96 protein-coding genes, 1 tRNA gene and 1 pseudogene (1 of these 98 running past the window's edge) are annotated in these 115,343 nt (G+C 66.1%); 73 read left to right on the forward strand and 25 right to left on the reverse strand.

The genetic code is table 11. The annotated features are described in order from the left end of the window. Positions 1 to 247 precede the first annotated feature (247 nt). Entirely contained in the window at positions 248 to 1,354 is a 1,107-nt protein-coding gene (locus QZM72_RS21340) for an aromatic ring-hydroxylating dioxygenase subunit alpha (RefSeq protein ID WP_089469319.1), read from the reverse strand. Between the two features lie 269 nt (positions 1,355 to 1,623). Between QZM72_RS21340 and QZM72_RS21345 the strand changes: the two genes are divergently transcribed. The 4 genes from QZM72_RS21345 (at position 1,624) to folE2 (ending at position 5,747) form a co-directional block, all read left to right on the forward strand. Then, positions 1,624 to 1,917 carry an exodeoxyribonuclease VII small subunit gene (locus QZM72_RS21345; protein ID WP_006479428.1) on the forward strand — a complete coding sequence of 98 codons (294 nt, stop codon included), beginning with the start codon at positions 1,624 to 1,626 and terminating at the stop codon, positions 1,915 to 1,917. Then, on the forward strand, positions 1,914 to 2,798 hold the full coding sequence (locus QZM72_RS21350; RefSeq protein ID WP_089469320.1) for a polyprenyl synthetase family protein: 885 nt from the start codon (positions 1,914 to 1,916) through the stop codon (positions 2,796 to 2,798). Before QZM72_RS21345 ends, QZM72_RS21350 begins: the two co-directional genes overlap by 4 nt. A gap of 81 nt (positions 2,799 to 2,879) precedes the next feature. Beyond that, positions 2,880 to 4,784, forward strand: a complete 1,905-nt coding sequence (gene dxs / locus QZM72_RS21355) for a 1-deoxy-D-xylulose-5-phosphate synthase (protein ID WP_050011335.1) — start codon at positions 2,880 to 2,882, stop codon at positions 4,782 to 4,784. 153 nt (positions 4,785 to 4,937) lie between these two features. After that, positions 4,938 to 5,747, forward strand: coding sequence for a GTP cyclohydrolase FolE2 (gene folE2, locus QZM72_RS21360; RefSeq protein ID WP_301739137.1), 810 nt, complete (start codon positions 4,938 to 4,940; stop codon positions 5,745 to 5,747). An 89-nt stretch (positions 5,748 to 5,836) separates the two neighbouring features. Here the strand turns inward: folE2 and tsaD are convergent, their stop codons facing one another. Next, a complete protein-coding gene (tsaD, locus tag QZM72_RS21365) occupies positions 5,837 to 6,877 on the reverse strand; it encodes a tRNA (adenosine(37)-N6)-threonylcarbamoyltransferase complex transferase subunit TsaD (protein ID WP_301739138.1) in 1,041 nt (346 codons plus the stop codon). Positions 6,878 to 6,998: 121 nt separating this feature from the next. Between tsaD and QZM72_RS21370 the strand changes: the two genes are divergently transcribed. From QZM72_RS21370 to QZM72_RS21405, 8 genes are all read left to right on the forward strand, one after another. Then, positions 6,999 to 8,228 carry an NAD(P)/FAD-dependent oxidoreductase gene (locus QZM72_RS21370; RefSeq protein WP_301739223.1) on the forward strand — a complete coding sequence of 410 codons (1,230 nt, stop codon included), beginning with the start codon at positions 6,999 to 7,001 and terminating at the stop codon, positions 8,226 to 8,228. 105 nt (positions 8,229 to 8,333) lie between these two features. Continuing rightward, complete coding sequence (rpsU, locus tag QZM72_RS21375) at positions 8,334 to 8,546, forward strand: 30S ribosomal protein S21 (protein ID WP_006479415.1); 213 nt, start codon at positions 8,334 to 8,336, stop codon at positions 8,544 to 8,546. Positions 8,547 to 8,740: 194 nt separating this feature from the next. Then, positions 8,741 to 9,187, forward strand: coding sequence for a GatB/YqeY domain-containing protein (locus QZM72_RS21380; RefSeq protein WP_050011331.1), 447 nt, complete (start codon positions 8,741 to 8,743; stop codon positions 9,185 to 9,187). Between the two features lie 70 nt (positions 9,188 to 9,257). Then, positions 9,258 to 11,129 carry a DNA primase gene (gene dnaG / locus QZM72_RS21385; RefSeq protein ID WP_301739139.1) on the forward strand — a complete coding sequence of 624 codons (1,872 nt, stop codon included), beginning with the start codon at positions 9,258 to 9,260 and terminating at the stop codon, positions 11,127 to 11,129. An 88-nt stretch (positions 11,130 to 11,217) separates the two neighbouring features. Next, positions 11,218 to 13,635 carry an RNA polymerase sigma factor RpoD gene (rpoD, locus tag QZM72_RS21390; RefSeq protein WP_301739140.1) on the forward strand — a complete coding sequence of 806 codons (2,418 nt, stop codon included), beginning with the start codon at positions 11,218 to 11,220 and terminating at the stop codon, positions 13,633 to 13,635. Positions 13,636 to 13,773: 138 nt separating this feature from the next. Then, a tRNA-Ile gene (locus QZM72_RS21395) sits at positions 13,774 to 13,852 on the forward strand. A gap of 274 nt (positions 13,853 to 14,126) precedes the next feature. Beyond that, complete coding sequence (locus QZM72_RS21400; protein ID WP_301739141.1) at positions 14,127 to 15,677, forward strand: phospholipase D family protein; 1,551 nt, start codon at positions 14,127 to 14,129, stop codon at positions 15,675 to 15,677. 165 nt (positions 15,678 to 15,842) lie between these two features. Continuing rightward, positions 15,843 to 16,493 (forward strand): pyridoxamine 5'-phosphate oxidase family protein, encoded by a 651-nt coding sequence (locus QZM72_RS21405; RefSeq protein ID WP_301739142.1) that lies wholly within the window; start codon positions 15,843 to 15,845, stop codon positions 16,491 to 16,493. Between the two features lie 55 nt (positions 16,494 to 16,548). Here the strand turns inward: QZM72_RS21405 and QZM72_RS21410 are convergent, their stop codons facing one another. The 7 genes from QZM72_RS21410 to QZM72_RS21440 all read right to left on the reverse strand — a co-directional run bounded on the left by QZM72_RS21410 (position 16,549) and on the right by QZM72_RS21440 (position 27,997). Further along, complete coding sequence (locus tag QZM72_RS21410) at positions 16,549 to 18,225, reverse strand: DUF3300 domain-containing protein (protein ID WP_301739143.1); 1,677 nt, start codon at positions 18,223 to 18,225, stop codon at positions 16,549 to 16,551. Positions 18,226 to 18,677: 452 nt separating this feature from the next. After that, positions 18,678 to 20,513: a protease pro-enzyme activation domain-containing protein gene (locus QZM72_RS21415; RefSeq protein ID WP_301739144.1), complete on the reverse strand. Its 1,836-nt coding sequence runs from the start codon at positions 20,511 to 20,513 to the stop codon at positions 18,678 to 18,680. A gap of 818 nt (positions 20,514 to 21,331) precedes the next feature. Further along, positions 21,332 to 21,943, reverse strand: coding sequence for an ankyrin repeat domain-containing protein (locus QZM72_RS21420; protein ID WP_089469331.1), 612 nt, complete (start codon positions 21,941 to 21,943; stop codon positions 21,332 to 21,334). A 77-nt stretch (positions 21,944 to 22,020) separates the two neighbouring features. After that, a complete protein-coding gene (locus QZM72_RS21425; RefSeq protein ID WP_301739145.1) occupies positions 22,021 to 23,556 on the reverse strand; it encodes a catalase in 1,536 nt (511 codons plus the stop codon). A gap of 236 nt (positions 23,557 to 23,792) precedes the next feature. Then, complete coding sequence (locus QZM72_RS21430; protein ID WP_301739146.1) at positions 23,793 to 25,280, reverse strand: efflux transporter outer membrane subunit; 1,488 nt, start codon at positions 25,278 to 25,280, stop codon at positions 23,793 to 23,795. A gap of 13 nt (positions 25,281 to 25,293) precedes the next feature. Then, complete coding sequence (locus QZM72_RS21435; RefSeq protein ID WP_089469333.1) at positions 25,294 to 26,880, reverse strand: MDR family MFS transporter; 1,587 nt, start codon at positions 26,878 to 26,880, stop codon at positions 25,294 to 25,296. Beyond that, positions 26,873 to 27,997 (reverse strand): HlyD family secretion protein, encoded by a 1,125-nt coding sequence (locus QZM72_RS21440; RefSeq protein ID WP_301739147.1) that lies wholly within the window; start codon positions 27,995 to 27,997, stop codon positions 26,873 to 26,875. Before QZM72_RS21440 ends, QZM72_RS21435 begins: the two co-directional genes overlap by 8 nt. 91 nt (positions 27,998 to 28,088) lie before the next feature. On the opposite strand from QZM72_RS21440, the gene QZM72_RS21445 reads away from it, so the two are divergent. Then, positions 28,089 to 28,925, forward strand: coding sequence for a CerR family C-terminal domain-containing protein (locus tag QZM72_RS21445; RefSeq protein ID WP_089469335.1), 837 nt, complete (start codon positions 28,089 to 28,091; stop codon positions 28,923 to 28,925). A 33-nt stretch (positions 28,926 to 28,958) separates the two neighbouring features. On the opposite strand, the gene QZM72_RS21450 is transcribed toward QZM72_RS21445, so the two are convergent. Next, the gene (locus tag QZM72_RS21450; protein ID WP_301739148.1) at positions 28,959 to 31,427 is read right to left on the reverse strand and encodes a mechanosensitive ion channel family protein; all 2,469 of its coding nucleotides are present in this window, start codon (positions 31,425 to 31,427) and stop codon (positions 28,959 to 28,961) included. 345 nt (positions 31,428 to 31,772) lie between these two features. After that, complete coding sequence (locus QZM72_RS21455; RefSeq protein ID WP_301739149.1) at positions 31,773 to 32,732, reverse strand: LLM class oxidoreductase; 960 nt, start codon at positions 32,730 to 32,732, stop codon at positions 31,773 to 31,775. A gap of 1,204 nt (positions 32,733 to 33,936) precedes the next feature. Here QZM72_RS21455 and QZM72_RS21460 point away from each other — a divergent pair. From QZM72_RS21460 to QZM72_RS21475, 4 genes are all read left to right on the forward strand, one after another. Beyond that, the gene (locus QZM72_RS21460; protein ID WP_089469338.1) at positions 33,937 to 34,845 is read left to right on the forward strand and encodes an NAD-dependent protein deacetylase; all 909 of its coding nucleotides are present in this window, start codon (positions 33,937 to 33,939) and stop codon (positions 34,843 to 34,845) included. Next, complete coding sequence (locus tag QZM72_RS21465; protein ID WP_089469339.1) at positions 34,842 to 35,483, forward strand: DUF938 domain-containing protein; 642 nt, start codon at positions 34,842 to 34,844, stop codon at positions 35,481 to 35,483. Before QZM72_RS21460 ends, QZM72_RS21465 begins: the two co-directional genes overlap by 4 nt. Before the next feature lie 97 nt (positions 35,484 to 35,580). Further along, a complete protein-coding gene (gene gndA, locus QZM72_RS21470; RefSeq protein WP_089469340.1) occupies positions 35,581 to 36,993 on the forward strand; it encodes an NADP-dependent phosphogluconate dehydrogenase in 1,413 nt (470 codons plus the stop codon). 201 nt (positions 36,994 to 37,194) lie between these two features. Then, positions 37,195 to 37,539 carry a DUF4148 domain-containing protein gene (locus QZM72_RS21475; RefSeq protein ID WP_089469341.1) on the forward strand — a complete coding sequence of 115 codons (345 nt, stop codon included), beginning with the start codon at positions 37,195 to 37,197 and terminating at the stop codon, positions 37,537 to 37,539. Positions 37,540 to 37,649: 110 nt separating this feature from the next. On the opposite strand, the gene QZM72_RS21480 is transcribed toward QZM72_RS21475, so the two are convergent. Next, positions 37,650 to 37,970, reverse strand: a complete 321-nt coding sequence (locus QZM72_RS21480) for a hypothetical protein (RefSeq protein ID WP_011694691.1) — start codon at positions 37,968 to 37,970, stop codon at positions 37,650 to 37,652. A gap of 409 nt (positions 37,971 to 38,379) precedes the next feature. On the opposite strand from QZM72_RS21480, the gene QZM72_RS21485 reads away from it, so the two are divergent. Then, complete coding sequence (locus tag QZM72_RS21485; RefSeq protein WP_089469342.1) at positions 38,380 to 39,114, forward strand: M23 family metallopeptidase; 735 nt, start codon at positions 38,380 to 38,382, stop codon at positions 39,112 to 39,114. Between the two features lie 66 nt (positions 39,115 to 39,180). Here the strand turns inward: QZM72_RS21485 and QZM72_RS21490 are convergent, their stop codons facing one another. Next, positions 39,181 to 39,819: a Pr6Pr family membrane protein gene (locus QZM72_RS21490; RefSeq protein ID WP_089469454.1), complete on the reverse strand. Its 639-nt coding sequence runs from the start codon at positions 39,817 to 39,819 to the stop codon at positions 39,181 to 39,183. Positions 39,820 to 40,046: 227 nt separating this feature from the next. Here QZM72_RS21490 and QZM72_RS21495 point away from each other — a divergent pair, with 227 nt between their 5' ends. From QZM72_RS21495 to QZM72_RS21515, 5 genes are all read left to right on the forward strand, one after another. Next, entirely contained in the window at positions 40,047 to 40,583 is a 537-nt protein-coding gene (locus tag QZM72_RS21495; protein WP_089469343.1) for a cytochrome b, read from the forward strand. Between the two features lie 156 nt (positions 40,584 to 40,739). Continuing rightward, complete coding sequence (locus QZM72_RS21500) at positions 40,740 to 41,108, forward strand: DUF2946 domain-containing protein (RefSeq protein ID WP_089469344.1); 369 nt, start codon at positions 40,740 to 40,742, stop codon at positions 41,106 to 41,108. 82 nt (positions 41,109 to 41,190) lie between these two features. Then, the gene (locus QZM72_RS21505) at positions 41,191 to 43,323 is read left to right on the forward strand and encodes a TonB-dependent copper receptor (RefSeq protein ID WP_089469345.1); all 2,133 of its coding nucleotides are present in this window, start codon (positions 41,191 to 41,193) and stop codon (positions 43,321 to 43,323) included. Between the two features lie 221 nt (positions 43,324 to 43,544). After that, positions 43,545 to 44,639, forward strand: a complete 1,095-nt coding sequence (locus QZM72_RS21510) for a triacylglycerol lipase (protein WP_089469346.1) — start codon at positions 43,545 to 43,547, stop codon at positions 44,637 to 44,639. 3 nt (positions 44,640 to 44,642) lie between these two features. Continuing rightward, positions 44,643 to 45,677, forward strand: a complete 1,035-nt coding sequence (locus tag QZM72_RS21515) for a lipase secretion chaperone (protein ID WP_089469347.1) — start codon at positions 44,643 to 44,645, stop codon at positions 45,675 to 45,677. Between the two features lie 30 nt (positions 45,678 to 45,707). Here QZM72_RS21515 and QZM72_RS21520 read toward each other — a convergent pair whose 3' ends face one another. Continuing rightward, complete coding sequence (locus QZM72_RS21520) at positions 45,708 to 47,240, reverse strand: PLP-dependent aminotransferase family protein (protein ID WP_089469348.1); 1,533 nt, start codon at positions 47,238 to 47,240, stop codon at positions 45,708 to 45,710. A 108-nt stretch (positions 47,241 to 47,348) separates the two neighbouring features. Here QZM72_RS21520 and QZM72_RS21525 point away from each other — a divergent pair, with 108 nt between their 5' ends. The 5 genes from QZM72_RS21525 to QZM72_RS21545 all read left to right on the forward strand — a co-directional run bounded on the left by QZM72_RS21525 (position 47,349) and on the right by QZM72_RS21545 (position 53,610). Continuing rightward, positions 47,349 to 48,458 carry an ABC transporter ATP-binding protein gene (locus tag QZM72_RS21525; RefSeq protein WP_089469349.1) on the forward strand — a complete coding sequence of 370 codons (1,110 nt, stop codon included), beginning with the start codon at positions 47,349 to 47,351 and terminating at the stop codon, positions 48,456 to 48,458. A gap of 76 nt (positions 48,459 to 48,534) precedes the next feature. After that, positions 48,535 to 49,581: an ABC transporter substrate-binding protein gene (locus tag QZM72_RS21530; RefSeq protein ID WP_089469350.1), complete on the forward strand. Its 1,047-nt coding sequence runs from the start codon at positions 48,535 to 48,537 to the stop codon at positions 49,579 to 49,581. A 111-nt stretch (positions 49,582 to 49,692) separates the two neighbouring features. Continuing rightward, positions 49,693 to 50,949 carry an ABC transporter permease gene (locus QZM72_RS21535; RefSeq protein ID WP_179233492.1) on the forward strand — a complete coding sequence of 419 codons (1,257 nt, stop codon included), beginning with the start codon at positions 49,693 to 49,695 and terminating at the stop codon, positions 50,947 to 50,949. Between the two features lie 37 nt (positions 50,950 to 50,986). Then, the gene (locus QZM72_RS21540; RefSeq protein ID WP_301739150.1) at positions 50,987 to 51,823 is read left to right on the forward strand and encodes an ABC transporter permease; all 837 of its coding nucleotides are present in this window, start codon (positions 50,987 to 50,989) and stop codon (positions 51,821 to 51,823) included. 368 nt (positions 51,824 to 52,191) lie between these two features. Next, the gene (locus QZM72_RS21545) at positions 52,192 to 53,610 is read left to right on the forward strand and encodes an MFS transporter (protein ID WP_089469456.1); all 1,419 of its coding nucleotides are present in this window, start codon (positions 52,192 to 52,194) and stop codon (positions 53,608 to 53,610) included. 64 nt (positions 53,611 to 53,674) lie between these two features. Here the strand turns inward: QZM72_RS21545 and QZM72_RS21550 are convergent, their stop codons facing one another. Further along, entirely contained in the window at positions 53,675 to 55,408 is a 1,734-nt protein-coding gene (locus QZM72_RS21550; RefSeq protein ID WP_301739151.1) for a protease pro-enzyme activation domain-containing protein, read from the reverse strand. An 872-nt stretch (positions 55,409 to 56,280) separates the two neighbouring features. On the opposite strand from QZM72_RS21550, the gene QZM72_RS21555 reads away from it, so the two are divergent. The 9 genes from QZM72_RS21555 (at position 56,281) to QZM72_RS21595 (ending at position 65,322) form a co-directional block, all read left to right on the forward strand. Next, a complete protein-coding gene (locus QZM72_RS21555; RefSeq protein ID WP_301739152.1) occupies positions 56,281 to 58,794 on the forward strand; it encodes a type VI secretion system Vgr family protein in 2,514 nt (837 codons plus the stop codon). 3 nt (positions 58,795 to 58,797) lie between these two features. Then, positions 58,798 to 60,738 (forward strand): DUF3274 domain-containing protein, encoded by a 1,941-nt coding sequence (locus QZM72_RS21560; protein WP_179233482.1) that lies wholly within the window; start codon positions 58,798 to 58,800, stop codon positions 60,736 to 60,738. Continuing rightward, a complete protein-coding gene (locus QZM72_RS21565; RefSeq protein WP_089469354.1) occupies positions 60,738 to 61,451 on the forward strand; it encodes a hypothetical protein in 714 nt (237 codons plus the stop codon). The genes QZM72_RS21560 and QZM72_RS21565 overlap by 1 nt, the downstream gene beginning before the upstream one ends. Before the next feature lie 13 nt (positions 61,452 to 61,464). Next, the gene (locus tag QZM72_RS21570) at positions 61,465 to 62,166 is read left to right on the forward strand and encodes a hypothetical protein (RefSeq protein ID WP_089469355.1); all 702 of its coding nucleotides are present in this window, start codon (positions 61,465 to 61,467) and stop codon (positions 62,164 to 62,166) included. 82 nt (positions 62,167 to 62,248) lie between these two features. Beyond that, the gene (locus QZM72_RS21575) at positions 62,249 to 62,506 is read left to right on the forward strand and encodes a PAAR domain-containing protein (protein WP_089469356.1); all 258 of its coding nucleotides are present in this window, start codon (positions 62,249 to 62,251) and stop codon (positions 62,504 to 62,506) included. Next, positions 62,503 to 63,915, forward strand: a complete 1,413-nt coding sequence (locus tag QZM72_RS21580) for a hypothetical protein (RefSeq protein ID WP_301739153.1) — start codon at positions 62,503 to 62,505, stop codon at positions 63,913 to 63,915. Before QZM72_RS21575 ends, QZM72_RS21580 begins: the two co-directional genes overlap by 4 nt. A 215-nt stretch (positions 63,916 to 64,130) precedes the next feature. Next, entirely contained in the window at positions 64,131 to 64,457 is a 327-nt protein-coding gene (locus QZM72_RS21585) for a helix-turn-helix transcriptional regulator (protein ID WP_089469357.1), read from the forward strand. Then, complete coding sequence (locus tag QZM72_RS21590) at positions 64,454 to 64,885, forward strand: SRPBCC domain-containing protein (protein WP_301739154.1); 432 nt, start codon at positions 64,454 to 64,456, stop codon at positions 64,883 to 64,885. Before QZM72_RS21585 ends, QZM72_RS21590 begins: the two co-directional genes overlap by 4 nt. After that, positions 64,882 to 65,322 (forward strand): DUF1801 domain-containing protein, encoded by a 441-nt coding sequence (locus QZM72_RS21595; RefSeq protein ID WP_301739155.1) that lies wholly within the window; start codon positions 64,882 to 64,884, stop codon positions 65,320 to 65,322. The genes QZM72_RS21590 and QZM72_RS21595 overlap by 4 nt, the downstream gene beginning before the upstream one ends. A 177-nt stretch (positions 65,323 to 65,499) precedes the next feature. On the opposite strand, the gene acnA is transcribed toward QZM72_RS21595, so the two are convergent. The 5 genes from acnA to QZM72_RS21620 all read right to left on the reverse strand — a co-directional run bounded on the left by acnA (position 65,500) and on the right by QZM72_RS21620 (position 72,674). After that, a complete protein-coding gene (acnA, locus tag QZM72_RS21600; protein WP_089469360.1) occupies positions 65,500 to 68,217 on the reverse strand; it encodes an aconitate hydratase AcnA in 2,718 nt (905 codons plus the stop codon). A gap of 52 nt (positions 68,218 to 68,269) precedes the next feature. Next, positions 68,270 to 69,721 carry a bifunctional 2-methylcitrate dehydratase/aconitate hydratase gene (locus tag QZM72_RS21605; protein ID WP_301739156.1) on the reverse strand — a complete coding sequence of 484 codons (1,452 nt, stop codon included), beginning with the start codon at positions 69,719 to 69,721 and terminating at the stop codon, positions 68,270 to 68,272. Positions 69,722 to 69,752: 31 nt separating this feature from the next. Next, positions 69,753 to 70,265 (reverse strand): hypothetical protein, encoded by a 513-nt coding sequence (locus QZM72_RS21610; RefSeq protein ID WP_301739157.1) that lies wholly within the window; start codon positions 70,263 to 70,265, stop codon positions 69,753 to 69,755. A gap of 230 nt (positions 70,266 to 70,495) precedes the next feature. Further along, positions 70,496 to 71,503, reverse strand: a complete 1,008-nt coding sequence (locus QZM72_RS21615) for a CoA ester lyase (RefSeq protein ID WP_301739224.1) — start codon at positions 71,501 to 71,503, stop codon at positions 70,496 to 70,498. A gap of 184 nt (positions 71,504 to 71,687) precedes the next feature. Continuing rightward, complete coding sequence (locus tag QZM72_RS21620; RefSeq protein ID WP_006479357.1) at positions 71,688 to 72,674, reverse strand: malate dehydrogenase; 987 nt, start codon at positions 72,672 to 72,674, stop codon at positions 71,688 to 71,690. 297 nt (positions 72,675 to 72,971) lie between these two features. Here QZM72_RS21620 and QZM72_RS21625 point away from each other — a divergent pair, with 297 nt between their 5' ends. From QZM72_RS21625 to gltA, 7 genes are all read left to right on the forward strand, one after another. Further along, positions 72,972 to 73,787, forward strand: coding sequence for a GntR family transcriptional regulator (locus tag QZM72_RS21625; RefSeq protein WP_218828350.1), 816 nt, complete (start codon positions 72,972 to 72,974; stop codon positions 73,785 to 73,787). Between the two features lie 167 nt (positions 73,788 to 73,954). Beyond that, on the forward strand, positions 73,955 to 74,371 hold the full coding sequence (gene sdhC / locus QZM72_RS21630) for a succinate dehydrogenase, cytochrome b556 subunit (protein WP_059582807.1): 417 nt from the start codon (positions 73,955 to 73,957) through the stop codon (positions 74,369 to 74,371). A 4-nt stretch (positions 74,372 to 74,375) separates the two neighbouring features. Further along, positions 74,376 to 74,744 (forward strand): succinate dehydrogenase, hydrophobic membrane anchor protein, encoded by a 369-nt coding sequence (gene sdhD, locus QZM72_RS21635; RefSeq protein ID WP_006487767.1) that lies wholly within the window; start codon positions 74,376 to 74,378, stop codon positions 74,742 to 74,744. Between the two features lie 3 nt (positions 74,745 to 74,747). Next, entirely contained in the window at positions 74,748 to 76,523 is a 1,776-nt protein-coding gene (gene sdhA / locus QZM72_RS21640) for a succinate dehydrogenase flavoprotein subunit (protein ID WP_089469365.1), read from the forward strand. A gap of 21 nt (positions 76,524 to 76,544) precedes the next feature. Further along, entirely contained in the window at positions 76,545 to 77,246 is a 702-nt protein-coding gene (locus QZM72_RS21645) for a succinate dehydrogenase iron-sulfur subunit (protein ID WP_006479352.1), read from the forward strand. 6 nt (positions 77,247 to 77,252) lie between these two features. Then, on the forward strand, positions 77,253 to 77,525 hold the full coding sequence (locus tag QZM72_RS21650) for a succinate dehydrogenase assembly factor 2 (protein ID WP_089469366.1): 273 nt from the start codon (positions 77,253 to 77,255) through the stop codon (positions 77,523 to 77,525). A 66-nt stretch (positions 77,526 to 77,591) separates the two neighbouring features. Then, positions 77,592 to 78,893 (forward strand): citrate synthase, encoded by a 1,302-nt coding sequence (gene gltA / locus QZM72_RS21655; protein WP_089469367.1) that lies wholly within the window; start codon positions 77,592 to 77,594, stop codon positions 78,891 to 78,893. A 90-nt stretch (positions 78,894 to 78,983) separates the two neighbouring features. Here gltA and QZM72_RS21660 read toward each other — a convergent pair whose 3' ends face one another. Continuing rightward, positions 78,984 to 79,961 (reverse strand): AraC family transcriptional regulator, encoded by a 978-nt coding sequence (locus QZM72_RS21660; protein WP_301739158.1) that lies wholly within the window; start codon positions 79,959 to 79,961, stop codon positions 78,984 to 78,986. 70 nt (positions 79,962 to 80,031) lie between these two features. Between QZM72_RS21660 and QZM72_RS21665 the strand changes: the two genes are divergently transcribed. The 5 genes and pseudogenes from QZM72_RS21665 to QZM72_RS21685 form a co-directional block, all read left to right on the forward strand. Further along, complete coding sequence (locus tag QZM72_RS21665) at positions 80,032 to 80,421, forward strand: VOC family protein (protein ID WP_301739159.1); 390 nt, start codon at positions 80,032 to 80,034, stop codon at positions 80,419 to 80,421. 111 nt (positions 80,422 to 80,532) lie between these two features. Next, positions 80,533 to 81,783 carry a DUF1479 domain-containing protein gene (locus QZM72_RS21670; RefSeq protein ID WP_301739160.1) on the forward strand — a complete coding sequence of 417 codons (1,251 nt, stop codon included), beginning with the start codon at positions 80,533 to 80,535 and terminating at the stop codon, positions 81,781 to 81,783. Between the two features lie 209 nt (positions 81,784 to 81,992). After that, positions 81,993 to 82,751 (forward strand): dimethylarginine dimethylaminohydrolase family protein, encoded by a 759-nt coding sequence (locus QZM72_RS21675; protein ID WP_301739161.1) that lies wholly within the window; start codon positions 81,993 to 81,995, stop codon positions 82,749 to 82,751. Between the two features lie 98 nt (positions 82,752 to 82,849). Further along, positions 82,850 to 83,314 (forward strand): Lrp/AsnC family transcriptional regulator, encoded by a 465-nt coding sequence (locus QZM72_RS21680; RefSeq protein ID WP_301739162.1) that lies wholly within the window; start codon positions 82,850 to 82,852, stop codon positions 83,312 to 83,314. A gap of 102 nt (positions 83,315 to 83,416) precedes the next feature. Beyond that, a pseudogene (locus tag QZM72_RS21685) lies at positions 83,417 to 83,743 on the forward strand (lysine transporter); the annotation flags it as partial. A gap of 88 nt (positions 83,744 to 83,831) precedes the next feature. Here QZM72_RS21685 and QZM72_RS21690 read toward each other — a convergent pair. Beyond that, the gene (locus QZM72_RS21690; protein ID WP_301739163.1) at positions 83,832 to 84,557 is read right to left on the reverse strand and encodes a glutathione S-transferase; all 726 of its coding nucleotides are present in this window, start codon (positions 84,555 to 84,557) and stop codon (positions 83,832 to 83,834) included. A gap of 402 nt (positions 84,558 to 84,959) precedes the next feature. On the opposite strand from QZM72_RS21690, the gene QZM72_RS21695 reads away from it, so the two are divergent. The 20 genes from QZM72_RS21695 (at position 84,960) to QZM72_RS21790 (ending at position 105,938) form a co-directional block, all read left to right on the forward strand. After that, entirely contained in the window at positions 84,960 to 85,778 is an 819-nt protein-coding gene (locus QZM72_RS21695) for a hypothetical protein (protein ID WP_301739164.1), read from the forward strand. 41 nt (positions 85,779 to 85,819) lie between these two features. After that, on the forward strand, positions 85,820 to 86,578 hold the full coding sequence (locus QZM72_RS21700; RefSeq protein ID WP_301739165.1) for a Tat pathway signal protein: 759 nt from the start codon (positions 85,820 to 85,822) through the stop codon (positions 86,576 to 86,578). 214 nt (positions 86,579 to 86,792) lie between these two features. Next, a complete protein-coding gene (gene leuC, locus QZM72_RS21705; RefSeq protein ID WP_301739166.1) occupies positions 86,793 to 88,202 on the forward strand; it encodes a 3-isopropylmalate dehydratase large subunit in 1,410 nt (469 codons plus the stop codon). 3 nt (positions 88,203 to 88,205) lie between these two features. Further along, on the forward strand, positions 88,206 to 88,352 hold the full coding sequence (locus tag QZM72_RS21710; protein ID WP_089469376.1) for an entericidin A/B family lipoprotein: 147 nt from the start codon (positions 88,206 to 88,208) through the stop codon (positions 88,350 to 88,352). Between the two features lie 68 nt (positions 88,353 to 88,420). Then, entirely contained in the window at positions 88,421 to 89,071 is a 651-nt protein-coding gene (gene leuD / locus QZM72_RS21715; RefSeq protein ID WP_301739167.1) for a 3-isopropylmalate dehydratase small subunit, read from the forward strand. A gap of 79 nt (positions 89,072 to 89,150) precedes the next feature. Then, a complete protein-coding gene (leuB, locus tag QZM72_RS21720) occupies positions 89,151 to 90,218 on the forward strand; it encodes a 3-isopropylmalate dehydrogenase (RefSeq protein ID WP_011548096.1) in 1,068 nt (355 codons plus the stop codon). Between the two features lie 124 nt (positions 90,219 to 90,342). Continuing rightward, complete coding sequence (locus QZM72_RS21725) at positions 90,343 to 90,462, forward strand: hypothetical protein (RefSeq protein ID WP_006756675.1); 120 nt, start codon at positions 90,343 to 90,345, stop codon at positions 90,460 to 90,462. Between the two features lie 85 nt (positions 90,463 to 90,547). Beyond that, complete coding sequence (asd, locus tag QZM72_RS21730) at positions 90,548 to 91,669, forward strand: aspartate-semialdehyde dehydrogenase (RefSeq protein ID WP_069618461.1); 1,122 nt, start codon at positions 90,548 to 90,550, stop codon at positions 91,667 to 91,669. A gap of 902 nt (positions 91,670 to 92,571) precedes the next feature. Beyond that, entirely contained in the window at positions 92,572 to 94,707 is a 2,136-nt protein-coding gene (locus QZM72_RS21735) for a FimV/HubP family polar landmark protein (RefSeq protein ID WP_301739168.1), read from the forward strand. Further along, positions 94,707 to 95,519 (forward strand): tRNA pseudouridine(38-40) synthase TruA, encoded by an 813-nt coding sequence (gene truA, locus QZM72_RS21740; protein ID WP_179233483.1) that lies wholly within the window; start codon positions 94,707 to 94,709, stop codon positions 95,517 to 95,519. The genes QZM72_RS21735 and truA overlap by 1 nt, the downstream gene beginning before the upstream one ends. Continuing rightward, complete coding sequence (locus tag QZM72_RS21745; RefSeq protein WP_089469381.1) at positions 95,516 to 96,217, forward strand: phosphoribosylanthranilate isomerase; 702 nt, start codon at positions 95,516 to 95,518, stop codon at positions 96,215 to 96,217. The genes truA and QZM72_RS21745 overlap by 4 nt, the downstream gene beginning before the upstream one ends. Positions 96,218 to 96,271: 54 nt before the next feature. Beyond that, positions 96,272 to 97,465 (forward strand): tryptophan synthase subunit beta, encoded by a 1,194-nt coding sequence (gene trpB / locus QZM72_RS21750; protein ID WP_089469382.1) that lies wholly within the window; start codon positions 96,272 to 96,274, stop codon positions 97,463 to 97,465. Positions 97,466 to 97,474: 9 nt separating this feature from the next. Next, positions 97,475 to 98,326 (forward strand): site-specific DNA-methyltransferase, encoded by an 852-nt coding sequence (locus QZM72_RS21755; RefSeq protein ID WP_089469383.1) that lies wholly within the window; start codon positions 97,475 to 97,477, stop codon positions 98,324 to 98,326. 42 nt (positions 98,327 to 98,368) lie between these two features. Further along, on the forward strand, positions 98,369 to 99,184 hold the full coding sequence (trpA, locus tag QZM72_RS21760; protein WP_089469384.1) for a tryptophan synthase subunit alpha: 816 nt from the start codon (positions 98,369 to 98,371) through the stop codon (positions 99,182 to 99,184). A gap of 64 nt (positions 99,185 to 99,248) precedes the next feature. Further along, entirely contained in the window at positions 99,249 to 100,121 is an 873-nt protein-coding gene (accD, locus tag QZM72_RS21765) for an acetyl-CoA carboxylase, carboxyltransferase subunit beta (protein WP_009691548.1), read from the forward strand. Positions 100,122 to 100,220: 99 nt separating this feature from the next. Beyond that, positions 100,221 to 101,531 (forward strand): bifunctional tetrahydrofolate synthase/dihydrofolate synthase, encoded by a 1,311-nt coding sequence (gene folC, locus QZM72_RS21770; RefSeq protein WP_089469386.1) that lies wholly within the window; start codon positions 100,221 to 100,223, stop codon positions 101,529 to 101,531. Between the two features lie 29 nt (positions 101,532 to 101,560). After that, a complete protein-coding gene (locus QZM72_RS21775; RefSeq protein WP_089469387.1) occupies positions 101,561 to 102,400 on the forward strand; it encodes an SPOR domain-containing protein in 840 nt (279 codons plus the stop codon). A gap of 7 nt (positions 102,401 to 102,407) precedes the next feature. Beyond that, the gene (locus QZM72_RS21780; RefSeq protein ID WP_089469388.1) at positions 102,408 to 102,902 is read left to right on the forward strand and encodes a CvpA family protein; all 495 of its coding nucleotides are present in this window, start codon (positions 102,408 to 102,410) and stop codon (positions 102,900 to 102,902) included. 51 nt (positions 102,903 to 102,953) lie between these two features. Further along, complete coding sequence (gene purF, locus QZM72_RS21785) at positions 102,954 to 104,486, forward strand: amidophosphoribosyltransferase (RefSeq protein WP_069618451.1); 1,533 nt, start codon at positions 102,954 to 102,956, stop codon at positions 104,484 to 104,486. A gap of 261 nt (positions 104,487 to 104,747) precedes the next feature. Continuing rightward, positions 104,748 to 105,938, forward strand: coding sequence for an O-succinylhomoserine sulfhydrylase (locus QZM72_RS21790; RefSeq protein WP_089469389.1), 1,191 nt, complete (start codon positions 104,748 to 104,750; stop codon positions 105,936 to 105,938). A 106-nt stretch (positions 105,939 to 106,044) separates the two neighbouring features. Here the strand turns inward: QZM72_RS21790 and QZM72_RS21795 are convergent, their stop codons facing one another. Genes QZM72_RS21795 through QZM72_RS21805 form a run of 3 tightly spaced genes read right to left on the reverse strand, consistent with a single transcriptional unit; the run spans position 106,045 to position 109,143 of the window. Then, positions 106,045 to 107,010, reverse strand: coding sequence for an NAD-dependent epimerase/dehydratase family protein (locus QZM72_RS21795; protein WP_089469390.1), 966 nt, complete (start codon positions 107,008 to 107,010; stop codon positions 106,045 to 106,047). After that, entirely contained in the window at positions 106,997 to 108,043 is a 1,047-nt protein-coding gene (gmd, locus tag QZM72_RS21800) for a GDP-mannose 4,6-dehydratase (RefSeq protein WP_011548084.1), read from the reverse strand. The genes QZM72_RS21795 and gmd overlap by 14 nt, the downstream gene beginning before the upstream one ends. 35 nt (positions 108,044 to 108,078) lie before the next feature. Further along, positions 108,079 to 109,143, reverse strand: a complete 1,065-nt coding sequence (locus QZM72_RS21805; protein WP_089469391.1) for an acyltransferase — start codon at positions 109,141 to 109,143, stop codon at positions 108,079 to 108,081. Positions 109,144 to 109,197: 54 nt separating this feature from the next. Here QZM72_RS21805 and QZM72_RS21810 point away from each other — a divergent pair, with 54 nt between their 5' ends. The 4 genes from QZM72_RS21810 to QZM72_RS21825 form a co-directional block, all read left to right on the forward strand. Beyond that, positions 109,198 to 109,488, forward strand: coding sequence for a hypothetical protein (locus tag QZM72_RS21810; protein ID WP_179233484.1), 291 nt, complete (start codon positions 109,198 to 109,200; stop codon positions 109,486 to 109,488). 99 nt (positions 109,489 to 109,587) lie between these two features. Beyond that, on the forward strand, positions 109,588 to 111,804 hold the full coding sequence (locus QZM72_RS21815) for a hypothetical protein (RefSeq protein ID WP_301739169.1): 2,217 nt from the start codon (positions 109,588 to 109,590) through the stop codon (positions 111,802 to 111,804). Positions 111,805 to 111,848: 44 nt separating this feature from the next. Continuing rightward, on the forward strand, positions 111,849 to 113,315 hold the full coding sequence (locus QZM72_RS21820; protein WP_050011262.1) for a flippase: 1,467 nt from the start codon (positions 111,849 to 111,851) through the stop codon (positions 113,313 to 113,315). Beyond that, positions 113,312 to 115,343 carry the 5' portion of a glycosyltransferase family 4 protein gene (locus QZM72_RS21825; protein ID WP_301739170.1) on the forward strand. Its footprint extends 428 nt past the window's final position, so 2,032 of the gene's 2,460 nt are visible here — the first part of the coding sequence; its start codon is at positions 113,312 to 113,314; the stop codon falls past the right edge of the window. The genes QZM72_RS21820 and QZM72_RS21825 overlap by 4 nt, the downstream gene beginning before the upstream one ends.

The raw sequence follows: 115,343 nt of genomic DNA on the forward strand, positions 1-115,343 counted from the left end.
TGCACTGGGCCGCGGTTACCCGTGCGCAGGGCAAACTCCCAGCCCTGCTGCAACGACTGCGACTACGTCTGGTCGCGCTACTCAAAGAAGAACGGCCCGCTCGAAAATTCGAGCGGGCCGTGAAGGCTGTGCCAAAACGCTATGCCGTCCGTGTCCTTAAAAAGAACCTTAACTGAACGGCATTAGGGCCGAAGCCCGTCTTTTCGTCTGCCGGATGCCGCGCGGCGTCAATGCGCCGCAGCCGCTGTCAGAGGTCGCCGAGGTGGCGGCGCAGGAACTCGTGGAAGTGCTGCATGCCGTCTTCCATCGGGCTCTGGTACGGGCCGACCTGCGACTCGCCGCGGGCCATCAGCGCGCGGCGGCCCGCGTCCATCCGCATCGCGATCTCGTCGTCCTCGACGGCCGTTTCCATATAGGCGGCACGCTCGGCTTCGACGAATTCGCGTTCGAACAGCGCGATTTCCTCGGGGTAATAGAACTCGACGATGTTGGTCGTCTTCTGCGGCCCGCGCGGAATCAGCCACGACACCACCAGCACGTGCGGATACCACTCGATCATCAGGCCCGGGTAGTAGACCATCCAGATCGCGCCGAACTCCGGCGGCACGCCGTTGCGGAACTTCAGCACCTGCTCGTGCCATTTCTGGTAAGTCGTGCTGCCCGGTTTCGCGAGGGCGTTGTGCACGCCGACCGTCTGCACGCTGTACCAGTCGCCGAACTCCCATTTGAGATCGTCGCATGACACGAAGCTGCCGAGGCCCGGGTGGAACGGGACGACGTGGTAATCCTCGAGGTAGACCTCGATGAACGTCTTCCAGTTGTAGTCGCACTCGTGCACTTCGACGTGATCGAACTGGTACTCGGAGAAGTCGAAATGATGCTTCGTGCCGAGGTTCGCGAGATCGCGCGCGACGTCGCGGCCCTCGGCCTCGAACAGCAGCCCCTGCCAGTTCTGCAGCGGGCTCTTGCCGAGGTTCAGGCACGGCTTGTCGGGGAAGTGCGGCGCGCCGAGCAACTGGCCTTCGAGATCGTACGTCCAGCGGTGCAGCGGGCACACGATGTTCTGCGCATGGCCGCGCCCGTTGAGCATGATCGCCTGCCGGTGGCGGCACACGTTCGACAACAGTTCGATCTGGTTCGTCTGGTTACGGACCAGCACGCGGCCTTCCTTCTCGGAGGGCAGCGCAAAATAGTCTCCCGCCTCGGGCACCATCAACTCGTGCCCGACGTAGCGAGGACCTTTCTTGAAGAGGGTTTCGATCTCGCGCTCGAGTAGCGCCTCATCGAAATATGCAGTGACTGGAAGCTGGCTGTGGGCCGACTTCAACTGAAGCGCATCGCTCAGATTGGACATTCCCACTCCCGGTGTTAGCGTGAAAGCAGTGAACAACCCAACCATCGAAAAATCGATTTAGGGAAACGGAGAATTATACCCGGTTCGCCCCGCAAGGCTAGGATTAAGTGCCTGATTTGTGTCAATTTTTTGTCGGGCGACCGTCGAAAGGCGCACACTGTGCGTCGTAGATGGGGCCGGAATTGTGCGCGGGCGCCCACGACGGCAGGTCGGAAAATTCTCTTTTGCCGTAGAATGTCCGACTTGTTTTGAAATTTGACACCTCGTCCATGGCGAAAACCGCATCCCCAGGCGCCACGCCGCCCGGCAATGGCACCGAACCGTTGCCGGACAATTATGAGATGGCGCTCGCGGAACTCGAGACGCTGGTTGCCCGGATGGAAGGCGGCGCGTTGAGCCTCGAGGATTCGCTGGCGGCGTATCGCCGCGGTGCGACCCTCGTTGCGTTTTGCCAACAGCAGCTCGAGAAAGTGGAGCAGCAGGTTCGCGTGCTCGACGGCGCGACGCTGAAGCCGCTTTCGTCCGGAACGGCCGCCACGGACGGCGAAGACGACGATCTATGACATTCGAACAATGGATGCGGTCCGTGCTCGACCGTGTCGAGGACGCACTCGGCCACTATCTGCCGGCTGAAACCGCGACGCCCGCGAAACTTCACGAGGCGATGCGCTATGCGGTTCTCGGTGGCGGCAAACGCGTTCGCCCGCTGCTGTGCCATGCGGCGGGCGAACTGACCGGCGCGACGGAAGCGGCGCGCAACGCGGCGGCGGCGGCGCTGGAGATGGTCCACGTCTACTCGCTCGTGCACGACGACATGCCGTGCATGGACGACGACGCGCTGCGTCGCGGCAAGCCGACCGTGCACGTGCAGTACGACGAGCCGACGGCGCTGCTGGTCGGCGACGCGCTGCAGTCGCAGGCGTTCGTCGCGTTGACCGACGCCGATGCGCTGTCGCCGGTGCAGCAGGCGGCGCTCGTGCGCGAGCTGGCGCTCGCGAGCGGCTCGATCGGCATGGCCGGCGGGCAGGCGATCGACCTGGCGAGCGTCGGCCTGAAGCTGACGCGCGAACAGCTCGAGACGATGCACCGGATGAAGACGGGCGCCTTGCTGCGCGCGGCCGTGCGGATGGGCGCGCTGGCCGGCGAGACGCCGTCGGCGGAAACGATGGCCGCGCTGGATGTTTACGCGGGCGCCGTGGGTCTGGCCTTCCAGGTCGTCGACGACATTCTCGACGTCACGACCGATTCGGCGACGCTCGGCAAGACGGCCGGCAAGGATGCGGCGAACGACAAGCCGACCTATGTATCGATCCTCGGTCTCGAGGCGTCGCGCGAACTGGCGGCGCAACTGCGCGCCGAAGCGCACGACGCGCTGAAACCGTTCGGCGCACGCGCACAGCGTCTCGCCGAACTTGCCGACCTGGTAGTGAACCGGGTCAGCTGACGCGAAAGCCCGCCGCCGCGCACACGCTACGGTGCGTGCAAAAGAATGCGGGCGCGTTTGATTTCCTACAATGGAACGACGATGTACGACTTGCTGAAAACCATCGACGACCCGGCGGATTTGCGCCGCCTCGATCGTCGCCAACTGCAACCGCTCGCGGATGAACTGCGCGCGTTCGTGCTCGACAGCGTGTCGAAGACGGGCGGCCATTTGTCGTCCAACCTCGGGACGGTCGAGCTGACGATCGCGTTGCACTACGTGTTCAACACGCCGAACGATCGCATCGTCTGGGACGTGGGCCACCAGACCTACCCGCACAAGATCCTGACGGGCCGCCGCGACCAGATGCATTCGCTGCGTCAGCAGGACGGCATCTCGGGCTTTCCGCGCCGCAGCGAATCCGAATACGACACGTTCGGCACCGCGCACTCGAGCACGTCGATCTCGGCCGCGCTCGGCATGGCGATCGGCAGCCAGCTGAACGGCGACGACCGCTTCTCGATCGCCGTGATCGGCGACGGCGCGATGACGGCCGGCATGGCGTTCGAGGCGATGAACAACGCGGGCGTGTCGGAAGACGCGAAGGTGCTCGTGATCCTGAACGACAACGACATGTCGATCTCGCCGCCGGTCGGCGCGCTGAATCGCCATCTCGCCCGCCTGATGTCGGGCCGCTTCTATGCGGCCGCGCGCGCGGGCGTCGAGCGCGTGCTGAGCGTGGCGCCGCCGGTGCTCGAACTCGCGCGCAAGCTCGAGGAGCACGCGAAGGGCATGGTCGTGCCGGCCACGCTGTTCGAGGAGTTCGGCTTCAACTACATCGGCCCGATCGACGGTCACGATCTCGATTCGCTGATCCCGACGCTGCAGAACATCCGCGAGCTGCGCGGCCCGCAGTTCCTGCACGTGGTGACGAAGAAAGGTCAGGGCTACAAGCTCGCCGAAGCCGATCCCGTGCTCTATCACGGCCCTGGCAAGTTCAATCCGGCCGAAGGCATCAAGCCGTCGACCACCCCGGCGAAGAAGACGTACACGCAGGTGTTCGGCGAGTGGCTGTGCGACGAAGCCGAGCGCGATACGCGCGTGGTCGGCATCACGCCCGCGATGCGCGAAGGCTCGGGCATGGTCGAATTCGAGAAGCGCTTCAAGGATCGCTACTACGACGTCGGCATCGCCGAGCAGCACGCGGTGACGTTCGCGGGCGGTCTCGCGACCGAAGGGCTGAAGCCCGTCGTCGCGATCTACTCGACGTTCCTGCAGCGTGCGTACGACCAGTTGATTCACGACGTCGCGCTGCAGAACCTGCCGGTCGTGTTCGCGATCGACCGCGCGGGCCTCGTCGGCGCGGACGGCGCGACGCATGCGGGCGCGTACGATCTCGCGTTCATGCGCTGCATCCCGAACATGACGATCATGGCCGCGTCCGACGAGAACGAATGCCGTCAGATGCTGCACACGGCGCTGCAGCAACCGAACCCGACCGCGGTGCGCTATCCGCGCGGCGCGGGCACGGGCGTGGCGACGGTGAAGGAATTCACCGAGATTCCGCTCGGCAAGGGTGAGGTGCGTCGCCGCACGTCGCAGCCGGAAGGCAAGCGCGTCGCGATCCTCGCGTTCGGCACGATGGTGGCGCCGTCGCTCGCCGCCGCGGAGGAGCTCGATGCAACGGTCGCGAACATGCGCTTCGTGAAGCCGATCGATGCGGCGCTCGTGCGTGAGCTTGCCGAAACGCACGACTACGTCGTCACGGTCGAGGAAGGTTGCGTGATGGGCGGCGCGGGCTCGGCCTGCGTCGAAGCCCTGATGGAGAGTGGGGTTATCCGACCCGTACTACAATTGGGCCTCCCTGACCTGTTCATCGATCACGGCGACCCCGCGAAGCTGCTGTCGCAATGCGGCCTCGACGGCGCGGGCATCGCGAAATCGATTCGCGAACGCTTTCTGAATCCGGCGGCCGATGTCGCCGGCCAGGCGAAGCGCGTCGCATAAGTCGACGCCGCCCGTGGGCGGCGTCGGTGCGACTGGCGCAACCGCTCTTCATTGATGCGGAAAACATGGGCCTGCGGGCCCATGTTGCTTTTCCGGCCGCCGCATGATGCGGCGTGCGCGTCGTCGGACGCGCGGCTTACAAGGATTGAACAAATGAACCAGATGAATCCCGCCTTCGTGATGCCCGACGTGCAGAGCACGGTGGATACCCGTCAGATCCCGATTCAGCGCGTGGGCGTGAAGGCGGTTCGGCATCCGTTGACGGTGTGTACCGAAAGCGGCGACGTGCAACCGACGGTCGGTGTCTGGAACCTCGACGTCCGTCTGCCGGCCGATCAGAAAGGCACGCACATGTCGCGCTTCGTCGCGCTGCTCGAAGAGAATCGTGCGCCGTTGACGGTCGAGCGCTTCCGCGCGATGCTCGCGTCGATGCTCGAAAAGCTGGAAGCCGAGGCCGGCCGCATCGAAGTCACGTTCCCGTATTTCGTGAACAAGACGGCGCCGGTGTCCGGCGTGCAGAGCCTGCTCGACTATGAAGTGACGCTCGCGGGCGAAAGCCGCGACGGCGACACGCGCGTGTTCCTGAAGGTGCTCGTGCCGGTGACGAGCCTGTGCCCGTGCTCGAAGAAGATCTCGCAGTACGGCGCGCACAACCAGCGCTCGCACGTGACGATCGATGCGGAGCTGGCCGCCGATCTGCCGGTCGAGGCGCTGATTCGCATCGCGGAAGAGGAAGCGTCGTGCGAACTGTGGGGGCTGCTGAAGCGTCCGGACGAGAAGTTCGTCACCGAGCGTGCATACGAGAACCCGAAGTTCGTCGAGGATCTCGTGCGTGACGTCGCGCAACGTCTCGATGCGGACGAGCGGGTGATCGCGTACGTGCTCGAAGCCGAGAATTTCGAGTCGATCCACAATCACAGCGCGTATGCGCTGATCGAGCGCGACAAGCGGCTGGCGGCATAACGCCGCGGCGTTTTGTCGCGCCAATGACGAAGGCCGCTCGGAACCGAGCGGCCTTTTGTTTTCCTGTCTGGGGCGTTGCGCGGCGCGATTCAGCTCGCGAGCGACGCGAGATCCCAGCGCGGTTTCACCGTGAACGCGTAGTCGGCATTCGCCTGTCCGGGCCAGCGGCCGAGCCGCAGCGCACCCGCGAGCGCGATCATCGCGCCGTTGTCGGTGCACAGCGCGAGATCGGGATAGTGCACGTCGAAGCCGCGCTTGGCCGCGGCCGCCGACAGGGCGGCGCGCAACTGGCGGTTCGCGCCGACACCGCCCGCGACCACGAGGCGCTTGAGCTTCGTTTGCTTCAGCGCGGCGAGCGACTTCGCGACGAGTACGTCGACGGCCGCATCGACGAAGCCGCGCGCGAGGTCGGCCTTCGCGCGTTCGAGTGCTTCGCCCTCGAGCTTCGCCGCTTCGAATTTCTTCATCTGTGTGAGCACGGCCGTCTTCAGGCCACTGAAGCTGAAGTCGAGATCGCCCGAATGCAGCATCGGGCGCGGCAGCACGACCGCGCCCGGCGTGCCGGTTTCGGCGAGCTTCGATACTTCGGGGCCGCCCGGATAGCCGAGACCGATCAGTTTCGCCGTCTTGTCGAACGCTTCGCCGGCCGCGTCGTCGAGCGTCTCGCCGAGTGTCTCGTACACGCCGACGTCCGTCACGCGCATCAGTTGCGTGTGGCCGCCGGAAACCAGCAGCGCGACGAACGGGAACGGCGGCGGCTCGTCGACCAGCAACGGCGACAGCAGGTGGCCTTCGAGGTGATGGATGCCGACGGTCGGCTTGTTCCACGCGAGCGCGAGCGCATTCGCGATGCTCGCGCCGACCAGCAGCGCGCCAGCGAGGCCCGGCCCCTGCGTGAACGCGATCGCGTCGATGTCGTCGCGGCGCGCGCCGCTTTGCGCCATCACTTCCTCGAGCAGCGGCAGCGCGCGGCGGATATGGTCGCGCGACGCGAGTTCGGGCACGACGCCGCCGTAGTCGCGGTGCATCGCGATCTGCGAATGGAGCGCGTGTGCGAGCAGGCCGCGCTGCGTGTCGTAGAGCGCGAGGCCGGTTTCGTCGCAGGAGCTTTCGATGCCGAGAACGAGCATGGGTGAGGGCAGGGCGCGCCGGTTCGGGCGTGCCGCGGGTAGGTCGACGTAACCCGAAATTATAGCAGGCCGGGGCTCGCGGCCGCCGCGGGCGGCCCGAGCCCGAGGGTGGACAGGTACAATCCGCGCCATGGAAACTTATGACATCGCCGTGATCGGCGCGGGCGCCGCCGGCATGATGAGCGCCGCGGTTGCCGGGCAGCTCGGCCGCCGCGTCGTGCTGATCGATCACGCGCCGCGGCTCGCCGAGAAAATCCGCATCTCGGGCGGCGGCCGCTGCAACTTCACGAACCTGTACGCCGGGCCCGACAACTACCTGTCGTCGAATCCGCATTTCGCGCGTTCGGCGCTCGCGCGCTATACGCCGCGCGACTTCCTCGGGCTGCTCAAGCGCCATCATGTGAGCTGGCACGAAAAGCACAAGGGCCAGCTCTTTTGCGATCACGGCAGCGACGCGATCATCGACGTGCTGAAGCACGAGTGCGACGCGGGCGGCATCGCGTGGCGCCGGCCCGTCGTCGTCGACGCGGTGCGCCATGCGCCGGCCGGCGGCTTCACGCTCGACACGCAGCAGGCCGGCCCGATCGGCGCGCGCGCGCTGATCGTCGCGACCGGCGGCCTGTCGATCCCGAAGATCGGCGCGACCGACTTCGGCTACCGGCTCGCGAAGCAGTTCGGCCACAAGCTCGTCGATATGCGGCCCGCGCTCGTGCCGCTGACGTTCGCGCCGCAGGACTGGGCGCCGTTCGCGCCGCTGTCCGGCGTGTCGCTCGAAGTGCGCGTATCGACCGGCGACAAAAAACGCGGTGGCGAATTCGTCGAGGACCTGCTGCTGACCCATCGCGGGCTGTCCGGGCCGGGCATCCTGCAGATCTCGAGCTACTGGCAGCCCGGCGATCCGATCCGCATCGACCTGCTGCCGCAGCGCGACACGGTGGCCGACCTGCTCGACGCGAAACGCACGTCGAAGCGCCAGATCGGTTCGCTGCTCGCGGAGTGGGTGCCGTCGCGCCTCGCGCATGCGTGGCTCGATACGCATCGCGTCGCGGCCGACGCGCGGCTCGCGGATCTGCCCGACAAGACGCTGCGCCAGATCGGCGACGCGCTGTCCGGCTGGACGCTGACGCCGAACGGCACCGAAGGCTACAAGAAGGCCGAAGTGACGAAGGGCGGGGTCGATACGCGGGAGCTGTCGTCGGCGACGATGATGAGCGCGCGCGTGCCCGGGCTGTTCTTCGTCGGCGAGGCGGTGGACGTGACGGGCTGGCTGGGCGGCTACAACTTCCAGTGGGCGTGGGCGTCCGGCACGGCGGCCGGGCAGGCCGCGGCCGAGTACGCGCGAGGCGGCTGACGCGCCGGCCGGCGCCGTTCCGGCGGGGATGGGGTCCGTGCCTTTGACCCATCGCTCTGCTATACTCGGTAGTCTTTCCCTGCAAACCTTTATTCGTGTCGGATCATGACGATCATTCGCGTTAAAGAGAACGAGCCGTTCGAAGTTGCAATGCGTCGCTTCAAGCGCACGATCGAGAAGAACGGTCTGTTGACCGAGCTTCGTGCGCGTGAGTTTTACGAGAAGCCGACCGCAGAACGCAAACGTAAGAAGGCCGCTGCGGTGAAGCGTCATTACAAGCGTATTCGCAGCCAGACGCTGCCGAAGAAACTGTACTGAACGATTGGGCGCCGCGCGGTTCGCTGAGCGGCGCACCGGCGACTCCGTGCGATCGGGTGCGGTCGCGCAGCCGATCAGGCGGCGAGTCGCCGATGCCGGATTCGAGCAACCCGCTTGAGACACTGTCCCAAGCGGGTTTTTGTGTTGACGCCCGTTCGCGGGCGTCGGATTCACGTTTCCATCCCGGGTGAAAGATGAGTTTGAAAGAGCAGATCAGCGAAGACATGAAGGCCGCGATGCGCGCGAAGGAAAGCGAGCGCCTGGCAACGATTCGCCTGCTGATGGCCGCGATCAAGCAGCGCGAAGTCGACGACCGGGTCACGCTCGACGACGCGGGCATCACGGCCGTGATCGACAAGATGATCAAGCAGCGCAAGGATTCGATCAGCCAGTTCCAGGCGGCCGGCCGCGACGATCTGGTCGCGAAGGAGCAGGCCGAGCTGGCCGTGCTGGGCGGCTACATGCCCGCGCAGCTGTCGGACGCCGAAGTGGCGGCCGAGGTCCAGGCGGCGGTCGCGCAAACCGGCGCAGCCGGCCCGCAGGACATGGGCAAGGTGATGGGCGTGCTGAAGGGCAAGCTCGCCGGCCGTGCCGACATGACGGCCGTTTCCGCGCAGGTCAAGGCCGCGCTCACGAAGTAAAACCCGTTCCCGGCGCGCCCAGCGATGCGTGCGCCGGGCGTCGTATTGTCTTTTTTCGCTCGATCCCACGGTGATTCCGCATTCGTTCCTGCAGGATTTGCTGAACCGCGTCGATATCGTCGACGTGGTGGGCCGGTACGTGCAGCTCAAGAAGGGCGGCGCCAACTTCATGGGGCTGTGCCCGTTCCATAACGAGAAGAGTCCGTCGTTTACCGTCAGCCCGACCAAGCAGTTCTATCACTGCTTCGGTTGCGGTGCGCACGGCACGGCGATCGGCTTCCTGATGGAACACGCGGGGCTCACGTTCCCGGAAGCCGTGCAGGAACTCGCGCAATCCGTCGGGCTGACCGTGCCGCACGAGCCGTCGATGCGCGGTGGCGGCGGAGGCGGTGGCGGCGACTATCCGGCGCCCGTGTCGAAATCGGTGGCGACCGCGCTGTCCGATGCGATGACGGCCGCGTGCGACTACTACCGCAAGCAGTTGCGCGGCGCGACCGTCGCGATCCAGTACCTGAAGAACCGGGGCCTGACCGGCGAAGTCGCCGCGCGCTTCGGTCTCGGCTATGCGCCGGACGGCTGGCAGAACCTCGAAGCCGCGTTCCCCGACTATCGCGACGAATCGCTTGTCGAGGCGGGGCTCGTGATCGTCAGCGAGAAAACCGACGCGCAGGGCGTCGCGCGCCGCTACGACCGGTTCCGCGAGCGGATCATGTTCCCGATCCGCAACGTGAAGGGGCAGGTGATCGGTTTCGGCGGCCGCGTGCTCGGCAGCGGCGAGCCGAAGTATCTGAACTCGCCGGAAACGCCGCTGTTCAACAAGGGCAGCGAGCTGTACGGGCTGTTCGAGGCGCGCCTCGCGATTCGCGAGCGCAAGTACGTGCTGGTCGTCGAAGGCTACATGGACGTCGTCGCGCTCGCGCAGCTCGGCTTTCCGAACGCGGTCGCGACGCTCGGCACCGCGTGCACGCCGATTCACGTGCAGAAGCTGCTGCGCCAGACCGACACGGTCATTTTCAGTTTCGACGGCGATTCGGCCGGGCGGCGCGCGGCCCGGCGCGCGCTCGAGGCCTGCCTGCCGCATGCGGGCGACAACCGCACGATCCGGTTCCTTTTTCTGCCGACCGAGCACGATCCGGACAGCTACGTGCGCGAGTTCGGCGCGGATGCGTTCTCCGAGCAGGTCGAACGCGCGATGCCGCTGTCGCAATTTCTGTTGAACGAAGCAATTGCCGGCAAGGCGCTCGATCAGCCGGAAGGCCGCGCGAAGGCGCTGTTCGATGCGAAGCCGCTGTTGCAGGCGCTGCCCGCGAACGCGTTGCGCGCGCAGATCATGCACATGTTCGCCGATCGCCTCGATATCCCGTTCGAAGAGGTCGCTGCGCTGTCCGACGTCGATACGCGCATCGCGACGCCGCCGCGGCAGGCGCCCGCGCGCAGCGAGCGGCGCCGCGTGACGGACAGCGAAAAGCGCGCGTTGCGTACGCTGGTGATGCATCCGCGCGTCGCATCGCAGCTCGACGACGAACAGATTGCGACCCTGCGCGCGCTGCCGCGCATCGGCGAGCTGTTCGCGGAAGTCGTCGATCATGCGCGTGCGCTGGGCGACGGCGCGGAGTTCCGGCTGCTGTCGGATGTCCTGAGGACGTCCTCGAATGGGGCGACTTACGAGGAAATCTTCCGCGAAATTCTGGACTATGATGAAAACGTCCGCGATTTGCTGTTACAGAATCCGGAAGACGAGACGGTGCCCGAGCGGCAGCGTGAGCAGGAGCGGATTGCGGGGGAGGAGCTGCAGGCAGCGGTGCTCAAGATGCGCTATGACGCCTGCTGCGACCGGCTGGACAGGCTGGCGCGGCAATCCACCTTCACCCCCGAGGAATTGGCCGAATTGACGGACTTGAACCAGCAGCGAACCGACATGAAGCGTCGGCTCGGGCTGTAGGCGGCCGGGGCGCTTAGAGAGGGCTCCCCAGCGTGCTATAATATAAGGTTTCCAGCGGTTTGTTTTCCAAGCAGAGGCGAGAATCGCGATGGCAAAGACGACAGGCGGAAAGAAAGCAGCAGCCAAGGGCTCGACGGAGCCGACCAAGAAGGTCACAGCGGCCAAGTCTGCTTCTTCCGCCAGGACAACGTCTTCAGCCACGTCAGCCCCTGCAGGAAAGAAAACCGCGGCCGGCACTGCTCAGGCTGCGCCGGCGCCGGCAGCCAGAACACGGGCTGCCGCGAGACCCGACTCCGGGCCGGCCAAGCCGGCGGCGAAGCGGGCAAGTGCGAAAAGCGCAAGGGACACGACTGCCGACGCGGACGAAACGGCAGTACGTACTACTCATGCACCCACGGTTCAACCGGCTGTCGTCCAGCAGCCGCGAGTCGATATAGCCGGTACGGCGAACTCCATGACCAAAAAGCTGAACGAAGTATCCGTCGAAGACGACGCAAATCAGAGCGACGAGCAGCCCGCAGCCGCGGCTGCACCGGGCAAGTCCAAGGTGCGCGATCGTCGCGCCAAGGAAAAGGCGCTGCTGAAGGAAGCGTTCGCGACGAGCACGCCGGGCACGGCCGAGGAGCTCGAAGAGCGCCGCGTGAAGCTGCGCGCGCTGATCAAGCTCGGCAAGGAGCGCGGCTTCCTCACGTACGCCGAAATCAACGACCACCTGCCGGACAACTTCACCGAGACGGAAGCCCTCGAGGGCATCATCGGCACGTTCAACGACATGGGCGTGGCGGTTTACGAGCAGGCGCCGGACGCGGAAACGCTGCTCCTGAACGACAACGCGCCCGCCGCGTCGTCGGACGACGAAGTCGAGGAGGAAGCGGAAGTCGCGCTGTCCACCGTCGATTCGGAATTCGGCCGCACGACCGATCCGGTTCGGATGTACATGCGCGAGATGGGCACGGTCGAGCTGCTCACGCGCGAAGGCGAAATCGAGATCGCGAAGCGGATCGAGGACGGCCTGCGCCACATGGTGATGGCCATCTCCGCGTGCCCGACGACGATTGCCGACATCCTCGCGATGGCCGAACGCGTCGCGAACGAAGAGATCCGCGTCGACGAGCTCGTCGACGGCCTGCTCGATCCGAATGCTTCGGACTCCGCCGATACGGACGGTTTCTCCGCGAAGGAAGCGGAAGCCATCGAGAACGAGGACGAGGAAGCCGAAGAGGAAGAGGAAGAAGAGGAAGAGGAGGAAGACGACGGTGCCGCGCAGGCATCGGCCAACGCCGCCCAACTCGAAGCCCTCAAGCGTGCGTCGCTCGAGAAGTTCTCGCAGATCAGCGAGTGGTTCGACAAGATGCGCCGCGCGTTCGAAAAGGAAGGCTACAAGTCGAAGGCCTACCTGAAGGCGCAGGAAACGATCCAGAGCGAGCTGATGACGATCCGCTTCACCGCGCGTACCGTCGAACGCCTGTGCGACACGCTGCGTGCGCAGGTGGACGAAGTGCGTCAGGTCGAGCGTCAGATCCTGCACATCGTCGTCGACAAGTGCGGCATGCCGCGCTCGGAATTCATCGCGCGCTTCCCGGGCAGCGAGACCGATCTCGACTGGGCCGAGAAGATCACGGCCGAAGGCCATTCGTACAGTGCGGTGCTGTCGCGTAACGTTCCGGCGATCCGCGAACAGCAGCAGCGCCTGCTCGACCTGCAGGCGCGCGTCGTGCTGCCGCTGAAGGACCTGAAGGAAACCAACCGCCAGATGGCGGCCGGCGAACTGAAGGCACGTCAGGCGAAGCGTGAAATGACCGAGGCGAACCTGCGTCTCGTGATCTCGATCGCGAAGAAGTACACGAACCGCGGCCTGCAGTTCCTCGACCTGATCCAGGAAGGCAACATCGGCCTGATGAAGGCGGTGGACAAGTTCGAATACCGTCGCGGCTACAAGTTCTCGACCTATGCGACGTGGTGGATCCGTCAGGCCATCACGCGCTCGATCGCCGACCAGGCGCGCACGATCCGTATTCCGGTTCACATGATCGAAACGATCAACAAGATGAACCGCATCTCGCGGCAGATCCTGCAGGAAACCGGTCTCGAGCCGGATCCGGCAACGCTCGCCGAGAAGATGGAGATGCCGGAAGACAAGATCCGCAAGATCATGAAGATCGCGAAGGAGCCGATCTCGATGGAAACGCCGATCGGCGACGACGACGATTCCCATCTCGGCGACTTCATCGAGGACACCAACACGGTCGCGCCGGCGGATGCCGCGCTGCATGCGAGCATGCGCGACGTCGTGAAGGACGTGCTCGATTCGCTGACGCCGCGCGAGGCGAAGGTGCTGCGGATGCGCTTCGGTATCGAGATGAGCACCGATCACACGCTCGAGGAAGTCGGCAAGCAGTTCGACGTCACGCGCGAGCGGATCCGTCAGATCGAGGCCAAGGCGCTGCGCAAGCTGCGTCACCCGAGCCGTTCCGACAAGCTGAAGTCGTTCCTCGAAGGGAACTGATTTCCGGCGTCTCTGCCACGAACGCCGCCGGTATCCGCATGATGCCGGTGGCGTTCGTTCCCTTTGTCGTCTTTGTTGTTACAATGCCGGCCCGGCCTCGTTGCCGGGGTGGCGTGTAGCACGCCTTGCTTCTCGTCTGGGCCCCTAGCTCATGCTTGGTTAGAGCAGCGAACTCATAATTCGTTGGTGCCGGGTTCGACTCCCGGGGGGCCCACCAGATTCGCTTCCACGGTTGCCCGGGGAAGCCGCGAAACCCGCGATGCCGCATGGCGTCGCGGGTTTTTCTTTGGCGCGCCGGCGCCGCCTGTCGCATCTTCGCCACCGCGGAAACACGGAAAGCGTGCCGCCCCGATATCAATCGAAGTATGCTGTAGCGCGATCCGGTCGCACGCGGCTCCGTAGCGGGCACCGTGGACCCGCGCCGCGCTCCGTCCGGCAGCCCAGCCAGAACAAACACAATCCGACTTCGCCCGACAGTGGGGGCGGCCAACATGATCATGCTGCGTTCGTGGAGTGCGATTCTGTCGTTGCTGATGCTTGCCGCCTGCGCGAGCCTGCCGCCGCTGGCCGATCGCGCACCGACGCATGCATTCGCCGATACCGACGACACGCGCCTCGGCGTGGCATTTCGCCAGCAGGCTGCCGCGCATCCGGGGCAGGACGCGTTTCATTTGCTGACCGATCCGGTCGACGCGCTGGACGCGCGCGTGTTGCTCGCCGACCGCGCCGACCGCTCGCTGGACCTTCAGTACTACATCTGGCACGACGACCTGACCGGGCACCAACTGGCCGACGCGATCATGCGTGCGGCCGATCGCGGCGTGCGCGTGCGCGCGCTGCTCGACGATCTCGGCACCAACGCGGACGACCGCAAGCTGCTCGAGATCAGCGCGCATCCGAACATCGAGATCCGGCTGTTCAATCCGGTGGCCACGCGCCGGTTCAAGAAGATCGGCACCGTGTTCGAGTTCTCGCGCGTCAACCGGCGCATGCACAACAAGGCGATGATCGCGGACAACCAGGCGGCGATCGTCGGCGGCCGCAATATCGGCGACGAATATTTCGGCGCATCGTCGATGCTGGAATTCGGCGATCTCGACGTCGTCGTCCACGGCCCTGTCGTGAAGGACATCTCGACCGAATTCGATACGTTCTGGAATTCGCCGTATGCGTATCCGGTCGATACGCTGGTCGGGCACGAGGCGGCGCCGGGCGGCCTCGACCACGAGCGCGAACGGTTGCGCGACTACCTGAGAGAGATGGAAGACAATCCGTACGTGCTCGAGGCCCGCCAGCGGCTCGACCGGATCGTCCACGGGCAGGGCACGGAATTGTCGTGGGGGCATGCGACGGTGCTGTACGACGATCCGTCGAAGATCGCGCACCCGCCGAAGGACCGCGACGGGCACCTGATGCCGCAGTTGCGTGCGCTTGCGTTGCAGCCGCAGCACGACCTGCTGATCGTGTCGCCGTATTTCGTGCCGGGCAAGGACGCCGTCGAGCGGCTGCGCGCGCTCGTGGCGCGCGGCGTGCGCGTGACGGTGCTGACCAATTCGCTCGCGTCGACCGACGTGGCGGCCGTACATGCCGGCTACCGGCGCTATCGAAGCGAACTCGTGAACGCAGGCGTGCGGCTTTACGAGCGCCGGCCCTCGGGCGACAAGAGCATTTCGAAGCAGGTCATCATCGGCTCGTCGCGCGCGTCGCTGCATGCGAAGACCTACGTGTTCGATCACACGAGCATCTTCATCGGATCGATGAATCTCGATCCGCGTTCGCTGAACCTCAATACGGAGATCGGCCTTTACTGCGAGAGCCCTGTGATTGCATCGCAGGTGGCCAACGATCTGGAATCGCGGCTCGACCGGATCGCGTGGCGTGTCGAAGCCAGAACCGATCCCGCGGGCAAAGGGCGGCTCAAGTGGGTTCAGACCGATGCGGACGGGAAAGTCACCGAAATCGATCACGAGCCGGAGGTGTCCGCCGGGCGACGGATGGAAGTGTGGTTCCTTGGGCTGTTTCCGATCGAATCGCAACTGTGAGCGATGCTCAGCGCCGCACATGGCCGGCGAGCGGCGCGACTAGCCACTTTCGATGTGCGTGTATTTGGCTCGATTCGGCGAGCAACTGTCGATGGGCTAGGCAATCGCGTGCTCACGCCGGGATACTGCACGATACCGATACAATTAATTTTGCAGTACAGATATATGAATGAACAGACCACGCTCTCTTCCACACCACGCACGACCATTCGCCGCCTGCCTGAACTGGCGAGTCACGATCGCACGATGCTCTACCGCATCGTGGACGACGCGTACGTCTGTCACGTCGCGTTCGGCGACGGGCAGAGCACCCACTGCATCCCGACCGCGCACTGGAGGACGGGCGACGTGCTCTATATCCACGGGTCCAACGGCAGCCGGATGATCAAGGCGCTGTCGGCGGGCGCGCAGGCGTGCGTCGCCATAACGCTGCTGGATGGTCTCGTGCTGGCCAGGGCCGCCTTCAACCATTCGATGAATTATCGGTCCGCGGTGATCTACGGGCAGTTCGACATGATCGAAGGCAGCGCGGAAAAACTCGCCGCGCTGGATGCGTTGATGGACAAGATCGCGCCAGGCCGCAAGCACGAAGCGCGGCCGGGCAATTCGAAGGAAACCAATGCGACGAGCGTGCTGCGGATTTCGATGGCGGAAGCGGCCGTGAAAATCAGCGATTCGCTGCCGTCCGACAAGGAAGAGGATCTCGGGCTGGCGGTGTGGGCCGGGATCCTGCCGCTGAAGACGGCACGTGGCGCACCGGTTCATGCGGGCGGCAACGTGCCGGTGCCGGACTATGTCCGGAACTGGGCCGATTGAATGGCATGAGGGGCCGTATCGCGCCCGCATGGCCGAGATGCCGGCGCGTCGTGCGTTAGCCCGGCCGATGTTCGCGCGACTCGTGTTGCGGGTGCGACTCGGCCGGATGCGACGTGTGCGCATGCTCGGGCGCCGCTTGCCGAGGCTGCGGTGACGCATGTTCGTGCGGCGGCGCTTCGGGGTGCGGCTGCATCTCCTTGCGTTGTTGCTGTTGGGCCGCCTCGCTCCGCTGTTGCTGCTGAGCCTCGTTACGTTGCTGCGCTTCCATGCGCTGCTGTTGTTGTTGCACTTCGTTGCGTTGCTGCGCCTGAGCGCGTTCCTGCTGCTGCGCGGCATTGCGTTGCTGTATTTCTTCGCGCTGCCGGGCTGCGTCGCGTTGCTGCATGTCCTCGCGTTGCCGTTGTTGCTGCGCCGCGCGAGTTTCCTGCGCGGCCCGCTCGCGTTGCATCGCCTGCTGCCGCTCGTCGTGCGTCGCACCGGGCGGATGCGACGCGGGCGCCTCGGCATGCGGCGCATTCGCGCGATTCTGCGCGAATGCTTCGGGCGCCGGTCGCGCACCGGGGCGCGCGTCGTTTGCAACGAAGTGCGGCATCGTCATCGGCGCGGCGCCCGGATGCCGCGCCATGGCCTGGCCATGCATCGGCTCCGCGCCCGGCCGGATCGTATTGCGCTCGATCGTCGCGCTATGGTTGGTGACGTTGCCGCCGTAGTTGTTCGTGATGCGTGTGTTGCGGATGTTCGTGATGTTGTTGATCACCGTGGTCGACTTCGTCACGTACGTGGTGTGGTTGTACACCACGGCCGGGCGCTGCCAGCCGCCGTGCCATGCCGGGCCTTCCGGGCGCGGCGCGCCCCAGTTCACGCCCCATGCATGCCAGCCCCAGTCGTGATGCCCGAAGATCGCGGCGCCGACGGCGACGCCGACGCCGAACGTGATCACGCCGGCCGTGACGATCTCGCCGGTGTTGTAGGCGGGCGGCCGATACACGTAGCCGGGATAGGACGAAACCGGCTCGCCGTAGACGACGGCCGGGTTGTACGACGGCACGTACACGACATCGGGCTGCGCGGGCTCGATCGCGATCGCCTGTTCGGGCGGCGGCACGATCGCCGGCCCGCTGTAGACCACCGGTGCGTCGGTGGCCGGCGTGTAGCCCGCCGGCGCAGCCTGCGCGACTTGCGTGACACGCATCTGGCCGCTGGAGCGAAGATGGCCGGACTTCTGCGCGCGCTGGCGCATCACCTGGATCGCATTCATCACGTCGGTCGGATCGTTGTAGTACGCCTGTCCGAGCGAGGTGGTCCAGGCCGGGTTCGACGCCATTTGCGACAGCACCGCGGGGAACGCGGTCAGCGCCTTGACGGACGGGTCCCACGGTTGTGCATCGGCGGCGGTCGCTAGCGCCTGGCCCTTCAACGACGGATTTTGCGTCACCCATGTATTCGCGGCGGTTATCTGGTCCGGATAGGTTGCGCCCGCCAGCACCAATGCGACCAGCTTGTCGGGGAACAGCGCGATCGGCGCGACCATTTGATAGAGCTGGTCGGCGCTCGGCGGCGTGTACGCGACGGGCGTCGACGCGGGCTGGGCCGCCGAGGCGGCGTTCGCATCGCTGGCCGGCGCGGCGGTGCTGCCGTCGTCGTGCTTGCAGGCCGACAGGCCGAGCAGCGACACGATGACGGACGACGCGATCAGCGTCCTGACGGGGCGGTGTGCACGTGTGTGGTTCATGTTGTTCGTTCTGTGTGATGGCAGCGTTGGCAGGCACGCGGGCCGCGCGATCGACTTGAACACCGTGTTGCGGACGTCCGCGCAGATTCCGGTGGCATTGGCCGGATCGGGCGGCTGGATCGTGTTCGCATGGTGGTTGGCCCGCGACGAATCGATACCTTTAGTTAAACGCACGATATGCACGGAAGTTGTCGCGGTGTTGTGTAACAGTGTGTACCTTGCAGTGCGTAAGCAGGCAGGCGGGCGCGCGGTAACCCACATGAAAGTTGTTTGCGCAACGATTGCAAGGTTGGGGCGCGCGTGTCGCTCGCCGCGCGTGGCGACTGGGTGCTGAATGCAGAAACCCGCGATGGCTTCGCAGCCTTCGCGGGTTTATTCAACGCGATGGGTGGGGTGCGGCCCCGGCGCGCGTGATACGTCGCGCTCCCGCCCCCGGTTCTGTCAGCGATTCATCAGCGTGCGAAATCCGACGTGCTCTGGATGAACGCGTTCAGCTTCGAGATGTTCACGCTGCCGAAGCCCGTCGTCGCATCCCAGCCGGCCTTCGCCTTGTAGCCGTAAGTGCCGCTGCCGTTGTTGCCGGACGTGACGTCGTGCAGCAGCGCCGCGTTGGTCGGGAAGTACTTGTAGATGCTCGACGCCGGGAACCCGAGCGCATTGTTGTTGGCCGACTGCAGCCGCGCCCAGATGCCGGTGAAGATCGGCGCGGCGAGGCTCGTGCCGCCTTCGTTGTTCAGGTAGCCCGAGCCCCACAGCGTGTCGGACGTCTGGCCGTTCACGACGAGAATCGCACCCGTGCGCAGGTCGGCGTCGAAGCCGACGTCGGGCAGCGCGCGCTTGGTCGAGCCGGTGAGGGTGGACGACTGCCACGTCGGCGCGGTCTCGTACTTGCTGTACCCGCCGCCCGTCGACCACACGGTGCCCGGCTGCCAGCTCGGGTCGTTCCAGACGATTTCGCTGTTGTACGCATTGGTCGACGTATTGGTGAACAGCGTCGTGCCGCCGACCGCGATCACGTACGGCGACGTGGCCGGCTCGCTCACCGTGTAGGTCGAGCGCGACGGCGTGCCGCTCGCGCATTCGTACGCGCCGTGGTCGCCGGCGGAAACCGAGAAGGTTTGCCCTTGCGCGACCGCCTGCTTGAAGATGGTGTCGTCGGTCGCCTGCGAGCCGGTGCTGTTCGCGGACGATTCGCACACGCCGAGCGATACGTTGATCACCTTCGCGACGTTGTCGGTCACGGCCTTGTTGTAGGCGGCTGTGATCGCGGTGAGCGTCATCGACGGCGCGACGTAGAACACGACCTGCTTCACGCTGCCGCCGGCCGCGCCGACGATCGACTGGCTGTCGAGGTTCCACTCGACGGTGCCGTCGGTGTCGGTGTACGAACTGCCGGACGGGCCCGTCTTCACGATGCTGCTGCTGATCGTGCCGAGGCCGTTGTTCGCGGCGAACGTATTGAGGTCGCTCACCGTCTGCGACAGGTCGCCTTCGGAGATGATGCCGACCGTGGTCTGCGAGGCCGTCGGCGTGCCGTCGCCGCCGTAGATCGACGAGAACTCGGTCGGATTGTGCGGCACCGCCGACGCGCCGGCCGGGATCGTCAGGTTGCTGGTGTTGCCTTGCGGTTTGCTGCCCGCGCCCGTATGCACGAGCTCGACGTTCTGCAGGCCGAGCACCGAGCCGACGACGTTGCCGATCGCATTCGGCACCTGCGCGGCGTCGGTGTTCGCATAGACGCTGCGGCCGTTGCGCGTGAAGCGCTTGAGGGTCGTGCGGAACGCGGCCTGGACGGTTGCCGCGGTGCCGGACGCGGAGACCAGCAGCCGGTTCGGTGCGACCACGATATTCACGAAGCCGGCCTTGCGCAGGTGGGCGACGACGGACGCGACCTGCTGGTCGGTCGGTGCGTATTGCGCGGCGAATTGCGCAGGCGTGAGGAACTGCCGGTAGTACGGCGAGCCGGGCGTATGCAGGTCGCGCAGGTATTGGTCGAGCTGGGCCTCGTTGCGCAGGTTCAGCCCGAGCACGATGTCCACCGATTCGCCGGGCGCCATGTCGATGGCCGAGGCGGCAGCGGCGGCCGTGCTCGCGGCGGGCGCGCCGGTCGTGCCGGCTTCGTTCTGCTGCACGAGCGGCAGGAACCCTTTGGTGCGCGTTTCCGTCCAGCCGGCCGCAGGCGCGGCATGGGCGGCCGCCATGCCGAACGAAGCGGCGGCTGCGGCGACGGCGAGTGCGAGATTGACGGTGCGAATGTGCTTTTGTTTCTTGTTTGCAACCTGATTCATTTGAATTACCCCTCCGGTTGAACAACGAACGGCACGAACAACAACGGTCGACGGCGGTGCGGGTCATGCACCGCCGTTTTCTGTCGCATGCAGGCGGATGGCACGGACGCGACAGGGCCTTTCGCCCGATCCGGAAAGCGGTTTTTCTCCGGGGGCGAAATACGGAAAACGCGGTAACGGGAAAGGCTGCACCGCAGGGCGGGGCAGTCGCGCCGGAGTCGGCGCGGGCGGGATTGCTAGAGCAACAGCTTCGTTATCCTGCTCATTTGATTCGATCCTTCGGCCCGCTGCCGGATGGCAGCCGTCCAGTGAAATGCATCGGGATGCTGCACGCGCCGGCGAGCGAACGAGTCATTCGGCAGCGCGTACTTCGGTGCAGCGGAAGCGAAAAAACGTGGAGCGGAATCGATTGCGTGGCGGGCAATCCGTCGGATTGCTTGCATCGGACGGTATCAAGAACGAAAGTACGGTGTCAAACTTTTTTTGATTATATGAAACAATATTAAATCGAATAAGACGCAATGATTTTGAAAGATCGGCGGCATTTTGTAATGTTCGAAACCGGCATGACAGGTAATGCAGAAAGCGACTCGCCGATCCTTTCCGATGCGTATTGAAACAGCCGTTCGTTATCGAGGAAACGTTCGAATCGCCGGGGCTCGTCGGCGCCGGGCGAACCACCCGACGAGGCGGCGCGCCGGCAACTGGCTGGCGACGACAGGGCCGCTGGGCACACGCGTGGGGGGCACGGCGCCTCGCGCGATCGGCGACGCCGATCGGGTCAGCGAATGGGGCGCGCGATTCGACGCGCAGGCGCGCTACGGTTTGGCGCCGGCATTGCGCAGGGCGTCCGCGGCATACGTGTTGTCGTGCGTCAGCGCGAGCTGAAGCAGCGATTGGCCGCGCCGGTCGACATGGTTCGGATTCGCGCCATGCGCGACGAGCAGTGGAATCAGCTCGAAGCGGTTGAACAGCGTCGCGAACCCCAGCGCGGTTTCGCCGGCGCCGTTCGTCTGGTCGATCGGGCAGCGCGTGTCGATCAGGCGCCGCGCGATGTCGGATTCGTTCCGGAACAGCGCGCCCATCAGCGCGGTGTTGCCGTGACGATCGCCGATGCACGCATCCGCGCCCGCCGACAACAGGTAGTCGAGCGCTGCGGGCTGGCCGTCGTACGACGCGAGGATCACGGCCGTATAGCCGTGGCTGTCGGTCGCGTCGACCGGATAGCCGGCGTCATGCAGCGCGCGGAGGATATCGACGCGGCCGACGCGCGCGGCGTCGAACCAGTCGTCGTCATAGCGGCGCAGCGCGGCAGGGTCGGCCTTGCCGTACGTCGGCTGGTCGGGCAGGTGCGCGCAGCCGGCGAGCGCAGTCAGCGCGAGCGCCGCCGCGGCCGCGCGAATCGCGTGGGTGAAGCGTTCGGATCGCATGGGGAAGTCCTGATGAAAGGGGCGGGCCGACGTGCGCGGCGGGAGCGCACACGTCGGCGGCGACCGGCGTCGCGAGATCAGTTGTCGCCCAGCTTCGCCGCGAGCGACTGCACTTGCTGGACGTTCGCGTGAACGGCCTGTGCGAGGCGCGTGCCGTAGTCGGCGTCGGCCTTGTAGAAGTACGACAGCATCGCGTATTGGTTCTGCGCGTTCTTCACCTGGCCGAGGTCGCCGGACAGCGCGGTGACGAGGTCGTCCTTGTCCTGCTGCGACAGGCTGCGGTAGTACTCGCCCGCCTGACGGAACGGCAGCTTCTTGCGGATCGCTTCCTGCTGCGTCGTGCCGCTGAGCGCCATGCGGACCGACTTGTACTGCGGATCCTGCGCGAGTTCGTTCAGCGTCGACGGCTCGTAATTCACCTCGCCCTTGCGGTCGCCGGCATTCATCTTGCCGTCCTGGTTGTTGTTGACCACCGGCACGACCGGGCGGTTGATCGGCAGATCCATGTAGTTCGCGCCGAGCCGGTACATTTGCGTGTCGGCGTACGCGAACAGGCGATCCTGCAGCATCCGGTCTTCGGACGGCTCGATCCCCGGCACGAGCCGCGACGGCGCGAACGCCGATTCCTCGGTCGACTGGAAGTAGTTGTCGGGCACGCGGTTGAGCGTCATCGTGCCGATCTTGCGTTCAGGCACGCCGGTCCACACCTTCGTGTCGTCGAGCGCGTCGAAGTCGAAGCGGTTCAGGTCCTTCGGCGTGAGCACCTGCACGTACAGGTCCCACTTCGGGAAATCGCCCCGTTTCAGCGCGCCGTACAGGTCGTTCGTCATCAGGTTCCAGTCGCGGCCGATCGATGCGGCGATTTCTTGCGGACGCAGACCGTGCACGCCTTGCTGGCTCTTCCAGTGGAACTTCACGTAGTGCACGTCGCCTTGCGCATTGACGAACTTGAACGCATGCACCGCGAAGCCGTCCATGTGACGATACGAATCGGGCATGCCCTCGTCCGTGTACAGCCGCGTCAGCATGTGGGTCGCTTCGGGCGTGTGCGCGAAGAAGTCGAACGCGAGGTTCGGGTCCTGCACGCCGGTCACGGCGCTCGGCTTGTTCGCGTGCACGAAGTCGGGGAACTTGATGCCGTCGCGAATGAAGAACACCGGCCAGTTGATGCCGACCATGTCCCAGTTGCCTTGCTGCGTATAGAACTTCACCGCGAAGCCGCGCGGGTCGCGTGCCTGCTCCGGCGAGCCGCGATAGCCCATCACGGTGGAGAAGCGCACGAACACCGGCGTGCGGGTGCCCGGCGTGAAGACTTTCGCCTTCGTCAGGTCGGAGATGTCGGCGCTCGGCACGAACTCGCCGAAGGCGCCGGTGCCGCGCGCATGCACGACGCGTTCCGGAATGCGCTCGCGATCGAAGCGCTGCAGCTTCTCGATGAGCGCGGAATCCTGCAGCAGCACCGGGCCGGCGGGGCCGGCCGTCTGCGAATTCTGGTTGTCGCCGACGGGCGCGCCGGTGTCGCGCGTGAGTTCGGCGGCGTACGGAGAGGCGGACAGTGCGACGCAGATCGCGGCGACTGCGTGCCGCAGCACGCGATGGGAAGATGAGGACATGACGATGGAACTCCTTGAATCCGATCGGTGGTGGGGAAGCCGACTGAATTAGAAGATATCGTCAGACGATTGGCTAATTGAAATTCGATATGTTTTCGATAGCCGCGGCGTCGATGCGGCGCGAGCCTGCTCGTCGCGCAGGGAACGCAGCAGTATTGTTGCGCGCGCAATGAGCGATGGCCGAATTGTTTCGACGAGCATGACGCATCGGTCGTGCATGATTTGTGGCCGCGCCGTCAACCGGCGCTTGCCTGCCATCCGAGCCCGAGGCTCTTCTGCACCGACACGTAATCCTTGATCAGTTCGGCCTGCCCGGCGATCACGTTCTGCTGCGCGGCGAGCGCTTCGCGTTGCGTGTCGAGCAGGTCGATCATCGACGCGACGCCTGCGCGATAGCGCTGGTCCATCAGTGCGCGCGAATGCACGGCCGACGTCTGCACCTTCGTCAACGCGACGACATGCTCGCGCTGATGCCCGTAACGCTGCAGTGCAGTGTTGGCATCCTGCAAGGCACCGAGCACGGCCTTTTGATAATTCGCTTCCGCTTCGTCGCGTGATGCTTCGGCCGCGCGCACCGCACCGCGCGTGCGTCCGAAATCGAGAATGTTCCATTGCAGATACGGCGCGCCGACCCACGTGAAATTCTGCTTGCGGAACAGGTGGCCGGGGTCGGTCGCGCTGAAGCCGAGATCGCCGAGCAACGTTACCTTCGGGAAATAGTCGGCGATATGCTCGCCAATCTGCGCATTGCTCGACGCGAGCCGGCGTTCGGCCGCGCGGATGTCGGGGCGTTGCTTGAGCAGCGTGGCCGGATCGCCGATCGCGACGCTGCCGGGCAGCGTCGGCAACGCGGCGTCCGGTGCCGACAGCGCGGCGTCGAGCGCGCCGGGCGCGCGGCCCGTCAGGATCGCGAGCCGGTCGAGCGATTCGGTCACCTGGGCATCGAGCGGGATCAGCGACGCGCGCGTGTTCTCGACCTGCGTCGTCAGCCGCTCGATGTCCGCATCGGCCGCGACGCCGCGCGCGCGGCGCTGCTGCGTGAGTTCGAGCATCTGCTGTTGCAATTGCGCGGTGCGTCGCGACAACGCAAGTCGTTGCTGCTGGTCGCGCAGGTCGACGTACGCATTCGCGACTTCGGCCGCGATCGATACCTGCGTGTCGGCGAGATCGGCGTCGACGGCCTCGGCCTGCGCGGATGCGGCTTCGACCGCGCGGCGCGTGCCGCCGAACAGGTCGATTTCCCAGGTCGCGTCGAAGCCCGCCGAATAGAGTTGCAGCGGCCCCGAGCCGCCGAGCGACGGCGACGTGCCGCTCGATTGGCCGGAGCCGTTCGACGGCAACAGCGAGCCGAGCGCGCTGACGTCCGGTTCGCGCATGCGGATGGCGGCGACGGTGGCCGACGATTTCGGCAGCTGCGTCGCGCGCTGTTGCGAAAGCTGCGCACGCGCCGCGCGCAAGCGGGCCTGTGCCGCGTGCAGATCGGGGTTGTACACGAGCGCGGCGACGATCAGCTCGTCGAGCTGGCGATCGTTCAGCGCGTGCCACCACGCGCTCGGTGCAGGCGCGGCGGTGTCGACGCCGGTGGCCGGCGCACGCACGAAGGTCGGCGCATCCGGTGCGGCGGGCGCGCCGCGATAGTCGGGGCCGACCGTGCAGCCGGCGAGCAGGCACGCGGCCGCGCACAGGGTGAGCGCGGGGCGGCGGGGCAGGGAAAAGGATTTCATCGCGTATGACGGGTCAATGGCCGGACGACATCGGTTGCGGCCCGCGCGGCGTTCTCAGCAGCAGCGCGAGCGGCACGCAGGCGAGCAGCGCGAGGCCCAGCAGGTAGAAGGTTTCGGAGTAGGTCATCACGACGGCCTGGATCTGGATCTGCTGCGCCAGCTGGCCGAGCGCGCGCATGTTCGAATACGCAAGATCGCCGGTGTGCGCGAACCAGTTGGCCGCATAGGCCGACAGGCGGTCCTGACCGATCAGCGAATTCGCGGTCACCGATTCGCGCAGCGCGGCCGTATGGAAGGTCGTGCGCCGGTCGATCACGGTGCCGATGATCGCGAGCCCGATCGAGCCGCCGAGGTTGCGCGCCATGTTGTAGAGCCCGGCCGCATCGCCGGAGTCTTCGCGGGCCACGGCCGCCATCGACGCCTGGTTCAACGGCATCATCGCGAGCATCTGCGCGAGGCCGCGGATCAGTTGCGACCACACGAAATCGTGGCCCACGCTCTGCGCGGTCAGGCTGATGTCGAGCATGCAACTCAGGCAGAACAGCAGCAACCCCGTGATCACGAGGATGCGGAAATCGACCTTGCCGAGCAGGCGCGGCAGGATCGGCATCACGAGAAAGGCCGGCAGCCCCGACAGCAGCATGATCGCGCCGGCCTGTTCCGCGTTGTAGCCGGCGACGATCGCGAGGAACTGCGGCAGCAGGTAGGACACGCCGTACAGCCCGGCGCCGACCGCGGACACGATCACGATCACGCTCGCGTAGCGCGGGTTGCGCATCAGCGACAGCCGCATGATCGGCCGCTTCGCGAAGCGCTGCGACAGCGCGATCAGGACCATCCCGACGAACGACACGACGCTCAGCGTGACGATCATCTGCGATTCGAACCAGCGTTCGCGCTGGCCCTCCTCGAGCACGACGGTCAGCGAGCTCAGGCCGATCGCGAGGCCGAAGATGCCGAGCCAGTCCGCGTTGAAGAACGCACTCCATTGCGGGCGGTCCGACGGCAGGCCGAACACCAGCAGCGCCATCAGCAGCAGACACACGGGCAGGTTCAGGAAGAAGCACCAGCTCCAGTTCACGTTTTCCGCGAGCCAGCCGCCGAGCACCGGGCCGAACAGCGGCCCGAGCAGCACGATCAGGCCGAACAGCGTCATCCCGACCGGCAACTGCGACAGCGGCAGGCGCGTGCGGATGATCGTCTGCGCGGTCGGGATCAGCGCGCCGCCGGTGAAGCCCTGGCCGATCCGGCCGGCGATCATCATCGGCAGCGAATGCGACCAGCCGCACATCATCGAGAACGCGATGAACAGCGCGGAGTTCGTCAGCAGGAAATTGCGTAGCCCGAACACGCGCGTGAGCCACGCGGCGAGCGGAATCATCACGATTTCCGACATCAGGTAGCCGGTCGAGATCCACGTGCCTTCGGTGCCGGTCGCGCCGATTTCGCCTTGGATCTGCGGCAGCGCGGAATTCGTGATCGAGATGTCGAGCGTCGCCATCAGCGCGCCGAGCGCGCCGGCCGCGACCGCGATCCAGTCGGTCACGCTCGCGCGGCCTTCGTGCGGCGGCATGGGTATCGTGGCGGGCGTATCAGCCATGATGCTGCTCGTCGCGGGCCGAGCGCGTATCGACGTCGACCGTCACCGACAGCCCGGGCAACAGCATGCGTTGCGCGCGGGCGTTCGCGGCGAGGCGGATGCGCACCGGCACGCGCTGGACGATCTTCGTGAAGTTGCCGGTCGCGTTCTCCGGCGGCAGCAGCGCGAACTGCGCGCCGGTGCCGGGCGCGAAGCTGTCGACGACGCCGGACAGCGGGCCGTCCGGCAGCGCGTCCACATGCAGCTCGACGGGCTGGCCGATGCGCATGTTGCCGATTTGCGTTTCCTTGAAGTTCGCGACGAGATAGATCGAGTCGACCGGCACGACGGTCAGCAGGCGCGTGCCGGGCTGCACGTATTGCCCGACGCGCACCGTGCGATCGCCGACGCGGCCCGCAAGCGTGCTGCGTACGATCGTGTTGTCGAGGTCGAGTTGCGCCTGCGCGGCGCTGGCCTGCGCGGCCTCGAGCTGCGCGCGCGCCTGCTGGAGCTGCGCGGTGAACGACGCGATCTGCGTGCGGGCGGCGGCGATCGACGCGTTGTTCGCGGCGAGCGTCGCGAGCGCCTGGTCGCGCGTGCTCTTCAGGTCGGCCACGCGTTCGTGCGTTTCGGCGCCGGTCGCCGCGAGCGGCGCATAGCGCGTGTATTCGTCGCTCGAGTGCTGCGCGTTGATGCGCGACACCTTGGCTTGCGCGTCGGCCTGGTCGAGATTCGCGCGCTGCTGGCTGATGTCGGCCTCGGCGCGCGCGATATCGGCGCGGCGGGCGTCGACGGTAGCCTGCGCTTGCGCGAGCGCCACCTGGTACTGGCGGACGTCGAGCCGCACGAGCGGATCGCCGGCCTTCACGGGCTGGTTGTCGCGCACGTAGACGTCGGTCACGTAGCCGGCGACCTTCGGCGCGGCGGTCATGCTGTCGGCCTGCAGGTACGCGTCGTTGGTGCTTTCGATGAAGCGGCCGACCGTCCACCAGCGGCCGAGCCACACCGCGCCGCCGACGGCCGCGAGCACGGCCACCACGAGCAGGATGCGCCGCCTCGTTCCGCCGTTGCCGCCGCGCGGCATTGTTCCGTTTTCCTGACGATCTGCTTTCTGTGGCGGGTCTTGTGGCGTCGACATGCGGGATCCAATTTATTCCAAGTGGAAGAATTATTCCAGTTGATAAAATTGTGTCAAGTAGAATGTCGATCGAGCGAATGACGAGGAAGGCATGAACGAAGCGAAGAAGCTGCGCCGCACGTCGGCGGGCGGCTACGCGCGCGGCGACGAAACGCGCCAGCGGATCATCGAGGCGGCGATCGAACTGTTCGGCGAACGCGGGTTCGCGGGCGCGTCGACGCGCGAGATCGCCGCGATGGCAGGCGTGAACGCGCCAGCGCTCCAGTATTACTTCGAGAACAAGGAAGGCGTGTACCGCGCGTGCGTCGAGACGATCGCGGAGACCGGCTGGCAGGTATTCGCGCCGGCGGTCGGCCATGCGCGGGCGATGCTCGACGCCCACGCGAGCGTCGACGCGCTGATCGACGCATTCATCGGGCTGCTGCGTGCACTGTCGGACCGGATGTTCACCGCGCCGAAGACGATGAACCAGCGGATGTTCTTCGCGCGCGAGCAGGGCGGCCAGGAACCGGCGAGCGCGAGCGAAATCCTGATGACGCGCATGCGCAAGCCGCTGAACGACGTGAGCGCCGAGCTGATCGGCCGCATCTCCGGGCGGCCGGCCGACGATCCCGTCACGCGATTGCGCGCGCTGAGCCTGTTCGGCCAGATCACGGTGTTCCACATCGCGCAGCGTTCGGCGCTGCATTTGCTCGAATGGGACGCGTTCGAGGGCGAGCGCGCGGCGCTGGTGACCGACACGATTGCCGACCAGACGCGCGTGCTGCTCGAGCAATGGCATGCGCAGCGCGATGCGGGTGCCGCTGGCCGGGAATCCGCGCCGAAGCGCGGGCAGGGTGCCGCGGCGAAACGACGTGCGGCGAAGCCGGGGGCCGCGCCGCCCGCCGCGAAAAGCACGGCGCGCGTGAAGAAGCCTGCCGCCCGTTGAGCGTGGCCGGTCACCGGCCCCGGGCGATCGCGATCAACCCGGCTTGCGCTCCGCTTCGTCGGGCGACGGCGGCGGGACTGCCGGGTCGGCGGTATTCCGCGCGTCGGCGCGCGGATCGTTTTCATCGTGGCCGACGGGCCGCGATCCGTCCGCATAGGCGACGACGCTGCGCTGCGGATTGGCGATCCGGATCCCGCGTTCGCGGAACGTCTCCGCGATCCGCCGGTTGAATTCGCGCTGCACGCTCCAGCGTGCCGAGTCCGTGCACTGGATCTGTCCGGCGAGCGCGAGCGCCGCGCCGTCGACCTGGTCGATGCCCCAGTAGCTGAAGTCCGACAGGATGCCGTCGTGGTACTTCGGATCGTCGCGCAACGCGGCGCCGATTTCCTTCAGCGTCGCGATCGCGCGCTCGATGTCCTCGCCATACGCGATGCTGACCTTGACGGCCGCATTGCCGAGCCCGCGGTTCGTGTTGTTGACGGTCGTCACCGAGCTGAACGGGATCGTATACAGCGACCCGTCGCCGGCGCGCAGCCGCACGGTGCGGATCGACAGGTATTCGACCGTGCCCGACACGCCGGCGAGCGTGACCCAGTCGCCGACCTGCATCGCGTTTTCCATCAGCAGGAAGATCCCGGTGATGAAATCCTGCACGAGTTTCTGCGAACCGAAACCCAGCGCGACGCCGAAGATGCTGGCGCCGGCCAGCAGCGGGCCGACGTTCACGCCGAGTTCGCTGAGGCCCGTCAGCACGACGACGAGCGCGATCATCACGAATAGCAGCGAGCGCAGCATCGGCAGCAGCGTGCGTAGCCGCGCGGCGCGCACCAGGTTGCCTTCGCGCGTCCAGCGTTGCAGCCGGCGCTCGATTGCGATGTTGGCCGCTTCCCACACGACGAGCGCGACGATCGCCGCGATCGCGATCGTGACCAGCGCGGACGCGAGCCGGTGGCCGATCGTGCCCGTCTCGAATGCGCGGAAGATCGGCACGCCCCAGATCTGCAGCAGCAGCACGACGGTCACGATGCCGAGCGCGGCCGACACGATCTGGCGCAGCAGCGGGTAGTAGCGGTACGCGTGCAGATGAACGAGCGTGCGGTCGTCCTCGCGGCGCTGGAACAGCCGCGCGAGCGCGCCGAACACGACGATCGACACCATCCGCATCGCGATCATCACGGCGATCGAGCGGCCGCCGAGCGTGATCAGCACGCGGTAGCCGTTGTGGACGTCGAGCGCCCACACGAACCACAGCGCCATCACGATGAAGACGGAGACGGGCGCCCATGCGTCCGCGAGCGCGTTGCCGACGACGGTGAAGGTCGGACGATCCGCGCCGGCGGCGCGGATGCGTGCCGCGACCGGCCGGCGGCACCGCAGGATCAGCACCGAGATCATCACGTGCCCGACCAGCGCGACGGCCTTCAGCAGCGCGACGTGGCCGGCTTCGGTCAGGCCGAAGTTGGCGGCGATCTCGACGGCCGCCGTGCACGCGCCGACCACGATCACGATCCGCCCGATCGAGCGTTGCGCGAACTCGGCCCATGCGTCGCTGATATGCAGCAGCCGCAACTGCCGTGCGTCCGGCTGGAAGAACAGCCGGCTGACGATCGTGACGAGCCGGCAGATCACGTAGGTGTCGATCAACGCTTCGAGCGCCGATTCGATTGGCGTGTCGGCTTCGACGAGCAACGATATCGTCAGGCTCGCGACGCCGACGAACACGAGCAGCGGCACCGCGCGCAGCGCGAGACTGACGAGTGCGCGCGGCATCCGGTGCAGCAGCGTGGTGTGCCGGCGGGCGTGGCCTCGGCTTTGCGAGGGCGCGGTGTCGGCAGTGTCCGCAGCCGCGGCTGCGGCGTCGGGCGGGGCGGACGTATCGGGCGGAGAGGAAGTGTCGGGCGGCGGCGCGGGGTCCTCGTCCGATGCGGCGGCATCGGGCACCGCGCGGCGCGCGGCTAGCCCGGCCAGTGCGCGTCGCAGCAGCCGCTTCGCGAGCCATTCGACGACGAGCGCAGGCAGCAGCACCGCGAGGAGAATGCCGAGCGTGCGAGTCAGGTCCGCACGTTCGTCGGCGCGCACGAGCTTGGCATGCCACCAGCTTCCCACCGAACCGATATCGAGCAGCGAGTGCAGCGATTCCTGCAGCGCGTTGCCGATCTGCGTGGCCCAGCGCGATCCCTGGCGGACGAGCATCGAGGCGAGCCCGTTCGACGTGAGCGCGGCCGGCGCCGCGGCAGCCGATGCGCCGCTGGCCGCGGGCGCTGCGCTTGCCGGCACCGCCGGCGCGCTCAACGCGCCGACGGCCGCGATCGCGCGCAGCGTCGTTTCGACCTGCGCACGCTCGCTCGGGTTTTCGAGCACATTCAGTGCCTGCCGCGCTTCTTGCGGCGTCAGTGCGGGCGCGGCGCCGGAGGCGGCCGACGCGGCGGTCGGCGCGGGAGCGGCCGCGTGGGCGGCCGAGACGACGGCGGCGAGGAGCCAGCCGAGGAAGATATGTCGCATGGAGTGGGCATGCGGGTGCGTCTCGTCACGCGGCCCGCCAGACTGAACGATGGACGGAAGTTAACATGATCGCGATCGAAACCGAATAGTTCCGTCGCCGACATTTTGAATCCGGCATGAAGGCGCCGGCGTGGGCGTCGGCGGCACATGCCGGCAAGCCGTGTGCCGGACACGGTCCGTCGGTCGCCCGATAGCGGCGGGAACGTCATGCCGGCCCGGACGTAAGGCGTCTGTAACGCGCGTTTGCCGATGGCGGTTCCGGTCAGCGATGCGCCGCTGCCCGCGCGTTCGCTCGGCCACGATCAGCGCTCGCGTCGCATCCTGTGAATTTGGATTCCTGATGAATCACGCTTGCTCGTCGTGGAACACCGGCAACACATGCGCGGCGATTTCCTCGATGACGTCGCGCACCGGCCGGTCCGATCCCGGGTTCAGCGTGACATGATGCGTCCCGGCCGCGCGCATGTCCTGCAGGATGTCGACCAACGCGCGGCGCCCGGTTGCATAACCGAGCGGCAGCGCGGTGGCGGGCGTATCCGGATGCGCGGCGAGATCGAGCCGCATCGATACGCCGAACGCGCGAAATGCCGGCGACGCGAGCCGGTCGACCGCCGCGCGCCACATCGAATAGCGGGCGCGCTGCGTCTCCGGATCGCGGTGATACGTCATCCAGCCGATCGAATGCCGTGCGATCCAGTCGACGCTCTGTCCGCCCGAGCCGACCGCCAGCATCGGCACCGCGTCGCCGGTTTGCGGCAGCAGCGCGAAGGCGGGCGCATCGGGCGGCGCATGGTCGGGCAGCACGCGCGACGGCACGTCGAGCGCGGCCGCGACGACGTCCCAGTGCGCGCGATAGCGCTCGCGCCGGGTTTCCGCATCGACGCCGAACGCCGCATATTCGGGCGGCCGGTCGCCGGAGCCGAGCCCGAGGATGAAGCGACCGCCCGACAGCGTCGCGACCGACAGCGCGCCTTTCGCGATATGCAGCGGATGACGCAGCGGCAGCACGATCGCGCCGCTGGCGAGCGCGATCCGGCGGGTGCGCGACGCCAGTGCGCCGAGCAGTACCCACGGGTCGAGGTGGCCGACCGGGTCCGGATAGTCGGCGCTGTTCAGCGGTACGTCGCGAATCCACAGCGCGCGAAAGCCGAGCGAATCAGCCAGCGCGGCGAGTTCGAGCTGCTCGTTGAAGTCCGCGACGAGGTGGCCGCTGCGAAGGAGCGGAAGCGTGAGGCCGATCGACAGCCGCCCGGCCGAGAAGACACGATGCGCGACGTCGGGATGGGCGGAAGCGGGTGGGGGCATGTCGGGTCCTGGGCGGCGAGGCAGCGGGCGCGCGCGGCGCCCCGTGTCCGAATGCTAGCGTGTTTGCGCGAAGCACGAGCGGGACGACGCGAACCCCGCGCTACCCGCTCCGCCACGTGTGCCCGGGGCGGAACGCGACGCATTGCGACGCGCGGTTGTCGCGATCGGCGCCGTAGAACAGCATGCGGTAGTCGATATCAGCCCGTGCCGGGTGTCGGGCAGGCGGCGAGTGCGGGTTCCGGTCGGAGGCGCACTGCGGGAAAGGCCCACTCCGGGCGTTACGCGCGACGCTAATTGTGGGGCGATTGTAAGACGACTGGCCGCCTGGCAAAGCGCCGACCCGACGATACCGGCGACGCCCGCGGTGCGTTTCAGTTTCGAAACATTCGCGCTTTCTGACGGGGCGCGATGCCTGCCCGCTGCCCCGGATGGGCCCGCGAGGCCTTGCGGCATGAAGCATGGTGCGCTCCTTGCATGGTTGTATGGGCCGTGAGCGCGATCGCAGGTGCAGTGGGCCCGGCAATCGCTTCAGTGGGTCGGATATATCGAAGACGGGGACAAGAGAATGAAAAAAGACCGAAACGCAACATGCCATGTTGCAAACATGAATCCCCGACCTCCCTGGGTATTCGCTTCGCCGTTGATCGCGGCGACGTGAGCGAGCGGCTTTCCGTTCCATCCGAGCAATCGGGTTCGTTGTGAACGACGGCGTGCATGCGTGACGCACGCGTCCGACCGGTGCCGGTCGGCCGTCCAGGATGAACCGAGAACGCAGGCGGATGGCCGCGACCCGGATCCCGAATCGTCATGCCATGGCGCAACGCACGTCGTCGCGGCGAATGCGTTTGCAAGCCGCGCATGGCGCCGACGTGACGAACGCGACGAACGCGACGAACGGGAGCGGGTCGGGAAAGCCGGCGACGCGCCGATGGGCGCGGCAGTGCGGGACACATGAAGTCCGGGGGAGCGTCCGTCGATCGCGGTACGAAGGACGTCGCAACATTGTGCTGTCAGTTGATCCACTACCCCGATGGATCAATTGTTGAAGCGCCCGTCGCCGAGCGGCGATGGGCGTCTTTTTGCGTGCGCCGGCTTGCCGTGGCGGCAGCCCGCCCGATCGCACGGCGTTCTGTATCATGTGCTGGCGTGCGTGGCCGCCCGTGCGGGTGCACGGTCTGCCGGCGCAATCGATCACGTTGCCAACATGAACGACACAGCCTTGCCCGACTCTTCCCTCGCCGACGTCGATCCGGCCGCGCTCGACGCGCTGCACACGTTCGTCGAGCGTCATCCGCGCCTGCTCGTGCTGACCGGCGCGGGCATCAGCACCGATTCCGGCATTCCCGGCTACCGCGACCGCCACGGCCAATGGATGCGCTCGCCGCCGATCCAGCTTCAGGAATTCCTCGGCTCCGATGCCGCGCGGCGCCGCTACTGGGCGCGCAGCATGATCGGCTGGCCCGTGGTCGGCCGCGCGCGGCCGAACGGGTCGCATGTCGCGCTGGCGCGGCTCGGCGGCGCGGGCCGGATCGAGCGCCTCGTCACGCAGAACGTCGACGGCCTGCATCAACGCGCGGGCAGCGACGACGTGATCGAGCTGCACGGCGGCATCAATGGCGTGACCTGCCTCGACTGCGGCGCGCATCATGCGCGGGCGGCGATCCAGACCGTGCTCGAAGCCGACAATCCCGATCTGTTGGGCGCGCAAGCCGAGCCGGCCGCGGACGGCGACGCGCATCTCGAATGGACTGCGCTCGACACGTTCCGCATCCCGGCGTGCCCCGCGTGCGGCGGCCTGCTGAAGCCGGCGGTGGTGTTCTTCGGCGAGAACGTGCCGCGCGAGCGTGTGGCGCTGGCGTCGCAGGCGCTCGACACGGCCGACGCACTGCTCGTCGTCGGCTCGTCGCTGATGGTGTACTCCGGCTACCGCTTCTGCGTGTGGGCGCAGGCGCAGCACAAGCCGGTGGCCGCACTCAATTTCGGCCATACGCGCGCCGACCCGATGCTGACGCTGAAGGTCGAGGCGCGCTGCGCCCCCGCGCTCGACGCACTCGTGGCGCGGCTGGGGTTCGGAAGCAATCTCAACGGCAACATGACGGAGCCTGCATCGTGACCGGCGCCGCTGCTTCGCCCGATCCGTCCGCGCGGCTGTCGGCGCCGGCGGCCGAACGCAATCGCGGGCCGATCCTGGACGTGCTGCGCCGCGTGCTGCCGGCGACCGGCAGCGTGCTCGAAATCGCGAGCGGCACCGGGCAGCACGTCGTTCACTTCGCGCAGGCGTTGCCGGGCCTGCACTGGCAGCCGAGCGATCCCGACGCGCAGGCGCGGCGTTCGATCGCCGCGTGGGTCGCGCATGCGGGCCTCGCGAACGTCGCGGGGCCGCTGGCGTTCGACGTGCGCGACACGCCGTGGCCGGCCGCGACGCTCGACGCGATCGTCTGCATCAACATGATTCACATCTCGCCGTGGGCCTGTACGGAAGCGCTGTTCGCGGGCGCGTCGCGCGTGCTGCGGCCAGGCGGCGTGCTGTTCCTGTACGGCCCCTACCGTCGCGAAGGCCGCCATACGGCGCCGTCGAACGAGGCCTTCGACCGGCAGTTGCGCAGCCGCGACCCGTCGTGGGGCGTGCGCGATCTGGAGACCGTCGTCGCGCTGGGGCTCGATCGCGGGCTCGACTGCATCGAGGTCGTCGAGATGCCGGCGAACAACCTGAGCGTCGCGTTCCGGCGCCTGCCGCACGCGGAGCAATGATACGCAAGCGGGCAGCGCCGCCGGGTTTCCACTATCCTTTCGCCTGTGCGCGCGGCCCGGCTCGGGTCGCGCCCCGTTTTTTCCGGAGAATTGACTAATGGGCAAACAAGCAATCGGTGTGATCGGGCTCGCGGTGATGGGCCGCAATCTCGCACTCAATATCGAGAGCCGCGGTTACGCGGTGTCGGTGTTCAACCGCAGTCGCGAGAAAACCGACGAACTGATCGCCGAATTCCCCGGCCGCAATCTGGTGCCGACCTATACGCTCGAGGAATTCGTCGCGTCGCTCGAAACGCCGCGCCGGATCCTGATGATGGTGAAGGCCGGGGAAGCCACCGATGCGACGATCGCATCGCTCAAGCCGCTGCTCGAGAAGGGCGACGTGCTGATCGACGGCGGCAATACGCACTTCACCGACACGATCCGCCGCAACCAGGAACTCGCGCAATCGGGCCTGCATTTCATCGGCACCGGCGTGTCGGGCGGCGAAGAGGGCGCGCTGCGCGGCCCGTCGATCATGCCGGGCGGCCAGCGCGACGCGTACGATCTCGTCGAGCCGATCCTCAAGCAGATCGCCGCGAAGGCGCCGTCGGACGGCGAGCCGTGCGTCGCGTACATGGGCCCGGACGGCGCGGGCCACTACGTGAAGATGGTCCACAACGGCATCGAATACGGCGACATGCAGCTGATCGCCGAAAGCTACTCGGTGCTGAAGGACGTCGCGGGCCTGACCAACGACGAACTCGGCGCGGTGTACACCGAATGGAACCAGGGCGAGCTCGACAGCTACCTGATCGAGATCACGTCGAAGATCTTCGGCAAGCAGGACGAAGAGACCGGCAAGCACCTCGTCGACGTGATCCTCGATCGCGCCGCGCAGAAGGGTACCGGCAAGTGGACCAGCCAGAACGCGCTGGATCTCGGCGTGCCGCTGCCGCTGATCACCGAGTCGGTGTTCGCGCGCGTGCTGTCGTCGCTGAAGACCGAGCGCGTCGCGGCCAGCAAGATCCTGTCGGGCCCGGCCGCCGCGCCGTTCGACGGCGATCGCGCCGCGTTCGTCGAAGCGGTGCGCCGCGCGCTGTACCTGAGCAAGGTGATCTCGTACGCACAGGGCTTCGCGCAACTGCGCACGGCGTCGGAAGAATACGGCTGGAACCTCGATCTCGGGACGATCGCGAAGATCTTCCGCGCGGGCTGCATCATCCGCGCGCGCTTCCTGCAGAAGATCACCGACGCCTATGCGAAGGATCCGGCGCTCGCGAACCTGCTGCTCGACCCGTACTTCAAGGATATCGCCGCGAACTATCAGACGGCGCTGCGCGACGTCGTGGTGGCCGCGGTGAAGGCCGGCGTGCCGGTTCCGGCGTTTGCATCGGCGGTCGCGTATTTCGACAGCTACCGTTCCGAGCGGCTGCCGGCGAACCTCGTGCAGGCGCAGCGCGACTTCTTCGGCGCGCACACGTTCGAGCGCACCGACAAGCCGGGCAGCTTCCACGCGAACTGGTCGTAACCGGCGGGCGGGGGCAGCATTGTTGCGAAAATCTATTCTCTGAATAGGGTTTTTCTATTCCGGATGCCAGCATTGTTGGCTCCCAGGAAACAGTGTTTTCGTTCTTTCATGGTTTTCCCTAGGTGCTGCCGGGACTAAACTCTGTTCCATCGCTGCAGACATGGTGTGTGCGGCGGAGCAAAAAAATCCTCGGAGGTAATCATGAAATCGCTGATCGCAACGTTCGCTGCTGCTGCTGTCCTCGCCGTCCCCGCCGTCTCGTTCGCCCAACAGAACGCGCCCGTCACCCGTGCCCAGGTGAAGGCCGAACTGGTTCAACTGCAACAGGCCGGCTACAAGCTGGGCAGCGACCGGACGAACTACCCGGAAAGCATCCAGGCTGCTGAAGCGCGTGTGAACCCGCAACAGAACGTCGCTGCCGCCGACACGACCGGCTACGGCGCACAACCGGCCGCCGGCCAGGAATCGGGCGCACCGGCTGCCGCCAAGACCGGCTGGCAAGTCAAGCGCATCTCGGATGGCGCACCGGTCTACAAGGGTCGTTAATGGTACGGCCGCGCTGGCGACCGCATCCGACCCCCTGTAGTACAAAAGCCCGTCGTTCCGCATAGCGGAACGACGGGCTTTTTCATGGGCGGCGCGTAATGCGCCGGTATTCAGTGCAGCGGGCGTCTGCCGCGCCCGATATCGCGGAACAGCGCTTCGGCCGGTTCCAGCACCTGCAGCCACGTTTCGTCGTAACCGCTCAGCGTGTCGAGCGCGTCGCGCAGCCGTTCGATCGCGAGGACCGGCAACTCGACGCTGTGACGCGTGGCGCCGGTCAGGTGCGTGACGCTCGCCAGCTGGACGAGCGCATCGGCCGCTTCGGCGACGTCGGTTGCGAACAGCAGGTGCCGGTTGAGCAATTCGACCAGACCGCTGGAACCGGCGAAATCGTCGGCGTCGAGCTGCACGGAGAGAAACGTCGCGTTGTTCATTGTCATGCTCCTCGTTGTCGTTGGATCGCGCTGCGCATCACCGAGTATAGGCGGCGATCGAAGCGGACAATATGACGGCGCCGAGGCGGCACGCGATGAGGGCGCCTCCGAAGAAAAAGCCGCAAGCGGCCGCCCGGCACGGCTCGCAGGCCGCCGGCGCCCGCGCGGCGCCGCAAGATTGTGTCCGGATCGGGCAACTATCGGGGCCTTGACCGCGACAAATGGTATCTTTGCCGATCGGGACGATGCGAAAAAAGGGCCGGTGAGCGCTTCGCACCCACGTTCCGCTGTGGAAACTGACGGCCGCGAAAGCGGTCGGATACTGATTGATCCGGCCGTTCGGCCGGACATCGTGCGTCGCACGCCGGGGGGCGGTGGGCGGCGCAACGACGCAAATCCGGGAGGACCCTTGAGAGAAACTATTCCCATCCACGACGCGCTCACGCGCTGGCTGCCGCAGGCGGCGCTCGTCGCCGCGGCCATCGCGCTGACGGGCTGCACGATGACGCCATGGACCGACAACTGGCAGCCCACGCGCCAGCCGGCGTCCACGTCGGCGGCGACGCCGGGCGTGATTGCCGGTTATTACCGCGTGAACCCGGGCGATACGCTGGCGGGCATCGCGAACGCCTACGGGCAACGCGTGCAGGACGTCGCCAACTGGAACCGCATGGCGCCCACCGACGCCGTGTCGCCGGGCCAGGTGCTGCGCGTCGCGCCGCCGCAGGCCGCGACCTCGTACGGGCAACCGCCGGCGGCGGCCGCCCAGCCGGGCTCGCTCGCATGGCCGGCCACGGGCGTCGTCGCGACGCCATTCTCGGCCGGCAAGACGCGCGGCGTCGTGATCGCCGCATCCGGGCCCGATCATTCGGTGCGGGCCGCGGCAAACGGGCGCGTCGTGTACGCCGGCTCCGGCGTCAAGACATACGGTCCGCTCGTAATCCTGAAGCACGACAACGGGCTCATCACGGCCTACGGGCACAACGGCAAGCTGCTCGTCAACGAAGGCGACGCGGTGCGCCAAGGTCAGCCGGTCGCCGAAATGGGCACCGACGCGAGCGGTCGCTCGACGTTCGAGTTCGAAGTGCGCCAGAACGGCAAGGTCGTCGATCCGATGAACTTCCTGCCGCGCAACGGCGGCTGATCGTCGGCATCGCCACGTGTGCGCCGGGCGGCGCACACGTTCCCGCCTCCTTCACCTTTTCCGCTTTCATCCGTCGTTGAGCGTCGCGCCGCCGGACTGTCTCGCACGATTGCCGAGCCAGCAAATGCCCAACGCGAGCGCCGCCGCGCCGAGCGCGATCAGCGAACACTGGATCGCGACGGGCAGGTAGCCGTGCGGCCGCGGATCGACGAACGGGTAGGGATACCAGTTCTCCACCGCGCCGCGCACGAGCGTATAGCCGAGATAGACGACCGGAAAGCCGAGCCACGCGAATGCACTGCGGCGCGGAATCGGCGAGCGCGGCTCGACATACAACCAGTCGCACAGCATCACGAGCGGCACGATCCGGTGCAGTACCCAGTTGTTGAGCGCCGGCGTGACGTGGTGCAGCGCATCGAGCCGTGCGAGCAGCAGCTCGTAGACGATCGCGGTGATCAGCACGTACAGCACCGCCGCGCCGCGCATCGATTCGTAGCGGGTCGAGCCGGGGCGCGCGATGCGCCACAGCCCCGCGGCCAGTATCGCGGCCGCGTAGAGGCTGCTCAGTTGCGTGAAGTAGCTGAGGTAGTTGCCGAGATGGAAGCTTGGCAGGCGCCAATAGTTGGCGACGCTGTGCAGTGTGGTGGACACCGCGAGTAGCGCGGCGAGCAGCCGGTAGGCCGCAACGAAGAACGCTTTGCTCATGATGCCCGCGCGCCGTCGCACCAAAGCTTCATCGTGCCACAGCGGCTCGCGCGCGCGATGCGGATTTTCCATAGGGCGAGCCATCGCGCGGCGCGCGCCGACGATTCATCGGATATTTGACCGCGCCGTGCAAAACCGGACGCCCGTGCGGCTACAATCGCCACAGCTTTGCCGGGCGCAGGCCGTTTGCAGTGGGCGCCCTCCCCGCATACGACACGAGACGAAGCATGAAAAACATCCTCGCGAAACAGACGCGCTACAGCTCCCCCGCGATCTTCTTCCACTGGGCCATCTTCCTGCTGGTCGCGCTGGCTTACCTGGCCATCGAAATCCGCGGCCCGAAGGGCAGCGACAGCCGGGCGTTCTGGATGAGCGTGCACCTGACGGCCGGTACGTGCGTCCTCGTGCTGTCGGTGCTGCGCGTGCTGTGGCGAGTCGTCAGCCGCGTGCCGGAGGCGATTGTCCAGGCGACGCTGCTGCGCTGGCTGTCGAAGCTCGCGCATTTCGCGCTTTACGCGTTCATCATCGCGCAGCCGCTGCTCGGCATCATGATGATCAACATGGGCGGCAAGCCGGTGTCGCTCGACTGGCTCGGCGTGTCGTTCACGCTGTTCGGCCCCGACAAGGCGCTGCGACCGACGATCAAGGAGGCGCACGAGCTGATCGGCAATGCGTTCTACTTCGTGATCGGCCTGCATGCGCTGGCCGCGCTCTACCATCATTTCATCCGGCGCGACGACGTGCTGCGGCGCATGATGCCCTGATCGTTCGGCTGCCGGCGCGCGCGGCACGCGGGGGCGCATGGTTGTGTTGACAACCATGCGCCCCCGGTTCGTTTACCGTCGCCCGCACTGGCCATCGCGTAGAACATTCTGTAACATCGCGGCTGTTTTTTACATTCCGCCGACTCGTTGCCGTACATGCTGCACCGACATCGTCACCTGACTGCCTGGCTTGGCCTGCTCGCGATCTGGATCGCGATCGCGGCGCCGCTGGTGTCGCAGTGGCGTATCGCGCGGGCGGCCACGCCCGATGCGATCGTCTGCAGTACCGAGCATGGTGCGAATCGTTCGTCCAATGCACGCGGCATGCACGATCATGCGCTGCATCTCGACGCGTGCGGCTACTGCGGTTTCTTCGCGCATAGCCCGGCCATCGGCGCGCCTGCCGCCGCATCGGTCGGCTCCCTTCCCGTCGTTTTCGTTTCCGCCGCCGCGTCGCCTGCCGTCGCGGCACGCGGCGACCGCTATCCGCGCGCCTATCCGCGCGCACCGCCCGAGCGCGCCTGACGCGTTTATTCCGTTCTTGTTACCGCCGATATCCGTGCGGCCCGTCGAGGCCGCGTGGAGGGCGTCACTCGGGCTTTCGATCATGACCAATTTCCAGTTGCGTGCGCCGCGGGCGCCACGCAATGCCGGTGCGCGGCCTCTGCCGCGCATGCTGAAACTCGCCGTTCCCGCGCTGGCCGTCGGCGCGCTGGCCGCGAACGCTGCCGCCGCCGACACCACGCGTGCCGCAAGTGCGCCGACGGGCGATGCGGCCATGCTGTTGCCGCCCGTCGAAGTCGTCGCATCGCCGCTGTCGACACCGCTCGTCGTCGTCACGGACCCGAAGGCGCCGCGCCAGCCGCTGCCCGCGAGCGACGGCGCCGATTACCTGAAGACGATTCCGGGCTTCACGTCGATCCGCAGCGGCGGCACGAACGGCGACCCCGTGCTGCGCGGGATGTTCGGATCGCGGTTGAACATCCTCGCGAACGGGATGCCGACGCTCGGCGCGTGCCCGAACCGGATGGATGCGCCGACGTCGTACATCGCGCCGGAAAGCTATGACAAGGTCACCGTCGTGAAGGGGCCGCAGACCGTGCTGTACGGTCCGGGCGCGTCGGCCGGCACCGTGCTGTTCGAACGCGTGACGCCGCGTTTCGAGCGGCCCGGCATGCGCTTCGACGGCAGCCTCGTCGGCGGGTCGTTCGGCCGCAACGACCAGAACGTCGACCTGACCGCCGGCACGCCGGACGTCTATGGCCGCGTCACAGCGAACCACGCGCATGCGCAGGACTACCGGGACGGCAACGGCGACACCGTGCCGTCGCAGTGGGACAAGTGGAACGCCGACGCGGCGCTCGGCTGGACGCCCGACGACCATACGCGCGTCGAGCTGACGGCCGGCACCGGCGACGGCTATGCGCGCTACGCGGGCCGCGGGATGGACGGCGCGCATTTCCGCCGCGAGACGTTCGGCCTGTCGTTCGACAAGCGGCATCTCGGCGACGTGCTCGACCGGATCGAGGCGCGCGTGTACTACAACGAAGCCGATCACGTGATGGACAACACCACGTTGCGGCAGCCCGACCCGACGAGCAGCATGCCGATGCGGATGGCAGCCGACGTACGGCGCCGCACGGTCGGCGCGCGTGCGGCCGCGACGTTCCGTTTTGGCGACGACGTCAAGCTCGTCACGGGTGTCGATGCGCAGTCGAACCGGCTCGACTCGCGTTCGTCGATGGGGCGGCAGAACTACCGCGACCTGCCGTGGGATGCCCAGGCGACGATGTGGAACGCGGGCGTGTTCGGCGAGCTGACTTGGTATGCGAGCGACGTCGCGCGCGTGATCGGCGGCGCGCGCATCGACTATGCGAGCGCACGCGACAAGCGCCCGATGAAGAGCGGGATGATGACGAGCAAGCCGAATCCGACTTTCGATGACGATCGGACGAAGGTGCTGCCGAGCGGCTTCATGCGCTATGAGCGCGATCTCGCGTCGTTGCCCGTTACGTGGTACGCGGGAATCGGCCATGCGGAGCGTTATCCGGACTACTGGGAACTGTTTTCCGCGACGCGCGGGCCGGCCGGTTCGGTCAACGCGTTCTCGGCGGTGCAGCCGGAGAAGACCACCCAGCTCGATATCGGCGCGCAATACAAGAGCGACCGGTTCGATGCGTGGGTGTCCGCGTACGCGGGCTACGTACAAGATTTCATCCTGTTCAACTATGCGGCCGGCATGATGGGCCCGACCACGCAGGCCACCAACGTCAACGCGCAGATCGTGGGCGGCGAAGCCGGCGTGTCGTGGCGGCCCGTCGCGCCGCTGCGCGTCGAGACGTCGCTCGCGTATGCGTGGGGGCGCAACGTGGCGAGCGGCGATCCGCTGCCGCAAATGCCGCCGCTCGAAGCGCGCATCGGGCTCGAATACACGCGCGGCGCGTGGTCGGCTGGCAGCCTGTGGCGCATCGTTGCGCCGCAGCATCGCTATGCGATGAACGAGGGCAACGTGGTCGGCAAGGACTTCGGCCCAAGCGCCGGATTCGGCGTGCTGTCGCTGCATACGCAGTACAACGTCGGCAAGACCGTACAGATCTCGGTCGGCGTCGACAACGTGCTGAACAGGGCCTACACCGAGCATTTGAATCTCGCCGGCAATGCCGGTTTCGGCTATCCGGCGAACGCGCCGGTCATGGAGCCGGGGCGTACCGCATGGGTGCGCGTGAGCGCGAAGCTGTAGCCCGCAACGCGCGTGTGCGTCGCAGCATCCGCATGCCTGAACGCCGCACCGCCCGAACGGGCGGCGCGCGTCAACCGATTAGAGAACCGTATCTAGTCGAGGCTCAAACGTTCGCCAGTCGTGCTTCACTCCCGCATTCGACCCGCGCGGTGCGCGCAATGCGGCGTGCGTGTCGATCCGGTGTCATTCGCACCGGCAGCACAATAATCAGGAGAACATGCATGGCCAGATCGATGCGTTCCAGGGTAATGGCAGGGGCAGTGGCATGCGCGATGAGCGTCGCGCCGTTCGCGGCGACGACCGCGGTGACGACGCTCGCGACGACGCACACGGCGATGGCGGCAACCGCGCCCGCCGACGACTATGCGGCGACGCGCTATCCGATCATTCTCGTGCACGGGCTGACCGGCACCGACAAGTATGCGGGCGTACTCGAGTACTGGTACGGCATCCAGGAAGACCTGCAGCAGCATGGCGCGACCGTCTACGTCGCGAACCTGTCGGGCTTCCAGAGCGACGACGGCCCGAACGGGCGCGGCGAACAGCTGCTCGCTTACGTGAAGACGGTGCTCGCCGCGACCGGCGCGACCAAGGTCAATCTCGTCGGTCACAGCCAGGGCGGCCTGACGTCGCGCTATGTCGCGGCCGTCGCGCCCGATCTCGTCGCGTCGGTGACGACGATCGGCACGCCGCATCGCGGCTCCGAGTTCGCCGACTTCGTGCAGAGCGTGCTCGCGTACGATCCGACCGGGTTGTCGTCGACGGTGATCGCCGCATTCGTCAATGTGTTCGGGATCCTGACGAGCAGCAGCCACAACACGAATCAGGACGCGCTCGCGTCGCTGAAGACGCTGACGACCGCGCAGGCCGCCATCTACAACCAGAACTATCCGAGCGCGGGCCTCGGCGCGCCAGGAAGCTGCCAGACCGGCGCGCCCACGGAAACCGTCGGCGGCAACACGCATCTGCTGTATTCGTGGGCCGGCACGGCGGTGCAGCCGACGCTTTCCGTGCTCGGCGTGACGGGCGCGACGGACACGAGCACGATTCCGGTCGTCGATCCGGCAAACGCGCTCGACCTGTCGACACTCGCGCTGCTCGGCACGGGCACGGTGATGATCAACCGCGGCTCGGGCCAGAACGACGGGCTCGTGTCGAAGTGCAGTGCGTTGTACGGCAAGGTGCTGAGCACGACCTATAAATGGAACCACCTCGACGAGATCAACCAGTTGCTCGGCGTGCGCGGCGCGTATGCGGAAGATCCGGTCGCGGTGATCCGCACGCATGCGAACCGGTTGAAACTCGCGGGCGTGTGATCGATGACGGCACGTGAAGGGCGCGCGCCGCTGGCGCGGCGCGCCGCGATCTATGGTGTCGTCGGGCTGGCGGCGATTGCCGGCGTCGCGATGTGGAGCGGTGCGGGATCGCATCGCGGCACGGGCGCCGCGGGTGACGCGCCGGATGCGGCCGCGGTGGGCGGCGTGGCGGCCGCCGCGCCGCAGCCGGCGGTGCCGGCGAGTGCAGGCCTGCCGCCGTCGCTCGCCGGTTCAAGCGCGCCGCGGTTGCCGCTCGATGCGGGCGGCCATCTCGCGAAGTCGCGCGCGGTGCGCGATTTCTTCGACTATTGCCTGACCGCGCAGAGCGACCTGAGCGCGGCCGCGCTCGATGCGTTCGTCGTACGCGAGATCGCCGCGCAGCTCGACGGCACGGTCGCGCAGGCCGAGGCGCTCGACGTGTGGCACCGGTATCGCGCGTATCTCGACGCGCTCGCCCAATTACCCGACGCCGGCGCGGTCGACAAGTCCGACCTCGGCGCGTTGCAACTCGCGCTCGACCAGCGCGCATCGATCGCGTACCGCACGCTCGGCGACTGGAGCCAGCCGTTCTTCGGCGCGGAGCAGTGGCGGCAGCGCTACGACCTCGCACGATTGAAGATCGTTCAGGATCGCTCACTGACGGACGCGCAGAAGGCGGAGCGGCTCGCGGCGCTCGAGCAGCAGATGCCGGCCGACGAACGCGCGGCGCAGCAGCGGGTGGACCGGCAGCGCGCCGCGATCGACCAGATCGCGCAATTGCAGAAGAGCGGCGCGACGCCCGACGCGATGCGCGCGCAACTGACGCAGACGCTCGGCCCTGCGGCCGCCGCGCGCGTCGCGCAGATGCAGCAGGACGATGCGTCGTGGCAGAGCCGTTACGCGGACTACGCGGCGCAGCGTGCGCAGATCGAGTCGGCCGGCCTGTCGCCGCAGGATCGGGACGCGCAGATTGCCGCGCTGCGGCAGCGCGTGTTCACGAAGCCCGGCGAAGCCGTGCGCGCAGCGTCGCTCGATCGTGGCGCGGGCAGCGCGCATTGACGAACCGGGTGCCGCCGCGTGCGGCAGGCTTCACGCCGCGCGCGTGACGTTCCGCGGCAGGTGTTGCTCGATGGTATCGGCGAGCGTGTCGAACGCCGGGCGAATGCCTTCGTGCGCGACGCAGGCATAGCCGAGCAGCAAACCCTGCCGCGCGGTATCGAGGTTGCTGTAGTAGCTGGTGAGCGGGCGCACGATCACGCCCGCGTCGAATGCGCTCTGCGTGACCGCGCGATCGTCGCAAGCGTCGCAAGCGTCGGGCAGGCCGAGCACCAGATGCAGGCCGGCCTCGTCGCCCATCACCGGCAGCGCGTCGCCGAAGCGCGCGCGGATCGCGTCGATCATCAGTTGCCGGCGCTCGCCGTACAGCGTGCGCATTCGTCTGACGTGCGAAGTGAGGTGGCCGTCCATGATGAATTCGGCGAGCACGGCCTGCTGCATCAGCTGGCCTTCCCGATACAGCTCCGACAGCCCGGTGCGGAAGGTGTCGACCAGATGCTCGGGCACGACCATGTAGCCCATCCGCAACCCCGGGAACAGCATCTTGCCGAGACTGCCGACGTAGATCACGCGGCCCCCCTCGTCGAGCCCCTGCAGCGACGCGAGCGGGCGGCTGCCGTAACGGAATTCGCTGTCGTAGTCGTCCTCGATGATCCAGCAGCGATGCTGGCGCGCATATTCGAGCAGCATGCGGCGCCGCGCGAGGCTCATCACCATCCCGAGCGGGTACTGATGCGACGGCGTGACGAGCACGAGCCGCGGCGGATGCTGCATGTCGCTCGCGCGCGGATCCAGCCCTTCCTGGTCGACCGGCACCGGCGCTAGCGTGAGGCCGGCCGCCTGCAGCACGCTGCGCACGCCCCAGTAGCACGGTTCCTCGACCCACGCGCGATCGCCGATGTCGGACAGCAGCCGCACGGCGAGATCGATCGACTGATGGATGCCGGTCGTGATGATCACCTGGTCCGGCGAGCATTTGACCGAGCGCGCGACGCGCAGGTAATCCGCGAGCGCGCGCCGCAGCGGCCGGTAGCCGCCGCCCGGCGCATAGGTCAGCAGCTCCGGATTGGCCTCCTTCCACAGTCGCGCCTGCAGGCGGCTCCACGTGCGGCTCGGGAATTCCGACACGTCCGGCACGCCCGGCATGAACGCCCCCCACTGGCGCCGCGACACGCCCGCATGCTCGACCAGTTGCCGCCCGCGCATCGACAGGCTGCCCTGCGCGTCGGGCGGCGGCGGTTCATCGAAGGTTGACGGCGGCGGCGCGGCGCCCGGCACGCGGATCGCGGCGGCATCCGGCCGCGTGTCGGCCACGTAGGTGCCGCTGCCGGTCGTCGTCAGCACGTAGCCTTCGGCCGTCAGCTGGTCGTACACGTGCAGCACGGTATTGCGCGCGATCGACAGGTCGCCCGCGAGCGTACGCGAACTCGGCAGCTTCGTGCCCGGCCCCAATTCCCCGGTCAGGATGGCCTGCTGCATCAGTTGCAGCAGTTGCCGGTACATCGGTTCGGGCGAGTTGCGGTCCACTCGGGCGGACAGCCAGTCGGCGAGGATCACGGTATCCAAAGTGGTCCTACTAGGAATATTGAAATGGTTCCCTAGTATAGAACCGTGCGGGCCGTATAGTGGCTCGCATCTCAAAATCAATTGTCGCGGAACCAGGGGATAGCCACGATGAAGTCCGATGATGTGATCGTCAGCTTTCGCGGCGTGCGGAAGACCTACGACGGCGAGACGCTCGTCGTCAAATCGCTCGACCTCGACATCTACCGCGGGGAATTCCTGACGCTGCTCGGGCCGTCCGGCTCGGGCAAGACGACTTGCCTGATGATGCTGGCCGGCTTCGAATTCCCGACCGGCGGCGAGATCCGCCTCGACGGCGAACTGCTGAACACCGTGCCGCCGCACAAGCGCAACATCGGCATGGTGTTCCAGAACTACGCGCTGTTTCCACACCTGACGGTCGAGCAGAACGTCGCGTATCCGCTGACGGTGCGCAAGCTGCCGGCCGCCGAGCGCGCGGAGCGCGTCGCGCACGCGCTGAAGATGGTGCAGATGGAGCGCTTCGCGAAACGCTATCCGGCGCAGCTGTCGGGCGGCCAGCAGCAGCGCATCGCGCTGGCCCGTGCGCTCGTGTTCGAGCCGAAGCTGGTGCTGATGGACGAGCCGCTCGGCGCGCTCGACAAGCAGTTGCGCGAACACATGCAATACGAACTGAAGGCGCTGCACGAAAAGCTCGGCGTGACCTTCGTGTACGTGACGCACGACCAGGGCGAGGCGCTGACGATGTCCGATCGCGTCGCCGTGTTCGACAAGGGCATCGTGCAGCAGCTCGACACCGTCGACCGCCTGTACGAATCGCCGTGCAACGAATTCGTCGCGAACTTCATCGGCGACAGCAACCGGCTGCGCGGCACCATCGCGCGCGTCGACGGCGAATTCTGCGAATTCCGGCTCGACGACGGCACGAAGCTCGTCGGCCGCCATATCGGCGAAGCCGCCGAGGGCGCATCGGCCGTCGCGTGCATCCGCCCCGAGCGCATGAGCCTCGCCGAGCACGGCATGAATGGCGCGAACGGCACGAATGGCGCCGCCAATTGCGTGAGCGGCGAGGCGCGCAGCCTCATCTATTTCGGCGATCACGTGCGCATGCGCTGCGCACTGCCGGGCCAGGACGAATGCTTCGTGAAGGTGCCGCTCGGCACCGGCGCGCTGGATGCGTTCTCGCCCGGTGCGCCGGTTTCGCTTGCATTCTCGCCCGAACACCTGCGCGTGTTCGCGTGAGCATGGCTCACCCGGTTTTCCGCAGCACGTCGTCAACAACAAAGCCCACTTCCACCACGAGAGGAGAGGAACCATCATGAAACGAGCAAGCTTTACCGCGCGTCGCACGGCGCTCGCGCTGGCCCTGGTCGCGTTCGGCGCATCGGCCGCCGCTGCCGAGCTCACGGTCGTCAACTTCGGCGGCGCGAACGGCGACGCGCAGAAGGCCGCGTTCAACCAGCCGTTCGAGAAGGCGACCGGCAACAAGGTCACGGCCGTCGAATACAACGGCGAGCAGGCGAAGGTGAAGGCGATGGTCGAGGCGAAGCACGTCAACTGGGACGTGGTCGAAGTCGAATCGGGCGACCTGAACCGCGGCTGCGACGAAGGGCTGTACGAGAAGCTCGACTGGTCGAAGATCGCGAAGAAAGCCGACCTGATTCCGGAAGCGCCGCAGGTGTGCGGCGTCGGCTTCTTCGTGTGGTCGACCGCGCTGTCGTACAACGCGGACAAGCTGAAGTCGGCGCCGACCGGCTGGGCCGATTTCTGGAACGTGAAGAAATTCCCCGGCAAGCGCGGGATGCGCAAGGGTGCGCGCTACAACCTCGAATTCGCGCTGATGGCCGACGGCGTCGCGACGAAGGACGTCTACAAGGTGCTCGGCACGAAGGCCGGCCAGGATCGCGCGTTCAAGAAGCTCGACGAGCTGAAGCCGTACATCCAGTGGTGGGAAGCGGGTGCGCAGCCGCCGCAGTTCCTCGTCGCCGGCGACGTCGTGATGTCGACCGCGTACAACGGCCGCATCGACGCCGCGCAGAAGGAAGGCAAGAACCTGAAGGTCGTGTGGAACGGCAGCATCTACGACCTCGACTACTGGGCGATTCCGAAGGGCTCGCCGAACAAGGCGCTGGCCGAGCAGTACATCGCGTACACGCTGACGCCGAAGCCGCAGCAGGCGTATGCGCAGCACATCGCGTATGGCCCGGCGAACGTCGCGGCGATCAAGTCGCTCGACGCGAAGACGCTCGCGAACCTGCCGAACTCGCCGGCCAACGGCAAGAACGCGGTACTGGAGGACATCGGCTTCTGGACCGACCACAGCGACGAGCTCGAACAGCGCTTCGCCGCGTGGGCAACGAAGTAAGCGGTCAGGCATCCTCACGGGTGTCGTGATGCAACCGGCCGCGCGACGCGTCGATCGCGTCGCGCGGCATTCCGCCGGAACGTGCCCGGCCGGAGAGAACCATTGAACACGATGACGATCGCGCCTTCCTCGCCGTCGACCGCCGCGCTCAAGCGCGAGCTGAAGGCCGCCGAGTCCCGCAAGCGCACGATGGCGCTGCTGCTGATCGCGCCGCTCGCGATTTTCCTGCTGCTGATTTTCGTCGTGCCGATCGGCACGCTGCTCACGCGCGCGGTGCAGAACCCGGAGATCGCGACCGCGTTGCCGAACACGATCGCCGCGTTGTCGGGCTGGGACCGCAAGACGCCGCCGGCGGACGCCGCGTATGTCGCGCTCGCGGCCGACATGACGAAGGTGGCCGACAGCGAGGCGATGGGCGCGCTCGCACGGCGCCTGAACACCGAGATTCCCGGCTATCGCTCGCTCGTCGCGAAGACGGCGCGCGCGATGCCGCTGAAGGGCGACGGCGACGCGGCGCCGACGCCCGCGCAGACCCGCGCGAAATTCATCGATCTCGATGCGCGCTGGGGCGACGTCGCGTACTGGCAGGCGATCGCGAAGAACGGCAGCCAGGTGTCGCCGTTCTACCTGCTCGCCGCGCTCGACCACAAGCAGGACGGCTTCGGCCACATCGTGCAGGCCGATCCCGACCAGTCGATCTACCTCGCGATCTTCGGGCGCACGTTCGTGATCGGCGTGGCCGTCACGCTGTTCGCGCTGCTGCTCGGCTATCCGCTCGCATACTGGATCTCGACGCTGTCGGAGCGGCGCGCCAACCTCGTGATGATCCTCGTGCTGATTCCGTTCTGGACGTCGGTGCTCGTGCGCGTCGCCGCGTGGATCGTGCTGCTGCAGAGCGAAGGGCTGATCAATACGGCGCTGATCGGCAGCGGGCTGATCTCGCACCCGCTCTCGCTGCTGTTCAACCGCGTCGGCGTGTACATCTCGATGACGCACATCCTGCTGCCGTTCATGATCCTGCCGCTCTACAGCGTGATGAAGTCGATTCCGCCGACCTACCAGCGCGCGGCGGTGTCGCTCGGCAGCCATCCGTTCGCCGCGTTCTGGCGCGTGTACGTGCCGCAGACTTATCCGGGCGTCGGCGCGGGCGCGCTGCTCGTGTTCATCCTCGCGATCGGCTACTACATCACGCCCGCGCTGCTCGGCGGGCCGAACGACCAGATGGTCAGCTACTACGTCGCGTACTTCACGAACGTGACGATCAACTGGGGCATGGCGTGTGCGCTCGGCGGGCTGCTGCTCGCGGCGACGCTCGTGCTGTATGCGGTGTACGGGCGCTTCACGCGCACCAACGTGAGCCTCGGCTGAGCGCCGGGCACAGGGAAACGGGAAGGGGATGCCGACCATGAAACTCGCCAGGCCGCTGTTCGCGCCGCACATGTCGTTCGTCGAGCGCGCGTGGTACGTCGCGCTGCGCGTGCTCGTCGTGCTGACGCTGCTGTACCTGATCCTGCCGGTGCTCGCGATCGTGCCGCTGTCGTTCTCGTCGAGCACGTTCCTCGTGTATCCGATCCCCGGTTTCTCGATGCGCTGGTACGAGAACCTGATCGCATCGGACGAGTGGCGGATGGCCGCGAAGAACAGCTTCATCGTCGCGCCGTCGGCGACGATCGTCGCGACCGTGCTCGGCACGCTCGCGGCCATCGGCCTGACGAAAGCCGACTTCCGCGGCAAGGGGCTGCTGATGGCCGTGCTGCTGTCGCCGATGATCGTGCCCGTCGTCGTGGTCGGCGTCGGCATGTATCTGTTCTTCGCGCCGCTCGGGCTCGCGAATACCTACACGGGGCTGATCGCCGCGCACGCGGCGCTTGGCGTGCCGTTCGTCGTGACGACGGTGGCCGCGACGCTGCAGGGCTTCAACCAGAACCTCGTGCGCGCGAGCCTGTCGCTCGGCGCGAACCCGGTCACGACGTTCTTCCGCGTGACGCTGCCGGTGATCGCGCCGGGCGTGATGTCGGGCGCGCTGTTCGCATTCGCGACGTCGTTCGACGAAGTGGTCGTCACGCTGTTTCTCGCGGGCGCCGACCAGACGACGCTGCCGCGCCAGATGTTCACGGGCATCCGCGAGAACATCAGCCCGACGATCGCTGCGCTCGCAACGATCCTGATCATCTTCTCGACGAGCCTGCTGCTCGCGCTCGAATGGCTGCGCGGCCGCAATGCGCGGCGTGCGGTGACCTGACCTGACGTGGTGGCGCGACGGCGGCGCGCGCATGCCACGCATCGGCGCATTGCCGATGCGTGATGTCGCCGGCAGACGCGGCCGGGCCGGCCCCCAGCGCCGACACGACGAAGCGGGACGCGAGCTCGAACGGCCGCCCGGCAGCCGCCGGATCGTCGATCGTTGTGCGCATCGACGATGCCGGGCGCAAGGCACGGCATCTCGCCAGCTTTCGTTTCGCTGACTGACGCGGCGGCCGCCTGCAGGTTTGATGCGGCTCTGCAACAATACGGATCGCGGCAACGCGCGCGCCGGTCTTGCCGTCCGGCACGCCGCCGCCGCGCCGCTCAATCCGCGACGCCGCGCGTCGCTCGTCAGCCGAGCCCATCTTGTCCGAATTCGCTTCCCCCGCCGGCGCGCACGAGCCGGCCGTCAACTGGCGCGCGATGTCCGCCGTGCTGCTGGCCGTCGCGCTCGCGACGCTCGACACCGCGATCGCGAACACCGCGCTGCCCGCCATCGCCGCCGACCTGCATGCGTCGCCGGCCGCCTCCGTGTGGATCATCAACGCGTACCAGCTCGCGATGGTCGCGACGCTGCTGCCGTTCGCGTCGCTCGGCGACATCGTCGGCCACAAGCGCGTGTATGTCGCCGGGCTGGCGGTGTTCACGCTGGCGTCGCTCGGCTGTTCGCTCGCGTCGACGTTGCCGATGCTGACCGCCGCACGCATCGTGCAGGGCTTCGGCGCGAGCGCGATCATGAGCGTCAACGTCGCGCTGATCCGCGGCCTGTTCCCGGCGCACCGGCTCGGGCGCGGCGTCGGCTTCAACGCGCTCGTCGTCGGCGTGTCGTTCGCGGTGGGGCCGACGATCGCGTCGCTGATCCTGTCGGTGGCCGCGTGGCCGTGGCTGTTCGCGGTGAACGTGCCGCTCGGCGTATTCGCGTTGGCCGTGGCGATTCCTTCGCTGCCGCAGACGGCGCGCGGCAAGCATGTATTCGATCCGGTGGCTGCGCTGTTCAACGTGATTACGTTCGCGTCGCTGATCTTCGCGCTCGGCGAATTCGCGCAGCGCGGGCCGCTCTCGGTCGTGTGCACTGCCGCCGCGGTGGCGTTCACGTTCGGCTGGCTGCTGATCCGCCGCCAGGCCGGCCATCCGGCGCCGATGCTGCCGGTCGACCTGTTCCGCCGGCCCGTGTTCACGCTGTCCGCGCTGACGGCCGTGTGCGCGTTCGCCGCGCAGGGGCTCGCGTTCGTGTCGCTGCCGTTCTATTTCGAAACCGTCCTGCATCGCAGCGCGGTCGAGACGGGATTCCTGATGACGCCGTGGTCGGCGATCGTCGCGCTCGCCGCGCCGATCGCGGGGCGGCTGTCGGATCGTTATCCGCCCGGGCTGCTCGGCGCGATCGGGCTTGCGTTGCTGAGTGCGGGGATGGTGTCGCTCGCCGCGCTGCCGGTGTCGCCGGGTGTCGTCGACATCGGCTGGCGGATGATGCTGTGCGGCGCGGGCTTCGGCTTCTTCCAGTCGCCGAACCTGAAAGCACTGATGTCGAGCGCGCCGCCCGAGCGCAGCGGCGGCGCGAGCGGGATCATCGCGACCGCGCGGCTGATCGGGCAGGCGACGGGCGCGGCGCTGGTTGCACTGTCGTTCGGGATCGCGGGCCGCCACGGGCCGACGCTGGCGTTGATGCTCGGTGCGGGTTTCGCGGGCGCGGCGAGCGTCGCGAGCGGGCTGCGGCTGTTCGCGCCGTCGCATCGGGCCGGCGCGCCGGTCGTGTCGGAGCCGGTGAAGGAACCGGCGGCGGAGTAGGGCGCGGCACGGTCGCGACCGGCGCACGGCACACCCTCGCCGCGCGCCGGCTTTCATGCATCGCTCAGAACCCGCCCGACTTGATCAGCTGGTTGAGGTTCGCGATGTTCAGGCTGCCGAAGCCGGTCGTCAGATCCCAGCCGGTGCCGGCGGTATAGCCGTACCCCTGATAGCCGTTGTTGCCCGACACGACGTCATAGCGCACGAGCGACGGATGCGACGGAATGTCCGCATAGAAGTTGCCGGCCGGGAAGCCGAGGCCCGTGCCGTTCGCCGCGAGCAGCCGTGCCCAGAAGCCCGTGAAGATCGGTGCGGCGAGGCTCGTGCCGCCGATCTGCTGCAGCTGGCCGTAGTTGTAGATGTACGCGCCCGTGCTTTGCGCGGCATCGAACGCGACGTCCGGCAACCGGCGATTGCTGCCCGACTGCCACGACGGCGCGGGCAGGATCGTGCTGACGCCGCCGCCCGTCGCCCACAGCTTGCCGTTGGAATCGAGTCCTTCGTTCCACACCGTCTCGTTCGAGAACGCGCCGGCCGACGTGGTGTAGAGCGTCGTGCCGCCGATCGCGAGCACGTGCGGCGACGCAGCCGGCCACGACACCGTGTAGTTCGAGCCGTCCGGGTAGCCGCGGCTGTTGCACTCGTACACGCCTTCGTCGCCCGACGATACCGAGAACGTCTGGCCCTGCGCGGCTGCCGTCGTGAAGATCTGCTCCTCGGCGTCGATCGTGCCGTCCGCGTTCGCGTCGGTTTCGCACCAGCCGAGCGACACGTTGATCACTTTCGCGGTGTCGTCCGACACCGCGCGGTTGAACGCCTGCGTGAGGCCCGTGTTGCCGGCGGCGTTCAGGTCCGCCATGTAGAACACCAGCTTGCCGACCTGGCCGCCGGCCGAGCCGACGATCGACTGGCTGTCGAGATCCCATTCGCCCTGGCCGTCCTGGTCGTCGCTGTAGCTGCCGCCCGTGCCGTTGGTCTTGACGGTCTGCGTCGTGACCGTGCCGTAGCCGTTGCTCGACGTGAACTGCTTCAGGTCCTGCAGCGTCTGCGATACGCCGCCGATCGTGATGATGCCGACGGTCACGCCGGCGGCGGTCGGCACGCCGGTCGCGTTGTAGAGGCCCGGGAATTCCTTCGGATAGTGGCCTGTCGCCGTGCCGGCCGCGAGCGCCTGCGGCTTCGCCACGTTGCCGATGCGCAGCATCGGCCGCGCCCGCGCGACACTTTGCAGCCCGAGCACCGAGCCGACGACGTCGCCGAGCGCACGCGGCACTTGCGCGGTCGACGTGTTGGCGAAGCCCGAGCGGCCCGCGTAGTCGAAGTGCACGAGCGACGTGTTGAACGCGGCCTTCACCGTGCCGGCCGTGCCGCTGGCCGAGATCAGCAGCCGGTTCGGCGCGACCTCGACGTTCGTGAAGCCGCTCTTGTGCAGATAATCGACGACCGACTTCACCTGCGCGTCGGTCGGCGCGTAGTTCGCGAGGAACTGCTCGTGCGTCAGGTACTGGCGGTAATGCGCGCTGCCGGGCCGGTTCACGTCGCGCGCCAGTTGCTTGAGCTGCGCGGCGTTGCGCAGCTTCAGGCTGACGACGACATTGGTCGTTTCACCGGCTGCCAGTTCGCGCGACGGCGCCGCACTGCGCGCCATCAACTGCGGGCCGGTCAGAAAGGCGTTCGTATGAGTATCGACCCAATCCGTCGTCGCGTGCGCCGCTGCGGCGGCGAACACGAGCGGTGCCACGCACGCGAGGCGGCGGGGCGACGGAAGGGGAAGGGCAAACCAGGCGTTCCTTTTCATCGGGAGTCCTTTTTAGGAGAGGCGACGTTACTGGAACCCCGGCCCTTGTGGGGCCGCGAGCGGTGACGAGCGTAGGGCGTCGGTGCCGTTCGGGTAGCTGCCATTTTCCATAGCTGTCAGTTCTGACAACGGGGGCGCATGACTGCGCGCGCAGCGCCGTTCACGCGGGCAATGACGGGCCCGGTGGACGGGAACCGGTTCGCGGCACGACGGCGCGGCAACGCGCGTCGCTCACACGCACGAGTCGTTCGTTGCAGCGCCGGAATGTGCGTGGCCGTAGACGAGAGCGCGACGTGGATGCATGGCGTTTGCGTGTCAATGGCGGCACGCCGTATCGCACTATGTGGTCATTGGAAGCGACTCGTCAGGAACCGCTTCGCGCAGGCACAAAAATGGGGCCAGCCGAACCCGAACGTTTCCCGAACTGTGGAACAGCGCGGCGGCCAGTCTTGCAGGCTGCTTTCGGATCGCGAGCCGCAATTGCGGATTAGAGGAAATATTCGAATGTAATGGGTGGAACCCCTTGCTGTTCGGGAGGGAACGAAGCTGCCGTTACGTGGCCGGGCGGGTACGGTCGCAATGAAATCGGTAGCGCTCACCTACGTCCGATTTCCGCCGTTGCTCCATTTGGACTCGACCTTCGGGGGGCTCGGACATGTCGCGTGGCGAACGGCTATGAGTCAGCCGGGGGTTGCGACCGAGAGAATCGGTATCGGAAAAACACGAAATCCATTTTTGTTCCATCGGAACGCGTAAATGGATTCGGCTTCAAATCCCGGTTCTTACCAATTTCATATTCGTCCTATGGCGGCTTTGTCCCTTGCTCGGTTAAAGTCGCGCGGCCTATTCCGCAAACGTTTTCGGAGGATTGATTGACCCCGAGCACGGCCAATTTCGACACGCCCGCACGTGCGGGTATCAACATCCATCAGTTCTATAGCCTTGATCTCAAGGGCATGCCTGCCGCCGCGCTAGCGGACGTCTATGAGTTCGATGGGGCACGCGGAATCGGAGAGCCGACGAAGTACACGATCCAGTTCACGCACCCTCGCCATGACCTGTCACGCACTGAATTCCTGAACCGAATCGGAGCGTTTGTGATTCAGCCGCCGCCGCGTGACCGATGGAGCCAGCCTGAAAGCGCACGCCGCGTGCAAGGCGTGGTGACGGGCTTCGCACTCAAGGCGACCAACCGCGACCAGTCGTTGTACGAGATTGTGCTGGAATCGCGTCTGGCGCTGTTGCGCAATGCGCCCAAATGCCGGTTCTTCCTGGACAAAACCATTCCCGAGATCATCGAGCAGATTCTGCGGGAGCATGAGTTCAATCAGATCTTCGCGCGCTTTGAATTCCAGCTACATCGTACCTATCGCAAGCGCAGCTTCGTGATGCAATGGGATGAGGACGACCTGGCGTTCATTACGCGCTTGTGCAGACGCTCTGGCATCTGGTTCGTGTGCGAGGAAGGCAAGCATTGCGAGCAGGTGCGCTTCGGCGACGACTATGCGCACTACCGCCGCGATCCCGAGCGTCTAACAGTTGCGTACCGGCCGTACAGCGGCCTGGAGGCGGGAGGTGTCGAATCGGTCAGCGCGCTCGAAATGCGCGCGACGACGTTGCCGGCAACCTACATCGTGCGCACTTTCAATACCGAAACGGCGATCTCGAATCCGATCGAGGCTGTCAGCCCGATCCGCGACGACCGCACCACGTATGGTGAAGCGTATACCTGGGGGATGCCGAATCAGAGCGAGGACGAGGCGAAGGAGGAAGCGCAATTGCGTCGCGAAGCAGCGCTGACCGGACAGGTCGCATATCGCGGCGAGTGCGACATGCTGGACCTCACGCCCGGTTCGGTGCTGAAACTGTCCAACCGGACGCTGTCTGATGCGAAGCATGGCCTGCTTGTAGTGCGGGTGACGTGCGGCGCGAGCCGGAAGAGTGCGTATCACGTGAAATTCGACGCGATTCCGTCCGATCGCCAGTATCGAATGCCGCTGATGGAAGAAACGTGGCCGCGGATCGACGGTGTCATAACCGGGACGATCGCTTCGTCGGGAGGCTGGAGGGATCCTTATCTGGATGGTCAGGGCGAATACATCGTGGATCTCCATCTGGATCGAGACACGCGGGCGCCCGGTCTGCAAAGCTGTCCAATGCGGCTGGCAAAGCCGTTCGCGGGGCCGAACCAGACGGGTTTTCACTTCGGCCTTGTCGAAGGGACGGTGGTCGGCGTGAGCTTCCTGTGGGGCTGCGTGGATCTGCCGTTCATCAGCCATGTGCTGCACACCGCCCAACACACGGATCCGATCGTCGCAGGTGTCCCGTGGGGCACGCGCAATACGATCCGCACGCGCTCGAACAACACCGTCGAGTTGGATGACCGGGAGGGCCAGGAACACATCAAGGTCGCGACAGAGCACGGCAAGACGCAGCTCAATCTCGGCTATACGGTGGACCGGGACCAGCGACTGCGCGGCGAGGGCTTCGAACTGCGTACCGACGAGCGGGGGCACGTCCGTGCGGGTGGCGGCCTGCTGGTGTCGTCCGACAGGCAGGAGAAGGCGATCGGACAGTCGTCCGACACGCGGCCGATGACGAACCAGTTTGCATTGACGCAGGCACAGGCTCAGGGATTGACCAACGCCGCAGCCGTCGCGCATGCGGAGATCGCGGACCTGAAGGCCGAGAACGCGTGGCTGAAGGACGAACTCGCTAGTCTGAAGACGGCCGTGATCGCGTTGTCCGCACCGAACGGCATTGGCCTGGCGACGCCGGATCGGGTGATGGTGTCGGCGGGCAAGGACGTGAGCGTCGGTACGTCGGCGCGATTCAACGTGAATGCGCTTCGGAATGTTGCTATTGCGGCAGGCGAGGTGCTGTCGCTGTTTGCGCACAAGTTCGGCATCAAGCTCTATGCCGCGCGCGGGAGAGTTCAAATCCAGGCGCAGTCGGATGCAATGGAGATGGTGGCGCAGAAAGACGTGCGAATCACCAGTGCCGACGGTACTACAACGGTCAATGCCGCTAACGGGGTCGTGCTCGGCGGCGGCGGCACGGCTTACATCAAGGTACACGGCGATAACGTCGAGATTGGCGGGGCTGGTTGCCTGATCCTCAAGATCATCGAAATCCAGAAGGAAGGACCGGGTGCGCTGTCGCTGCCACTGCCGAAATTCAGCCAGACCGATATCGCGAACGATGAGCGCTTCATTCTCAGCGACGACATCACCGGCCGACCAATTGTGAACCGGCCGTACAAGATTCAGTTGGCTAGCGGGCAGATTATCGAGGGGGTCACCAACGGCAAGGGGGAGACTTCGTTGAGCCGGCAGGACGTTGCGCGAGGGCTCAAGCTGCTGCTTCAGAACAATAAGGAAGCCTGATTCATGACCGACCAGTCAAACCAGTCAGATGGTACGGGCGACGATGACGATGCGGCGCAGCTCTATCAACATGACACTGCAACGCGCATCGTGCCGATGAAGCGCGATCATCTTGGGCAACCGTATTGGGAGTCTTATCACACGCCGAGCAGTTTTCAGGTGCGGGCAGAGTGTCGAATTCCGCCTCATATGCCTGGCGTCATCATCTTTGTGCATGGCGTTAATTCCACGGGGGAGTGGTATGACGCGGCTGAAAAGGCGTTGTGTGAAGGACTAAATGTGCGCTTGAATCGTGCTGACGGTTGGAAGCTCAGAGAGAACAGATACATTACCTACGATAAGAAAACTGATATGCCGATCGCTCGCCAGCTTGATCCAGAGTGGAGCGGCCATTCTCCCGTGATCCGCTTCTATTGGGGCTACAGCGCAGCTCCTGGGACCGAGCGCAACTGGCGCATCCCGATGCGCAATCCGCGCGGCTTCGATATCTGGGCGCCAGCGTGCACGAACGAGAACGGTCCGTGGTATTGGGGCGGCGGCCCTTTCCAGAATGGCACCAACAACCTGCCGCAGTTGTGGAGTTGCGAGGGATTCAAGCGTCATGTGTTCAGGTTCGACATGGAGTCGTTGAATACGGAGGCTGATCGCCAATTGCAGGACGCCCCTCCGCGCACGTACTACGCGCACGCGGCTCAACGGCTGGCCGACCTGATCGATCGGATTCGAAACGAGTGCCCGCGCGATACGGTGTCAGTGATGTCGCATAGCCAAGGGACGATGATCGCGCTGGCGGCGACCGCCTTATGCAAGACGCGCGCGCCCGATGCCGTGTTCGTGATGAATTCGCCTTATGCCCTGGATGACAAGATCACGGACGCGCTGGCCTGCGGTGCGGAGCGTCCCACACCGGAGGCACGCGTCAACACGTTCAGGAATATCGCAAGCCGGATCAAGCAGGACAAGCGTGTTTTCACTGAGACGGAATTGAAACAGCTTCAGTGCGGCGCGTCCGAAGACATGGATTTCTGGCGGCCTGACAACCAGCGCAAGTCCGGCCTGCATGAGCGCGACAATCATGGCCGGCTGTACGTGTACTTCACGCCGCATGATCGAGTAATGGGCGCGGTGCCGCTGCAAAGCATCGGCTGGCAGGGCGTGGATGACGAATTGCTTAAAGAGTTGGATGACATCGTGAAGCAGCGCATGCTGGCGCGCGGTACGCCGGTGGGCGATGCGCCTGGTGCAAAGAGATTCGGCACGCTGCCACCGACTCCCGAAGACAAACTTGTACCTGGAGCAAAGTCTACCGATTTCTGGAACGGCAACCGGAATATCTTTACGCCCCTCGTGAAGCTATGGGCGGTACCGCATCCCGATAAAACGGTGACGATCAATGCCGAGCAGGTGCCGAATCCGGTCACGGAAGAGGAAATGAAATACTTCGATTTATCTCGGCTGACCGCACCAGAGATGGGTAAGTGGGTCAAGAATCCAATCGATCCGAACCAGGGCCAATACGCTGATCCCGACTACCGGTACATGCGCTCGATTTTTCAGCCCGCACGTACCGTTACTACCGAGGATATTTACAGGTCCAAACGCGCAAATCGACTTGAGACCCAAGACGAAATGCTGCACCGACTCGATACCTATCTCGCCGAGCCGACTAATCACAGCACGTTGCCGCAGCATCAGGCGTTCATGCGCCGAGTGGTGGCCTACGATCTCCCAATCGGCTTTTGTGATGCATATGAGAAGCCGGCGTTCTGGACCCTCCTGATGAAGTCTGCCGACTGGACGCAGGGCTATGACGATTATTTCGAGCTTGGCGCTCCCCAAAGCATTGTTAAACCTGCCTATATCGATTGGGACACGGTGGCCGAGGAACAAAGCAAGGCCGAAGCTGAACAATTGCGGCAGCAGCAGTGGAAAGGAGGAGCGTGATGAAGTGCTCGATTGTTATCGTTGTACTGGTAGCCCTGATGCAGGGATGTGCGGCACAGCAAAGGCAGATATTCTCATTGGGTAATTTTTTGCGTGTAAATGCACTTCCCTATGATTCGCCGACTCAGATAATTTATAGGATCGATGATCATCGCTTTGTTACGCTCGAGAACTATCGAGACTGCAATTATGGTCAAGCCTATTACAACGATATGCGCATTGGTATAAAAACGGGCCTGGGTAGGGCTAGTATCGAAGATTACCAAGGTAGACTCATTAATGCCGATATGACCGGGAAAAATTTGGCATTTCCGTCCGGTGCGCCACCGCATCTTGGAACATCAGATCATGGAGTTGACGTTGGATTGTTGTATTCGACGGACGGTGGGAGGAACTTTTCCGCAATGGTTTATATGAAACACAGCTTTGATCCGTTCGAGGATTCGCGGGACTATTCGGTCTTTGTAACCGGCGACCGACTCTATGTCTCCAATAGATCGGCAGACAATGACGCCTACGTTGTCGAATATCCGATGGTGCCAGGCATTGATTTAAGCAAACCCTATCCTCCTGGCGTCCGGGGCGGGAGTTTCGCTGCATCAAAGCGGCCTAGTGTTTTCTCAAAGCTTCGCACACCCTCCGGCCAGGACCGAATCACCTGTGACACATCGATCAAACCAACCAACCCGGATGCGCCGTTGATACCTCAGTGAAGTGCAAACGCCGATGAAAAACGTCATGACCATAATTGCGCTGATTGCCCTGATGCAAGGGTGCACCGCGCAGACTCCGCGCCGTCCGGCCTTCGGGCTTGGTGATTTCATGAGCTCAGCGCTCAAGGAGTTGCCGTATGACTCGCCGCCACAAGTGATCTATCGGATTGACGATCATCGCTTTGTAACGTTGGAACGTTACCGGGACTGTCATCATGGGGAATCGTACTACAACGACACCCGCGCTGGGATTCGAAAATTTTTAGGGCGAGGCATGTTTGAAAATTTCCAGGGCCGCATCATTAATGCCGATCCGAGCGGTCAGAATATTGTGTTGCCTTTGGCCTACCCGAATGAAATGGTTTGTGGGAATGGCGAAAAAGGTTGTGCGGTACCGTTTTGGTACTCGCTAAATGGTGGGAAAACTTTCGCCACGAAGGTCTACGCGGATCATAGCTTCAACCCGTTTGAGGATTCGAAGAAATATGCATTCGCAGTTACGCGAGATAGTATTTTTGTTTCAAAAAAAATCAGCGAGACGGTGGACGTGTTGGACACTGATCGCTATCCGCTCATTTCTAATTCTATGCATAAGCGCATCGAGTTTGATGCGAAGATGCCGTCCAATCTTCGCACACCCTCCGGCCAGGACCGAATCACCTGCGACACATCGATCAAACCAACCAACCCGGATGCGCCGTTGATACCTCAGTGAAGTGCAAACGCCGATGAAAAATATGCCCCTGATGCTTCAATGAGACGCTCAATTCATATCACCGTACACGTACTACATCATCATGAAGAACCCAATATGCATAGGCGATGCGACGACACACGGCGGCATCGTAAAGACCGCTTCATCGACGTTCGACCTCGACGGCCGCAAGGTCGCGTTGTTGCATGACATCGTCTCGTGTCCGGAGCACGGTGACAACGCGATCGTTGAATGTGCCGAGGGCTACAGCGAAGGCGGCCGGAAATGGGCTGTGCATATGTGCCGAACGCGGTGCGGCAGCCAGGTGATCGCCAGCAGCACGGGGATGAAAATCGTATGAGCAGAACATGGGCCCTCCCAGGTGTCGCTGAGTATCAGTACGGCAAGCCGCCCTCGATCTGGTGGTGTGTGCTTGCCGTAGTCGTCATACAGACCGCCGGCATACTCATCACGGTATTCAACTGGGAGCAGGGTAAACCGGTGATGTCCGAACTATTCTTCGTGCGCGCGTTCCTGTTGCCGCTGCTGATATCGGGCGGCGTATGCTCGGCGATCTATTCCGGCTACGAGGATTGGATCGAGCGGGTTGATTGGTGGAATTTCCTGTGCCGCGCCGAGCGGGCTGCATGGCGGCAATGGGCACAAGCTCATGTGATGATCGTTGATAGCATCGCGTTGACGGCCGAGCCCGAGTTGGGCGAACGTCTGCTTGGCCTGGAGGGCAGCGCGCCGATCAACCCCGGCAAGATCCTGCCTTTGCCGCAAACGGAAGGCTCGGCAGGCGTATCGCGGCTTGCGGTGGTACTGGAGCAACTGACGAGCCGGTTCTCGGCCAGCCTCGTGCGTCATGATGCGTCGGGTCATGCGATCGACGTGATCCTGCAATCCGCCAACAAGGACGATCTGGCCGAACTGCGAGCGGTCTGGAAAAAACTGAATCTACCCAATCTCGTGCAGTTCTTGTGGGTGCCGTTCGATGCGAACGAGGCGAATATCGACACGTGGTTCGACAAGGGCTGGACGTCCGATTTCCGGCTGTTGCTGGCCTGCCAACTGCATGCGGAGCGCATCGAGCCGGTCTGGTCCGAGGCCGCTGTGGCGATGTTGCTTACGTCGCCGCGTGTAGCCGCGAGCCTCAAGGCAACGGTCTTGCCGCAGGCGCGATTATTCCGCCCGATCGCGATGCCGTCCGATTCCGTGGTGGACGGGCTGGAGACGCTGCTGTCCTCGGAGCAGACGCCACGCCGGAGAATCCGGCACGCATGGATGAGTGATCTACCGTCCCAGGGCCGTCATGCAACGCTGGGCGCCATCAAGGACGTAAGCCCGGAGCTGCCGGTGCACGACGTCGATCGCGCGATCGGCAAACCGGGGCCGGTAAATGCGCTCTTGCTTCAGGCGCTCGCGGCGCAGATGGTCGCGCATGGCCAGGGCGCGCAACTGATTGCTTCAGTTAGCGCCCAAAAGGTGCGGCTGAACCTGGTTGGAACCGAGTTCGTTCCTGTGCCTCGCGTCGATGCAGCCTATGCGCGTCTGCTGAGCTTGTCTGTCACCGTGGGCGGGAGTTGCTGCCTGCTCGTGATGATGATTGCGTTGCATGCCCTCAACGCATCTCAAGGCTGGTTTTGGGCCTGTATAGGCGGGTTCGTCTTGCTGTTTCTGATACAACTCGGCGGCTCGTTTTTAAGGCGTAACCTGGTGGAAGATGACTTTTTCCGACAACTGCAACGCATGGAAGCCCGAACATGAGAGCGCTTGATGCGTGGCGCCGGACTGTACGCGACGATTGAATAAGAAATAGAAAGGACTGGATTCCGGCTGCGTAGTGTGGAGACTTCTCGCAATCTTCCTTGCCACAGGCCCCGTCGCCACGATCGTGGACGTCAGCAAAATTCCTCCTTGACACTCGCTGCCTGGCCGCTATCCTTCCATCCATAACCAGTTGGTTATGGATTTTGGACACTATGCAAAACGCTCAGGACACGCTTTTCCGGACACTCGCCGACCCCACGCGCCGTGCGCTTTTCGAGCGGCTCTGCGCGGAGGGCGAACTGACGGTTGCCGCGCTGACGACCCATGCGGGTGTGTCGCAGCCGGCGGTATCGAAGCATCTGGGCGTACTGAAGCAGGCCGGGCTCGTGAACGACCGTCACGAAGGCCGGCAGACGCACTACAGCGCGCAGCCGCAGGCGCTGGCCCCGTTGATCGACTGGACGAGCCAGATGGCAGGCTTCTGGCAGAGCCGGTTCGATGCCCTCGAAGATCTGCTCAAAAGGATGGATCAGTCATGAACCAAGCCTCTACCGAAACGCGCTCCGTCGTTGTCGACCGGGAACTGCAGCATCCGCCGGAGAAGATCTGGCGCGCGCTCACGCAACCGCACCTGATCGAGGCGTGGCTGATGACGAGCGATTTCGAGCCCGTCGCGGGCCGTGCGTTCACCTTTCGCGCGGACTGGGGCTCGGTCGACTGCACGGTCCTCGCGATCGAGCCGCACCGTACGCTGTCCTATACGTGGGCGGCCCACGGCCTCGAAAGCGTCGTCACGTGGACACTCACGCCGACGCCGGCCGGCACGCACCTGCGCATGGAGCAGGTCGGCTTCCGCGCGGATCAGGAGCAGGCGTATCGCGGTGCGCAGCACGGCTGGGTACGGTTCTTCGAATCGCTCGAACAGGTGCTGTCGCGTCCTGACTCGCAAACGGAGGCCCACGCATGAGTGCAACGAACCTCACGCCAGCCGAGCGCATCGATGCGCTGATCGCCGGCATCGCCGACTGGCGCGGCAAGACCTTCGCCGAGCTGCGCCGGACGATCCTCGCGAGCGACGACGGCATCGTCGAGGAATGGAAGTGGATGGGCAGCCCCGTGTGGTCGTGCGACGGGATGATCGCGGTCGCGAACGCGCACAAGGGCAAGGTGAAGCTGACGTTCATGCACGGCGCGAAATTGCCCGATCCCGACCAGTTGTTCAACGACGGTCTCGAAGGCAATGCGCGGCGCGCGATCGATTTCTTCGAAGGCGATAAGCTCGACAAGCGGGCATTGAAAAACCTCGTGCGCGCGGCGATCGAATACAACCGCACGCATCTGAAGAAGAACGCGCGGGCGGGTTCCTCCGCGGGCGCGAAGGTGCGAAGCAGCAAGGTGGCGTGACGCGCGAGCCGGATGCCGGCCGGTGGCATCCCGCGAAAGCAGGGCGCTGCCGCGCGGTCGGCGCTACGCCGCGCGCCAACCGAGCGGCAGGCGAAAAAAAGCCCGACACGAGGTCGGGCATCCAAATCGGCCGCAACCGCCCGCGAGGCGGCTGCGGCACCTGCAAAAGCAGGGCGCTTACGCGGCGAGCAGCGAGCGCAGCACGAACGGCAGGATCCCGCCGTGCTTGTAGTAGTCGACTTCGATCGGCGTATCGATACGCAGCAGCACCGGCACGCGCTGCGTTTCGCCGTTCTTGCGGTGAATCACGAGCGTGACGTCCTGCTGCGGCTTGAAGTCGTCGCCGAGGCCTTCGATGTCGTACGTCTCTTCGCCGGTGATGCCGAGCGACTGCACGCTGTCCGCGCCCTTGAACTGCAGCGGCAGCACGCCCATGCCGACCAGGTTCGAGCGGTGGATGCGCTCGAAGCTGCGAGCGATCACGGCCTTCACGCCGAGCAGTTGCGTGCCCTTCGCGGCCCAGTCGCGCGACGAGCCCGTGCCGTACTCTTCGCCCGCGAACACGACGGTCGGCGTGCCGGCGGCGACGTACTGCATCGCTGCATCGTAGATCGACTGCTGTTCGCCGCTCGGCTGGTGGATCGTCAGGCCGCCTTCGACGCGCGTGCCGTCCGCCTTCGCCGGGATCATCAGGTTCTTGATCCGGACGTTCGCGAACGTGCCGCGCATCATCACGTCGTGGTTGCCGCGGCGGGAGCCGTAGCTGTTGAAGTCGGCCTTCTGCACGCCGTTTTCCTTCAGCCACTTGCCTGCCGGCGAGTCTTCCTTGATCGAGCCTGCCGGGCTGATGTGGTCGGTCGTGACCGAATCGCCGAAGATGCCCAGTGCGCGCGCGCCCTTGACGGTCGGGATCGACGCAGCCGGTTCCATCGAGAAGTCGTTGCCGAAGAACGGCGGCTCGGCGATGTAGGTCGACTTCGGCCAGTCGTAGACCTCGCCCGTCTCGCCCTCGATCTTGCTCCAGAGGTCGCCCTTCTTGGTCAGCTTCGAGTAGTTGTCCTCGAACTTCTTCGGATCGAGCGCGAACTTGAGCAGCGCGTGGATTTCTTCGCTCGTCGGCCAGATGTCGCCGAGGTAGATGTCGCGGCCGCCCTTGCCCTTGCCGACCGGCTCGGTCATCAGGTCGCGCGTGATGTTGCCGGCGATCGCGTACGCGACGACGAGCGGCGGCGACGCGAGGAAGTTCGCGCGGATGTTCGGGTGGATACGCGCTTCGAAGTTACGGTTGCCGGACAGCACGGCCGCCGCGACGATGTCGTTCTTCGTGATCGCTTCGTTCAGTTCCGGCGTCAGGTCGCCCGCGTTGCCGATACAGGTCGTGCAGCCGTACGCCGCGACTTCGAAGCCGAGCTTCGACAGGTAGGGCAGCAGGCCCGTCTTCGTCAGATACTCGGTGACGATGCGCGATCCCGGTGCGAGCGAGGTCTTGATCTTCGGATCGACCGTGAGGCCGGCCTCGACCGCCTTCTTCGCGAGCAGGCCGGCGGCCAGCAGCACGCTCGGGTTCGACGTGTTCGTGCACGACGTGATCGCGGCGATCAGGATGTCGCCGTTCTTCACGTCGACGCCGTTGCTCGTCGTGTACTGCGTACCCAGGTCGTCCGCCTTCTTCGCGAAGCCGTTTTCCGCGACCGGCTTCGAGAACAGGTCGGTGAACGTCGACTTGACGTGGCCGATCTCGATGCGGTCCTGCGGGCGCTTCGGGCCGGCCAGCGACGGAGCGACCGTCGTCAGATCCAGCGTCACGACCTTCGTGTAGTCGATGTCGCCGGCGTTCGGGATGCCGAACAGGTTCTGCGCCTTGAAGTAGTTTTCGAACGCGGCGATTTCGGCCTTCGTGCGGCCCGTGCCTTCGAAGTAGTCGATCGTCTTTTCGTCGACCGGGAAGAAGCCCATCGTCGCGCCGTATTCGGGCGCCATGTTGCCGATCGTCGCGCGGTCCGGCAGCGACAGCGAGCGCGTGCCTTCGCCGAAGAATTCGACGAACTTGCCGACGACCTTCTCCTTGCGCAGCATTTCGGTGATCGTCAGCACCAGGTCGGTGGCCGTCACGCCTTCGCGCAGCTTGCCCTTCAGCTCGACGCCGACGACGTCCGGCGTCAGGAAGTACACCGGCTGGCCGAGCATGCCGGCTTCCGCCTCGATGCCGCCCACGCCCCAGCCGACCACGCCGATGCCGTTGATCATCGTCGTGTGGCTGTCCGTGCCGACGAGGGTGTCCGGGTAGTACACGGTGTCGGCGCCGTCCGTCTTCTTGTGGACGCCGCGCGCCAGATACTCGAGGTTCACCTGGTGGACGATGCCCACGCCCGGCGGCACGACCTTGAACGTGTCGAACGCCTGCATGCCCCACTTCATGAACTGGTAGCGCTCGTTGTTGCGCTGGAATTCCAGCTTCATGTTCAGGTCGAGCGCGTCTTTCTGGCGGAAGTAGTCGATCTGGACCGAGTGGTCGACGACGAGATCGACCGGCACCAGCGGCTCGATCTTCTTCGGGTTCTTGCCCGTGCGCTCGGCGACGCCGCGCATGGCCGCGATGTCGGCGAGCAGCGGCACGCCCGTGAAATCCTGCAGCACGACGCGCGACACGACGAACGGAATCTCGTCGACGCGCTTCGCGGTCGGCTTCCAGTTCGCGAGCTGCTCGATGTGCTCTTCGGTGATCTTCTTGCCGTCGTAGTTGCGCAGCACGGACTCGAGCACGATGCGGATCGACACCGGCAGGCGTTCGATCTTCGTCTTCAGTTCCTTGCCGAGCTGCGGCAGCGAGTAGAACTTGCCTTTGCCGGAACCGCTGTCGAATTCCTTGAGGGTCTTGTGGAGATTGTGGGCCATGGTGATTTTCCTGGGTTTAAGGCTAGGAAACAAAGAGTCCTGTAAATGACGGCTATATCACGTACAAGTCGACGTACTCATCGACCGGCATCGCTTCGAGCTTTGCCTGGTCCAGCGACACGTCGAGAATCGCTTGTTGCTGCTTGGCCGGGAAGCGGCGCGCAAGGTTGGTCCGGAATTTATCGACCAGCAGCGGGACGCCTTCGGCCCGGCGCCGCCGATGGCCGAGCGGATACTCGACCGCCACTTCGGCAAGCTTCGATCCGTCCTTGAACTCGATCGTCAGCGCATTCGCGATCGATCGCTTGTCCGGATCGTGGTAATCCTTCGTGAACTGCGGATCCTCGACGCACACGATTTTCGCGCGCAGCGCGTCGATGCGCGGGTCTGCGGCGGCCGCGTCTTCGTAGTCGGCCGCGGTCAGACGGCCGAACAGCAGCGGCACGGCGACCATGTACTGGATGCAGTGGTCGCGGTCGGCCGGATTGGCGAGCGGGCCCTGCTTGTCGATGATGCGGATCGCCGCTGCATGCGTGCGGATCGTGATCCGGCCGATGTCGTCAGTCGTGCGGCCCGTCGCGGCGAGCTGCGCATGCAGCTGCAGCGCGGCCTCGGCGGCCGTCTGCGCATGGAATTCGGCGGGGAACGCGATCTTGAACAGCACGTTTTCCATCACGTACGTGCCGTACGGGCGCTGGAAGCGGAACGGCCTGCCGTCGAACAGCACGTCGTAGAAGCCCCAGGTTTTGGCGGTGAGCGCCGACGGATAGCCCATTTCACCCGTCTTCGCGATCAGCGCGAGGCGCACCGCGCGGGACGTCGCGTCGCCGGCCGCCCAGGATTTGCGCGAACCGGTGTTCGGCGCATGGCGGTAGGTTCGCAGCGCTTGGCCGTCGACGAACGCGTTGGACACAGCGTTGATCAGCTCGTCGCGCGTGAGCCCGAGCAGGCGCCCGACGACGGCCGTCGACGCGACCTTCACGAGCAGCACGTGGTCGAGCCCGACGGCATTGAACGCATTCTCGAGGGCGAGGCAGCCCTGGATCTCGTGGGCCTGGATCATCGCGATCAGCACGTCGCGCATCGCGAGCGGCTTCCGGCCGGCCGCGCGGGCCGTGCGGGAGAGCCAGTCGGCCGTCGCCAGGATCCCGCCGAGGTTGTCGGACGGATGACCCCATTCGGCGGCGAGCCAGGTGTCGTTGAAGTCCAGCCAGCGGATCATCGCGCCGATGCCGAACGCGGCCTGGACGGGATCGAGCTGGAAGGACGTGCCGGGCACCTTCGCGCCGTTCGGCACGATCGTGCCGGGCACGACGGGGCCGAGCAGCTTGGTGCAGGCAGGGTAGGACAGCGCCTCGAGTCCGCATCCGAGCGTGTCGATCAGGCAATGACGCGCCGTCTCCAGCGCGAGTGCGCTGTCGATGCCGGTGTTCAGCACGTAGTCGACGATGTCGACGAGTACCGAATCCGGCGCGGGGCGGACGTTGGAGACCGGGGCGGACATCGAGGGGCCGGGAGCGGAAAAACGCGCGCGCTTAGTTCGTGGCCGGCTTCAGCTCGTTCGACTGCGTCGGTGCTGCCGTGCCTTGCGCCATTTCCGGCGTCACGCATTCGTCCGCGAGGCGCTCGCCGCCGTTTGCGTCGGAGAACAGCATCGCCTTGGTCGGGATCACGACCAGCTTGAAGCCCGCGGCCGGATCGTAGAACGTGTCGGCGCCCGTCGTCGTGGCTTGACGCGGCAGCTTGTAGTTCTTCTTCGCCCAGTGAACCGTGACGACCTGGTCGCGCTTCATGTCGCCGGCGAGGTCGAACGACAGGCCTTCCTTACAGGACCACTTGACCGCGCCGTCCGGTACCGGATCGACCTTGGCGGCCGCGCGTGCCTGCGCCTTCTTGCTGCGCGGGATGATGCGCTTGGCCGGCGCCGGACGCTTGGCCGTGGCCTTCTTCGCGGTGGTGGCCGTACCCTGGGCAAACGCGCTCGGAGCCGACACCAGCATCGTGGCGGACAAGGCGCCGATGGCGGTAGCGATCAGGAGTTTCTTCATGGAGTCAGAACCTTTCGATAATCAGTTGACAAGGGCCGGCAATCGAAACTGCCGGCCGGTTTGAAACTGCACGCGCCCCGAAAGCGCGCAGCGGCCGCTATTTTCACCTATTTGGCCGCGCATATATCAGGTTTTCGGGCTCCGTTACGTTTTTTGTCGTTTCGCAAACGTCTGTCCGGTCGGCGAAACCGCGAATGCATGAAATGCGTGTATCGACGGGCGGCGCACGCTCACGGCGCGACGCCCGCGGCGGCCGGGCCGAACAGCGGCGCGGCCTCGTCCGGTAAGGGCTGGCCGGTGGCCCGCGCACGACGCAGCACCGACCAGTAATAACGATAACTCGCGCGATCGTGCAGCGTATCACCGTGGCGCGTCGGGCCCCAGTCGGCGGCCTGCGCGGCCAGCAGGATCTCGGCGGCCAGCGTGACTTCGTCGACGCGCGGCGCGAACGCGTCGACGATCGGACGGATCTGCGCGGGGTGGATGCTCCACATCCGCGTGAATGCGAATTCGTCGCGCGCGCGGCGTGCATCGCCTGCGACGACGGCCATGTCGCGCACTTCCGTGGTCACGTTGTGCGACGGCGTCTTGCCGTGCGCGTGACAGGCGGCGGCGATTTCCAGCTTCGCGCGGCGCACGAGCGGGTGGTCGAACTGGCCGGGCGAGCGCATCGCGGAATCGGGAATCGCGCCGTGGTGCGCGGAGACGAAGTCCATCAGCCCGAAGCTCAGCGTGCCGACCGTCGGCAGCGCGGCGAGGGCGGCTGCCTGCGCGAGCGCGCCGTGCGTCTCGATCAGCACGTCGACCGGGATCGGTTGCGCGATGCCGAGCTCGCGGCGCGTGCCTTCGATGAACGCGGTCATTTCGGCCGCGTCGGCGGCGCTCGCGATCTTCGGCAGCGTGATGTAGGCGGGGGCGCGCGATGCGCGCAGCACGATACGCACGTCGTCGCGCCAGTGCGGGTGGGAAAAGTCGTGAATGCGGACGCCGACGCGGCCGAAGCGGTTCTCGGCGCTGCCGAGCAGATCGGCGACGAGCGCCGCGTGCGCGGCTTCCTGGCCGACGGCCGCGCCGTCCTCGCAGTCGAGCGTGAGGTCGAACACGGGGCCCAGCTCCGCCTGCAGCGCGAGCGACTTGCGCATCAGCTTCTCGCTGCCCGCGTAGTGATCGCAGCAGGGCAGGATCGCGGGCGGGGACGCCCTGTCGTACAGCACTTGTGCAGGAGTGAGCGCGGCCATCTCTTCTACGTCAGGGAAGCGGGTCAACGTGGCGGAAATCGGATTCGGGCAGGCTCTGGGCCGGTGCGCGGCGAAGCGCGGGCGGCAAAGCGTGCGCGAATCGGATCGGCCGGCAGGGCCGGCGGCGTGCCGGCCCGTGCCGAAGCCGGGCGCCCCGAAGGCCGCCCGGCACGATGCGTGATGCTTAGTTCTTCAGCAGATGGGCGACGCCATCGCGCTCTTCGAGCAGCTCGGCCAGCGTGCCGTCCATCTTCTCGCGCGAGAACGCGTCGATTTCCAGGCCTTCGACGCGCTTGTACTCGCCGTTTTCGCAGGTGACCGGCACGCCGTAGATGATGTCCTCGGGGATGCCGTACGAGCCGTCCGACGGGATGCCCATCGTGACCCACTTGCCGTTCGTGCCGAGCACCCAGTCACGCACGTGGTCGATCGCCGCGTTGGCTGCCGACGCGGCCGACGACAGGCCGCGCGCTTCGATGATCGCCGCGCCGCGCTTGCCGACGGTCGGGATGAACGTGTCGCGGTTCCACACGTCGTCGTTGATCAGCTTCAGCAGCGATTCGCCTTCGGCGGTCGCGAAGCGGAAGTCCGGGTACATCGTCGGCGAGTGGTTGCCCCACACGGCGAGCTTCTCGATCGACGCGACCGGCTTGCCCGACTTGGCGGCGAGCTGCGACAGCGCGCGGTTGTGGTCGAGGCGCAGCATGGCCGTGAAGTTCTTCTTCGGCAGATCCGGCGCCGACTTCATCGCGATGTACGCGTTCGTGTTCGCCGGGTTGCCGACGACCAGCACCTTCACGTCGCGGCTCGCGACTTCGTTCAGCGCGGCGCCCTGAACCGTGAAGATTTCGGCGTTCGCCGACAGCAGGTCCTTGCGCTCCATGCCCTTCGAGCGCGGGCGTGCACCCACCAGCAGCGCGACGTCTGCATCCTTGAATGCAACCTTCGGATCGTCGGTGATCACGACGCCGGCGAGCAGCGGGAACGCGCAGTCGTCGAGTTCCATCACGACGCCCTTGACGGCGCCTTGGGCTTGCGGGAGGTCGAGCAGTTGCAGGATGACCGGCTGATCCTTGCCGAGCAGGTCGCCGTTCGCGATGCGGAACAGCAGGGAGTAAGCGATTTGACCTGCGGCGCCGGTGACGGCAACGCGCTTTGCGGGCTTAGCCATTGAAAATCTCCAGGACGGATGAAGCGTTGGACGCGAGCGAAAACGCCATTCTATGCGCGTTGTGCGTAGCGTTGCATTGAAGCAGGGCGGAGGACTCGCGATGGCGGACGCGGTGAACCTGGAGACGGCCGTGGCACGTAGCCGGGGACGCGCTGTTGCACCCGCGAACCCTTGCTCGACCGGGAGTGTAGGAGCCGTCACGCGCAAAGTCAAACGGTATCATATGTCTTATATAAGACAGATGTTTTGCGGAAATTGAGTGGACGAAAAAGTGCGGTTTGTGATGAAATGCGCGCCATGACATCGAACCAGGCGAACACCGCGAATCAGACCGGCGCAGGCAGCCCAGGGCAGCCGGGCGCGGGCGATCCCGCAGCCTCGCCCGCGGCCTCCGCGTCGCCGACGTTCAGCCCGTTATACCAGCAGATCAAGTCATTGATCACGCAAAGTCTCGAATCCGGCGAATGGAAGCCGGGCGAGATCATCCCCAGCGAAGTCGAGCTCGCGGCCCGCTACAAGGTCAGCCAGGGCACCGTGCGCAAGGCGATCGACGAGCTGGCCGCCGAAAACCTCGTGGTCCGGCGGCAGGGCAAGGGTACTTTTGTTGCAACGCACAACGAAGATCGCGCGCAATTCCGCTTTCTGCGTCTGCTGGCCGACGACGGCGCCGAGCACCCGCACGTGAGCCGGCTGCTCGAATGCCGGCGCCTTCGCGCGCCGGCCGAGATCGCGCGGCAGCTCGACCTGAAGCCCGCCGATCCGGTCGTGCAGGTGCGCCGCCTGCTGGAGTTCGACAGCGAAGTGACGGTGCTCGACGAGATCTGGCTGCCGGGCGCGATGTTCCGCGGGCTGACGTTCGAGCGGCTGAGCGAGTACAAGGGGCCGCTCTACGCGATGTTCGAGACGGAGTTCGGGACGCGGATGATCCGCGCGACGGAGAAGATCCGCGCGGTCGCGGCGGATCCGGCGGTGGCCGACCTGCTGCACGTGCCGGCCGGGTTCCCGCTGCTGTCGGTCGAGCGCGTGTCCTATACGTATGGGGACCGGCCGGTGGAGGTGCGTCGCGGCTGGTATGTCACAACCGGGTACTACTATCAGAATGACTTGAGCTGACGACGTTCGGCTCAGCCGCGTGCATCGCGTTTCCCACGCTCGCGGAGCACGTTTCGGGCCGCCTTTGTTCGTATTCGCGCAATTATCCAGAGCAGACTTTCGCTGCAGCGCGATATAAAAAGGCGCTAAAATCGCGGATTAGTGTGACAACATAGTAGGGGTCTAGCATGACTGACGCAGTAAGAAAGCCGAGGCCGGAATACCGGAACATCGGAATCGGCGACATCACGTTGAAATATCGCATGCCCCTGGCGGCGATATTGTCGATTCTCCACCGAGTCAGCGGCGCGCTGCTGTTCCTGTTCCTGCCGTTCCTGCTGTTCCTCTTCGACCAGAGCCTCACCTCCGAGCTCAGCTTCGAAGTCTTCAAGGCTTTCCTCTCCAACATCGTCGTCAAGCTGATCGTCCTCGCGTTGTCGTGGGCCTTCTTCCACCATTTCTGCGCCGGCATTCGCCACCTGCTGATGGACGTCAACCACGACGCCGTCTCGAAGGAAGGCGGCAAGCGGACGGCCGTCGTCGTCTTTGTCGTCTCGATCGCGCTGACGATCGCCATGGCACTCAAACTGTTCGGAGCATTCTAAGAAAATGGCAGCCAACAACCGAATCGGCTCGAAGCGCCTCGTCGTCGGCGCTCACTACGGCCTGCGCGACTGGCTCGCGCAGCGCGTCACCGCCACGATCATGGCGGTCTACACGGTCATTCTGCTCGTCCTGTTCTTCGGCGCGCACGATTTTTCGTACGAAGGCTGGGCATCGATCTTCGCCGCGCAATGGATGAAGCTCGCGACCTTCGTGATGCTGCTTTCCCTCTTCTACCACGCATGGGTCGGCGTGCGCGACATCTGGATGGACTACGTGAAGCCCGTCGGTGTGCGCCTGCTGCTGCAATCGCTGACCATCGTCTGGCTGCTCGCATGTGCGGGCTACGCCGCGCAGATTCTCTGGAGAGTGTAAAGAATGGCTGCAATCAAAACTTCCCTCCCGCGCCGCAAATTCGACGTCGTGATCGTCGGCGCAGGCGGCTCCGGCTTGCGCGCAGCGCTGCAACTGTCGCGCGCGGGCCTGTCGGTCGGCGTGCTGTCGAAGGTGTTCCCGACCCGTTCGCACACGGTGGCCGCGCAAGGCGGTATCGGCGCGTCGCTCGGCAACATGAGCGAAGACAACTGGCACTACCACTTCTACGACACGATCAAGGGCTCCGACTGGCTCGGCGACCAGGACGCGATCGAGTTCATGTGCCGTGAAGCGCCGAACGTCGTGTATGAGCTCGAACACTTCGGCATGCCGTTCGACCGCAACGCGGACGGCACGATCTACCAGCGCCCGTTCGGCGGCCACACCGCGAACTACGGCGAGAAGCCGGTCCAGCGCGCTTGCGCGGCCGCCGACCGTACCGGTCACGCGCTGCTGCACACGCTGTACCAGCAGAACGTCGAAGCGAAGACGCAGTTCTTCGTCGAATGGATGGCGCTCGACCTGATCCGCGATGCAGACGGCGACGTGCTCGGCGTGACGGCCCTCGAGATGGAGACGGGCGACGTCTACATCATGGAAGGCAAGACGACGCTGTTCGCGACGGGCGGCGCAGGCCGGATCTTCGCGGCGTCGACGAACGCGTTCATCAACACCGGCGACGGCCTCGGCATGGCGGCACGCTCGGGCATCGCGCTGCAGGACATGGAGTTCTGGCAGTTCCACCCGACCGGCGTGGCCGGCGCGGGCGTGCTGATCACCGAAGGCGTGCGCGGCGAAGGCGGTATCCTGCGCAACGCGAACGGCGAGCGCTTCATGGAGCGCTACGCGCCGACGCTGAAGGATCTGGCGCCGCGCGATTTCGTGTCGCGTTCGATGGACCAGGAAATCAAGGAAGGTCGCGGCGTCGGTCCGAACAAGGATCACGTGTTGCTCGACCTGTCGCACATCGGCGCCGAGACGATCATGAAGCGTCTGCCGTCGATCCGCGAAATCGCGCTGAAGTTCGCGAACGTCGACGCGATCAAGGAACCGATTCCCGTCGTCCCGACGATCCACTACCAGATGGGCGGCATCCCGACCAACATCCACGGTCAGGTCGTCGGCACGTCGCGCGATCACAAGGAGCCGGTCAACGGCTTCTACGCGGTGGGCGAATGCTCGTGCGTGTCGGTGCACGGCGCGAACCGTCTCGGCACGAACTCGCTGCTGGACCTCGTGGTGTTCGGCCGTGCGGCCGGCAACCATATCGTTCAGCACGTGAAGAACCAGAAGGAACACAAGCCGCTGCCGGCCGATGCAGGCGAATTCTCGCTGGCGCGCCTCGCGAAGCTCGACAAGTCGAGCTCGGGCGAGTACACGCAGGACGTCGCGAACGACATCCGCGCAACGATGCAGAAGCACGCAGGCGTGTTCCGCACGTCGGCGCTGCTGAAGGAAGGCGTCGAGCAGATGGCCGGCCTGGCGGCACGCGTGGAAAACATCCACCTGAAGGACAAGTCGAAGGTGTTCAACACCGCGCGCGTCGAAGCGCTCGAGCTGGAGAACCTGATCGAAGTGGCTCGCGCCACGATGGTGTCGGCCGAAGCGCGCAAGGAAAGCCGCGGCGCACACGCGCACAGCGACTACGAGCATCGCGACGACGACAACTGGCTGCGCCACACGCTGTGGTACAGCGAAGGCGATCGCCTCGACTACAAGCCGGTTCAAATGAAGCCGCTGACGGTCGAATCCGTGCCGCCGAAGCCGCGCACGTTCTAAGCCGAGTCAAAGGAATCCGAAATGGCAAAACGCATTTTTGAAGTCTACCGCTACGATCCGGACAAGGACGCAGCGCCGCGCATGCAGACGTACGAGCTTGAGATCCAGCATGAGCGCATGCTGCTCGACGCGCTGGTCAAGCTGAAGGCACTGGACGAGACGCTGTCGTTCCGCCGCTCGTGCCGTGAAGGCGTGTGCGGTTCGGACGCGATGAACATCAACGGCAAGAACGGCCTCGCGTGCCTGACGAACCTGAACGACCTGCCGCAGAAGATCGTGCTGCGTCCGCTGCCGGGCCTGCCCGTCGTGCGCGACCTGATCGTCGACATGACGCACTTCTTCAACCAGTACCACTCGATCAAGCCGTACCTGATCAACGACGCGCCGCCGCCGGAGAAGGAACGTCTCCAGTCGCCGGAAGAGCGCGACGAGCTCGACGGCGTGTACGAGTGCATTCTGTGCGCGAGCTGCTCGACGTCGTGCCCGAGCTTCTGGTGGAACCCGGACAAGTTCGTCGGCCCGGCCGGCCTGCTGCAGGCTTACCGCTTCATCGCGGACAGCCGTGACACCGCCACCGGCGAGCGTCTCGACAACCTGGAAGACCCGTACCGTCTGTTCCGTTGCCACACGATCATGAACTGCGTCGACGTTTGCCCGAAGGGCCTGAACCCGACGAAGGCGATCGGCAAGATCAAGGAACTGATGGTTCGCCGCGCGGTATAAAGATTGATGAGCGACGATTCGCATCAATCCGACCCGCACCGCCGCGCGCGCCTTCGCTGGCGCGCGCGGCGGGGTCTGCTGGAGAACGACATCGTATTCGAGCGTTTCTTCAGCCGATACGAGCATGACCTCACCGATGCAGACGTAGGCGCGTTGTCGCGCCTGCTCGATCTGAGCGACAACGACCTGATGGACTTGCTCCTCGCGCGCAAGGAACCAGAGGGCGACCTAGACAGCCCGGACATTCGCCGGCTGTTGGAGATGCTGCGCAACGTGTAACGCCAAGGTGTAACACGTTGCGCCCGTTATCGAATCCCGTTTCTTTATTTCGATTGAGGATGTGCCATGACTCCGTCTGATGTTAAAGCCACGCTATCGTTCAGCGACAACTCGCCGAGCGTCGAACTGCCGATCTACAAGGGCACGATGGGCCCGGACGTGATCGACATCCGCAAGCTGTACGGCCAGACCGGCAAGTTCACGTACGACCCGGGCTTCATGTCGACGGCAGCTTGTAATTCGGCGATCACGTACATCGACGGCGACAAGGGCGAACTGCTGTATCGCGGCTACCCGATCGACAACCTCGCGCAAAACGCGGACTTCCTCGAGTCCTGCTACCTGCTGCTGAAGGGCGAACTGCCGAACGCCGCGCAGAAGAAGGAATTCGTCGACACCGTCACGAAGCACACGATGGTGCACGAGCAGATGCACTTCTTCTTCCGTGGCTTCCGTCGCGATGCGCACCCGATGGCGGTGCTGGTGGCGGCCGTCGGCGCGCTGTCGGCGTTCTATCACGATTCGCTCGACATCAACGATCCGCGTCACCGCGAAGTGTCGGCGATCCGCATGATCGCGAAGCTGCCGACGCTCGTCGCGATGGCGTACAAGTTCAGCATCGGCCAGCCGTTCGTCTATCCGAAGAACGAACTGTCGTACAGCGCGAACTTCATGCACATGATGTTCTCGAACCCGTGCGAAGAGTACAAGGTCAACGACGTGCTCGTCCGCGCGCTCGATCGTATCCTGATCCTGCACGCCGATCACGAGCAGAACGCATCGACGTCGACGGTCCGCCTGGCCGGTTCGTCGGGTGCGAACCCATTCGCGTGTATCGCGGCCGGTATCGCCTGTCTGTGGGGCCCGGCGCACGGTGGTGCGAACGAAGCCGCGCTGAACATGCTCGAGCAGATCGGTTCGCCGGACAACATCCCCGAATTCATCAAGCAGGTGAAGGACAAGAATTCGGGCGTGAAGCTGATGGGCTTCGGTCACCGCGTGTACAAGAACTACGACCCGCGTGCGAAGCTGATGCGCGAAACGTGCTACGAAGTGCTGAACGAACTGGGCCTGCACGACGACCCGCTGTTCAAGCTCGCGATGCAGCTCGAGAAGATCGCGCTGGAGGACGAATACTTCGTGTCGCGCAAGCTGTACCCGAACGTCGACTTCTACTCGGGTATCGTCCAGCGCGCGCTGGGCATCCCGACGTCGATGTTCACGTGTATCTTCGCGATGGCACGTACGGTCGGCTGGATCGCGCAGTGGAACGAAATGATTGCCGATCCGGAACAGAAGATTGGCCGTCCGCGCCAGCTGTTCATCGGCGATACGCCGCGCGAAGCGAAGCCGATCGACGCACGTTAAATCGTGTGCGGCGCGAACGGCCGGCAGGCCGCTCGCGTCGGGCAATCGCCACGCCACGACACCCCGACGGGTCCGCCCGTCGGGGTGTTTTCATTTGGGCGGCCGGCGCTCGCGCGATCCTGCGCGACGCTCCAGCGACGGCGGTCGCGCGTCGAGCGCGGGCGCGCCGTCGTCGGATGCGTGGCCTTGCTGCTTGAAGAACTGGCGGTACGCACCGGGTGTCATGCCCCGCGCGGCGAGGAACTGGCGGTTGAAGTTCGCGGCATTCGGAATGCCGCAGCGCGCGGCCACCGTCGCGATCGGCCAGTCGGTGCCGACGAGATGGCGGCACGCGTGCGCGAGCCGCAGCCGTTGCACGTAGCGGCCGACGCTTTCGCCGAGATGGCGCGCGAACAGCCGCTGCAGCGTGCGTTCGGACAGGTGCGCGAGGGCCGCGAGCGCGTCGATGCGCAGCGGTTCGTGGAACTGCCGGTCGATCGCGTCGAGCACGCGGTCGAGGCGTTCGGTTTCGGGGGCCACCGGGCCGGCGGGTGATGGAGCGCCGTCGGGCCGCTCGTACGCCTGCGCGGTGGCGAGCGGTTCGCCGCCGGCTTCCGCGAGATCGGCCAGCGTATCGAGCGTGGCCGCGAGCCGCATGCGCGGCGACGGATCGAGCAACCGCGACAGCCGCGCGCGCATCGCGCGGGCCGTCTCCACGTCGAAGCGCAGGCCGGGCGCCGCGCGCCGCAGCAGCGAGCGCAGCGGCGCGTATTCGGGGCAGCAGTCGGCCAGCCGCCGTACCCAGTCTCCGTCGAACCAGACGACGAGCGCGACCTCGGGCGCGTCGCGATCGATGCGCGCGTTCGACGACCACGTATGCGGCAGGTTGGGCGGCACGAGCACGAGATCGTCATCCGCGTAGCGCGCGACGTGATCGCCGATGAAGCGCTGGCCGCGGCTGTTGAGCGTCAGCGTCAGTTCGTACTTGGGATGGCGATGCCACTCGAACGGAATGCGTGCGAGCTGGCGGTGATACACACGGATCGAACAGCCGGACGCGAACGTTACGTGCTCGTATTGCGGTTTCATCGCGCCTCCGGTGGGAGCGGGCAGCGCGCCGTGGCATGATCGTGAACGATCTTCACGACGGAGCGATGCCATGTTTTCACATGTTTGCGTGGGTGTCGGCGATACGGCGCGCGCCTACGATTTCTACGCGCCGCTGTTCGCGGAACTCGGGCTGCGCCTGAAATTCCGCGAACCGGACGGCTGGTCGGGCTGGATGCCGGCCGACGCCGATCGGCCGCTGTTCTTCTTCGGCGAGCCGCTCGACGGCCGCCCGCCCGAGCCGGGCAACGGCCACACGATCGCGTTTGACGCGCCGACCCGCGCGCACGTCGATCGCTGCCACGCGCTGGCGCTGCAGCACGGCGGCACCTGTGAAGGGCCGCCGGGCCTGCGGCCGCACTATCACCGCGACTACTACGGCGCGTATTTCCGCGACCCGGACGGCAACAAGCTGTGCGTGGTCTGCCATCGTCCCGAGTAACACGCGGTTGTCAGGATTGTATCGATTGTTGACCGAATAGTGTCGATGGCGACCGTGCGGCGGCCGTACGCTGAGTGCTCATCAGAACGCGATTCAGCGAGGAGACAAGCGATGCATCTGACGATTGACGATCTGCCGGCCGCGATCCGCACGGCGAAACGGGCGCTGCGCACCGACCTGCCCGGCTACGCGGCCACGTTCCGCGAAGTGGAAGGCGACATCGCGCGGCAGGTCGATGCGATTCGCCGCGCGCACGCGCATGGCGACGACGTGATTCCGGTCGTGCCGTTCGCGGATATCGCGGGCGGGACCGTCGATCCGCTCGCGATCGCCGCGATCCGCACGCGTGGTGCGGTCGTGATCCGCGGCGTGTTCGATGCGCGGCAGGCACGCGACTGGAACGACGAGATCGGCGCGTATCTGGATGCGAACCGCTTCACCGACCGGCTGCATGCGCGCGCGGAAGATCGCTATTTCGGCAACCTCGCGTCGGGCAAGCCGCAGATCTACGGCGTCTACTGGTCGAAGCCGCAGGTGGCCGCGCGCCAGTCGCCGGCGCTCACGCAGGCACGGGTGTTCCTGAACCGTCTGTGGCGGCACGCGGACGGTGCGCGCACGCATTTCGATCCCGACCAGGTGCCCGCGTATGCGGACCGGATTCGTCGCCGGCCGCCCGGGTCGACGTCGCTCGGGCTGTCGCCGCATGTCGATGGCGGCTCCGTCGAGCGCTGGCTGGGCACGAATTTCCGCCAGGTCTATCGCCACGTGCTGGCCGGCCGGTGGCGCGACTACGATCCGTTCGATGCGGCGTTCCGCCCCGACGTCGAGGAGATTCCGTCGCCGGCCGTGTGTTCGATGTTTCGCACGTTCCAGGGCTGGACCGCGCTGACGCCGCAGGGGCCCGGCGACGGCACGCTGCAACTGATTCCGGTCGCGAACGCGATGGCCTATGTCGTGCTGCGCGCGCTGCAGGACGACGTCGCAGACGACGACCTGTGCGGCGCGCGTCCCGGCCGCGCGCTGTCGATCCGCCCCGAATGGCACGCGCTGCTGCTCGACGCACTGGTGCCGATCCCGCACATGGAACCGGGCGACGCGGTGTTCTGGCACGGCGATGTCGTGCATGCGGTCGAGGATGCACATCGCGGCAGCGGCGACAGCAACGTGATGTACATCGCGGCCGCGCCCGGCTGTGCGAAGAACGATGCGTACCTGCAGCGGCAGCGGCGCGCGTTCCTGCGCGGCGACAGCCCGCCCGATTTCCCGGCCGATCATTTCGAGGTCGATTTCGACGGCCGCGCCGGGGAGGGCGATCTCACGGCGCTCGGCCGTTCGCAGATGGGATTCGAACCGGGCGCGTAACGCGCATGCAGGCGGCGAAACGGCCGTTCGCGAGACGGCGGGCGGTCTGTCTGCCGAATCCGCTGCGTGTTGCGCGCAATTCGACGCAATCGGCTGTCGGCGCCGCCGAAATCGACGCGAATTGCGTAATTTGGCTTCCGATAATGGTCCGGATACAACGCCGCCGGCCCGTGCGTCGCACGGAGGCGGCGCAGATCATGGAGGAGTCGATGCAATTCACGCAAGCGATCGTTCGCCGTCCCGCGCCGTCCTGCGGCGCGGGCCTGACCACCGCCGAACTCGGCGCACCCGATTACGACAAGACGCTCGCGCAGTTCCACGCATACTGCGACGCGTTGCGCATGCTCGGCGTCGAGCTGACCGAATTGCCGCCGCTCGATGCGTTTCCCGATTCGCATTTCGTCGAGGACGTCGCGGTCGTCACGCCCGAATTCGCGGTGATCACGCGCCCCGGCGCGCCCGCCCGGCGCGGCGAGATCGCGCACATCGAAGCGGCGCTGCGCGTGCATCGCGAACTGCTGCCGATGCAGCAGGGCCGCCTCGACGGCGGCGACGTGATGCTGGTCGGCAAGCGCTTCTTCATCGGCCTGACGAGCCGTACCGACGCGCAAGGCATCGCCGCGTTCGAGTCGCTGGTGTCGCGCTACGGTTACTCGGTCGTCGCGGTGCCGGTTGGTGCCGGCCTCCACCTGAAATCGGTCGTCAACGCGCTCGGCGACGACACGCTGCTCGTGACCGACGCGCTGGCCGCGCATCCGGCGTTCGCCGACTATCGCCGGATCGCGATCCCGGCCGCCGACGAATACGCGGGCAACACGCTGCGCGTGAACGGCACGCTGATCACGCCGGCCGGCTATCCGCGCGTGCATGACGCGATCGCGTCGCTCGGCATGCCGCTGCACGTGATCGACACGAGCGAGTTCCGCAAGATGGACGGCGGCCTGACCTGCCTGTCGCTGCGGTTCTAGCCGATTGGCGCGCGGCGGCTTCGGCCGGATAATGTGGCCCGCATGCGGACCGGCAGGCGGCCCGCGCATGAGCCACGACCCGACCGGAGCGAACGCGGATGACCGACAGGAAGATGCGGCTCAACAAGATCGATCTCCGGATTCTCGACATTCTGCGCACCGACGGGCGGATTTCCTACCGGAAGCTGTCGGAGCGCGTGAACCTCACGCCGCGGCCGTGCCAGGCGCGCGTGGAGCGGCTCGAGGCGCTCGGCGTGATCGAAGGGTACCGCGCGGTGATCAACGCGCCGCGCGCGACCAAGCCGATCGTCGTGATCGCGCAGATCGTGCTGGCCGACCACGGGCGTTCGCAAGCGCCGTTCGAAGAGGAAATGCGCGCGAGTCCGGCCGTGCTCGATTGCTGGCTGGTGAGCGGCACGTTCGATTTTCTGGTGCGGCTCGCGTGCGAGGATCTCGACGAGTACCGGCGGATCGCGAACGCGTGGCTGGAAAGCCCGCGGTTCCGGATCGAGAAGATCGTGACGACGGCCGAACTGCAGGCGATCAAGCGCAGCGTCGTGTGATGCGACCGGCCCCGGCAGGGCCGGTTTCGATGCGAATGACCAGGCAATCGATTTGCATTCCAGATGAAATCGGCTGGCCGGCTCACAATCGGGGTGAACACTATGGATGCCATGCAAGCGGCAGCGGAGACGGCCGCACCGTCCGGGACGACGCTGAAGCGCCGTCTGCAGGGCCGCCACATCGCGATGATCGCGATCGGGATCATGGTCTACTTCGTGGTCACCGGGCTGGGCGAGATGGCCGCGCTGATGCCGGTATCGGGCTCGTTCACGATCTACGGCGAGAAGTACGTCGACGAAGGCTTCGGCGTCGCGCTCGGCTGGACCTACTGGTACAGCTGGGCGGTGACGATCGCGATCGAGCTGGTCGCCGCGCAGATCGTGATGCGCTACTGGTTTCCGTCGGTGCCGGGCGTGTGGTGGGGCGCGACGCGGCCGCCGCGCGGCACGGGCCGCCGCACTGATCCTGCGTGCGATCCCACCGGCGCGCGTACGTTCTTCGGTACGTGCCGGGCCGTTACTTGTCCAGCTCCGGATAGTGCCGGAAGATCCCCATGTCGTTGAACGGGATGCGGCGTTCCGACTCAAGGTAGCGCGCGATGGGCGGATGCTGCGCGACGCGATCGTGCAATGCGACGAGCGCCGCGATCTTGCGCTCCGCGCGCTTCATCGCTTTCGGGAACGCATAGCGCAGGCCCTCGATCAGCTGGAGCATCGTCAGGTCCGCGTAGCTGAGCGCGCTGCCCGCGATATAGCCGCTCTTGTGCGGGTTCTGTTCGAGCACGCGATCGAAGTAGCCGAGGAATTTCGGCAGCCGGTTCTCGAGGAAATCGGCCGCGCGCTCGGCCGCTTCCGCTTGCTGGTCCTCGTAGTACAGGCCGCTGCCGATCGGATGGTGCGTGTCGTGGATCTCGGTGATGAAATCGGCGGCGGTCAACTGGATCTGGTGCACCCACAGCCGGCCGGCTTCGTCGTCGGGTGCGAGCCCGAGCCGCGGGCCGAGAAACAGCAGGATGTTCGCGGTTTGCCCGACGACCACGTCGCCCGCCTTCAGGAACGGCGGCGCGAACGGCACGCATTCGGCCTTCGCGCTGTCCATCATGCGCATCATGGCCGACACGCCCATCCCGCGCCCCGATTCGCGCGCGACGTCGACATAGTCGGCGTCGGCTGCCTCGAGCGCGAGCCGCACGTACTCGCCGCGGCCCTGGATCTCAGGCCAGTAATAGAGTTCGTATCGCATGCTGTTCTCCTGTTCGTTGCGCCGAATGCTGTCGGCTGCGTGACGACGGGGCGGCCATGCGGCGCCCGCTGCGAATAGACAGTCTAGGAGATCGTCGGAAAAGTTCCGCGTGCGTCGTGCGCCACGCGCCGGCCACCGGCGAAACAACAGTGCGATGCGCTTGCCACCGATGAAACGGATTCGTCCATCGGCGAAGCGCAGCGGCGGCCGAACGGATTCGATCGGTGTTTTCACCGCAATTTAACCAACGCCGCCTACGATCGCGCTTCACCAGCCGGCGATGCGTCGCGATGCCGATGCGTGCGTGGTTGCTCGATGGCCTTTCCTCTTGACCCCGCGAAATCCGGCGGTCGCGCCTGTGGTCGGGCGCGTTCGTGGTTCGCATCCTTTCGTCCCGCACTCATGAGTCAACATACCCCGGCTTCGTCCCGCAGAACGTTCCTTTGCACCGCGCCGGCCGCGGCGGCTTCATTGCTCGGCGCATGCGGCGGCGACGGCGTCACGTCGGCGCCGATCGGCGACGCCGCGCTGGCCGCGCAGATATCCGCGAAACTGAACGCCCAGCTCGGCGATGCGGCGACCGTCGATGCGATCGTGCCGGCGATGACCGACGTCGGCTTCACGTGGGCGCTGCCGACGGTGCCGGCCGCCCAGATCGGCGCGATCGTCGCGTACAGCTTCGGCAATCGTCCGAACGCGGCGAGCGGCAATACGTCGAGCACCGGCGGCAACCAGTCCGCGTTGCCCGATCCGGGGCCCGTGAACGAAGCGCTTGCGGACGCCGTGTTCCGCATCCGCCAGTTGAAGCCCGTCAAGGTGTACGCGCAGTGGGAAATCGCGCGCTTTCTCGTATCGAAATACGGGCTGGGCGCCGACGTGCTGTCGTCGATCGAACCGGTGACCGCGAGCGACGGCTCGATCGTGTACCTGAGCACCGCGGGCGTCGCGGCCGTGGCCGTATCGCGCGCGGGCGGAGCGGCGGCGATGGGCGCCGTCGCGGTGGTCGGCCATCGCGATCATGCGAAGCGCTGCATCCAGACGTCGCGGCAGGCGGGCATGCAGGCGGCCGCGGTCGCCGAGGTGCCGCTGCCGACGACGTACGACCCGCAGTCGGGCCAGCCGTGGACGCGCAACCGCAGCCTCTATCTCGTGCACGACATGTATGCGCAGATGCTGACGCGCGCGATGACCGCGACGATGCAGGCGTTCCCGAAGGGCTGAGACCTTCCCTCGTTTCTCATTCGAATTCCCTATCCCTGACCATGACGAACCGCCGCCATTTCCTGGCTTCCACTTCATTGCTCGCCGCGTCGTGCGCCGCCGCCGCACCTGCTTTCGCGGACGACGCGCCCGTTTCCGACGCGGAACTGCAGCGCCAGATGCTCGGCAAGCTGACGAACGAACTGAACGATCGCGCGACCGCCGCCGACGAAACCGGTTACCTGCTCGACACGTTTTTCTCGTGGACGCCGCCGACCGTCGATGCTGCCGCCATCAACGCGATTGCCGCGTTCGGTTTCGGCGGTCGCGCCGGCGCATCGGCTGCTACGCCGGTGCCGGACCCCGTGAACGAGGCGATCGCCGATGCGGTGTTCCAGCTTCGGCAGAAAGTCGCGGCGCCGGTCTTCGCGCAGCAGGAAGTCGCAAGCATGCTCGCGTCGAAATACGGACTGACGGCTGGCGTGACGTCGATCGCGACGCCCGCCGCAGTCGCCGGCAGCCCGATACCGACGCCCGACGGCGTGGTCGCCGCGATCGTCAGGCAGGCTGGGTCGGCCACGGCGCTCGGCAAGGTCGGCGTGGTCACGCATCGCGACCAGGCGTCGCTCGCCGTGCGCGTGTCGAACGCGGCGGGGATGCAGGCGGCGGTGCCGGCCGGACTGGCGCTGCCGGGCATCTACGATGCATCGGCCCAGCAGCCGGCGATGCGGCGGCGCGATCTTTACCTGATGAGCAACGCCGGCATGCAACTCTCGATGCTGCGGCTCGCGCTGATCAATCGCGAATATCCGAACGGGTAGGCGAGGGGCGAACACGGGCACCGCACGCGCAATCGTCTCGCGCCGGATCGTGTGTGCCCGTTTTGGCTGGTAATGCCGATACAGGTATTGGCACTACCAGCCAAACCACTGTTTTTAATGGGTTTTTTCGCGTCCGGCCCGCGCCGGCACGCGTTCTGCGTGGCATAATCGACCGCATCCGTAAGGCTTGTAGTCACAACGACCCCGCATACCCATGGCACAGACTCTCTACGACAAACTGTGGAACACCCACGTGGTCCACACCGAGGAAGACGGCACGACCCTGCTCTACATCGACCGTCAGCTGCTGCATGAAGTCACGAGCCCGCAAGCGTTCGAAGGGCTGAAGATCGCGCAGCGTCCGGTGTGGCGCATCAGCGCGAACCTGGCCGTGTCCGACCACAACGTGCCGACGACGGACCGCAGCCACGGCATCGCCGATCCCGTCTCGAAGCTGCAGGTCGACACGCTCGACGCGAACTGCGACGCTTTCGGCATCACGCAGTTCAAGATGAACGACATGCGCCAGGGCATCGTCCACATCATCGGGCCGGAGCAGGGCGCGACGCTGCCGGGCATGACGATCGTGTGCGGCGATTCGCATACGTCGACGCACGGCGCATTCGGCGCGCTCGCGCACGGCATCGGCACGTCGGAAGTCGAGCACGTGCTCGCGACGCAAACCTTGCTGCAGAAGAAGAGCAAGAACATGCTCGTGAAGGTCGAGGGCGCACTGCCGCGCGGCTGTACGGCGAAGGACATCGTGCTCGCGATCATCGGCAAGATCGGCACCGCGGGCGGCACGGGCTACGCGATCGAATTCGGCGGGTCGACCATTCGCGCGCTGACGATGGAAGGCCGCATGACCGTCTGCAACATGGCGATCGAGGCCGGCGCGCGCGCAGGCATGGTCGCGGTGGACGACACGACGATCGAATACCTGAAGGGCCGTCCGTTCGTGCCGACCGGCGCGGAATGGGATCAGGCCGTCGAGTACTGGCGCCAGTTCAAGTCGGACGACGGCGCGCAGTTCGACCGCGTGGTCGAGCTGAACGCCGCCGAGATCGTCCCGCAGGTCACGTGGGGCACGTCGCCGGAAATGGTCACGTCGATCGACGGCCGCGTGCCCGATCCCGAGCGCGAGAAGGATCCGGTCAAGCGCGACGCGATGGAGCGCGCGCTGGCGTACATGGCGCTCGAGCCGAACACGCCGATCGAATCGATCAAGGTCGACAAGATCTTCATCGGCTCGTGCACGAATGCGCGAATCGAGGACATCCGCGCGGCCGCGTACGTCGTGAAGAAGCTGAACCGTCGCGTCGCGTCGAACGTGCGGCTCGCGATGGTCGTGCCGGGCTCGGGCCTCGTGAAGGCGCAGGCCGAGCGCGAAGGGCTCGACAAGGTGTTCACCGATGCGGGCTTCGAATGGCGCGAGCCGGGCTGCTCGATGTGCCTCGCGATGAACGCCGACCGGCTCGAGCCGGGCGAGCGTTGCGCGTCGACGTCGAACCGCAACTTCGAAGGGCGGCAGGGCGCGGGCGGTCGCACGCACCTCGTGAGCCCCGCGATGGCGGCGGCCGCGGCGATCGAAGGTCACTTCGTCGACATTCGCCAGCTGGGGTAACACGTGACGGCATCGAAGGTCATCGCGCGGCTGGTCGCCGCGCTGGCGCTGGCGGGGTTGGGCTTCGGCCTGGCCGGCTGCAATACCGTCCAAGGCTTCGGGGAAGACGTCAACGCCGCCGGCAACGCGCTGAAGCGCGCCGCGGAGTGACGTTTCCCGCCGAGAATTTGTCGATGTGCGCCGGCTGACTGCCGGCCCTTCAACCGGATAGACGGATCATGGAAAAATTCACTGTACATACCGGCGTCGTGGCGCCGCTCGATCGCGAGAACGTCGACACCGACGCGATCATCCCGAAGCAGTTCCTGAAGTCGATCAAGCGCACGGGCTTCGGTCCGAACGCGTTCGACGAGTGGCGCTACCTCGATCACGGCGAGCCGGGCCAGGACAACTCGAAGCGTCCGTTGAACCCGGATTTCGTGCTGAACCAGCCGCGCTACCAGGGCGCATCGGTGCTTCTCGCCCGCAAGAACTTCGGCTGCGGCAGCTCGCGCGAGCACGCGCCGTGGGCGCTGCAGCAGTACGGCTTCCGCGCGATCATCGCGCCGAGCTTCGCGGACATCTTCTTCAACAACTGCTACAAGAACGGTCTGCTGCCGATCGTGCTGACCGAACAGCAGGTCGATCACCTGTTCAACGAGACGGTCGCGTTCAACGGGTTTGAACTGACGATCGATCTCGACGCGCAGGTCGTGCGCGCGGGCGACGGCCGCGAGTATCCGTTCGAGATCGCCGCGTTTCGCAAGTACTGTCTGATGAACGGCTTCGACGACATCGGCCTCACGCTGCGCCACGCGGACAAGATCCGCCAGTTCGAGGCGGAGCGGCTCGTGAAGCAGCCTTGGCTCAACACCAAGCTGGTCGGCTGACGTCGCGTTCGAGGCGGGCGCGCTTTTCGCGCGCTCGCCGGCCTGCCTCCATCACCATCTACCCAGTCAGGAATTTCGCATGAAGATTGCAGTGCTGCCCGGCGACGGCATCGGTCCGGAAATCGTCAATGAAGCGGTGAAGGTGCTGAACGCACTCGACGAGAAGTTCGAACTCGAACAGGCGCCGGTCGGCGGCGCGGGCTACGAGGCGAGCGGCCATCCGCTGCCCGACGCGACGCTGGCGCTCGCGAAGCAGGCCGACGCGATCCTGTTCGGCGCGGTCGGCGACTGGAAGTACGACTCGCTGGAGCGCGCGCTGCGCCCCGAGCAGGCGATCCTCGGGCTGCGCAAGCATCTCGAGTTGTTCGCGAATTTCCGCCCGGCGATCTGCTATCCGCAGCTCGTCGATGCTTCGCCGTTGAAGCCGGAGCTCGTCGCGGGCCTCGACATCCTGATCGTGCGCGAACTGAACGGCGACATCTACTTCGGCCAGCCGCGCGGCGTGCGCGCGGCGCCGGACGGCCCGTTCGCCGGCGAGCGCGAAGGTTTCGACACGATGCGCTATTCGGAGCCGGAAGTGCGCCGCATCGCGCACGTCGCGTTCCAGGCCGCGCAAAAGCGCGCGAAGAAGCTGCTGTCGGTCGACAAGTCGAACGTGCTGGAAACGTCGCAGTTCTGGCGCGACATCATGATCGACGTGTCGAAGGAGTACGCGGACGTCGAGCTGTCGCACATGTACGTCGACAACGCGGCGATGCAGCTCGCGAAGGCGCCGAAGCAGTTCGACGTGATCGTCACCGGCAACATGTTCGGCGACATCTTGTCGGACGAAGCGTCGATGCTGACGGGCTCGATCGGCATGCTGCCGTCGGCATCGCTCGACAAGCACAATAAGGGCCTGTACGAGCCGTCGCACGGTTCGGCGCCGGATATCGCCGGCAAGGGCATCGCGAACCCGCTCGCGACGATCCTGTCGGCCGCGATGCTGCTGCGTTACTCGCTGAATCGCGCCGAGCAGGCCGATCGCATCGAGCGCGCGGTGAAAACGGTGCTCGAACAGGGTTACCGCACCGGCGACATCGCGACGCCGGGCTGCAAGCAGGTCGGCACGGCCGCGATGGGCGATGCGGTGGTCGCCGCGCTGTAAGCGCATGGCGATGAAGTGCGGTAATTGATTCATGTGGAAAAGGGCGCGAACGGGCCGTCAAAATCGGCTGGTTCGCGTGCGGTTGGCCGTTGTGCGGGCCACCGGCTTTGTGTAGACTCGAATGATGGCGCTGATTTCCCTGATCTCCCCGGTCCTGAAACTCCACGGCAACACTGCCCGTGCGGGTGCGCGCGCCATCGTCATCACGAAAACCATTACCACGAAAACGATCATTAAACGCTGATCGCCGTCGTGCCCGCCTGTTTCCCCGCGCGGTCACGCGGGGACGGAAATGGCGGGGAAGCTCCATTCAAAGCAAAGGGTTAGTCATGAACGTAGGTCTCGTAGGTTGGCGCGGCATGGTCGGCAGCGTCCTGATGCAGCGCATGCAGGAAGAGGGCGATTTCGACCTGATCGAACCGGTGTTTTTCAGCACCAGCAACACGGGCGGCAAGGCGCCGTCGTTCGCGAAAAACGAGACCACGCTCAAGGACGCGACCAACGTCGACGAGCTGAAGAAGTGCGACGTGATCATCACGTGCCAGGGCGGCGACTACACGAACGACGTGTTCCCGAAGCTGCGCGCGGCCGGCTGGAACGGCTACTGGATCGACGCGGCATCGTCGCTGCGGATGCAGGACGACGCGGTCATCATCCTCGATCCGGTCAACCTCGACGTGATCAAGGACGCGCTCGTCAAGGGCACGAAGAACTTCATCGGCGGCAACTGCACGGTCAGCCTGATGCTGATGGCGCTCGGCGGCCTGTTCCGCGAGAACCTCGTCGACTGGATCACCGCGATGACCTACCAGGCCGCATCGGGCGCGGGCGCGCAGAACATGCGCGAGCTGCTGTCGCAGATGGGCACGCTGAACGGCGCGGTGCAGGAACAGCTCGCCGATCCGGCTTCCGCGATCCTCGACATCGACCGCCGCGTGCTGGCCGCGATGAACAGCGACGCGATGCCGACGAGCCACTTCGGCGTGCCGCTCGCCGGTTCGCTGATTCCGTGGATCGACAAGGATCTCGGCAACGGGATGTCGAAGGAAGAGTGGAAGGGCGGCGCGGAAACCAACAAGATCCTCGGCAAGCCGGCGATGGGCGAGCCGGGTTCGATCCCGGTAGACGGCCTGTGCGTGCGGATCGGCGCGATGCGCTGCCACTCGCAGGCGCTGACGATCAAGCTGAAGAAGGACGTGCCGCTCGACGAGATCAACGGCATCCTCGCCTCGGCGAACGACTGGGTGAAGGTCGTGCCGAACGAGCGTGAAGCGTCGATGCGCGACCTGTCGCCGGCGAAGATCACCGGCACGCTGACGGTGCCGGTCGGCCGCCTGCGCAAGCTCGCGATGGGCGGCGAATACCTGTCGGCGTTCACGGTCGGCGACCAGTTGCTGTGGGGCGCGGCCGAGCCGCTGCGCCGCATGCTGCGCATCCTGCTCGACAAGTAAGCACGCCGGCTGTCCGGCCCGCGGGCCGGCTGCACGATACGACGCGCCGCGTCGGCCTCGAGATTCGGGGCCGGCGCGGCGCGTTTTTCATGCGCGATTCAGCGCAGGTTCAGCAGCGTGTGGTCGACGGTTTGCTGGGTCTTGATCGTCTGCGCATTCGCCTGGTAATTCCGGCCTTTCCGGCATGGGCGAGCGCGGGGTCGACATGTGCCGATTCCTGTTTGAAGGCGATCGTATCGACGGGAATTATTGGGTCTGTGTAATTTTGTGTGATGCAATTGAATTAATGCAGAAAAAATCGATTTTGTATGGGCAATGGAGCGTGCGGAAGGCGGCCAAAGCCATACGGAGCGGGGGTTTGGCGGTGTGGATTTTTATTTCTCCTATAAGAGAGGGAAATTGCCTTCTTATCGACGAATTGGAATTGATTGGAGCGGAGTGGGGCGTCGGTCGAAATGGGTTTTGATTTTTACGGCTGCTCATTCATTAACGACGGGCGAGGTGAATTGTCGGGGCCGCGTTTTCGATTCTGTCGCTGCGTCCCTGCGGCGGACGCCCGCTGAGCGCAAGAAAGCTGCGTCATTCGAGCGGGGCGCGAGGCTGCCGCGAGACGGCTTTCAACTGAGGTACGCAGGTCGTTTTGACCGATCGGGTACATGGGCTGCGGGCACGCGGACTCGCGCGGCACGAGCGCCCGCCTGCGCCCGGCCGTACCCCGGCCGTACGTGTCGGGCGACGAATTCGGCCGGAATCCGATCGTGTGAAGTAAACTACGCGGTTACGACGCACAGACCCGCCGAAAGCGTCGCGTTCCGCGCGACGCTTTTGCATTTCTGCGGCACTTTATTGACGCTTCCAACCGCGAATCCGAGCCGCGCCCGTGCGCGGCGATAGAGCCAACGATGTCCCGAATTTCCTTGTTTCCGCGCCGGTCCCGTCTGTCGCGCGCCGTGCGTGGCGCGCTGGCGATCCTGGCGCTCGGCGCAGCCGCATCGGCGTGGGCCGTCGGCACCGGCGACCTGCCGGCATCCGGCGTTGGCGCCGCCGCACCGCTTACCGTGACGGTCCAGCCGGGCCAGTCGCTGAACGACATCGCGAAGGCGGCCACGCAATCGCACGATCCGGCCGTGCTCGCGCGCGCCGGGCGTGCGCTGTTCGACGCCAATCCGCAGGCGTTCATGAAGCGCGATGCGAGCCGTTTGAAAGTCGGCGCGACGCTGACGGTGCCCGCGCTCGACGCCACCGGCGCGGCGCTCGCGCCGGCCGGCGCATCCGCTGCGTCGGGTACGGCGGCCGCGTCCGCGCCCGCCGCCGCATCGGGCGGGGCGGCGATCGCGCAGTACGGCGCATCCGCGCCGCATCCCGGTTCGGCCGCGCAACCCGCGCCGGTGGCGCCGGCCGCGCATGCGGCTTCGGCGAGCGGGGCGAGTGCCGCGACGGCGGCAGCGGCGGGCGCGTCCGTTTCGAGCGGCGTTTCGGCGTCGATCGGCGCGTCGGCTACCCATGGCGCGTCGGCTGTCGATGGCACGCAGCCGGCTGCGCCCACGGGCGGTGCGAGCGGTCCGCATGTATGGAGCGGTGCGATCCAGTCGGCGCCGTCGTCCGCGAGCGAGGCCACGGCGCAGTCAGTGCCGGGCAACCCCGTTTCCGGCGTGCGCGAGCCGGCCGGCGCAGCGCCCGCGGTGGGTGCGTCGCAGCCGCGGCCGTCGAGCCTGCAGCAATTGCTTGCGTTGAAGAACCGCGTGCTGATGGAGTTGCAAAAGCACGGCATCGGCAAGCCGGCGACGACGACCGGCGTCGCGCCTGCTCCGGCGCCCGCCGCGCCGCGTGCGGCCGCGAATGACGCGGGTGCATCGGCCGCTGCAGCAAGGGCGGACGAAGCCGCGTCGGGTGTGGCAGCCAGTGCGCCGCAACCGGCATCGGCTTCCGTGCAACCGGTCGCGCCTGTCGCGACTCCGGCACGTCGTACCGAACAGATGGACTGGCGCCCGGCCGCCGCGGCCGGCGCTGCCGTGATCGTGCTCGCGGCCGGCTTCGCATGGCGCAAGCGCCGGAAGGGGCGCCGCGCGGGTGAGGCGGGTTCTGCTGCGACCGCGGCTGCAGTAGGCGCCGCCGCGGCTGCAGAAGCGCAAGCCGCGCCGTCCGTCGAACGCGAACTGCCGATCACGCCCGAGATGCCGGTCGCACGCGATGCGGCAGCCGACATGAATCTCGCCGAGGCGACTGCTGCCGCGGCGGAGACGATCGAGCCGCCGGCAGCGGATACGTCGCCCGCGCCCGAAATGGCGGCGCTGCGCGACGAGTCGCCCGAATTGCCGGCTGCTGACGCTGTCGCGTCGGCCGCGAACGAGGTGACCCCGGTTTCGGCTGAGACCCCGCACGACGCAGAACCGGCGGAAGAACCTCCTGCCGCCGATGAGCCGGCCGAGCCGACCGTCGCACCTACCGCACCTGCTGCGCCTTCGAGCACCGACGCGCAGCACGCGGCACTGATGCAGAACGCGATCAGCGCGCTCAACAGTCTCGACATGCCGTTGCCGCCGCGGACGGGGGACGAGCCGTCGACGGCGGCGGAGGAACCGTCTGCGCGCGCACCGCAGTCCGACGCCGATGAAATTGCAACTAACGGTCAAGCCGCCCAGCACCCGCCGATGAGTGCGGCTGAAACGACACCGGAACATCCAGCCGACCAGGACGACGAGTTCGACTGGGATCCGGACGCGGCGACGCCTGTCGGCCAGGCGGGTATCCCGCCTGCGACAACTTCGCTGCCGCCGCTTGGCGGCGCGCAGTTCGGCGCGCTGAAGCTCGACTTCGATCTCGACCTCCCGTCCACGCCGGGCGTCGCGTTGCCCGCGCTCACGCCGGACGAGCTCGCGCGCATCGCCCGCAACAAGCTCGACCTCGCGGCCGAGTACGTCGAACTGGGCGACCTGTCCGGCGCGCGGACGCTGCTGCAGGAAGTGGTCGACGCGAACGACGCCGCGACGCGCGACGATGCCCGCGCGCTGCTCGCGAAACTGGCGGACGAGGCGTGATGCGGATCGCGCTGGGCATCCAGTACGACGGCGCGGCGTTCTGCGGCTGGCAGGCGCAGCCGCACGGCAAGACCGTGCAGGACCGGCTCGAACATGCGCTGGCCGAGTTCGCGCGGGTGCCGCTGCATACGACGGTGGCCGGGCGGACCGATACCGGCGTGCACGGGCTCGGGCAGGTCGTGCATTTCGACACGGATCTCGAGCGTGAGGTGTTCTCGTGGGTGCGCGGCACCAATGCGTTCCTGCCGCCGACCGTGTCGGTGCAGTGGGCGAAGCCGATGCCGGACACGTTCCATGCGCGCTTCTCGGCGTTCGAGCGCACCTATTACTACGCGCTGTACGTGCATCCGGTGCGTTCGCCGATGCTGGCCGGGCGCGCGGGCTGGATCCACACGCCGCTCGATGACGACGCGATGCGCGCCGCCGCCGCGCACCTGATCGGCGAGCACGACTTTTCGTCGTTCCGGTCGTCGGAATGCCAGTCGAAGACGCCGGTCAAACACCTGTATCAGATCGACGTGCGGCGCGCGGGGCATTTCCTCCATTTCCGCTTCCGCGCGAACGCGTTCCTGCATCACATGGTGCGTAACCTGATGGGCTGTCTCGTCGCGGTCGGGCGCGGCCGCTATCCGGCCGACTGGCTCGCCGACGTGCTGGCCGGTCGCGACCGCAACCTCGCGGCCCCGACGTTCATGGCCGACGGGCTGTACCTCGCCCACGTCGGCTACCCGGCGGAATTCGCCGTCCCGCCCGCGCAGCTCGGCAGCGTGCCGTGGAGCAGCGTCTGGGCGGATCTGGACCCACAAACATGACGGAGCACGCCGTGTCTTCTTCGACTTCCGCCGCGGCCGTCCTGCCGCCGCGCACGCGCATCAAGCTGTGCGGGCTGTCGCGCCCCGAGGACGTGCTGCACGCGGCGGCGCTCGGCGCCGACGCGATCGGCCTCGTGTTTTACCCGAAGAGCCCGCGCGCGGTGACGATCGCGCAGGCGGCCGAGCTGGCGAGCCTGGCGCCGCCGTTCGTGTCGGTGGTCGGGCTGTTCGTGAATGCGACGGAAGCCGAGATCGAAGCCGTCGTGCGCGACGTGCCGCTCACGATGCTGCAGCTCCACGGCGACGAGACGCCGGCGCAGTGCGACGCGCTCGGCCGCGCGGCCCGCCTGCCGTGGCTTCGCGCGGTTCGCGTCGGCCCCTCGACGCAGCGTGCCGATTTGGTAGAATCGGCTCTTCATTATTCGAAAGCGCGCGGCCTCCTGTTCGACACTTTGGTGCCGGATTACGGCGGTAGCGGCAAGGTCTTCGATTGGTCTCTTATTCCCGCAGAGCTCGCGCGTCGGGCCGTTTTGAGTGGTGGCTTGAACGCGCAAAACGTCGGTGATGCGATCCGCCAGCTGTGTCCGTTTGCTGTCGATGTCTCGAGTGGCATCGAAGTGGAGGGCGCGAAGGGCGTGAAGGATCACGCCCGGATGGCGGCGTTCGTACGCGCGGTGCGCGAAGCGGACGCCGGGTGATGCAAGCCGGTGCGGCCCCGAAAGCGGGCGCACCGACCGATCGAGAGAGACACCATGTACAACCTTCCTGATGATCGCGGCCATTTCGGCCCGTATGGCGGCGTGTTCGTCGCCGAGACGCTGATTCACGCGCTGGACGAACTGCGCGCGGCGTATGAAAAGTTCCAGAACGATCCCGACTTCGTCGCCGAATTCGAGCGCGAGCTGAAGTATTTCGTCGGCCGCCCGTCGCCGATCTATCACGCGCAGCGCTGGAGCGAGATGCTCGGCGGCGCGCAGATCTACCTGAAGCGCGAGGACCTGAACCACACGGGTGCGCACAAGATCAACAACGTGATCGGCCAGGCGCTGCTCGCCAAGCGCATGGGCAAGAAGCGCGTGATCGCGGAAACGGGCGCCGGCCAGCACGGCGTCGCGACCGCGACGATCTGCGCGCGCTTCGGGATGGAATGCGTCGTCTACATGGGCTCGGAGGACGTGCGCCGGCAGGCCGCGAACGTCTACCGGATGAAGCTGCTGGGCGCGACGGTCGTGCCGGTCGAATCGGGTTCGCGCACGCTGAAGGATGCGCTGAACGAAGCGATGCGCGACTGGGTCACGAACATCGAAAGCACGTTCTACATCATCGGCACGGTCGCGGGCCCGCACCCGTACCCGATGATGGTGCGCGACTTCCAGCGCGTGATCGGCGACGAGTGCAAGGTGCAGATGCCGGAACTCGCCGGCCGGCAGCCGGATGCCGTGATCGCCTGCGTCGGCGGCGGGTCGAACGCGATGGGCATCTTCTATCCGTACATCGACGACCAATCGGTGCAGCTGATCGGCGTCGAAGCGGCCGGCGACGGCCTCGACACGGGCCATCACGCGGCATCGCTGATCGCCGGCAGCCCGGGCGTGCTGCACGGCAACCGCACCTACCTGCTGCAGGACGACAACGGCCAGATCATCGAGACGCATTCGGTGTCGGCGGGCCTCGACTATCCGGGCGTCGGCCCCGAGCACGCATGGCTGAAGGACAGCGGCCGCGCGCAGTACGTGCCGATCACCGACGATGAAGCGTTGAAGGCGTTCCACGACTGCTGCCGGATCGAGGGAATCATCCCCGCGCTCGAGTCGAGCCACGCGATCGCGTATGGCGTGAAGCTCGCGCCGACGTTGCCGAAGGACAAGATCCTGCTCGTCAACCTGTCGGGCCGCGGCGACAAGGACATGCACACGGTCGCCGAGCGATCGGGCATCGAGCTCTGACCCCGACCGATGCGTGACCTAATCGAAGAGCCGGGCGGCGGCGCCGCGAGCGAGGCGGAGGCGGTTCAGCCCGCCGCTGCCGTGCCGCGCGCGCTGCCGTCCGGTATCGAACTGCACAACCGCGATTTCCTGACCGATGCCGCGCACCTGCCGGACGCGTCGATCGACCTGATCGTCGCCGATCCGCCGTACGGGCTCGGCAAGGACTACGGCAACGATTCGGACAAGCGCTCGGGCGACGATTTCCTCGCGTGGACGCGCGGGTGGCTCGAACTGGCGATTCCGAAGCTGAAGCCGAGCGGGTCGATGTACATCTTCTGCACGTGGCAGTACGCGCCGGAAATCTTCAGTTTCCTGAAGACGCAGCTCACGATGGTCAACGAGATCATCTGGGACCGGCGCGTGCCGAGCATGGGCGGCACGACGCGCCGTTTCACGTCGGTGCACGACAACATCGGCTTTTTCGCGGTTTCCAAGGCGTATTACTTCGATCTCGATCCGGTCCGCATCCCGTACGACGCCGACACGAAGAAGGCCCGCTCGCGCAAGCTGTTCGAGGGCAGCAAGTGGCTGGAGATGGGCTACAACCCGAAGGACGTCTGGTCGGTCTCGCGCCTGCACCGGCAGCACGCGGAGCGCGTCGATCATCCGACCCAGAAGCCGCTCGAAATCATCGAGCGGATGGTGCTCGCGAGCTGCCCGCCGGGCGGCCGCGTGCTCGATCCGTTCATGGGCAGCGGCACGACCGCGGTGGCCTGCGCACGGCAGGGGCGCGACTTCGTCGGCTACGAGATCAACGAAAGCTATTGTGCGATCGCGCACGAGCGCGTGAGCGCGCTCGCCGCGCCGGCGTGCGCGTGAATCGCGCCGCCGCATCGCCGAACGCATCTAGGAAAAATTGCCATGTCCCGTATTCAGCAGACCTTCGCCGCGCTCGCCGAACAAGGCCGTAAGGGCCTGATCCCGTTCATCACGGCCGGCGACCCCGATCCCGCGAAAACCGTCGAATTCATGCACGCGCTCGCCGCAGGCGGCGCGGACGTGATCGAACTCGGCGTGCCGTTCTCCGATCCGATGGCCGACGGCCCCGTGATCCAGCGCTCGTCGGAACGCGCGCTCGCGCGCGGCGTCACGTTGAAGAGCGTGCTCGCCGACGTGAAGCGTTTTCGCGAAACCGACCCCAAAACCCCCGTCGTGCTGATGGGGTATGCGAACCCGATCGAACGGATGGGCGTCGACACGTTCGCGGCCGAAGCGCACGCGGCTGGCGTCGACGGCGTACTGGTGGTCGACTATCCGCCGGAAGAGGCGGGCGTGTTCGCGGAAAAGATGCGTGCCGCGCAGATCGATCCGATCTTCCTGCTCGCGCCCACGTCGACCGACGAACGCATCGCCGACGTCGGCAAGATCGCGAGCGGCTACGTGTATTACGTGTCGCTCAAGGGGGTGACCGGCGCGGGAAATCTGGATGTTTCGAGCATTGCGGGTAAAATCCCGGCCATCAAGTCGCGCGTGCCGGTTCCGGTGGGCGTCGGCTTCGGCATCCGCGACGCCGAAACGGCGCGCGCGGTGGCCGAAGTATCGGACGCCGTCGTGATCGGCAGCCGCCTCGTGCAACTGCTCGAGAGCGCCGCGCCGGAAGGTGCCGCCGCCGCGCTGAAGTCGTTCATCGCCGAGCTGCGCGCCGCCCTGGACGGTGCCGGCAACACGGCGCGGTAAACACAACACAGGAAGCGGGAACGGGCCGGTCGGCCCGCCCCGCCACGGAACAGGAAACCATACGATGAGCTGGCTCGACAAACTGTTGCCGCCGAAGATCAAGCAGACCGACCCGAAAAGCCGCAAGGGCATTCCGGAAGGCCTGTGGGTCAAGTGCCCGTCCTGCGAGGCCGTTCTCTATCGCAACGACGTGGACGCGAACCTGCACGTGTGCCCGAAGTGCGATCACCACATGCGCATCGGCGCGCGCGAGCGCCTCGACGGGCTGCTCGATCCGGAAGGCCGCTATGAAATCGGCCAGGAAATCGTGCCGGTCGACTCGCTGAAGTTCAAGGACAGCCGCAAGTACCCCGATCGTCTGAAAGAAGCGATGGACGAAACCGGCGAAACCGACGCGATGGTCGTGATGGGCGGCGCGATCCACACGCTGCCCGTCGTCGCGGCCTGCTTCGAGTTCTCGTTCATGGGCGGCTCGATGGGTTCGGTCGTCGGCGAGCGCTTCGCGCGCGGCGCGCAGAACGCGCTGGAGCAGCACGTGCCGTTCATCTGCTTCACCGCGTCGGGCGGCGCCCGGATGCAGGAGAGCCTGCTGTCGCTGATGCAGATGGCCAAGACCACCGCGATGCTGACCAAGCTGGCCGAAGCGAAGCTGCCGTTCATCTCGGTGCTGACCGACCCGACGATGGGCGGCGTGTCGGCGAGCTTCGCGTTTCTCGGCGACGTCGTGATCGCCGAGCCGAAGGCGCTGATCGGCTTCGCCGGCCCGCGCGTGATCGAGCAGACGGTCCGCGAGAAGCTTCCGGAAGGCTTCCAGCGCGCCGAATTCCTGCTGAAGACGGGCGCGATCGACATGATCGTCGACCGTCGCAAGATGCGCGACGAGATCGCGCAGTTGCTCGCGCTGCTGCAGCGACAGCCGGCCGACGCGCTGGCCTGACCGGCGCAAGGTTGTGACTCTGCGCGTCGCCTGGCTTCAGCGTCAGGCGGCGCGCTTCGTTTTTTGGCGTAGTGGCGGTACCGATCCAGATTTGATCCGATGAGCACTTTTCCCACTCTCGACGCGTGGCTTTCGCATCTCGAACGCGCGCACCCGGTCGGCATCGACATGGGCCTGACCCGCATCGGGCAGGTCAAGGCGGCGCTGCAGCTCGAATTCGCGTGCCCGGTGATCACCGTCGGCGGCACGAACGGCAAGGGCTCGACCTGCGCGTTCCTCGAGACGATCCTCGTGCGCGCGGGCTACAAGGTCGGCTGCCATACGTCGCCGCACCTGCTCGAATTCAACGAGCGCGCGCGCGTGAACGGGCAGAACGTGACCGACGACGAACTGCTGCCGCACTTCGAGGCCGTCGAAGCCGCGCGCACGTCGCTGGCCGAACCGGTGTCGCTCACGTATTTCGAATTCACGACGCTCGCGATCCTGCATCTGTTCGCGTCGCGCGGGCTCGATGCGGTGATCCTCGAAGTCGGCCTCGGCGGCCGGCTCGATGCGGTGAACATCATCGATACCGATTGCGCGATCGTCACGAGCATCGACATCGACCACACCGAATACCTCGGCGACACGCGCGAGAAGATCGCGTTCGAGAAGGCCGGGATCTTCCGCGCGGGCAAGCCGGCGATCTGCGGCGATCCGGCCGCGCCGCAAACGCTGATCGACCACGCCGAAGCGATCGGCGCCGATCTGTGGCTGGTCGGCCGCGATTTCCGCTACGAGGCGCAGGCGGGCGCCGAGCGTCAGCAATGGAGCTACCTTGGCCGCGACAAGCGTTATCCGGCGCTCGCTTATCCGGCGTTGCGCGGCGCGAATCAGCTGATCAATGCGTCGGCCGCGCTTGCCGCGCTCGAGGCGCTGCGCCCGGTGCTGCCGGTGTCCGCGCAGGACATCCGGCTCGGGCTGGCGAACGTCGAGCTGCCGGGGCGTTTCCAGGTGCTGCCCGGCAAGCCGGCGATCGTGCTCGACGTCGCGCACAACCCGCATGCGTCGGCCGTGCTCGAGCAGAACCTCGGCAACATGGGCTTCTTCCCTTACACGTACGCGGTGTTCGGCGCGATGCACGACAAGGACATCGACGGTGTGCTGCGGCACCTGAAGGGCGAGATCGACCACTGGTGCGTGACCGACCTGCCGCTGCCGCGCGCGGCCTCGGCGGAGCAGCTCGAAGCCGCGCTGCGCAAGGCTGGCGTGGAGGAGGGGCCCGATTCGAGCGTGACGCGCTACGCGTCGCCCGCGGAAGCGTTTCGCGATGCACTAAAAAGAGCATCCGAGAATGATAGAATCGTGGTTTTCGGCAGTTTCCATACGGTTGCCGGCGTGCTGGCCTACCGTAAATCGCAGCAACACTGACTGACGGGCAGTTTCGGACTCAGCCATTCATGGGAATTTTCTCGTTCGGCAAGAAAGACGACGACGCGCCCCCGCGGCGCGGCGGTCGCACCGGGGCCTCCCGGAACGTGCGCACGGAGCGCACTGAGCGCGTCGAGCGACGCTCGCGCCGTACCGAGCGTCCGGAATCGGATGCCCTGCTCCTCGATCCGACCCTTCCAGAAAAGCAACGCGCGCGCCGTCGCCTCGTCGGCGCGATCGCGCTCGTCGTGGCCGCGGTGATCGTCCTGCCGATGGTGCTCGATTCGCACCCGAAGCCGGTCACCGACGACATCGCGATCGACATCCCGAACCGGCCCGCGCATCAGGCGGTCGCGCCGCGCGACGACGATGTGTCCGACGTGCAGGCAGGCGTCGCGCATGACGAACCGCCGGCCTCCGACACGACCGTTGCGGCCGCACCGGCGCCCGCACCCGCGCCGAAGGATGCCGCCAAGCCGGTGGCGAAACCCGATACGACCACCACCGCGAGCGTGACGCCGCCGAAGCCCGCGCCGAAGCCGGCCGCAGCGCCCGCGCCGAAACCTGCCGCGCCGAAGCCCGCCACCGTCGCGAATGACGGCGCCGCGAGCCCGGACAGCGGCGACGCATCGTCGCCGGCGTCGCCGGCCGGTGCGCGCTTCGCGGTACAGCTCGGCTCGTTCAAGGACGACGCGACGGCCCGTTCGTGGGCGACCAAGTTGAAATCGGCGGGCGTGCCCGCATATGTCGAGCATCGCAAGCAGGCAGACGGCAGCACGGCTACACTGTTGCGTGCCGGCCCGTTCGCGGATCGCTCGGCGGCCTCCGCCGCGATCGCGAAGGTGCGCGAAGCCGGCCTGACGCAGTAAGGCCACGATGCTGACGGCTTTCGACTACGCTGTATTGGCGGTGATCGTGTTGTCGGCGCTGCGCGGTGCGTGGCGCGGCTTCGTGTCCGAGATTTTCGGGCTGATCGGCTGGATCGCGGCGATCGTGATCGCGGGCCGCTACGTCGGGATGGTCGTGCCGTACATTCCGGCGAACTGGCCGGGCGGCGCGCTGACGCAGTGGGTGATCGCCTTCGCGTTGCTCGTGATCGGCGTCGTGCTGGTCGCCGGCGTGGCGAACGCGCTGCTGTCGCGGATCGCGCAGGCGAGTGGCCTGGGCGGCGTCGACCGCTCGCTGGGCATGATGTTCGGGCTCGTCCGCGGCTGTGTGCTGGTGGTGCTGCTGGTCGCGGCGGCCGGGCTGACCGAACTGCCCAAACAGGATTTCTGGCGCAATGCGCTATTGCGTCCTTTTGCCGAACAGGGCGTGCGCGAGCTGAAGCAGCTCCTGCCCGACGGCATGGCCCAGTACGTACGCGTGTGACGACGCGGCCGGGCAGGACGGAACCGATTTTGTCATTCTGAAGGACATGCCATGTGCGGCATCGTAGGCGTTATCTCCCAATCCCCGGTCAATCAGCTGATCTATGACAGCCTGCTGCTGCTGCAGCATCGCGGTCAGGACGCGGCGGGCATTGCGACGGCGGATGGCAGCAATTTCCACATGTACAAGGCGAACGGCATGGTGCGCGACGTGTTCCGCACGCGCAACATGCGCAGTCTGCCCGGCACCTACGGCATCGGCCAGGTGCGCTACCCGACGGCCGGCTCGGCGTCGAGCGAGGCCGAGGCGCAGCCGTTCTACGTGAACGCGCCGTTCGGGATCATCCTCGCGCACAACGGCAACCTGACGAACTGGATGCAGCTGAAGGACGAGATGTTCCGGATCGACCGCCGGCACATCAACACCAACTCCGACAGCGAAGTGCTGCTCAACGTGTTCGCGCACGAGCTGCAACTGTCGACCACGGGCCTCGAGCTCGATCCGGCGTCGGTGTTCAAGGCGGTCTCGGGCGTGCATCGCCGCCTGCAGGGTTCGTACGCGATCGTGTCGCTGATCGCCGGCTACGGCCTGCTCGCGTTCCGCGACCCGTTCGGCATCCGCCCGCTCTGCATCGGCAAGCTCGAAACCGAGCACGGCACCGAATGGATGGTCGCGTCGGAGTCGGTGGCGGTCGAAGGCATCGGTTTCGAATTCGTGCGTGACCTGGAGCCGGGCGAAGCCGTCTTCATCGACAAGGCCGGCAACTTCCACAGCCAGCAGTGCGCGGAGAACCCGACGCTGAATCCGTGCATGTTCGAATACGTGTATCTGGCCCGTCCGGATTCGTGCCTCGACGGCGTGCCGGTCTACAACGTGCGCCTGCGCATGGGCGACTATCTCGCCGAGAAGATCAAGCGCGAACTGCCGAACGTGCCGATCGACGTCGTGATGCCGATTCCCGATTCGTCGCGCCCGGCCGCGATGCAGGTCGCCGCGAAGCTCGGCGTCGAGTATCGCGAAGGCTTCTTCAAGAACCGCTATGTCGGCCGCACCTTCATCATGCCGGGGCAGGCGGTGCGCAAGAAGTCGGTGCGCCAGAAGCTCAACGCGATGAGCATCGAGTTCAAGGACAAGCACGTGCTGATCGTCGACGATTCGATCGTGCGCGGCACGACCTCGCACGAAATCGTGCAGATGGCGCGCGATGCGGGCGCGAAGTCGGTGATCTTCGCGTCGGCGGCGCCGCCCGTGAAGTTCCCGAACGTATACGGCATCGACATGCCGACGCGCGGTGAGCTCGTCGCGCACGGCCGCACCGACGAGGAAGTCGCGAAGATCATCGGTGCCGATCATTTGATCTATCAGGACGTCGACGATCTGCGCCGCGCGGTGCGCGACATCAACCCGAAGCTCGAGCGCTTCGAGGCGTCGTGTTTCGACGGCAACTACATCACCGGCGCGGTGACGCCCGAGTACCTCGATGCGATCGAGCGCGCGCGCCTCACGCCGGCGTCGCAGGCCGATCGAGACACGGCCGGCGACACCGAGCGTTCGCAGATGAACCTGCAGCTGTCGGTCGAGTAACGCCGGCGCACGCTTTGATCGAGGCGTGATAGGATGTGGCCTTGCGTCGATTTGATATCAGCTTGCGGACGCGGGGCAACTTCCCAAAACAGCTAAAGCGAAGGCCGGCGGCAGCCGGCCCGAGTCGATCGCTGTCGTACCGCACCCGAAGCCCGCTGATGCCGACGCATAGCGGGCTTTTTGCTTTTTGGCCTCGGTTTTGACCGACGCCGCGCCTCATGCACGACCGTCGGCGCGGCCCTCGAATACGGAAAACGGAACATGGACGACTCCCTCAACTTCGACACGCTCGCGGTGCGCGCGGGCACGCTGCGCAGCGACTTCAACGAGCATTCGGAAGCGCTGTTCCTCACGTCGAGCTTCTGCTTCTCGAGCGCGGCCGACGCGGCCGAGCGTTTTGCGAATTCGGAAGACTATTTCACGTATTCGCGCTTCACGAATCCGACCGTCACCATGTTCCAGGAGCGTCTCGCGGCGCTCGAGGGCGGCGAGGCGTGCATCGCGACGGCGTCGGGCATGGCCGCGATCATGTCGGTCGTGATGTCCGCGCTGCAGGCGGGCGACCACCTCGTCAGCTCGCGCAGCCTGTTCGGCTCGACGCTCGGAATGTTCTCGCAGATCTTCAGCAAGTTCGGGATCACGACGACCTTCGTCGACCCGACCGACCTGAACGCGTGGCAGGAAGCGGTGCGGCCGGAAACGAAGATGTTCTTCCTCGAGACGCCGTCGAACCCGCTGACCGAACTCGCGGACATCGAGGCGATCGGCAAGATCGCGAAGGCGGCGAACGCGCTGTTCGTCGTCGACAACTGTTTCTGCAGCCCGGTGCTGCAGCAGCCGCTGAAGCTCGGCGCGGACGTGGTGATGCACTCGGCGACGAAATTCCTCGACGGGCAAGGCCGCGTGCTCGGCGGCGCGCTGGTCGGCTCGAAGGAATTCATCATGGGCAAGGTGTTCCCGTTCGTGCGCAGCGCGGGCCCGACGCTGTCGGCATTCAACGCATGGGTGCTGCTGAAGGGGATGGAGACGCTGTCGCTGCGGGTCGACAAGCAATCGGCGAACGCGCTGGAAATCGCGCGCTGGCTCGACGCGCATCCGGCGGTCGCGCGCGTGTTCTATCCGGGGCTCGAATCGCATCCGCAACATGAACTCGCGAAGCGTCAGCAGAAGGCGGGCGGCGCGATCGTGTCGTTCGAGCTGAAGGGCGACACGCCCGAGCAGCAGCGCGCGAACGCATGGCGCGTGATCGACGGCACGAAGCTGGTGTCGATCACCGGCAACCTCGGCGACACGCGCACGACGATCACGCATCCGGCCACCACGACGCACGGCCGCATCACGCCGGAAGCGCGCGCGGCGGCGGGGATCACCGAGGGGCTGATCCGCCTCGCGGTCGGCCTCGAGCACGCAGCCGACGTTCGCGCTGATCTGGCGCGTGGTCTGGGCGGCTGAGCGATACAGCCGGTTTTCGCTCGGCATCGGTGAAACGGGCCGCTCTCGAGAGAGAGCGGCCCGTTGTCGTTTCTGCGCATGCCGTCGCGCGCGTGTTGTGCCGTCGTCAGCCGGCGGTGTGCCCTGATGGTGCGGCGCGCATCGCGTCCACCATCCAGCGCAGCGTTTCGTCGAGCGGCGTGACCGGTAATTCGCCCACCGCGCGCCGCAGTTTGTCGCGCGACCCGCTCAGGCTTTTCACTTCGTTGTGCCGCACGAAGCGCGGATCGATCGTCACGTCGATCACGTAGCCGGCGATCCGCGACAGCATCGCCAGTACTTCCTTCAGCGAATACGCACGCTCGGAGCACACGTTGAACGTCTCGCCGGCCGGCGCGGCTTCGACCAGCTTCAGATAGGCGGCGGTCACGTCGCGCACGTCGGAGAAATCGCGGCTCACGTCGAGGTTGCCGAGCGAGATCCGCGGCGCGTTGCTCGCATAGTGCGCGACGAGCTTCGGCACCAGATACGCATCGCTCTGGCCGACACCCGTGTAGTTGAATGGCCGCGCGATCACGATCGGCAGCCGGTCGGCCCACAGCTTCGCCGCATATTCCATCGCGAGCTTGCTGATCGCGTAGTCGTTCGCCGGCGCGGGCGCGACGGTTTCGTCGAGCACGCCGGCCGTCGAGTTGCCGTAGATGTTCGCGCTGCTTGCCAGCAGCACCGCCGACGGGCGGCGGTCGAGGCCGGCCAGCGCCGCCAGCAGGTTGCGCGTGCCGACGATGTTGACCGCGTAGGTCTGCGTCGGTTCGTCGTCGGCGACATGCGCACGGGCGGCGAGATGCACGACCGCGTCGGGCCGTGCGTCGGCAGCGGCCGCGCGCATGGCTTCCGCGTCGAGCAGGTCGACGGGCAGCAGCGTGCAGTGTGCGAATGCCGGATCGGCGGGACGCGGCGTGCCGGGCGCGACCGTGCCCCAGACGTCATAGCCGGCCGCCTGCAGGCGTTCGGCCATGTGGCGACCGGTGAAACCCGTCAGGCCCGTGACGAACGCACGGCGCGACGGACGCCCGGTTTCAGAACGTGTCATGGTGTTGGTTCCGCGTCAAATCCGCTTCGACCATCATCTGACAAAGTTGTTCGAGCGTCGTTTTGGGTGCCCAGCCCAGTTTGCTTTTCGCCTTATCCGCGCAACCGATCAGCAGGTCGACTTCGGCAGGACGGTAGAACTTCGGGTTCACTTCGACGAGCACGTTGCCGGTCGCCGCATCGAGGCCGCGTTCCTGCTCGCCCTTGCCGGTCCATTCGATCTGGTAGCCGGCCGCCGCGAACGCCATCCGCACGAAGTCGCGCACGGTTTCGGTGCGGTTGGTCGCCAGCACGTAGGTGTCGGGTTCGTCGGCCTGCAGCATGCGCCACATGCCTTCGACGTATTCGAGCGCAAAGCCCCAGTCGCGCTTCGCGTCGAGATTGCCGAGCTCGAGCTTAGTCGCCTTGCCCAGCTTGATCTTCGCGATCGTGTCGGTGATCTTGCGCGTCACGAATTCGCGGCCGCGCAGCGGCGATTCGTGGTTGAACAGGATGCCGCTGCTGCCGAACAGGCCATACGATTCGCGGTAGTTCACGGTCATCCAGTGCGCGTACAGTTTCGCGACGCCGTACGGGCTGCGCGGATAGAACGCGGTGGTTTCCGTTTGCGGAATCGCCTGCACCTTGCCGAACATCTCGGACGTCGACGCCTGATAGAAGCGCGTTTTCGGGCTCACGACGCGAATCGCCTCGAGCAGGTTCAGCGGGCCGATGCCGGTCACTTCGGCGGTCGTCGCCGGCTGGTCGAACGACACGCCGACGAAGCTTTGCGCGGCCAGGTTGTACAGCTCGTCCGGCTGCGTGCGTTCGAGCAGGCGCAAGCTCGAGCCTGCGTCGGTCAGGTCGTGTTCGACGAGCGTCAGGTTCGGGTGCGTGTCGACACCCAGCTCGGCGATGCGCCAGAAATTCACCGAGCTGGTGCGGCGGTAGGTGCCGGTGACCTCGTAGCCCTTGTCGAGCAGCAGTTTGGTCAGGTACGCACCGTCTTGCCCCGAAATTCCGGTGATGATGGCCTTTTTACGCGTTTGGCTCATGGCGTTGTCCTGGTAGAAACGTTGGATGATGAAATTCACGCAGCCGTGCCGGCGGCGGCTGGCACCGCGCGGCGCGCGGGCCCGCGCGTCAGGCGCCGTTCGAAGCCGTACCAGCTCAGGGTCGCGTACGCGAGCGTGATCGCCAGCGCGAGCGCGGCCGTGACGAAGCGGTTCAGGTGCAGCGGCCACAGCGCGTACAGCACGCTCAGGTGGATCAGGTAGACGGTGTAGCTGACGGTGCCGACGTAGACGAGCATCGGGTTCGTCAGCACGCGCTGCACGAGGCCGCGCCCGCGCAGCGCGATCACGACGATCGACGTGCACAGCAGCAGCGAGATGCTGTAGAGCGCCGCGTTCGACAGCGGCGTGTTCGCGGCGCGAAAGCGCGGGAACGACAGGTGCAGCCAGCCGAGGATCGCGAGCGACACGAGCGCGCCGACGATCGCGAGCGGATAGAACGGCTCCAGCGCGCGCCGGTCGCGGCGCAGCACGATCGCGAGCAACGCGCCTGCCGCGAGCAGGTCCATCCGGAACGGCGTCAGGTAGTAGATCGGCCAGAACGAATCGAACCACGGCGTCGCGATCGCGCGCAGCACCGGCGCCGCGACGATCAGCGCGGCGGCGACCCACAGCAGCGCACGCTCCGAGCACCACAGCACGACGAACGGCCAGAAGATGTAGAACTGCTCCTCGACCGCGAGCGACCACAGCACGTTCAGGCTGTCATGGCCGATGCTGCCGAGCGACAGCCCGATATTGGTCGAGAAGAACGCGAACCACGGCCAGTGCGGCAGCCAGCTTGCGCCGAACAGCAGCGTCGACACCAGCAGCAGCAGCACGTACGGCGGCAGGATGCGGCGCACGCGGCGCGCGTAGAAGTGGCTGAAGTACGACTGCCCGCGCGCCTTGCGATCGAGCAGGATGCCGGTGATCAGCAGGCCGCTCAGCACGAAGAACAGATCGACGCCCATCCATAGCGGCGCCTTCAGCGCGTGTTGCAGGAATACGGCGCCCACCGCGATCGCGCGCAGCCCGTCGAGCTGCACGATGCGGCCGTGTTGTGGCGGGACGAGGTCGGCGGGGCGCGACGGGGCCGTCATCGCGCGGCTCCTTCACGACCCGCATCGGATGCGTGTACGTATTGCATGCTTTAAATGGAATATGAAATCGAAATCGATTCTAGGGAAAAGAAATCGGTAAAAAAACGCGGGCCATTTATCCGCGGACAAACAGGCAAATGCCGATTATCACGATCACGGGACGAAAGGTTTGCTCGCCGAGGGGCGCGGCAGGCGGCGCGGAACGGAATTTTCTACGCAGCGGCGCGAAAAAGGCGGTCGTTATTGCCGCTTTCGGCGGGCATTTACGCGCTGTTCCGTCTCGATATTTCAGGCGGAAACATCCCCAAATATTTCCAAATTTCTTGTGATTATTTTTGCTTGTAACCTGCATCGCGACGTTTGAAACCCATTTAGCGACAGGGCGCCGCCGCGGGCGATCCGTGGCGGCGCCGGTCGCTGTTGCATCGAGTCTGGAGAAGCGCATTGCGACGTCTGATTCTGGTTGGCATGACGGTATGCGCGGCACTGCTGACGAGCACCGTGCCGGCCGAAACGGTGTTGCCCGCGACGACGTCGTGGATCGGCAACACGTTCGGCTATGGCGACGGCACGTGGACGCAGATCGACATCCGCGCGATCGCGGTGACGCCGGCGGGCAAGGTGTATACGAATGCGCCGTGGGACGAGAGCGGCGCCGAGGCGAGCGTCTATCAGGACGGGAAGATGCTCGGCTTCGCCGGCGGCACGCACGGCTGGGGCAACCTCGGCGGCAGCGCGATCGCGGTGAACGGCAAGTACGCGTATGTCGCGATCGGCGTCGGCAATGAGCGCGGCCACCTGCAGTCGCCCGGCATCTGGCCGGACAAGGGCAAGCAGTGGTTCGGCATCTCGCGGCGCACGATCGGCGACATGAAGCAGCCCGCGCCGTTTCGCGCGGCGCCGCAGGTCGCGCCGGGCGGGCGCGCCGATACCGGCCGCGCACGGATGGCCGCGAGCTTCATGATGATGAACGAGGTGTCGGCCCCCGCGCGCTCGGAAGTGGGTGAGGCGAAGGCGGAAGTAGGCGGCCTCGCGGCCGACGACAAGACGCTGTTCGCGACCAATCCGTCGCGCGACGTGGTGGATGTCTACGACGCGGAGACGATGCAGCAGAAGGGCACGTGGAGCGCGCACGAGCCGGGCCGCATCGCGCTGGCGGGCGACGGCACGCTGTGGCTGCTGACCGATACGCTCGGCGGCCCCGCGCATCTCGTGCATGTGCGGGCCGACGGCCGCAAGCTCGACGACGCGCCGGCGCTGCCGGAAGGCACCGACGCGGTGGACGTGGCGGTCGACGCGAAAGGGCGCGTGCTCGTCGCGGACAACGGGCCGCGCCAGCAGATCCTGATCTTCTCGAAAGGCGGCAAGGGCTATGCGCCGTCGGGCACGCTCGGCGAGCGCGGCGGCATCTTTGCGGGCCCGGTGCCGGGGCGGCCGGGGCCGCAGCGCTTCAACGGGCTGACGGGCGTCGGCGTCGACCGCGCGGGCAACATCTATGTATCGATGAACGGGATCGGGCCGCGCCACGACACGATCGGCGCGGGGCTCGGCGCGGTGCTGGAAAGCTACACGCCGGACGGCAAGCTGCGCTGGCAGGTGCAGGGGCTGCTGTTCGTCGACGGCGCGTGGCTCGACCCCGCGCGGCCGAACAGCGTGTACACGGGCAACAAGCGCTTCGAGCTCGACCTGTCGAAGCCGCCGGGCCAGGACTGGAAATACGTCGGCTTCCTGTCGAACCGCTTCAAGTATCCGGACGACCCGGTGTTCCACACCGACCAGTATCCGGGCATGCCGATCGCGCGGCGTGTCGACGGCCGCACGTTCCTGTACCTGACCGACATGTACGCCGATCACCTGAAGATCTACCGCTTCGACGCGAAGCGCGACGGCGAGGTCGCGATTCCGTCCGGCCTGATCGCGGGTCGCGCGCGGCCGGTCGACAAGGTGCCGAACAAGCCGCCGGGCGGCGACTGGCTGTGGCGCGACGCGAACGGCAACGGTCGGATCGATGCCGGCGAGTCCGAGATCAACACGACCGGCAAGGCGAAGGCCGGCGGCTGGGGCTGGTGGGTCGACACGAAGGGCGACATCTGGCGCACGAGCGACGTTCGAGGGATTCATCGCTTCGGCTATGGCGGCGTCGACAAGGCCGGCAACCCGATCTATTCGTACGACAAGGTCACGACCTACCCGATGCCGCAGCCGTTCACGCAACTGCGCCGCGCGATCTACGAGCCGCAGACGGACACGCTGTACGTGACGGGCTACACGGCCGACGCGCCGCCGCAGGCAGGCATCAACAAGGAAGTCGGCCGCGTGCTGGTGCGTTTCGACAAGTGGTCGAGCGGCTCGCCGGTCGTGCGCTACACCGTCGCGCTGCCGTGGCAGCTCGACGCGAAGCCGATCCTCGACCTGATCGGCATCACGGTCGAGGGCCGCTACATCTTCACGGTGGAGCCGGTCGGCAAGATCCACGTGTACGACAAGGAAACCGGCAAGGAAGTCGGCGTGATGAGCCCGGGCGCGGAGGTCGGCAAGGCGTCGGGCTGGGTCGACGTGCCGTTCGGCATCAGCGCGTTCCGGCGCGAGAACGGCGAGTACCTGGTGTTCGTCGAGGAAGACGCGCGCGGCAAGGTGCTCATGTACCGCTGGAAACCGTGACGGGCGGCGCGCCGTCGGCGTCAACGTCACACAAGGCTTAAAGCATGGACAAAGGCATACTCAAGAACGTTTCGATCAACTTCATCGGGCTGATCCTGCCGACCTTCGTGTCGCTGGTGACGGTGCCCGCGTACATCCACGCGCTCGGCGTCGAACGCTACGGCGTCGTGAGCCTCGTGTGGACGCTGATCGGCTATTTCGGGATCCTCGATCTCGGGATGAGCATGGCCGCGCAGAACCACATCTCGAAGGCGCTCGCGAGCGGCAACGCCGATGAGAGCGCGCGCGTATTCTGGAGCGCGTTCTGGCTGAATCTCGGCACCGGCATCGTCGGCGGGTTGCTGATCTATTTCGGCGCGTTCGTCTACACCGCGTATTTCACGAAGGTGTCGGCCGCGATGCAGCACGAGGTGTATCTCGCGCTGCCGTGGCTCGCGCTCGCGATTCCGCTCGCGAACGTGTCGTGGGTGTTCGCCGGCGCGATCAACGGCGCCGAACGGTTCGGCGTGTTCAACACGAACCAGACGATCGGCACGTTCCTGTTCCAGCTGCTGCCGCTCGGCGCCGCGTGGTGGATCGCGCCGAACCTGCAGACGGTGCTCGCCGCGGCCGTCGTCGCGCGGCTGATCGCGGCCGTGATGCTCGGTCAGGCCAGCATCAAGGTGCTCGGGATCCGCCGCATCGATCCGCCGCAGTGGGGCACCGCGAAGGGGCTGTTCAACTTCGGCGGCTGGATGCTGATCGCGAGCACGACGAGCATGATCGCCGACACGCTCGATCGCGTGATGCTCGGCGCCGGCATGGGCGCGAAGTTCGTCACCTACTACACGGTGCCGCAGAACCTCGTCACGCGCCTGAACATGCTGCCGAACGCGCTGGTGCGCACGTTGTTCCCGCGCCTGTCGGCGGTCGGCCGCGATCACGCGGATACGCTTGCGCGCCAGTCGCTCGAATTCCTGAACGGCGTGTTTACGCCGGTCGGCATCGTCGCGATCTTCGCGCTCGCACCGTTCCTCACGCTGTGGGTCGGCGCCGATCTCGCCGCGCATTCGGCGCCGGTCGGCCGCGTGCTGGTGATCAGCGTGTGGCTCGTCGGCCAGGCGAGCGTCACGCGCATCCTGATCCAGTCGCAGGTCAACCCGGCCCGCGCGGCATTCGCCGGGCTCGTCGAGATGCCGTTCTTCGTCGGCGGCCTGTGGTTCGGCATTCATCACTTCGGGCTGATCGGCGCGGCGGTGGTCGTCGCGGCGCGCGCGCTCGTCGACTACGGCGTGCTGCTGTACCTGTCGGCGATCCGGATGCGCGCGATCGTGCTCGACATGCTCGCGCACCTCGCGTTCCTGCTGGCGAGCCTGTTCCTGGCGCAGGCATGGCCGGGGCTGGTGCAGTCGATCGGCATGTGCGCGGTCGTGCTGGTGCTGAACGTCGCGTGGTCGCTCACGATGACGCCGGGATTGCGCGCACTCGTGCGCGATCTGTTTGTCCGTCTCAATGCGAGGAGAACCGCATGAATCGCGATCTGGCGGAACACGCCGTCCTGAATCTCGCCACGGCCGACGCCGCCGTGGTCCACGCCGGCGACGCCGCCGCGCTGCACCCGGCCGAGCGCGCCGGCGCGCGGCAGCCGGCGCGTGCGTTGCGCGTGGCGATCGTCCACGACTGGCTCGTCACCTATGCGGGCGCCGAGCGCGTGCTCGAACAGATCGTCGCGTGCTTTCCCGACGCGGACCTGTTCAGCCTCGTCGATTTCCTCGACGATCGCGCGTTCGTGCGCGGCAAGCCGGTGACGACGTCGTTCATCCAGAAGCTGCCGTTCGCCCGCACCAAGTACCGCAGCTACCTGCCGCTGATGCCGCTCGCGATCGAGCAGCTCGACGTGTCCGAGTACGACCTCGTGATCTCGAGCAGCCACGCGGTCGCGAAGGGCGTGCTCACCGGGCCGGACCAGGTGCACATCAGCTACGTGCATTCGCCGATCCGCTATGCGTGGGACCTGCAGCACCAGTATCTGGAACAGTCGAACCTCACGCACGGGCCGAAATCGCTGCTCGCGCGGATGATTCTTCATTACATCCGCAACTGGGACACGCGCACCGCGAACGCGGTGGACGGCTTCGTCGCGAACTCCGCGTTCATCGCGCGGCGCATCAAGAAGGTCTACCACCGCGACGCGGCGGTGATCTTTCCGCCGGTCGACGTCGACGCGTTCTCGCTGAACGCGGTGAAGGAGGACTTCTACCTGACCGCGTCGCGGATGGTGCCGTACAAGAAGATCGACCTGATCGTCGAGGCGTTTTCGCGCACGCCCGAGCGCAAGCTCGTCGTGATCGGCGACGGCCCCGAGATGCAGAAGATTCGCGCGAAGGCCGGCCCGAACGTCGAGATCATGGGCTACCAGCCGTTCGCGGTGCTGCACGACCGGATGCGGCGCGCGAAGGCGTTCGTGTTTGCGGCCGAGGAGGATTTCGGGATCTCGGTCGTCGAGGCGCAGGCGTGCGGCACGCCGGTCATCGCGTATGGCAAGGGCGGTGCGCTCGAGACCGTGCTCGACCCGCAGTCGAACCTGAACCCGACCGGCCTTTTCTTCGATGAACAGACGCCGCACGCGATCGTCGCGGCCGTCGACGATTTCGAGCGCGCGCCGCTGCGCTTCACGCCCAATGCGTGCCGCGCGAACGCGGAGCGGTTTTCCGCCGACACGTTCCGGCGGCGCTTCCTCGATTACGTGGAGCACGCGCTGCCCGGCTCGACCGCGCAGCGCGGCACGGCCGCCCCGCTGCCGGCCGCGCGCGGCCCGGCGACGCTCGTGCTCGACCAGAGCGGCGTGCTCGGCGGCGCCGAGCTGTCGCTGCTCGAGATCATGAAGCACATGCGCGCGAACGCCGACGTGCTGCTGTTCGACGACGGCCCGTTCCGCGCGGCGCTCGACGAGATCGGCGCGCGGGTCGACGTGGTCGACCAGGGCGCGCTCGCCGGCGTGCGCAAGCAGGGCGGCGTGTCGTTTGGCGCGGTGAAGCAGCTCGTGCGGCTGGTGCGCGACGTCGCCCGGCGCGCGCGCCGCGCCGAGGTGATCTACGCGAACACGCAACGGGCGATGGTGGTTGCCGCGCTCGCCGGGCGGCTCGCGCGCAAGCCGGTGGTCTGGCATTTGCGCGACATCGTCAGCACCGACCATTTCGGCGGCAAGCAGTTGCAGGCGATCAAGTACTGCGCGCGGCTCGGCGTCACGCGCGTGATCGCGAACTCCGACGCATCCGCGCAGGCGTTCCGCGCGCTGACGGGCTTCACGCCGCAGCACGTCGACGTCGTGTTCAACGGCATTTCGGCCGAACCGTTCGATGCGCTGGAAGGCGTGAGCCAGGCCGCGCTGCGCGCGCGCCTCGGGTTGCCCACGGACGCATGGCTGGTCGGCTCGTTCAGCCGTCTGGCGCGCTGGAAGGGGCAGCACGTGCTGCTGGAGGCGGCCGCGCGGCATCCGGACATGCATGTGGTGCTGGTCGGCGCGCCGCTGTTCGGCGAGGACGACTATGCGGCGCAAC

It is taken from the genome of Burkholderia sp. AU45388 (genome assembly GCF_030481585.1).
In the GTDB taxonomy this organism is placed as follows: domain Bacteria; phylum Pseudomonadota; class Gammaproteobacteria; order Burkholderiales; family Burkholderiaceae; genus Burkholderia; species Burkholderia sola.

Coding starts and splice junctions, on each gene's coding strand:
- QZM72_RS21340 (WP_089469319.1), bottom strand. CDS start 1,354: ATGTCCAATCTGAGCGATGCGCTTCAGTTGAAGTCGGCCCACAGCCAG.
- QZM72_RS21345 (WP_006479428.1), top strand. CDS start 1,624: ATGGCGAAAACCGCATCCCCAGGCGCCACGCCGCCCGGCAATGGCACC.
- QZM72_RS21350 (WP_089469320.1), top strand. CDS start 1,914: ATGACATTCGAACAATGGATGCGGTCCGTGCTCGACCGTGTCGAGGAC.
- dxs (WP_050011335.1), top strand. CDS start 2,880: ATGTACGACTTGCTGAAAACCATCGACGACCCGGCGGATTTGCGCCGC.
- folE2 (WP_301739137.1), top strand. CDS start 4,938: ATGAACCAGATGAATCCCGCCTTCGTGATGCCCGACGTGCAGAGCACG.
- tsaD (WP_301739138.1), bottom strand. CDS start 6,877: ATGCTCGTTCTCGGCATCGAAAGCTCCTGCGACGAAACCGGCCTCGCG.
- rpsU (WP_006479415.1), top strand. CDS start 8,334: ATGACGATCATTCGCGTTAAAGAGAACGAGCCGTTCGAAGTTGCAATG.
- QZM72_RS21380 (WP_050011331.1), top strand. CDS start 8,741: ATGAGTTTGAAAGAGCAGATCAGCGAAGACATGAAGGCCGCGATGCGC.
- rpoD (WP_301739140.1), top strand. CDS start 11,218: ATGGCAAAGACGACAGGCGGAAAGAAAGCAGCAGCCAAGGGCTCGACG.
- QZM72_RS21400 (WP_301739141.1), top strand. CDS start 14,127: ATGATCATGCTGCGTTCGTGGAGTGCGATTCTGTCGTTGCTGATGCTT.
- QZM72_RS21405 (WP_301739142.1), top strand. CDS start 15,843: ATGAATGAACAGACCACGCTCTCTTCCACACCACGCACGACCATTCGC.
- QZM72_RS21410 (WP_301739143.1), bottom strand. CDS start 18,225: ATGAACCACACACGTGCACACCGCCCCGTCAGGACGCTGATCGCGTCG.
- QZM72_RS21415 (WP_301739144.1), bottom strand. CDS start 20,513: ATGAATCAGGTTGCAAACAAGAAACAAAAGCACATTCGCACCGTCAAT.
- QZM72_RS21420 (WP_089469331.1), bottom strand. CDS start 21,943: ATGCGATCCGAACGCTTCACCCACGCGATTCGCGCGGCCGCGGCGGCG.
- QZM72_RS21425 (WP_301739145.1), bottom strand. CDS start 23,556: ATGTCCTCATCTTCCCATCGCGTGCTGCGGCACGCAGTCGCCGCGATC.
- QZM72_RS21430 (WP_301739146.1), bottom strand. CDS start 25,280: ATGAAATCCTTTTCCCTGCCCCGCCGCCCCGCGCTCACCCTGTGCGCG.
- QZM72_RS21435 (WP_089469333.1), bottom strand. CDS start 26,880: ATGGCTGATACGCCCGCCACGATACCCATGCCGCCGCACGAAGGCCGC.
- QZM72_RS21440 (WP_301739147.1), bottom strand. CDS start 27,997: ATGTCGACGCCACAAGACCCGCCACAGAAAGCAGATCGTCAGGAAAAC.
- QZM72_RS21445 (WP_089469335.1), top strand. CDS start 28,089: ATGAACGAAGCGAAGAAGCTGCGCCGCACGTCGGCGGGCGGCTACGCG.
- QZM72_RS21450 (WP_301739148.1), bottom strand. CDS start 31,427: ATGCGACATATCTTCCTCGGCTGGCTCCTCGCCGCCGTCGTCTCGGCC.
- QZM72_RS21455 (WP_301739149.1), bottom strand. CDS start 32,732: ATGCCCCCACCCGCTTCCGCCCATCCCGACGTCGCGCATCGTGTCTTC.
- QZM72_RS21460 (WP_089469338.1), top strand. CDS start 33,937: ATGAACGACACAGCCTTGCCCGACTCTTCCCTCGCCGACGTCGATCCG.
- gndA (WP_089469340.1), top strand. CDS start 35,581: ATGGGCAAACAAGCAATCGGTGTGATCGGGCTCGCGGTGATGGGCCGC.
- QZM72_RS21475 (WP_089469341.1), top strand. CDS start 37,195: ATGAAATCGCTGATCGCAACGTTCGCTGCTGCTGCTGTCCTCGCCGTC.
- QZM72_RS21480 (WP_011694691.1), bottom strand. CDS start 37,970: ATGAACAACGCGACGTTTCTCTCCGTGCAGCTCGACGCCGACGATTTC.
- QZM72_RS21490 (WP_089469454.1), bottom strand. CDS start 39,819: ATGAGCAAAGCGTTCTTCGTTGCGGCCTACCGGCTGCTCGCCGCGCTA.
- QZM72_RS21495 (WP_089469343.1), top strand. CDS start 40,047: ATGAAAAACATCCTCGCGAAACAGACGCGCTACAGCTCCCCCGCGATC.
- QZM72_RS21500 (WP_089469344.1), top strand. CDS start 40,740: ATGCTGCACCGACATCGTCACCTGACTGCCTGGCTTGGCCTGCTCGCG.
- QZM72_RS21505 (WP_089469345.1), top strand. CDS start 41,191: ATGACCAATTTCCAGTTGCGTGCGCCGCGGGCGCCACGCAATGCCGGT.
- QZM72_RS21510 (WP_089469346.1), top strand. CDS start 43,545: ATGGCCAGATCGATGCGTTCCAGGGTAATGGCAGGGGCAGTGGCATGC.
- QZM72_RS21515 (WP_089469347.1), top strand. CDS start 44,643: ATGACGGCACGTGAAGGGCGCGCGCCGCTGGCGCGGCGCGCCGCGATC.
- QZM72_RS21525 (WP_089469349.1), top strand. CDS start 47,349: ATGAAGTCCGATGATGTGATCGTCAGCTTTCGCGGCGTGCGGAAGACC.
- QZM72_RS21530 (WP_089469350.1), top strand. CDS start 48,535: ATGAAACGAGCAAGCTTTACCGCGCGTCGCACGGCGCTCGCGCTGGCC.
- QZM72_RS21535 (WP_179233492.1), top strand. CDS start 49,693: ATGACGATCGCGCCTTCCTCGCCGTCGACCGCCGCGCTCAAGCGCGAG.
- QZM72_RS21540 (WP_301739150.1), top strand. CDS start 50,987: ATGAAACTCGCCAGGCCGCTGTTCGCGCCGCACATGTCGTTCGTCGAG.
- QZM72_RS21550 (WP_301739151.1), bottom strand. CDS start 55,408: ATGAAAAGGAACGCCTGGTTTGCCCTTCCCCTTCCGTCGCCCCGCCGC.
- QZM72_RS21560 (WP_179233482.1), top strand. CDS start 58,798: ATGACCGACCAGTCAAACCAGTCAGATGGTACGGGCGACGATGACGAT.
- QZM72_RS21565 (WP_089469354.1), top strand. CDS start 60,738: ATGAAGTGCTCGATTGTTATCGTTGTACTGGTAGCCCTGATGCAGGGA.
- QZM72_RS21570 (WP_089469355.1), top strand. CDS start 61,465: ATGAAAAACGTCATGACCATAATTGCGCTGATTGCCCTGATGCAAGGG.
- QZM72_RS21575 (WP_089469356.1), top strand. CDS start 62,249: ATGAAGAACCCAATATGCATAGGCGATGCGACGACACACGGCGGCATC.
- QZM72_RS21580 (WP_301739153.1), top strand. CDS start 62,503: ATGAGCAGAACATGGGCCCTCCCAGGTGTCGCTGAGTATCAGTACGGC.
- QZM72_RS21585 (WP_089469357.1), top strand. CDS start 64,131: ATGCAAAACGCTCAGGACACGCTTTTCCGGACACTCGCCGACCCCACG.
- QZM72_RS21590 (WP_301739154.1), top strand. CDS start 64,454: ATGAACCAAGCCTCTACCGAAACGCGCTCCGTCGTTGTCGACCGGGAA.
- QZM72_RS21595 (WP_301739155.1), top strand. CDS start 64,882: ATGAGTGCAACGAACCTCACGCCAGCCGAGCGCATCGATGCGCTGATC.
- acnA (WP_089469360.1), bottom strand. CDS start 68,217: ATGGCCCACAATCTCCACAAGACCCTCAAGGAATTCGACAGCGGTTCC.
- QZM72_RS21605 (WP_301739156.1), bottom strand. CDS start 69,721: ATGTCCGCCCCGGTCTCCAACGTCCGCCCCGCGCCGGATTCGGTACTC.
- QZM72_RS21610 (WP_301739157.1), bottom strand. CDS start 70,265: ATGAAGAAACTCCTGATCGCTACCGCCATCGGCGCCTTGTCCGCCACG.
- QZM72_RS21615 (WP_301739224.1), bottom strand. CDS start 71,503: ATGGCCGCGCTCACTCCTGCACAAGTGCTGTACGACAGGGCGTCCCCG.
- QZM72_RS21620 (WP_006479357.1), bottom strand. CDS start 72,674: ATGGCTAAGCCCGCAAAGCGCGTTGCCGTCACCGGCGCCGCAGGTCAA.
- QZM72_RS21625 (WP_218828350.1), top strand. CDS start 72,972: ATGACATCGAACCAGGCGAACACCGCGAATCAGACCGGCGCAGGCAGC.
- sdhC (WP_059582807.1), top strand. CDS start 73,955: ATGACTGACGCAGTAAGAAAGCCGAGGCCGGAATACCGGAACATCGGA.
- sdhD (WP_006487767.1), top strand. CDS start 74,376: ATGGCAGCCAACAACCGAATCGGCTCGAAGCGCCTCGTCGTCGGCGCT.
- sdhA (WP_089469365.1), top strand. CDS start 74,748: ATGGCTGCAATCAAAACTTCCCTCCCGCGCCGCAAATTCGACGTCGTG.
- QZM72_RS21645 (WP_006479352.1), top strand. CDS start 76,545: ATGGCAAAACGCATTTTTGAAGTCTACCGCTACGATCCGGACAAGGAC.
- QZM72_RS21650 (WP_089469366.1), top strand. CDS start 77,253: ATGAGCGACGATTCGCATCAATCCGACCCGCACCGCCGCGCGCGCCTT.
- gltA (WP_089469367.1), top strand. CDS start 77,592: ATGACTCCGTCTGATGTTAAAGCCACGCTATCGTTCAGCGACAACTCG.
- QZM72_RS21660 (WP_301739158.1), bottom strand. CDS start 79,961: ATGAAACCGCAATACGAGCACGTAACGTTCGCGTCCGGCTGTTCGATC.
- QZM72_RS21665 (WP_301739159.1), top strand. CDS start 80,032: ATGTTTTCACATGTTTGCGTGGGTGTCGGCGATACGGCGCGCGCCTAC.
- QZM72_RS21670 (WP_301739160.1), top strand. CDS start 80,533: ATGCATCTGACGATTGACGATCTGCCGGCCGCGATCCGCACGGCGAAA.
- QZM72_RS21675 (WP_301739161.1), top strand. CDS start 81,993: ATGCAATTCACGCAAGCGATCGTTCGCCGTCCCGCGCCGTCCTGCGGC.
- QZM72_RS21680 (WP_301739162.1), top strand. CDS start 82,850: ATGACCGACAGGAAGATGCGGCTCAACAAGATCGATCTCCGGATTCTC.
- QZM72_RS21690 (WP_301739163.1), bottom strand. CDS start 84,557: ATGCGATACGAACTCTATTACTGGCCTGAGATCCAGGGCCGCGGCGAG.
- QZM72_RS21695 (WP_301739164.1), top strand. CDS start 84,960: ATGAGTCAACATACCCCGGCTTCGTCCCGCAGAACGTTCCTTTGCACC.
- QZM72_RS21700 (WP_301739165.1), top strand. CDS start 85,820: ATGACGAACCGCCGCCATTTCCTGGCTTCCACTTCATTGCTCGCCGCG.
- leuC (WP_301739166.1), top strand. CDS start 86,793: ATGGCACAGACTCTCTACGACAAACTGTGGAACACCCACGTGGTCCAC.
- leuD (WP_301739167.1), top strand. CDS start 88,421: ATGGAAAAATTCACTGTACATACCGGCGTCGTGGCGCCGCTCGATCGC.
- leuB (WP_011548096.1), top strand. CDS start 89,151: ATGAAGATTGCAGTGCTGCCCGGCGACGGCATCGGTCCGGAAATCGTC.
- QZM72_RS21725 (WP_006756675.1), top strand. CDS start 90,343: ATGGCGCTGATTTCCCTGATCTCCCCGGTCCTGAAACTCCACGGCAAC.
- asd (WP_069618461.1), top strand. CDS start 90,548: ATGAACGTAGGTCTCGTAGGTTGGCGCGGCATGGTCGGCAGCGTCCTG.
- QZM72_RS21735 (WP_301739168.1), top strand. CDS start 92,572: ATGTCCCGAATTTCCTTGTTTCCGCGCCGGTCCCGTCTGTCGCGCGCC.
- truA (WP_179233483.1), top strand. CDS start 94,707: ATGCGGATCGCGCTGGGCATCCAGTACGACGGCGCGGCGTTCTGCGGC.
- QZM72_RS21745 (WP_089469381.1), top strand. CDS start 95,516: ATGACGGAGCACGCCGTGTCTTCTTCGACTTCCGCCGCGGCCGTCCTG.
- trpB (WP_089469382.1), top strand. CDS start 96,272: ATGTACAACCTTCCTGATGATCGCGGCCATTTCGGCCCGTATGGCGGC.
- QZM72_RS21755 (WP_089469383.1), top strand. CDS start 97,475: ATGCGTGACCTAATCGAAGAGCCGGGCGGCGGCGCCGCGAGCGAGGCG.
- trpA (WP_089469384.1), top strand. CDS start 98,369: ATGTCCCGTATTCAGCAGACCTTCGCCGCGCTCGCCGAACAAGGCCGT.
- accD (WP_009691548.1), top strand. CDS start 99,249: ATGAGCTGGCTCGACAAACTGTTGCCGCCGAAGATCAAGCAGACCGAC.
- folC (WP_089469386.1), top strand. CDS start 100,221: ATGAGCACTTTTCCCACTCTCGACGCGTGGCTTTCGCATCTCGAACGC.
- QZM72_RS21775 (WP_089469387.1), top strand. CDS start 101,561: ATGGGAATTTTCTCGTTCGGCAAGAAAGACGACGACGCGCCCCCGCGG.
- QZM72_RS21780 (WP_089469388.1), top strand. CDS start 102,408: ATGCTGACGGCTTTCGACTACGCTGTATTGGCGGTGATCGTGTTGTCG.
- purF (WP_069618451.1), top strand. CDS start 102,954: ATGTGCGGCATCGTAGGCGTTATCTCCCAATCCCCGGTCAATCAGCTG.
- QZM72_RS21790 (WP_089469389.1), top strand. CDS start 104,748: ATGGACGACTCCCTCAACTTCGACACGCTCGCGGTGCGCGCGGGCACG.
- QZM72_RS21795 (WP_089469390.1), bottom strand. CDS start 107,010: ATGACACGTTCTGAAACCGGGCGTCCGTCGCGCCGTGCGTTCGTCACG.
- gmd (WP_011548084.1), bottom strand. CDS start 108,043: ATGAGCCAAACGCGTAAAAAGGCCATCATCACCGGAATTTCGGGGCAA.
- QZM72_RS21805 (WP_089469391.1), bottom strand. CDS start 109,143: ATGACGGCCCCGTCGCGCCCCGCCGACCTCGTCCCGCCACAACACGGC.
- QZM72_RS21810 (WP_179233484.1), top strand. CDS start 109,198: ATGGAATATGAAATCGAAATCGATTCTAGGGAAAAGAAATCGGTAAAA.
- QZM72_RS21820 (WP_050011262.1), top strand. CDS start 111,849: ATGGACAAAGGCATACTCAAGAACGTTTCGATCAACTTCATCGGGCTG.